This is a genomic window from uncultured Modestobacter sp., from assembly GCF_947486615.1.
Classification (GTDB): Bacteria; Actinomycetota; Actinomycetes; order Mycobacteriales; family Geodermatophilaceae; genus Modestobacter.
This window is the reverse complement of record NZ_CANKUD010000014.1, coordinates 1-111603: the sequence shown is the minus strand read 5'-3', so window position 1 is coordinate 111603 and position 111603 is coordinate 1. Positions and strand designations below refer to the sequence as shown.

99 protein-coding genes and 3 tRNA genes are annotated in these 111603 nt (G+C 74.6%); 48 read left to right on the top strand and 54 right to left on the bottom strand.

Annotation, left to right across the window (positions count from 1 at the left end; translation table 11 throughout):
- Positions 1-123: 123 nt before the first annotated feature.
- A complete protein-coding gene (locus tag Q1A09_RS20585; protein ID WP_299959527.1) occupies positions 124-519 on the bottom strand; it encodes an SRPBCC family protein in 396 nt (131 codons plus the stop codon).
- Between the two features lie 66 nt (positions 520-585).
- Here Q1A09_RS20585 and Q1A09_RS20580 point away from each other — a divergent pair, with 66 nt between their 5' ends.
- On the top strand, positions 586-1137 hold the full coding sequence (locus Q1A09_RS20580; protein ID WP_299959524.1) for a GNAT family N-acetyltransferase: 552 nt from the start codon (positions 586-588) through the stop codon (positions 1135-1137).
- A gap of 7 nt (positions 1138-1144) precedes the next feature.
- Here the strand turns inward: Q1A09_RS20580 and Q1A09_RS20575 are convergent, their stop codons facing one another.
- Positions 1145-2422, bottom strand: a complete 1278-nt coding sequence (locus Q1A09_RS20575; RefSeq protein ID WP_299959521.1) for a competence/damage-inducible protein A — start codon at positions 2420-2422, stop codon at positions 1145-1147.
- Positions 2423-2626: 204 nt separating this feature from the next.
- Between Q1A09_RS20575 and Q1A09_RS20570 the strand changes: the two genes are divergently transcribed.
- Both Q1A09_RS20570 and Q1A09_RS20565 read left to right on the top strand, forming a co-directional pair.
- The gene (locus Q1A09_RS20570; RefSeq protein ID WP_299959518.1) at positions 2627-3664 is read left to right on the top strand and encodes a hypothetical protein; all 1038 of its coding nucleotides are present in this window, start codon (positions 2627-2629) and stop codon (positions 3662-3664) included.
- Entirely contained in the window at positions 3661-3984 is a 324-nt protein-coding gene (locus Q1A09_RS20565) for a hypothetical protein (RefSeq protein WP_299959515.1), read from the top strand. The genes Q1A09_RS20570 and Q1A09_RS20565 overlap by 4 nt, the downstream gene beginning before the upstream one ends.
- 10 nt (positions 3985-3994) lie before the next feature.
- Here Q1A09_RS20565 and Q1A09_RS20560 read toward each other — a convergent pair whose 3' ends face one another.
- The 3 genes from Q1A09_RS20560 to Q1A09_RS20550 form a co-directional block, all read right to left on the bottom strand.
- Positions 3995-5905: a SpoIIE family protein phosphatase gene (locus Q1A09_RS20560; RefSeq protein WP_299959512.1), complete on the bottom strand. Its 1911-nt coding sequence runs from the start codon at positions 5903-5905 to the stop codon at positions 3995-3997.
- Positions 5906-5999: 94 nt separating this feature from the next.
- Positions 6000-7769 (bottom strand): serine/threonine-protein kinase, encoded by a 1770-nt coding sequence (locus Q1A09_RS20555; protein WP_299959508.1) that lies wholly within the window; start codon positions 7767-7769, stop codon positions 6000-6002.
- Positions 7770-7911: 142 nt separating this feature from the next.
- Positions 7912-9036: a glycerate kinase gene (locus Q1A09_RS20550; protein ID WP_299959505.1), complete on the bottom strand. Its 1125-nt coding sequence runs from the start codon at positions 9034-9036 to the stop codon at positions 7912-7914.
- Positions 9037-9292: 256 nt separating this feature from the next.
- Between Q1A09_RS20550 and Q1A09_RS20545 the strand changes: the two genes are divergently transcribed.
- Complete coding sequence (locus Q1A09_RS20545; protein ID WP_299959502.1) at positions 9293-9880, top strand: hypothetical protein; 588 nt, start codon at positions 9293-9295, stop codon at positions 9878-9880.
- Here Q1A09_RS20545 and Q1A09_RS20540 read toward each other — a convergent pair.
- From Q1A09_RS20540 to Q1A09_RS20530, 3 genes are all read right to left on the bottom strand, one after another.
- The gene (locus tag Q1A09_RS20540) at positions 9860-11389 is read right to left on the bottom strand and encodes a dynamin family protein (protein ID WP_299959499.1); all 1530 of its coding nucleotides are present in this window, start codon (positions 11387-11389) and stop codon (positions 9860-9862) included. The two genes, Q1A09_RS20545 and Q1A09_RS20540, sit on opposite strands and share 21 nt — an antisense overlap.
- Positions 11386-13239, bottom strand: a complete 1854-nt coding sequence (locus Q1A09_RS20535) for a dynamin family protein (protein WP_299959496.1) — start codon at positions 13237-13239, stop codon at positions 11386-11388. The genes Q1A09_RS20540 and Q1A09_RS20535 overlap by 4 nt, the downstream gene beginning before the upstream one ends.
- Positions 13240-13402: 163 nt before the next feature.
- The gene (locus tag Q1A09_RS20530; RefSeq protein ID WP_299959493.1) at positions 13403-14869 is read right to left on the bottom strand and encodes an IniB N-terminal domain-containing protein; all 1467 of its coding nucleotides are present in this window, start codon (positions 14867-14869) and stop codon (positions 13403-13405) included.
- A 276-nt stretch (positions 14870-15145) separates the two neighbouring features.
- On the opposite strand from Q1A09_RS20530, the gene Q1A09_RS20525 reads away from it, so the two are divergent.
- The 4 genes from Q1A09_RS20525 (at position 15146) to Q1A09_RS20510 (ending at position 21533) form a co-directional block, all read left to right on the top strand.
- Complete coding sequence (locus tag Q1A09_RS20525) at positions 15146-17116, top strand: Hsp70 family protein (RefSeq protein ID WP_299959490.1); 1971 nt, start codon at positions 15146-15148, stop codon at positions 17114-17116.
- The gene (locus Q1A09_RS20520) at positions 17113-19719 is read left to right on the top strand and encodes a helix-turn-helix transcriptional regulator (RefSeq protein WP_299959487.1); all 2607 of its coding nucleotides are present in this window, start codon (positions 17113-17115) and stop codon (positions 19717-19719) included. Before Q1A09_RS20525 ends, Q1A09_RS20520 begins: the two co-directional genes overlap by 4 nt.
- 118 nt (positions 19720-19837) lie before the next feature.
- Entirely contained in the window at positions 19838-20698 is an 861-nt protein-coding gene (locus Q1A09_RS20515; RefSeq protein ID WP_299959484.1) for a 3-hydroxyacyl-CoA dehydrogenase family protein, read from the top strand.
- Between the two features lie 10 nt (positions 20699-20708).
- Positions 20709-21533, top strand: coding sequence for an enoyl-CoA hydratase-related protein (locus Q1A09_RS20510; protein ID WP_299959481.1), 825 nt, complete (start codon positions 20709-20711; stop codon positions 21531-21533).
- 51 nt (positions 21534-21584) lie between these two features.
- On the opposite strand, the gene Q1A09_RS20505 is transcribed toward Q1A09_RS20510, so the two are convergent.
- The gene (locus Q1A09_RS20505; protein WP_299959479.1) at positions 21585-21803 is read right to left on the bottom strand and encodes a hypothetical protein; all 219 of its coding nucleotides are present in this window, start codon (positions 21801-21803) and stop codon (positions 21585-21587) included.
- Positions 21804-21933: 130 nt separating this feature from the next.
- On the opposite strand from Q1A09_RS20505, the gene Q1A09_RS20500 reads away from it, so the two are divergent.
- Positions 21934-22572: an MBL fold metallo-hydrolase gene (locus Q1A09_RS20500; protein WP_299959476.1), complete on the top strand. Its 639-nt coding sequence runs from the start codon at positions 21934-21936 to the stop codon at positions 22570-22572.
- Here the strand turns inward: Q1A09_RS20500 and Q1A09_RS20495 are convergent.
- Positions 22533-24380 carry an EAL domain-containing protein gene (locus Q1A09_RS20495; RefSeq protein ID WP_299959473.1) on the bottom strand — a complete coding sequence of 616 codons (1848 nt, stop codon included), beginning with the start codon at positions 24378-24380 and terminating at the stop codon, positions 22533-22535. The two genes, Q1A09_RS20500 and Q1A09_RS20495, sit on opposite strands and share 40 nt — an antisense overlap.
- A 106-nt stretch (positions 24381-24486) precedes the next feature.
- Here Q1A09_RS20495 and Q1A09_RS20490 point away from each other — a divergent pair, with 106 nt between their 5' ends.
- Positions 24487-25590, top strand: coding sequence for a GAF domain-containing protein (locus Q1A09_RS20490; protein WP_299959470.1), 1104 nt, complete (start codon positions 24487-24489; stop codon positions 25588-25590).
- 5 nt (positions 25591-25595) lie between these two features.
- Here Q1A09_RS20490 and Q1A09_RS20485 read toward each other — a convergent pair whose 3' ends face one another.
- Both Q1A09_RS20485 and Q1A09_RS20480 read right to left on the bottom strand, forming a co-directional pair.
- Positions 25596-25925, bottom strand: a complete 330-nt coding sequence (locus tag Q1A09_RS20485) for an EthD family reductase (protein ID WP_299959467.1) — start codon at positions 25923-25925, stop codon at positions 25596-25598.
- Positions 25926-25971: 46 nt separating this feature from the next.
- The gene (locus Q1A09_RS20480; protein ID WP_299959464.1) at positions 25972-26712 is read right to left on the bottom strand and encodes a GntR family transcriptional regulator; all 741 of its coding nucleotides are present in this window, start codon (positions 26710-26712) and stop codon (positions 25972-25974) included.
- 85 nt (positions 26713-26797) lie between these two features.
- Here Q1A09_RS20480 and Q1A09_RS20475 point away from each other — a divergent pair, with 85 nt between their 5' ends.
- Complete coding sequence (locus Q1A09_RS20475) at positions 26798-27826, top strand: ATP-dependent 6-phosphofructokinase (RefSeq protein ID WP_299959461.1); 1029 nt, start codon at positions 26798-26800, stop codon at positions 27824-27826.
- Positions 27827-27859: 33 nt separating this feature from the next.
- Here the strand turns inward: Q1A09_RS20475 and Q1A09_RS20470 are convergent, their stop codons facing one another.
- From Q1A09_RS20470 to Q1A09_RS20460, 3 genes are all read right to left on the bottom strand, one after another.
- Positions 27860-28780 carry a hypothetical protein gene (locus Q1A09_RS20470; RefSeq protein ID WP_299959458.1) on the bottom strand — a complete coding sequence of 307 codons (921 nt, stop codon included), beginning with the start codon at positions 28778-28780 and terminating at the stop codon, positions 27860-27862.
- A 220-nt stretch (positions 28781-29000) separates the two neighbouring features.
- On the bottom strand, positions 29001-30293 hold the full coding sequence (locus Q1A09_RS20465) for a metallophosphoesterase (RefSeq protein WP_299959455.1): 1293 nt from the start codon (positions 30291-30293) through the stop codon (positions 29001-29003).
- A gap of 85 nt (positions 30294-30378) precedes the next feature.
- Positions 30379-31977: a CYTH and CHAD domain-containing protein gene (locus tag Q1A09_RS20460; RefSeq protein WP_299959452.1), complete on the bottom strand. Its 1599-nt coding sequence runs from the start codon at positions 31975-31977 to the stop codon at positions 30379-30381.
- A gap of 131 nt (positions 31978-32108) precedes the next feature.
- Between Q1A09_RS20460 and Q1A09_RS20455 the strand changes: the two genes are divergently transcribed.
- On the top strand, positions 32109-33134 hold the full coding sequence (locus Q1A09_RS20455; RefSeq protein WP_299959449.1) for an endonuclease/exonuclease/phosphatase family protein: 1026 nt from the start codon (positions 32109-32111) through the stop codon (positions 33132-33134).
- Positions 33135-33240: 106 nt separating this feature from the next.
- Here Q1A09_RS20455 and Q1A09_RS20450 read toward each other — a convergent pair whose 3' ends face one another.
- From Q1A09_RS20450 to Q1A09_RS20440, 3 genes are read right to left on the bottom strand one after another with little or no spacing between them, the layout of a single operon-like run.
- Positions 33241-33456 (bottom strand): RNA-binding S4 domain-containing protein, encoded by a 216-nt coding sequence (locus Q1A09_RS20450; protein ID WP_299959446.1) that lies wholly within the window; start codon positions 33454-33456, stop codon positions 33241-33243.
- Positions 33457-33475: 19 nt separating this feature from the next.
- Positions 33476-34213 carry an MOSC domain-containing protein gene (locus Q1A09_RS20445; RefSeq protein WP_299959443.1) on the bottom strand — a complete coding sequence of 246 codons (738 nt, stop codon included), beginning with the start codon at positions 34211-34213 and terminating at the stop codon, positions 33476-33478.
- Entirely contained in the window at positions 34192-35133 is a 942-nt protein-coding gene (locus Q1A09_RS20440; protein ID WP_299959439.1) for an aldose epimerase, read from the bottom strand. Before Q1A09_RS20440 ends, Q1A09_RS20445 begins: the two co-directional genes overlap by 22 nt.
- Positions 35134-35304: 171 nt before the next feature.
- On the opposite strand from Q1A09_RS20440, the gene Q1A09_RS20435 reads away from it, so the two are divergent.
- The 4 genes from Q1A09_RS20435 (at position 35305) to Q1A09_RS20420 (ending at position 38124) form a co-directional block, all read left to right on the top strand.
- Positions 35305-35838, top strand: coding sequence for a DUF1707 domain-containing protein (locus Q1A09_RS20435; RefSeq protein ID WP_299959436.1), 534 nt, complete (start codon positions 35305-35307; stop codon positions 35836-35838).
- An 83-nt stretch (positions 35839-35921) separates the two neighbouring features.
- Entirely contained in the window at positions 35922-36299 is a 378-nt protein-coding gene (locus Q1A09_RS20430; protein WP_299959433.1) for a nuclear transport factor 2 family protein, read from the top strand.
- A gap of 122 nt (positions 36300-36421) precedes the next feature.
- Positions 36422-37078 (top strand): RNA polymerase sigma factor, encoded by a 657-nt coding sequence (locus Q1A09_RS20425; protein ID WP_299959430.1) that lies wholly within the window; start codon positions 36422-36424, stop codon positions 37076-37078.
- The gene (locus Q1A09_RS20420) at positions 37075-38124 is read left to right on the top strand and encodes a hypothetical protein (RefSeq protein WP_299959427.1); all 1050 of its coding nucleotides are present in this window, start codon (positions 37075-37077) and stop codon (positions 38122-38124) included. Before Q1A09_RS20425 ends, Q1A09_RS20420 begins: the two co-directional genes overlap by 4 nt.
- A 46-nt stretch (positions 38125-38170) precedes the next feature.
- Here Q1A09_RS20420 and Q1A09_RS20415 read toward each other — a convergent pair.
- Positions 38171-38253, bottom strand: a tRNA-Leu gene (locus Q1A09_RS20415).
- 234 nt (positions 38254-38487) lie between these two features.
- Between Q1A09_RS20415 and Q1A09_RS20410 the strand changes: the two genes are divergently transcribed.
- The 7 genes from Q1A09_RS20410 to pknB all read left to right on the top strand — a co-directional run bounded on the left by Q1A09_RS20410 (position 38488) and on the right by pknB (position 47694).
- A complete protein-coding gene (locus Q1A09_RS20410) occupies positions 38488-39282 on the top strand; it encodes a DUF3662 and FHA domain-containing protein (RefSeq protein ID WP_299959425.1) in 795 nt (264 codons plus the stop codon).
- A gap of 43 nt (positions 39283-39325) precedes the next feature.
- Entirely contained in the window at positions 39326-39787 is a 462-nt protein-coding gene (locus tag Q1A09_RS20405) for an FHA domain-containing protein (RefSeq protein WP_299959422.1), read from the top strand.
- On the top strand, positions 39784-41199 hold the full coding sequence (locus tag Q1A09_RS20400) for a PP2C family serine/threonine-protein phosphatase (protein WP_299959419.1): 1416 nt from the start codon (positions 39784-39786) through the stop codon (positions 41197-41199). Before Q1A09_RS20405 ends, Q1A09_RS20400 begins: the two co-directional genes overlap by 4 nt.
- A gap of 16 nt (positions 41200-41215) precedes the next feature.
- Positions 41216-42634: an FtsW/RodA/SpoVE family cell cycle protein gene (locus Q1A09_RS20395; RefSeq protein ID WP_299959416.1), complete on the top strand. Its 1419-nt coding sequence runs from the start codon at positions 41216-41218 to the stop codon at positions 42632-42634.
- A complete protein-coding gene (locus tag Q1A09_RS20390) occupies positions 42631-44070 on the top strand; it encodes a penicillin-binding protein 2 (RefSeq protein ID WP_299959413.1) in 1440 nt (479 codons plus the stop codon). The genes Q1A09_RS20395 and Q1A09_RS20390 overlap by 4 nt, the downstream gene beginning before the upstream one ends.
- The gene (locus tag Q1A09_RS20385; RefSeq protein ID WP_299959410.1) at positions 44070-45794 is read left to right on the top strand and encodes a protein kinase domain-containing protein; all 1725 of its coding nucleotides are present in this window, start codon (positions 44070-44072) and stop codon (positions 45792-45794) included. Before Q1A09_RS20390 ends, Q1A09_RS20385 begins: the two co-directional genes overlap by 1 nt.
- A 136-nt stretch (positions 45795-45930) precedes the next feature.
- Positions 45931-47694: a Stk1 family PASTA domain-containing Ser/Thr kinase gene (gene pknB, locus Q1A09_RS20380; RefSeq protein WP_299959406.1), complete on the top strand. Its 1764-nt coding sequence runs from the start codon at positions 45931-45933 to the stop codon at positions 47692-47694.
- 117 nt (positions 47695-47811) lie between these two features.
- On the opposite strand, the gene Q1A09_RS20375 is transcribed toward pknB, so the two are convergent.
- Positions 47812-48483, bottom strand: a complete 672-nt coding sequence (locus tag Q1A09_RS20375) for an aminodeoxychorismate/anthranilate synthase component II (protein ID WP_299959403.1) — start codon at positions 48481-48483, stop codon at positions 47812-47814.
- Between the two features lie 71 nt (positions 48484-48554).
- Entirely contained in the window at positions 48555-49304 is a 750-nt protein-coding gene (locus Q1A09_RS20370; protein ID WP_299959400.1) for a DUF881 domain-containing protein, read from the bottom strand.
- 161 nt (positions 49305-49465) lie between these two features.
- Here Q1A09_RS20370 and crgA point away from each other — a divergent pair, with 161 nt between their 5' ends.
- Positions 49466-49738, top strand: coding sequence for a cell division protein CrgA (crgA, locus tag Q1A09_RS20365; protein WP_299959397.1), 273 nt, complete (start codon positions 49466-49468; stop codon positions 49736-49738).
- A gap of 961 nt (positions 49739-50699) precedes the next feature.
- On the opposite strand, the gene Q1A09_RS20360 is transcribed toward crgA, so the two are convergent.
- Entirely contained in the window at positions 50700-51860 is a 1161-nt protein-coding gene (locus tag Q1A09_RS20360) for a thiolase family protein (RefSeq protein ID WP_299959394.1), read from the bottom strand.
- A 129-nt stretch (positions 51861-51989) separates the two neighbouring features.
- On the opposite strand from Q1A09_RS20360, the gene Q1A09_RS20355 reads away from it, so the two are divergent.
- On the top strand, positions 51990-52391 hold the full coding sequence (locus Q1A09_RS20355) for a PH domain-containing protein (RefSeq protein ID WP_299959391.1): 402 nt from the start codon (positions 51990-51992) through the stop codon (positions 52389-52391).
- Between the two features lie 4 nt (positions 52392-52395).
- Here the strand turns inward: Q1A09_RS20355 and Q1A09_RS20350 are convergent, their stop codons facing one another.
- The 16 genes from Q1A09_RS20350 to dnaA all read right to left on the bottom strand — a co-directional run bounded on the left by Q1A09_RS20350 (position 52396) and on the right by dnaA (position 72105).
- Complete coding sequence (locus Q1A09_RS20350) at positions 52396-53148, bottom strand: rhomboid family intramembrane serine protease (RefSeq protein WP_299959389.1); 753 nt, start codon at positions 53146-53148, stop codon at positions 52396-52398.
- Between the two features lie 134 nt (positions 53149-53282).
- Positions 53283-53819 (bottom strand): peptidylprolyl isomerase, encoded by a 537-nt coding sequence (locus Q1A09_RS20345; RefSeq protein ID WP_299959386.1) that lies wholly within the window; start codon positions 53817-53819, stop codon positions 53283-53285.
- 87 nt (positions 53820-53906) lie between these two features.
- Positions 53907-53979 (bottom strand) — tRNA-Ala (locus tag Q1A09_RS20340).
- Between the two features lie 27 nt (positions 53980-54006).
- Positions 54007-54147 carry a DLW-39 family protein gene (locus Q1A09_RS20335; protein WP_299959383.1) on the bottom strand — a complete coding sequence of 47 codons (141 nt, stop codon included), beginning with the start codon at positions 54145-54147 and terminating at the stop codon, positions 54007-54009.
- A 116-nt stretch (positions 54148-54263) separates the two neighbouring features.
- Positions 54264-54337: transfer RNA gene (locus Q1A09_RS20330), tRNA-Ile, on the bottom strand.
- Between the two features lie 121 nt (positions 54338-54458).
- Positions 54459-55100, bottom strand: a complete 642-nt coding sequence (locus Q1A09_RS20325; RefSeq protein ID WP_299959380.1) for a DUF3566 domain-containing protein — start codon at positions 55098-55100, stop codon at positions 54459-54461.
- A gap of 657 nt (positions 55101-55757) precedes the next feature.
- On the bottom strand, positions 55758-58226 hold the full coding sequence (gyrA, locus tag Q1A09_RS20320; protein ID WP_299959377.1) for a DNA gyrase subunit A: 2469 nt from the start codon (positions 58224-58226) through the stop codon (positions 55758-55760).
- 155 nt (positions 58227-58381) lie between these two features.
- Positions 58382-60415 (bottom strand): DNA topoisomerase (ATP-hydrolyzing) subunit B, encoded by a 2034-nt coding sequence (gyrB, locus tag Q1A09_RS20315; RefSeq protein WP_299959374.1) that lies wholly within the window; start codon positions 60413-60415, stop codon positions 58382-58384.
- A gap of 340 nt (positions 60416-60755) precedes the next feature.
- Positions 60756-62174: an APC family permease gene (locus Q1A09_RS20310; RefSeq protein WP_299959371.1), complete on the bottom strand. Its 1419-nt coding sequence runs from the start codon at positions 62172-62174 to the stop codon at positions 60756-60758.
- A gap of 180 nt (positions 62175-62354) precedes the next feature.
- Positions 62355-64139 carry an ABC transporter ATP-binding protein gene (locus Q1A09_RS20305; protein WP_299959368.1) on the bottom strand — a complete coding sequence of 595 codons (1785 nt, stop codon included), beginning with the start codon at positions 64137-64139 and terminating at the stop codon, positions 62355-62357.
- Between the two features lie 22 nt (positions 64140-64161).
- Complete coding sequence (locus tag Q1A09_RS20300) at positions 64162-65259, bottom strand: hypothetical protein (RefSeq protein ID WP_299959366.1); 1098 nt, start codon at positions 65257-65259, stop codon at positions 64162-64164.
- A 56-nt stretch (positions 65260-65315) separates the two neighbouring features.
- Positions 65316-65816 carry a DUF721 domain-containing protein gene (locus Q1A09_RS20295; RefSeq protein WP_299959363.1) on the bottom strand — a complete coding sequence of 167 codons (501 nt, stop codon included), beginning with the start codon at positions 65814-65816 and terminating at the stop codon, positions 65316-65318.
- A complete protein-coding gene (gene recF / locus Q1A09_RS20290) occupies positions 65809-67041 on the bottom strand; it encodes a DNA replication/repair protein RecF (RefSeq protein ID WP_299959360.1) in 1233 nt (410 codons plus the stop codon). Before recF ends, Q1A09_RS20295 begins: the two co-directional genes overlap by 8 nt.
- Before the next feature lie 89 nt (positions 67042-67130).
- Complete coding sequence (gene gnd, locus Q1A09_RS20285; protein WP_299959357.1) at positions 67131-68165, bottom strand: phosphogluconate dehydrogenase (NAD(+)-dependent, decarboxylating); 1035 nt, start codon at positions 68163-68165, stop codon at positions 67131-67133.
- Positions 68166-68297: 132 nt separating this feature from the next.
- Positions 68298-69458, bottom strand: coding sequence for a DNA polymerase III subunit beta (gene dnaN / locus Q1A09_RS20280; RefSeq protein ID WP_299959355.1), 1161 nt, complete (start codon positions 69456-69458; stop codon positions 68298-68300).
- 820 nt (positions 69459-70278) lie between these two features.
- Positions 70279-72105, bottom strand: coding sequence for a chromosomal replication initiator protein DnaA (dnaA, locus tag Q1A09_RS20275; protein ID WP_299959352.1), 1827 nt, complete (start codon positions 72103-72105; stop codon positions 70279-70281).
- A 660-nt stretch (positions 72106-72765) separates the two neighbouring features.
- Between dnaA and rpmH the strand changes: the two genes are divergently transcribed.
- The 8 genes from rpmH to Q1A09_RS20235 all read left to right on the top strand — a co-directional run bounded on the left by rpmH (position 72766) and on the right by Q1A09_RS20235 (position 78528).
- A complete protein-coding gene (rpmH, locus tag Q1A09_RS20270) occupies positions 72766-72903 on the top strand; it encodes a 50S ribosomal protein L34 (protein ID WP_056296149.1) in 138 nt (45 codons plus the stop codon).
- Between the two features lies 1 nt (position 72904).
- Positions 72905-73291: a ribonuclease P protein component gene (rnpA, locus tag Q1A09_RS20265; RefSeq protein ID WP_299959339.1), complete on the top strand. Its 387-nt coding sequence runs from the start codon at positions 72905-72907 to the stop codon at positions 73289-73291.
- Positions 73288-73674 carry a membrane protein insertion efficiency factor YidD gene (yidD, locus tag Q1A09_RS20260; protein ID WP_299959336.1) on the top strand — a complete coding sequence of 129 codons (387 nt, stop codon included), beginning with the start codon at positions 73288-73290 and terminating at the stop codon, positions 73672-73674. Before rnpA ends, yidD begins: the two co-directional genes overlap by 4 nt.
- Positions 73667-74776 (top strand): membrane protein insertase YidC, encoded by a 1110-nt coding sequence (gene yidC, locus Q1A09_RS20255; RefSeq protein WP_299959330.1) that lies wholly within the window; start codon positions 73667-73669, stop codon positions 74774-74776. The genes yidD and yidC overlap by 8 nt, the downstream gene beginning before the upstream one ends.
- A 91-nt stretch (positions 74777-74867) precedes the next feature.
- Entirely contained in the window at positions 74868-75548 is a 681-nt protein-coding gene (locus tag Q1A09_RS20250) for a protein jag (protein ID WP_299959327.1), read from the top strand.
- On the top strand, positions 75545-76261 hold the full coding sequence (gene rsmG, locus Q1A09_RS20245; protein WP_299959324.1) for a 16S rRNA (guanine(527)-N(7))-methyltransferase RsmG: 717 nt from the start codon (positions 75545-75547) through the stop codon (positions 76259-76261). Before Q1A09_RS20250 ends, rsmG begins: the two co-directional genes overlap by 4 nt.
- Positions 76262-76337: 76 nt before the next feature.
- The gene (locus Q1A09_RS20240) at positions 76338-77420 is read left to right on the top strand and encodes a ParA family protein (protein WP_366139815.1); all 1083 of its coding nucleotides are present in this window, start codon (positions 76338-76340) and stop codon (positions 77418-77420) included.
- Between the two features lie 67 nt (positions 77421-77487).
- Positions 77488-78528: a ParB/RepB/Spo0J family partition protein gene (locus Q1A09_RS20235; protein WP_299959321.1), complete on the top strand. Its 1041-nt coding sequence runs from the start codon at positions 77488-77490 to the stop codon at positions 78526-78528.
- Between the two features lie 51 nt (positions 78529-78579).
- On the opposite strand, the gene Q1A09_RS20230 is transcribed toward Q1A09_RS20235, so the two are convergent.
- The 9 genes from Q1A09_RS20230 to Q1A09_RS20190 form a co-directional block, all read right to left on the bottom strand.
- Entirely contained in the window at positions 78580-79584 is a 1005-nt protein-coding gene (locus tag Q1A09_RS20230; RefSeq protein ID WP_299959318.1) for a D-alanine--D-alanine ligase, read from the bottom strand.
- On the bottom strand, positions 79581-81020 hold the full coding sequence (locus Q1A09_RS20225; RefSeq protein ID WP_299959315.1) for a PLP-dependent aminotransferase family protein: 1440 nt from the start codon (positions 81018-81020) through the stop codon (positions 79581-79583). Before Q1A09_RS20225 ends, Q1A09_RS20230 begins: the two co-directional genes overlap by 4 nt.
- A gap of 70 nt (positions 81021-81090) precedes the next feature.
- Entirely contained in the window at positions 81091-82218 is a 1128-nt protein-coding gene (locus Q1A09_RS20220) for an N-acetylmuramoyl-L-alanine amidase (RefSeq protein WP_299959312.1), read from the bottom strand.
- 212 nt (positions 82219-82430) lie between these two features.
- Positions 82431-82757: a thioredoxin gene (trxA, locus tag Q1A09_RS20215; protein ID WP_153359386.1), complete on the bottom strand. Its 327-nt coding sequence runs from the start codon at positions 82755-82757 to the stop codon at positions 82431-82433.
- A 134-nt stretch (positions 82758-82891) separates the two neighbouring features.
- Positions 82892-83908, bottom strand: a complete 1017-nt coding sequence (gene trxB, locus Q1A09_RS20210; protein ID WP_366139813.1) for a thioredoxin-disulfide reductase — start codon at positions 83906-83908, stop codon at positions 82892-82894.
- Positions 83909-83977: 69 nt separating this feature from the next.
- The gene (locus Q1A09_RS20205; protein WP_299959283.1) at positions 83978-85612 is read right to left on the bottom strand and encodes a hypothetical protein; all 1635 of its coding nucleotides are present in this window, start codon (positions 85610-85612) and stop codon (positions 83978-83980) included.
- 70 nt (positions 85613-85682) lie between these two features.
- Entirely contained in the window at positions 85683-87827 is a 2145-nt protein-coding gene (gene murJ, locus Q1A09_RS20200) for a murein biosynthesis integral membrane protein MurJ (RefSeq protein WP_299959280.1), read from the bottom strand.
- Entirely contained in the window at positions 87824-90214 is a 2391-nt protein-coding gene (locus Q1A09_RS20195; protein WP_299959278.1) for a DUF6049 family protein, read from the bottom strand. Before Q1A09_RS20195 ends, murJ begins: the two co-directional genes overlap by 4 nt.
- Positions 90211-90687 (bottom strand): NUDIX hydrolase, encoded by a 477-nt coding sequence (locus tag Q1A09_RS20190; RefSeq protein WP_299959276.1) that lies wholly within the window; start codon positions 90685-90687, stop codon positions 90211-90213. Before Q1A09_RS20190 ends, Q1A09_RS20195 begins: the two co-directional genes overlap by 4 nt.
- 123 nt (positions 90688-90810) lie before the next feature.
- Here Q1A09_RS20190 and Q1A09_RS20185 point away from each other — a divergent pair, with 123 nt between their 5' ends.
- The gene (locus Q1A09_RS20185; RefSeq protein WP_299959273.1) at positions 90811-92232 is read left to right on the top strand and encodes a CCA tRNA nucleotidyltransferase; all 1422 of its coding nucleotides are present in this window, start codon (positions 90811-90813) and stop codon (positions 92230-92232) included.
- A gap of 13 nt (positions 92233-92245) precedes the next feature.
- Here Q1A09_RS20185 and Q1A09_RS20180 read toward each other — a convergent pair whose 3' ends face one another.
- Positions 92246-93595, bottom strand: coding sequence for an MFS transporter (locus tag Q1A09_RS20180; RefSeq protein ID WP_299959270.1), 1350 nt, complete (start codon positions 93593-93595; stop codon positions 92246-92248).
- A 156-nt stretch (positions 93596-93751) separates the two neighbouring features.
- Between Q1A09_RS20180 and Q1A09_RS20175 the strand changes: the two genes are divergently transcribed.
- Positions 93752-94423 (top strand): YqgE/AlgH family protein, encoded by a 672-nt coding sequence (locus Q1A09_RS20175; protein WP_299959268.1) that lies wholly within the window; start codon positions 93752-93754, stop codon positions 94421-94423.
- A 127-nt stretch (positions 94424-94550) separates the two neighbouring features.
- Here Q1A09_RS20175 and Q1A09_RS20170 read toward each other — a convergent pair whose 3' ends face one another.
- The 3 genes from Q1A09_RS20170 to Q1A09_RS20160 all read right to left on the bottom strand — a co-directional run bounded on the left by Q1A09_RS20170 (position 94551) and on the right by Q1A09_RS20160 (position 97233).
- Complete coding sequence (locus tag Q1A09_RS20170) at positions 94551-95342, bottom strand: hypothetical protein (protein ID WP_299959267.1); 792 nt, start codon at positions 95340-95342, stop codon at positions 94551-94553.
- A 122-nt stretch (positions 95343-95464) separates the two neighbouring features.
- Positions 95465-96535, bottom strand: a complete 1071-nt coding sequence (locus Q1A09_RS20165; RefSeq protein WP_299959264.1) for an inositol-3-phosphate synthase — start codon at positions 96533-96535, stop codon at positions 95465-95467.
- 74 nt (positions 96536-96609) lie between these two features.
- A complete protein-coding gene (locus Q1A09_RS20160) occupies positions 96610-97233 on the bottom strand; it encodes a PadR family transcriptional regulator (protein ID WP_299959261.1) in 624 nt (207 codons plus the stop codon).
- 169 nt (positions 97234-97402) lie between these two features.
- Here Q1A09_RS20160 and Q1A09_RS20155 point away from each other — a divergent pair, with 169 nt between their 5' ends.
- From Q1A09_RS20155 to Q1A09_RS20145, 3 genes are all read left to right on the top strand, one after another.
- A complete protein-coding gene (locus Q1A09_RS20155; RefSeq protein ID WP_299959258.1) occupies positions 97403-97558 on the top strand; it encodes a hypothetical protein in 156 nt (51 codons plus the stop codon).
- A gap of 129 nt (positions 97559-97687) precedes the next feature.
- Positions 97688-100225, top strand: coding sequence for a transglycosylase domain-containing protein (locus Q1A09_RS20150; protein WP_299959255.1), 2538 nt, complete (start codon positions 97688-97690; stop codon positions 100223-100225).
- 21 nt (positions 100226-100246) lie between these two features.
- Positions 100247-101809 (top strand): glycosyltransferase family 87 protein, encoded by a 1563-nt coding sequence (locus Q1A09_RS20145; RefSeq protein ID WP_299959253.1) that lies wholly within the window; start codon positions 100247-100249, stop codon positions 101807-101809.
- Here Q1A09_RS20145 and Q1A09_RS20140 read toward each other — a convergent pair.
- A complete protein-coding gene (locus Q1A09_RS20140; protein WP_299959250.1) occupies positions 101764-102579 on the bottom strand; it encodes a deoxyribonuclease IV in 816 nt (271 codons plus the stop codon). The two genes, Q1A09_RS20145 and Q1A09_RS20140, sit on opposite strands and share 46 nt — an antisense overlap.
- 170 nt (positions 102580-102749) lie before the next feature.
- Between Q1A09_RS20140 and rpsF the strand changes: the two genes are divergently transcribed.
- The 8 genes from rpsF to Q1A09_RS20100 all read left to right on the top strand — a co-directional run bounded on the left by rpsF (position 102750) and on the right by Q1A09_RS20100 (position 108330).
- Positions 102750-103037 carry a 30S ribosomal protein S6 gene (rpsF, locus tag Q1A09_RS20135; protein ID WP_299959247.1) on the top strand — a complete coding sequence of 96 codons (288 nt, stop codon included), beginning with the start codon at positions 102750-102752 and terminating at the stop codon, positions 103035-103037.
- Between the two features lie 2 nt (positions 103038-103039).
- The gene (locus tag Q1A09_RS20130) at positions 103040-103534 is read left to right on the top strand and encodes a single-stranded DNA-binding protein (RefSeq protein WP_299959245.1); all 495 of its coding nucleotides are present in this window, start codon (positions 103040-103042) and stop codon (positions 103532-103534) included.
- 35 nt (positions 103535-103569) lie between these two features.
- Positions 103570-103806, top strand: coding sequence for a 30S ribosomal protein S18 (rpsR, locus tag Q1A09_RS20125; protein ID WP_163610177.1), 237 nt, complete (start codon positions 103570-103572; stop codon positions 103804-103806).
- An 11-nt stretch (positions 103807-103817) separates the two neighbouring features.
- Positions 103818-104264 carry a 50S ribosomal protein L9 gene (gene rplI, locus Q1A09_RS20120; protein WP_299959236.1) on the top strand — a complete coding sequence of 149 codons (447 nt, stop codon included), beginning with the start codon at positions 103818-103820 and terminating at the stop codon, positions 104262-104264.
- A gap of 727 nt (positions 104265-104991) precedes the next feature.
- Positions 104992-106362, top strand: coding sequence for a replicative DNA helicase (gene dnaB, locus Q1A09_RS20115; RefSeq protein ID WP_299959233.1), 1371 nt, complete (start codon positions 104992-104994; stop codon positions 106360-106362).
- Between the two features lie 14 nt (positions 106363-106376).
- On the top strand, positions 106377-106907 hold the full coding sequence (locus Q1A09_RS20110; protein ID WP_299959230.1) for a GNAT family N-acetyltransferase: 531 nt from the start codon (positions 106377-106379) through the stop codon (positions 106905-106907).
- 40 nt (positions 106908-106947) lie between these two features.
- Entirely contained in the window at positions 106948-107361 is a 414-nt protein-coding gene (locus tag Q1A09_RS20105; protein WP_299959227.1) for a hypothetical protein, read from the top strand.
- A gap of 75 nt (positions 107362-107436) precedes the next feature.
- Positions 107437-108330: a DUF1524 domain-containing protein gene (locus tag Q1A09_RS20100; protein WP_299959224.1), complete on the top strand. Its 894-nt coding sequence runs from the start codon at positions 107437-107439 to the stop codon at positions 108328-108330.
- Positions 108331-108339: 9 nt separating this feature from the next.
- Here the strand turns inward: Q1A09_RS20100 and Q1A09_RS20095 are convergent, their stop codons facing one another.
- Positions 108340-108798 carry a cupin domain-containing protein gene (locus tag Q1A09_RS20095; protein ID WP_299959221.1) on the bottom strand — a complete coding sequence of 153 codons (459 nt, stop codon included), beginning with the start codon at positions 108796-108798 and terminating at the stop codon, positions 108340-108342.
- A gap of 9 nt (positions 108799-108807) precedes the next feature.
- On the bottom strand, positions 108808-109398 hold the full coding sequence (locus tag Q1A09_RS20090; RefSeq protein WP_299959218.1) for a bifunctional 2-polyprenyl-6-hydroxyphenol methylase/3-demethylubiquinol 3-O-methyltransferase UbiG: 591 nt from the start codon (positions 109396-109398) through the stop codon (positions 108808-108810).
- Between the two features lie 52 nt (positions 109399-109450).
- Between Q1A09_RS20090 and Q1A09_RS20085 the strand changes: the two genes are divergently transcribed.
- Both Q1A09_RS20085 and Q1A09_RS20080 read left to right on the top strand, forming a co-directional pair.
- Positions 109451-110827, top strand: coding sequence for a DNA polymerase IV (locus Q1A09_RS20085; RefSeq protein WP_299959215.1), 1377 nt, complete (start codon positions 109451-109453; stop codon positions 110825-110827).
- 62 nt (positions 110828-110889) lie between these two features.
- Entirely contained in the window at positions 110890-111522 is a 633-nt protein-coding gene (locus Q1A09_RS20080; protein ID WP_299959212.1) for a hypothetical protein, read from the top strand.
- Positions 111523-111603 lie beyond the last annotated feature (81 nt).

Below are 111603 nucleotides of genomic sequence, written 5' to 3'. Positions count from 1 at the left end.
ACGGGCCCAGGCGCGACGGGCCCAGGCGCGACGGGCCCAGGCGCGACGGGCCCAGGCGCGACGGGCCCAGGCGCGACAGGCCCAGGGCGACGGGCCCAGGGCGACGGGCCCAGGGCGACGGGCTCAGGTGGCGACGGTGACCAGCCGCTTGAGGGCGAGCAGCGCCAGCGGGGCGTAGCCGACCACCAGCGGGGCGAACCCGCTGATCCGCAGGCCCGCCGTCGTCCCGCCGTCCGGGCCGGGGCTCACCCAGTGCAGCAGGCCGAGCCGGGTCGGGCCGACGACGACCTGCCAGGCCCACCGCCGCTCGGCGGCGGACACCTCGTCCACGACGAAGGGCACCGAGGTGCGCAGCGGGTCGTACACCCGGCCGGACATCCCCGGGACGAGCTCGGCGGCGCTTGCCTCCACCCGGCTGATCTGCGGGGACCACTCCGGCCAGCGGGCCGGGCGCAGGTAGCGGTCCCAGACCTCGGCGGGGTCGACCGGGCCGGTGGCGTGCAGCGTCAACGAGGTCACCGAGGGTCAGTGCCCGGCTGGTTCCACGTGGAACCCCCGCCCGGCTGCCCGGGCGGGACGCCGATCATGGACACCGTGCAGCCACCCGTCCTCCGCACCTCGTCTCCGCTCACCCTGCGGCCGATGACCGCCGCCGACTGGCCCGCCGTCCGGGAGGTGTACGCCGCCGGGATCGCCACCGGCCTGGCCACCTTCGAGACCGAGCCGCCGTCCTGGACGGCGTTCGACGCCACCCGGCTGCCCGGCCACCGGCACGTGGCCACCGACGGCTCCGGCGCGGTGCTCGGCTGGGTCGCCTGCAGCCGCGAGTCACCGCGGGAGGCCTACGCCGGCGTGGTCGAGCACTCGGTCTACGTCGCGCCAGGGGCGCAGGGGCGCGGCGCGGGCCGACTGCTGCTGCAGGGGCTGGTCGACTCGACCGAGGCCGACGGCATCTGGACCATCCGCTCGGCGGTCTTCCCGGCCAACACCGGCAGCCTGGCGCTGCACGAGCGGCTGGGCTTCCGGGTGCTGGGCCGGCGGGAACGGGTCGGCCGCCGCATCGTCGACGGCCGGGCCACCTGGCACGACGTCCTGCTGGTCGAGCGCCGCAGCCGGGTGGTCGGCTGGGAGGACTGAACTGCGCTCAGCCGGCCGCCGACAGCAGCTGCCTCAGCTCGTGCAGCACCAGGGTCGTCGCCCGCTCCCGGACGGCGTCCCGGCCCCCGCGGAGCCGGTGCGCGGCCGTGGTGGTGCCGGCCGGGGTGGCGAGGGCCAGGTGCAGGGTGCCCACCGGCTTGGCCGCGGTGCCCCCGCCCGGCCCGGCGATCCCGCTGACCCCGATGCCCAGGTCGGCGCCGAACCGCCGCCGGGCGCCCTCGGCGAGCGCCGTCGCCCCGGCCGCGCTGACCGCGCCGTGCTCGGCGAGCACCGTGGCCGGCACGCCCAGCAGCTGCTCCTTCGCCTCGTTCGCGTAGGCGACCACCCCGCCGAGCACCCGCCGCGACGCCCCCGGCGCGCGGGTGAGCCGGGCGGTGACCAGCCCGCCGGTGTCCGCCTCACCCACCGCGACCGTCCAGCCGCGCTCGTCCAGCAGGGTGGCCACCAGCTCGTCGACCGTCGGGCCGTGGCTGAACAGCGTGTCCGGGTAGTCGTCCTCGACCGCGGCGGTCAGCCGGCCGTGGGCGGCCTCGGCCTCCGGGGCGTACCGGGTGACGATCTCCAGCTCGCCGTCGCGCAGGCAGGTGGTGACCTCCAGGCCGGTGAGCTGGTCCTCGACCCGGCGCAGCGTGGCGGCGAGCTCGGACTCCGGCGTGCCCCACAGCCGCAGCGTCGACTGGCGGAGCTCGGTCGCCCCGGCCAGTGCCCGGCGCACCGGTCCGGCCGCCACCGCCGCCGGCCACATGCCCTGCAGCTCCACCGGCGGGCCGGGCAGCACGAGCACGGGCGGGCCGGACCGGCTCTCGGCCACCGGGACGACCAGCCCCGGCGCCGTCCCGACCGGTTCGAGCACCGTCGCGCCGGCGGGCACCATCGCCTGCTTGGCGATCCCGGCCGCGGCCGCCTCCGGTGGGGTGTCCCACCCGCGCATCGCCGTGAGCCGCTCGACGACGTCGGCGATCCGCCGCTCCAGCGCCGGGTCCAGCTGCGAGGGCCGGCCCTGGAAGCCGCCCACCACCTCGGCGGTCAGGTCGTCGGCGGTCGGGCCCAGCCCACCGGTGGTGATGAGCAGGTCGACGCCACTGCCGGCGAGGAAGGCGAGCGCGGCCCGCAGGTCGTCGGGGCGGTCCCCGACCACCACCACCGAGCCGACGTCGACGCCCATCGACCGCAGCGCCTCGGCCAGCCACGGGCCGTTCCGGTCGGCCACCCGCCCGGTGAGCACCTCGGTGCCGGTGACCACGATCCCCGCGCGCACTGTCACGGCCCGACCCTAGGCGGCGGCCGCCCCGACGGCGCGGGACGACGACCCGGCCGGGGCACCGCCGCTACCGTGACCAGGACCCTGCCGGTGCGTCCGCAGCCCGGGGCGACCACTTCCGCGGACGCCGTCGGCCACCGCACCGCCCGTCGGCACCGCACCGTCGGTCACTGCACCGCCCCGTCAGCCCCTGCACCAGGAGGACCCGTGAGCCAGCCGCACCCGCCGATCCCCGAACCGCAGCCGCACCACGACCCGAGCACGGACGGCGACGACACCGCAGCGACCGGCACCGGCAGCACGGCGGCGTCCCCGTCGGAGGACCCGCGCACCCAGTCGATCCTGCTGCCACCCAGCCAGCGCCCCGAGGCACAGCCGGCGCAGCAGGCGACCGACCAGCAGCCGGAAGGCGACGCCGAGCCGGGTCCATGGCCGGGCAGTGAGTGGCAGGGCAGCGAGGGGCAGGGCGGCGACTGGCAGCCCGGGGAGTGGCAGCAGAGCGCGACGGCGCCCGTGCCGGGGCCGGCCGGGACGACGGGAGCCGACCGGCCGGTGACCGCCGGACACCCGGCCACCGGCCCGATCGCCGCCCAGAGCGCGCCGACGCAGACCACCCCGACCCACAGCTCCCCGGCCCACAGCGAGCAGCCGTCGGTGTCCGGGCAGCCCACGGCGGCCCCGGAGACGGCTGCGGCCCAGCCCTACGAGCCCTACCAGCCCTCCTACGACACCAGCCAGGTGACCGCACCGGTCGACCTGGGCCCCGGTGTCGCCGGCGACCCCTCCGTCGCCGAGCCGCCGCCGGCGGCCCCCGGGCCGGCGACCGCGACCGGGTTGCCGCCCGCCGCCCCGGCCGGCGGCGGCCGCCGGTCGGCGCTGACCGCCGTCCGGGACCGCACCCTGCTGGTCGGCGCCGGGCTGGTCGGGCTGTCGTTGGTGTTGCTGCAGCTGGGCCTGGTGCTGGACTTCGGCAACCAGTCGCTGTGGGAGGTCGTGCCCACCTGGTCGACGTTCGCCACCGTCGGCGTCGTCCTGCTGCTGGTGCCCTTCCTCGCCCCGCTGGCCGGCCAGGCGCTCTCGGTGCGGACGGCGTGGCGGGTCGCCGCCGGCGGCCTGACCGCCCTCGCCGCCTCCTGGGTGCTGGTCGCCCTGCCCCTGGTCGCCAGCGACCGCGGCTTCTGGCTGACCGCCGCCCTGGGCGCCGGGGCGGCCGCGCTGTGGTTGTCCCCGGGCCGCGGCGAGTGACCCGCGGCGGGGGCTGGCTCCTCGCCGGGGCGGTCTGCGCGGCGGGCGCCCTCGGGCTGTCCTGGTCCGGTCAACTGGCCGGGGCCGCACACCCGGCCCGGGTCCTCGTCGTCGCCGCGGTGCTGCTCACCGTGGCCGGCTGGCAGCAGGGCCGGGACCAGCTGCTCACCGCCGCGGTGGTCGCCGCCGGGATCGGGGTGCTGCTCGGCGGTCTGGACGCCTCCCCCGGCCGGCTCGCCCTGGCCGCCGCGGCCGCCTGCCTGGTGCTGGCCGGCAGGGCGGCCGGGCGGCAGGTCCTGCCCCGCCGGCCGGTCGCCTGACGTCGGCCGCTCAGCGGCGCCCGCCCCGGGCGGTGTGCGCCGGCGGCAGCCGCTCCGGCCCGGCCTCGGGCGGTCGGGGACGGTCCACGGGGTGGGCCCGGACCGCCAGCAGGGCCACGTCGTCCTCGACCGACCCGGCCAGCTCGGCCAGCAGCCGGTCGCACAGCTCGTCCAGCGGCCGCCCGCCGCACGCGCCGACCACCTCCACCAGCCAGGCGGTGCCCTCGTCCAGCGTCGACCCCCGGCGCTCGACCAGCCCGTCGGTGTAGAGCAGCACCGTGGTGCCCGGCTCCAGCAGCAGGGTGTGGTCGGTGCGCTCCACCGCCGGGTCCAGCCCGAGCAGCAGGTCCGGGTCCCGCTCCAGGACGACGACGCCGCCGTCGGGGCCGATCAGCAACGGGGGTGGGTGGCCGGCGTTGCTCCAGCGCAGCAGCCGCCGGCCGGCCGCGGCCTCGGCCGGTCCCTGCTCGACGGTGGCCAGGACGGCGGTGGCCAGCGCGTCGACCGCCAGGTCCTGCATCGCCCGGTCCAGCGCGCTGAGCACGGCCGCCGGTGAGCCGAGCATGCTGTGCGCCACGCCGCGCAGCACGTTGCGCACCTGGGCCATCGCCGCGGCGGCGTGCCGGTCGTGCCCGGTGACGTCCCCGATGACCAGCGTGGTGCGGCCGTCGCCGAGCAGGAAGGCGTCGTACCAGTCGCCGCCGACCTGGGCGAGCGAGGCGGCCGGCAGGTAGCGGACGGCGACCTCCAGGTGGTCGGGCTGGGCCGGCTCGGTCAGCAGGCTGCGCTGCAGCGCCTCGGCCATGCCCTGGACCACCGCGTGCTGGGCCCGTTCGGCGTCCCGGGCCCGGATCCGCTCGAGGGCCTGGGCGCACTGGGCGGCCAGGGCGAGGAGCAGCTGGACCTCCCCCTCGTCCAGCGTGCGGGGGAGGTCCCAGGCCACGCTCAACGAGCCGATCCGCCGTCCACCGCTCTCCAGTGGCACGGCCGCCCAGGCCTGCGCCAACGTGTCGGTCATCAGCGCGGCGAGCTCGGGGGAGAAGGCGACGCTGGCCGCCGGGTCGGGCAGCAGCACGCGTTCCCCGGTGCGGGCGGCCACGCAGCCGGGGTACCCGGCGTCCAGCCGCAGCAGCGTGTCGACGCCGGCGTCGGCGGGCCCCAGGTCCCGGGTGAGCACGATCCGCAGCCCGTTGTCCCCCTCGCAGACCGCCACCGCCCCGCCGTAGGCCCCCAGGGCGACCAGGCCGCGGTCGGTGACCACCCGGGCGAGCTCGTCGAGCGTGTCGGCCTGCCCCAGGGCGAGCGCCACGTCGGAGAGCGCGGCGAGCCGGTTCGCGGTGTCGGCCTCCGCTTCGCGGGCCGCACGCAGCTCCGCGCCGCGGGCGAACAGGTCGCTCTCCACCTGCAGCACCCGGCGCTGCCACTTCTTGCCCTGCGCGCTGGGGTGGGCATCGATCGCCTGCTCCCGCACGTAGTCGGTGATGTCCTCGGCCCGCTGCAGGAGGTGGCAGCAGCGCCCGTCACCGTCCAGCACCGGGACGCTGATCAGGCTCCAGAACCGCTTGCGGAAGCCACCGGCGCCGTCGGGGACGTCGTACTCCTGCACCGGCATCGTCTGTGGCCGGCCGGTGTCCCGGGCCCGCTGCAGGGAGGCCCGGATCTTCCCGGCCCCGCCGTCGGCGTCCACGCTGTTGGGGTTGCCCGGGAAGGCGTCGAAGAGCGGGCGGCCGACCAGCTCGGCCAGCGTCCGCCCGGTGACGGACAGGTAGGCGGGGTTGGCGTCGGCGATGACCAGCTCGGGGGTGAGCACCAGGTACGGGGTCGGCATCGCGGCGAAGACCGCCGCGTGGTCGGGCCGTTCGAGCTCGACAGGAACGGACGGCGGCGTCCCGCCGGGTGCGCTCTCCCCCACTGCGTCCACGACACCTCGCGCCGTCCACGGTCCCGCTGCGACGGTGCAGCCGGACTGATCGGCCGGACCCTACCGGGGGGCAGGCGTCACCGGGCGGTTCCGGTCAGCCGTCGTCGCTGCCGCCGTCGCCGTTGCCGTTGCCGTTGCCGTTGCCGTTGCCGTTGCCGTTGCCCGCACCGTTCCCAGCACCGTTGCCCGCGCCGTTGCCGTTGCCGCCACCCGCGCCGTTGCCGTTGCCGCCACCCGTCCCGTCGCCGGCCCCGGAGCCGTCGTCGGTCTCCCCGTCGCCGGCGTCCCCGTCGTCGGTCCCGCCGTCGTCGCCGTCCTCGTCCTCGTCACCCGAGCCGTCTCCGGCCGGTGGCGGGGTGACCTCGTCGCCGGTCCCGTCCGTCGGGTCGACGGGGGTGGTCGGCTCCTCGCTGGGGGAGTCGGCCGGCTCCGGGGTGGGGGTGCTGCTGGGTGCGGCGCTGGAGCTGGTCGCGGGTGCGGAGGTGTCCGGCGGCGACTGGACGACCGCCACCGCCGGGACGTCCGCCTCCTCGGAGCTGGGGGCCGGGCTGTCGCTGGGTGCCACCGCGTAGCTGAGCAGCACGGTCTCCCCGGCCTCCAGCCGCGCCGACAGCGGGGCCACGTCGACCACCGAGTCAGGGGCGAACTCGTCCGTGGTCACCGCCTGCACCTCGACGAGCAGCCCCATCGCCTCGAGCTGGGTGCGGACCGCGCCGACCGGGCGGCCCAGGTAGTCGTCGGCGTCGAGCACCAGGGAGTCCGGCGTGGCGGTCACCGTGCCCGGCACCTCGACCGCGGCGGCGGTCGGCGTCGTCCCGGTCGGGGCGAGGGCCTGGATCACCCCGGCGGCGATCCCGGCGCCGGCCAGCAACGCGACCAGGGGGACCAGCACGCGGCCGACCGGCCGACGGCGGCCGGCGGCGGGCGTGCCCGGGTCGGTCGCCGGACCACCCTCGGTGTAGGCGGCCGGGGCGGGGAGCAACCAGAAGCTCTGCGTGTCGGTGCGCTGGACGGGGGGCAGCTGGCGGCCGGCGAGCACCTCGTCGATCGCGTCGACCACGGCTCTGCCGTCGGGGTACCGCTGGGCCGGGTCCTTGACCAGGGCCCGCTCGATCAGGGTGCGCACCGCCACCGGCATGCTCTCGGGGAGCGGCTCGGGCTGGTCGCGCAGGTGCCGCAGGGCGATGGCCACCGAGTTGTCGCCGTCGAAGGCGCGGTGCCCGGTGAGGCACTCGTAGCCGACCATGCCCAGGGCGTAGACGTCGCTGGCCGGGGTGGCGTGGGCGCCGGCGGCCTGCTCCGGGGAGAGGTAGGACGCCGTACCGACGACCTGCCCGGTCTGGGTCAGCGGCACGCTGCCCGCGGACCAGGCGATGCCGAAGTCGGTGATCTTGACGGTGCCGTCCTCGCGCACCAGCACGTTGCCGGGCTTGACGTCCCGGTGCACCACGCCGGCGTCGTGGGCGGCCGCCAGGGCCGATGCGGTCTGCCGGAGGACGTCGAGCGTCTGGTCCGCGGTGAGCGCGCTGCCCCTGGCCAGGACGGCCGACAGCGACTCGCCCTCGACCAGCTCCATGACCAGGTAGGCCAGGTGCTCGCCCGAGCCGTCGATCGCCGGCTCCTCGCCGTAGTCGTACACGGCGGCGATGTTCGGGTGGCTCAGCGCGGCTGCGTGCTGGGCCTCCGCACGGAAGCGGGCCAGGAAGAGCTCGTCGCCGGTGTACTCACTGCGCAGCACCTTGACCGCCACGGGCCGGCCGAGCAGGTGGTCCTCCGCGCGCCAGACCTGCCCCATGCCGCCGGCGGCCAGCAGGGTCAGCAGCTCGTAGCGGTTCCCGAGGCTCCTCCTCGTGGGCTCCACCACTGTGCGTCGTCCCCTCGTCCTGCGTCCTCGTCCGGTCGGTGCCCAGGCAGCCGACACCGTGGCGGGCACACCGAGGGAGAGGATGCCCCCTCAGGGCGCTCGTACACATGCGTTCGGCAGACCACGACCGACCCCGGCAACGTCAGAGTGTGACGGACTGTTCCCGAGCCAGCTGCGTCCCCGCCGCGGCCAGCCAGCGAGCCGGGTCGGACATCGCCCCGGCGACCGATCCGGCCAGGTCGGTGAGGGAGAGCGCCCGGGCGACCGGCAGGTCCCCGGCGGCGTCCACCCGGCCGGCGACGACGGCGACCGGCACGCCTGCGGTCCCCGCCCGGTCCACCAGGTCACCGACGACCTTGCCGCGCAGCGACTGCGCGTCGAACTGCCCCTCCCCGGTCACCACCAGCGTCGCGTCCCGCAGCGCGTCGTCCAGGCCGGCCGCGGCCGCCACCGCCCGGGCACCGCTGACGAACTCCGCCCCCCAGCAGGCCGCGAAGCCGTACGCCGTCCCCCCGGCCGCCCCGGCGCCGGGCGCCTCCCGGTCGCCACCGAGCAGGTCCGCCAGCCGGGCCAGGGCGTCGTCGAGCACGGCCACCTGGTCGGGCGTGGCACCCTTCTGCGGGCCGAACTGGCCGGCCGCGCCCAACGGCCCGAGCAGCGGCGCGGTGACGTCGACCAGGCACTGCACCCCGCCGTCCGGCGGGGGGACGAGCCCGGCGAGGTCGACCCGGGCCAGCCGGGTCAGCGCGCCGCCACCCGGCGGGAGGTCGGCACCCTCGGCGTCCAGGAACCGGGCGCCCAGCGCGGCGAGCGCCCCGGTGCCGCCGTCGGTGGTGGCCGACCCGCCGAGGGTCAGCATCACCCGGTGCACGGCGGGATCGGCGACGACCGCGGCGAGCAGCTGGCCGAGCCCGCGGGTCGTGGCGCCCAGGGGGTCGGCCCGGCGCAGCAGGGGAAGGCCGGCGGCCCGGGCCATCTCCACCACCGCGGTGCCGTCGGGGAGCAGCAGCCAGGCGGCGTCGACCGGGCCGCCGTCGGGGCCGGTGACCGCGGCGGAGCGCCAGCACTCGGCCGGCAGGTCGTGCCCGAGCGCATCCAGCGTCCCCTCGCCGCCGTCGGCGAGCGGCACGGTGACCAGCTCGTCGTCGGGCCGTTCGCGCCGCCAGCCCGCGGCCAGCGCATCGGCAGCCGCCGTGGCGTCCAGCGTGCCCTTGAACGAGTCGGGGGCGATGACCACCCGCAGCGGCCGTCGTCGGTCGGAGCGCATGGGGCGACCCTAGGACCCCGGCCGTCAGCGAGAGCGCAGCGTGTCTCCCGATCACCGACCCGCTGGTCGCGGCCGGCTGCCGGATCCCGACCCAGCCGCGCAGATCGATCACTGAAAGAAATCGTCCCGTGACACAAAGGCGCCGACACCTGGTCTCGCCGCCCCCGTGCGCCGACCGACCCCCCACCGGTCCCGGTCCGGGTGTCAGGGTCCGACACAGATGTGGGCCGGGACCGGCCGGAGGGACGGAGGACGGATGACCGAGGCGGACGCCGCCGGGATGCGGGCTCCCGGCCGGGCGACCGGTGGACCCCGGCGCCTGCCTCCACCACCGCCCCGGCCGCCGACGAGCAGTGACCTCGCCCCGCCGACGCCGTACGTGGTGCCGCCGGCACCCCGGACGGTCCGGGCGGCGGCGTGGACGTGGTGCGCCGCCACGCTGGCCGGGCTCGTCGCCCTCGGCACCGCGGCGCTGGACCTGGCCGACCTGCGGCAGCGACTGGTCGACTCCGCCGGTGCCGCCGACCCCACCGCCGAGGAGGACCTGCTCCGCGAGGGAGCGGACACCACGGTGCTGGCCGTGCTGGGGCCGCTGGCCGCCCTGACCGTGCTCGGCGCCCTCTGCCTGGTGCTCTACCTGCGACGCCGTTCGGGGTGGGGCCGCGGTCTCCTGGTGCTGGGCGTGCTCACCTCCGTGGTCGACGTGCTCGCCCAGGACCTGCTCGCCGGTGGCCCGGAGATCGACCGGATCGCGGCCATCGCCCAGGGCGGCCTGATCGCGGTGGCCGTGGTGCTGCTCCTCCTGCCGGCCTCGCGTGCCTGGTCACACGAACCCCGCGGCTGATCCGACCTCCTCGCCGTCCTCGTCGGTGACCAGCCCCAGCAGCAGCGTCTCGGCCTCCTCCACCAGCAGTTCCGCCGCATCCACCGTCGCCCTCCTGGCCAGCGGGTCGGCCGCGTGCGCCTGCCAGCGGGCCAGCGACGCAGCGGCGGCGGCGCGCAGCTCGGCCGGGGTGGCCTGCGGTCCGAGCCCCAGCCGGGCCGCCACCCCGGAGCCGTGCGCCCCGAGCAGCCGCTCGGCGTCCTCGCGCACGTCCGGGGGGAACGGCCCGTCCGACGACCGCGTCCGGGCAAGCAGGTCCAGCTCCACCAGGTCCAGCGACGCCGTCCGGGCCCGCTCCAGGCCGGCCCACAGCTCGCCGTCGCCGCTGACCGGCCGTTCCCGCAGCAGCCGCTCCAGCAGGCGCATCGCGGTGGCCGCCTTGAGCTGGTCGCCGCGCTCGGTGAACTGCACGGCCAGCAGGCGCTGCAGCTCACCCAGCCCACTGCGGGCCACCAGCTGGTCGGCGAGCGTGGGGGCGTCCGTGACCCCCGTGCGCAGCAGCGCCACCGCCATCCGGATGCCGAACAGGCCGAACCGCTCCAGCAGGCCGACCCGCACCTCCGCGGAGAGGTCCACCGGCACCTCGGGCCGGCGGAACCGGTCCGCGGTGAGCAGAATCGTCTCCACGTCGGAGCGGTCGGCGCGGGCCAGCGCCCGGAAGGCGACGAAGTCCCCGTGCCGCAGGGTGCGCCCGCCCAGCGCCATCAGGCCCGCCACCGGCAGCACGTTCGCGCTCAGCGCGCGCACCGCGGGCTGCTCCGCGGTGCGCCGGGCCAGCTGCCCGGCCGCGATCAGTGCGTCCACCTGACCGCCGCCGGCGTCGTCGGCCCGGGAGAGCACCGACAGCGTGGTCGTCGCCAGGCCGCCGCAGGCCTGCTGCACGGCGGCCAGGAAGCTCAGGTCGGCCGGCTGGAACTGCCGGGTCAGGAAGACCACCGCGTCCGCGCCGGAGACCTGGTCACCGGCGTCGATGAACGCCTCGGTGCGGGCACTGTTCTCCACCGACAGGGAGGAGATGCCCGGGGTGTCGATCAGCGTCGCCGTCCCCAGCCCGGCGGCCGGCCAGTCGACCACCAGCCGCTCCACCTGGTCGACCGCGGCGTCCGCCAGCTCCAGACGCAGCTCACCCCGCACCCGGCGGACCGGCAGCGGACGGTGGGCGCCGTCGACGCCGTGCAGCACCACCCGCGGCACCGGGCCGCGCCGGTACCAGGTGACCACCCGGGTGCACTCCCCCGCGTCGGTGGGGGCGATCCGCTCCCCCACCAGCGCGTTGAGCAGCGTCGACTTCCCGGCCTTCACCCGGCCCGCCAGCGCCACCCGCAGCGGCTCGTCCATCCGCTCCCGGGAGGCGCGCAGCCGGCCCACCGCCGCCGGCACGTCCCGGTAGACCTCCAGCGCGTCGTCCAGCAGGTGCCGGACGTCGTCGGGGAGCGTCCGGCCCGGAGCCTGCCCGACCCCGGCGCTCACGCCGCCACCCCGACCCCGGCCAGCCGGGACACCTCCGCCGACAGCCGCTCGACCTCCTCCAGCCGGGCCCGCAGCTCACGGATCCGGGTGGCCCGGTCGGCGGTGGCCGTCTTCGCCGCCCGCTGGGCCGTGCGGTGCGCCTCGGCGAGCGTCCGGGACATCTCCTCCACCGTGTCGGTGATCAGGTCGCGCAGCGTGCGCTGGACGACCCGGAGCCGGTCCTTGAGCTGCTTGCCCACGTGGAACACCACCTCGTCCAGGTGCCGGCGCACCGCCGCCTTCGCCTCGGCCTGACGGCGCTGCCGGCGCACGACCTTGTCGTCCCGGTAGGCCTTGCTGCCGATGACCAGCCCCGCGCCGAGGGAGATCGGGTTGATCAGCGACATCCCGACCAGGCTGGTCACCAGCCCGGTCATCAGCACCCCGCTGTAGGAGCCGCGCATCCCGATCAGCACCCGCTGGGAGACCTTCAGCTGGCCCCGGTCGATGTCGGTCAGGTCGACCAGGGCGCCCAGCGCGTCGCCACCGTCCCCGACCTGGAGCTCGGGCAGGGCACCCCCGCCGTCCCGGGTGAACTGCTCCACCACCTGCGCAGCCAGCCACTCCGACCGCTGCGTCGCCCACACGAAGCTCTCGGCGACCGCGCCGGCGACCCGCCGGTCGAGCCAGTCGGCGAAGTCGTCCCAGAGCGGGCCGGGGTCGTGCGCGTCGATCGCCGCGTCGGCCTCCCGGGTCACCACCCGGCTGCGGTCGCGCAGGTCGTACTCGATGTCGGCCATCAGGTCGGTCACCCCGTCGCCGAGCACCTGCTGCCAGCGGGAGGACCGCCGCCGCAGGTCCTCGACCGCCTCCCGGGCCTGCTCCAGCTCCTGGACCAGCTGCTCCCCCCGGGCCGGGTCCTGCAGGCCGGCGAGCTCGCTGCGCAGCGCCAGGGTCAGCTGGTCGGCCACCGAGCGCAGGTCGTGCACCAGCGACCGGCGGGCCAGGGTCTCGGCCCGGTCGACCACCTCGCGCCGCAGGTGGGTGGCCAGCGCCCCGAACCCGGACTCCTCGTGCAGCTCCCGGTCCTTGCGCTGGACGGCGAGCACCTCCAGCACCGAGGAGACGGTGAACACCGGTGCGACCACCTCTGCGGCAGCCAGGTGCCCGCGGTCGAGGTCGGAGATCCGCCGCCAGTCCGGGCAGGCGTCGGTCTTGGTGAGGACGCAGGCCACCGTCGGGCACAGCGCCGCGGCCTGCCGCAGGAACGTCATCTCCGGCGCGGTGAACTCCTGCGAGGCGTCGCTGACCAGCAGGACGGCGTCGGCGCTGGGCAGCAGCTCGAGGGTGGCCAGCTCCGCGCCGGTGCCCACGCCACCGACCCCGGCCGTGTCGACCAGCTCCAGACCGCCGGTGAGCAGCCGCCGGGGCAGCTCGACCTCGGCGCGCAGCAGCGCCCGACCGCCGTCCACCGTCGGTGCCGCGGCGGCCGCGGCGGCCCGGGCGGGCAGCTCGGTCACCGGGACCGGCACCCGCTCCAGGGGTGCGTCCGCGAGGTCACCACCGGCCGAGCGGTCGGCGTAGACCAGCGCGGCCGCCGCCGTCGTCCCCTCCCGGACGACGGTGGGCACGCGGGTCGGCGTGCCCGGCCCCACGGCGCACACCGGCGCGCCCACGAGCGCGTTGACCAGCGTGCTCTTGCCCTGGCTCGGCTCCCCCACCACCAGCACCCGCACCGTCGGGCTCTGGGTGCGCCGCTTGGCGGCCTCCAGCCGGCGCTGCAGGTCCGGCCGCTCGCAGGCTCCCGCCGCCGCGAGCAGGCCGTCCAGCAGCTTGATCGGTGGAGTCGCCTGCTTGGTCGGTGTCGTCATGCCACCCCTCGTTCCCCGGCCCCGTCGCCGCACGTGCACCGTGCCACCTCGGACGCCGACGTGCCCGGCCTCGCCGCTCCCTGTGCTCAGGAGCGGTGGGGCCGGGCACGACCGACGTCGGTCCCGGCGGCGGGGACGCCGCCGCCGGGACCGGGTCCTCGGGTCAGACGTGCGCGTCCTCCTCGACCGGGAGCTCGACGACCACGTTCTCGGAGTAGTCGGTGTACTCCTGGGAGTTGTCGTTGAAGGAGTCCTCGACCTCCACGACGACCGGCTCGTTGTTGAACGAGTCCTCGACCTCGACGGTCTCCTCGTTGAAGGAGTCGTCCACGTCCACGTCGACGTCGGTGTTCGTCGAGTTGTCCGAGTTGTCCTGGAACGAGTCCTCGACGTTGACGTCGGTGTTCGTCGAGTTGTCGGAGTTGTCCGAGTTGTCGGAGTTGTCCTGGAACGAGTCCTCGACGTCGACGTCGGTGTTCGTCGAGTTGTCCGAGTTGTCGGAGTTGTCGTTGAACGAGTCCTCGACGTCCACGTCGACGTCGGTGTTCACCGAGTTGTCGGAGTTGTCCGAGTTGTCGGAGTTGTCCTGGAACGAGTCCTCGATGTCCACGTTCGTGGAGTTGTCCGAGTTGTCGCTGTTGTCCGAGTTGTCGGAGTTGTCGGAGTTGTCGTTGAACGAGTCCTCGACGTCGACCGAGTTGTCGGAGTTGTCGTTGTACGAGTCGTTCACCGAGTTGTCGGAGTTGTCCGTCGCGTTCCCGACCACGTTGGCGTCGCCGACGATGTTGCCGCTGCCGACGATGACGTCGTCCACGTCGACGTCGGTGTGCACGTTGTCGCCGTTGTGCACGTCGCCACCGGCCAGGGTGTTGCCGTTCAGCGCGTCCTTGATGTCGACCGACACGTTGGTGGAGTTGTCGGAGTTGTCGGAGTTGTCCGAGTGGTCGGAGTTGTCCGAGTTGTCGACCGAGTTGCCCTCGCCGACGGCGTTGCCGTCGCCCTCCACGGTGTTGCCGGAGTTGCTGACGTCGAGGTCGACGTTGTTGGAGTCCTCGTTGTTGTACGAGTCGTCGACGTTGAAGGAGCCGTCGATGTCGACGCTGTTGTCGGTGTTGGTGCTGTTGTCCACCAGCGCCTTCTCGACGTCGTCGCCGGCGGCCACGCTGCCACCGGTGGCGACCACGATGTCCTCGCCGAACACCTGGTAGACGTCCTCGCCGGCCCAGACGCTGTGCGAGGCGTCGATGGTGGTGGTCGAGGTGTAGGTGTAGTTGGTCTGGATGTACTTGAGGTGCTCGATCGCCGGGGCGCCCTCGGCCGGGGGCTTGGCGTGGTCGTCCTCGCAGTGGTCGGGCTTGTCGTGGTCGGGCTTCTCGGCCGGCGCGGTGTGCGTCGGGGCCGGGGCGGTGTGGCCGGCCGGGGCGGCGTGGGCGATCCCGGCGGCGCCGACGCCCACGGGGGCGAAGTCGGCCAGCATCGGCATCACGGCGTGCACGTCGGCGGCGCAGACGTCGTCCAGCCCGGCCGAGGCGAGGGCCTGCTCGGGGTCGGCCTGGAACTCCTCGGCCGCAGCCGGGTCGCGCAGCAGGTCGAGGATGAAGTCGAGCAGCGAGCTCGCGAGAGTGGTCATGGCGTCCTCCAGAGGTCTGCTCCGGACGTCGTCGTCCGGCTGCTGGGAGCAGTCAAGGACCTCGGGGCCCACCTGCCCATCGGGTGTTGGCCCCCCATCGGCCGACCCCCGGATGGGGGATGCCCGATGACGCACCGTTAGGGGCACCGGGGTGTCGCCGATGTTCGGCGTCTTCTCGCGCAACAGTGGCCCCACCGGTTCCGCATCACCGTCGCGGAGGGTTACGTTCGGGCGGACTCGGGCAGTGTGGCCCCGGTCACGACGGGTGGGGGGCTCATGGTCCAGGGCGACTACACGCTGGGCATCGACATCGGGGACCGGACGGTCAGGGCGGCCGTCTGCGACCAGGACGGCGCGGCGCGGTCCCTGTGGCCGGCCGGGCAGGTCGTGCCCCCGGTACCGGTCGGGCACCCGGTGCGGCGGGTGGGCAGCCCCGCGCCGATGGTCGTCGACGGCCGGCCGGTCGACCCCGCCGACGTGGTGGCCTCGCTCGCCGCCCAGGTCGTGGCGCAGGCCACCCCGGCGGACGGGTCGACCGCGGCACGGACCGTGCTCACCGTGCCGCCCAGCTGGGCCGGCCACCGCCGCGACCTGCTCGACTCGGCGGTCCGGGCCGCCGGCCTGCAGCACCTCTCCCTGGCGTCGAGCGCGGTCGCCATCGCCCGCCACCACCGCGACGCCGTCCCCGAGGGCGCGCCGGTCGTCGTCGTCGACATCGGCGCGAGCACCGTGGACACCGCCGTGGTGCGCACCACGGCCGACGGCGACGTCGAGACCCTGGCGGTGCCCCCGCTCCCGCTCGCCTGGGGCGGCCGGGACCTGGACGACGCGGTCGTCGAGCTGGTCGACGACTGCCTGGCCACCGAGGACGGCGTGGCCGTCGCGCCGGCCGACCTCCGGGCGGCGTGCGTGGCCGCCAAGGAGGCCCTGTCGACCGACAGCGTCGCCTGCGTCGAACTCGCGGGCGCCGACGGCCCCGTCTCGCTGCGGCTGGTCCGCGAGGACCTCGAGGAGCTGGTCGCCGAGCCGCTGCAGGCGCTGGTCGCCGCGGTCCGGGGTGCGGTCTCCGACGCCGGGCTGGAGGTGGCCGACGTGGCCGCCGTCGTGCTGGCCGGCGGCACCGCGGCGGTGCCCCTGATCGCCGAGACGCTGTCGGCTGCACTGGACCGGCCGGTCGTGGTCGCCCCCGAGCCCGGCTGCACCGCCGCCCTGGGCGCCGCGGAGCTGGCCCGGGACCAGGTGCTCGCCGCGCCGGTGGCGACCACCGCCCCGGCGGAGGACGCGACCGACGAGGTCGGCGACGAGCCGGCCGCCCTGGCCGCCGGGCCGGTCGCCCGGCGGGGCCGGCGGCGCACCGCGCGCCCCATGGCGGCCGCCGGTCCGCGGGCCGGAGCCCGCCCCGGCACGACACCCACGGGCGGCCGACCGCCCGCACGGTCGGGCGATCGTCCCCCGGTCCCCGCGCCGGACCCCCAGGGCAAGCGGCACGCGGCCCGGGTGGGCGTGGTGCTGTCCGCGTTCGTGGCGATCGTGGTGGGCGTCGCGGCGGCCGTCTCCGCGGGCTGGACCGGCGGCTCCGGGGAGGACGCCGTCGCCGCACCCACGTCCGCCGAGGCCGGCGACACCGCCACGGACGCCGGCGACGACGGGGACAACCCGCCCAGCGGCCTCTCCCCGGCCGCCGCCGGCCGCGCGGAGACCCGGGGCGCAGCCGCCCGCGAGCAGGACGACGACCCGGCCGGCAGCACGGCGGGATCCCGCTCCACCGCCCGGGACCGGGCGGCCACCAGCTCCTCGCGCAGCACGGCCAGCAGCAGCACGGCCAGGAGCAGCACGGCCAGCAGCAGCGCGGCGACGACCTCCGCCGCGGACGACGGGGACCCGGCGGCCCGTCCGTCCACCACCCCCGGCGGCAGCTCCGGCGGGAGCCAGACCGGGACCGGGACGGGCACCCCCTCGCCGACCGGCGATACGACCGGGCAGTCGAGCCAGCCCCCGGTGGGCACGCCGACGACCCCGCCGCCCGGGACCAGCACCCCGACCCCGGCGCCCACCCCGACCCCGACGCCGGCCCCGACGACCCCGGTCGACACCCCGGACCCCACGCCGACGGCTCCGGTCGAGACCGAGACCTCGCCGCCGCCCAGCGAGGAGCCACCGGCCAGCCAGGAGCCGCCGGCCACCGAGGACCCGGCAGCGTCCGGGGCGCCGGAGGCCACCGGCAGCGAGGTGCCGGAGCAGGCATGACCATCGCGCTGAGCTCCCCCGAGCAGACCGCGACGCACTGGGCCCGCTCGCTGCGGGTCGTCGCCGGCCGGCTGGTCAACGGTGACGACGGCGCCGGCCGTGCCGTCCCCTCGGTCGCGGTGCAGGGGCCCGGCGGCACCGGCAAGACGTTGCTGCTGGCCGAGCTCGCCGCCGCCTACCGGGCGGCGGGGGTGCCGGTGGTCGACGCCGAGGCGGCCCCCACCGCCGCCCTCGGCGACGGGGAGAACGTGGCCAGCGAGGTGGCCGTGGTGGTCGACGACGGCCAGCGGCTGACGGCGCAGACCTGCCGGCGGCTGGAGGAGCTCGTCGTGTCCCGGCGGGCCCGGGTGACGCTGGCCTACCGCCCGTGGCCGCACCTGCCCGAGCTGACCTCGCTGATCGAGGCGATGGGCGACGACCGGCACCTGGTGGTGCTCGGTCACCTGGAGCACGACGAGGTGGAGCGGTGGGCGGCCGCCGAGCTCGGCCCCGCGGCCACCCCGGACGTCGTGGAGTTCGTCGTCCACCAGACCGGCGGGCTGCCCGCCCTGGTCGACCACCTGCTGCGGTCGCTGGCCGGCACCTGCCGCGGGGGCCGGCCCGCCGTCCGGGCGGTCCCGGCGGACGTCGTCGACCGGGTCCGGGCCGACCTGCACGCGCTCGACCAGGCCGACCGGGTGCTGCTGCACGCGCTGGCCGCCGGCACGCCGCTGGACGCCGAGGTGCTCGCCGACGTGCTGGAGCTGCCGGTCCGGCGGTCCGGTGACCTGGTGGCCCGGGCGCGGGGCGGCGGTCTGCTGCTGGCCGAGGGCGCAGTCGTCCCCCTGGTGCACCAGGTGCTGCTGGACGTGACCCCTGCCGACATCACCCGGCAGACCCGCCGCCGGCTGCTGCGCGTGCTGCTCGACCGCGGGGAGGAGTCGCTGGCCGTCGCCCGGTCGCTGGCCGCCGACCGGGTGCGGGACCCGCGCGCCGCCCAGGTGTTGGAGGAGCAGGGCCGGGCGGTGCTGGCCGCGGACCCGGAGCTGGCCGGCACGCTGCTGGCCGAGGCCGCCGACGCCGGGGCCCCGCCCGCCCGGCTCGCGGCCCGCCGGGCCACCGCCGCCGCCCTGGTCGGCGACCTCGACGGGGCGCTGCAGTGGGCCGACCGGGCGCTGGAGGACGAGACCGCCCCCGACCGCGGCCGGGCCGCCAGCGTCGCCGCCGCGGTGCTGGCCCGCCGCGGGATGCTCGGGCGCAGCGCCGAGCTGTGCCGCCTGGCCGGGCCGGCGCACGCCGGGTCCACCGCCCTGGCCCTGGTCGCGCTCGGCGCGGTCGGCGACGCCACGGACTGCCTGGCCGCCGCGGACGACGCGGGCGACCACCGGGCGGCCACGATGGTGGCCGGCGCCCAGCGGCTGATGGCCCAGGGGGTGCTGCAGTCGGTCCGGCCGGGCGCCACCGCGGCCGACGTCGCCGAGGCGCTCTCCACCCTCACCCGTGCGGCGACCCTGCTGGAGCCGGTCGGGCGGGGCGTGCTGCTGCTGGACAGCCCGGCGGCGCTGGCCGCGCTGCTCGCCCTGCACAGCGGTGAGCTGACCGTGGCCGAGTCGGTGCTGGACCGGGCGCTGGAGTCCGACGTCGGTGGGCCACCGTGCCGCCCCCGGCACCTGCTGCTGCGGGCCTGGACGGCGATGCTCCGCAGCGGCAGCACCAGCGCCCGCGCACTGGTGGCCCGGGCCGTCGAGGAGGCGCCCCGCGGCCTGGAACCGCGGGACGAGCTGTTCCTGCGCGCCCTCGAGGTGGGGCTGGCCCGCCGCGCCAGCGACGCCCCGGCGCTGACCACCGCGTGGGAGCGGGCCCGCCAGGTGGCGCTGCGGCACCCGATGGACCTGTTCACCCTGCTCCCGCTGGGCGAGCTGCTGGTGGCCGGCGCCCGGCTGGCCGAGGCCGACCGGCTGGCTCCGCACCTGTCCCAGGCCGAGGCGCTGCTCACCCGGCTGGACCAGCCCCCCGTGTGGTCGGCGCCGCTGCACTGGAGCGGGGTCCAGGCCGCGATCCTGGTCGACGACCCGGCCGGCCTGGAGCCGCACGCCACCGCACTGGTCGCCGCGGCCCGCACCAACCACTACGCGGCGACCGTCGCCACCGCGGGGCGGTGCTGGCTGCGGCTGCTCGGCGGCCAGGTCGACGCGGCCGCGGTGGTCACCGCGGCGACCGGGCTGGCCGGCGTGGGGTTGGCCTGGGACGGCTCCCGGCTGGCCGGGCAGGCCGCCGCCCGGGCGGTGGACTCCCGCGACCGGCTGGACCTGCTGCACTGCGCCCGCGACCTCGCCGCCGGGGACGAGTCACCACCCGCGGCGACGGCCCGGGCGGCCGAGCCCGGGCCCCCCGGGACGGCGACGCCGGCCGTGCCGCCCGGTCACCCCACGCTCAGCCAGCGGGAACGCGACGTCGCCGAGCTGGTGGTCGCCGGGCAGACCTACCGGGAGATCGGCGGGCAGCTCTACATCTCGCCGAAGACCGTGGAGCACCACGTCTCCCGGATGCGGCAGCGGCTCGGGGCGAGCACCCGCTCGGACCTGCTGGCCCGGCTGCGCGCGGAGCTGGCCCAGCACTCCTGACCAGCACTCCCGGGTGGCCGCCGGCGCGGGCGTCGGCATGATGGGCGGGCGGGTCCGCGTCCTCCTCGCCGGCAACGGAGCTCGGCGACGCGCGGGCCGAGGCGAGGAGACGAGTCCGATGAGCGACGTCCCTGACCGGGTGGGCGTGATCGGTGGCGGCCGGATGGGCGCCGGCATCGCCCAGGCATTCCTCACCGCCGGTGCCCGGGTCGAGGTGGTGGAGGCCGGCGACGAGGCCGCCGAGGCGGCCCACGGCCGGGTGTCCGCCGGCCTCGAGGAGGCGGCCCGCCGCGGCAAGTTGACCGGCGACGTGGCTGACGTGCTGGCCCGGCTCTCGCTGGTGGACGCCCCGGCGCAGCTGTCCGCCGGCACCGGCCTGGTGGTGGAGGCGGTGCCGGAGCGGGCCGACCTCAAGGTCGCCGTGCTCACCGCCGCGGAGGCGGTACTGGGACCGGACGCGGTGCTGGCCACGAACACCTCCTCGCTGTCGGTGACCGAGCTGGCCGCCGCACTGCAGCGACCGGCCCGCTTCCTGGGCATGCACTTCTTCAACCCGGTGCCGGCCTCCAAGCTGGTCGAGGTGGTCGTCGCCGCGGAGACCGGCGAGGACGTCGTCGAGGCGACCCGCGGCTGGGTGCGGGCGCTGGGCAAGACCGACGTCGTGGTGCGGGACTCCCCGGGGTTCGCCTCCTCCCGGCTGGGCGTGCTGCTGGGTCTGGAGGCGATCCGGATGCTCGAGGAGGGCGTCGCGGACGCCGAGGCGATCGACGCGGCGATGGAGCTGGGCTACCGGCACCCGATGGGGCCGCTGCGCTCGACCGACCTGGTCGGGCTGGACGTGCGGCTGGCGATCGCCGAGTACCTGGCGAGCACGCTGGGCGAGCGGTTCACGCCGCCACAGCTGCTGCGTGACAAGGTGGCCGCCGGTGAGCTGGGCCGCAAGACCGGCCGCGGCTTCCACGCCTACGACGCAGACTGAGAGGACGACGATGTCCCAGCCCGACCAGGTGCCCCAGCCCGACCCCGACCAGCAGCCGACCGTCACCCGGACCGACGCCGACGGCGTGGCCACCCTGACCCTGCAGCGCCCGGCGCTGTCCCACCGGCTGCGCACCGAGCTGCTGGCGCTGGTCCGCGAGGTCTCCGCCGACGAGTCGGTGCGCGCCGTGCTGCTCACCGGCACCGGCCGGGCCTTCTGCGTGGGCCAGGACCTGGCCGAGCACGTCGAGGAGCTGCGTGCACCGGGCGGCCGGGCCGAGGGGGCACTCTCGGTGGTGGAGGCCGAGTACAACCCGCTGCTGCTGGCCCTGGCCGCACTGCCGGTGCCGCTGGTCGTCGGCGTCAACGGCGCCTGCGCCGGGGCCGGCATGGGGATCGCGCTCGCCGCCGACCTGCGGGTCGCGGCCGCGGGGGCGAAGTTCACCACCGCCTTCGCTGGGGTCGGGCTGTCCAGTGACTCGGCCCTGGCGTCCCGGCTGGTGCACTGCGTCGGCGGGTCCCGGGCCGCTGCGCTGCTGCTGCTGCCCGATCCGTTCCCGGCCGAGACCGCCGAGCAGTGGGGTCTGGTGCACCGCGTCGTGCCGGCGGAGGAGGTGCTCGCCGAGGCGACGGCCCTCGCCGTCCGGCTCGCCGCCGGGCCGACCGCCGCGTTCCGGGCGATCAAGCGGGTGCTGGCGACGGCGGCCACCGACTCGCTGGAGGAGACGCTGGCCCTGGAGGCCAGCCTGCAGACCGGCCTCGGGGCGACCGCCGACCACCGGGAGGCGGTCGAGGCCTTCCTGGCCAAGCGGGCGCCGGTGTTCACCGGCCGCTGAGCCACCGTTCCACGTGGAACGCCACGCGGTTCCTGCCTGGGCGGGGAGCCGTCAGCGCGCCTGGACGGCGCAGACCGGGCAGGCGTCCAGCGCGCGCACCGGCCAGTGCTGGTCGGTGGTGACCCGGGCGAGGGTGCCGCAGACGGTGAGCTCGCAGGCCCCGTCCAGGTCCGCCGGCGCCCGGTGCACCTCGACGGCGTGCCAGAGCGCGGCGGTCGGCCCGTGCGCACGGCTGCGGGCGGCGGCGAACGTGAGCGTCTGCGTGGTCACCCTGGAGTCGTCGGCAGCGCCGCCCGGTCGGCACAGCCCAGCTCACCCCATCGGGTGACCGACCCCAGCGGGCGCGTTTCGTCCGCTGCGTGGCAGCGTGGACGTCCCACCACCTCCGAGGAGACCCCTGGTGCAGCTCACCAAGCACGGACACGCCTGCGTCGTCCTGTCCGACGGCGACCGCCGGCTGGTCGTCGACCCCGGCGCGTTCACCGCGGACGACGCCTGGGCCGGCGCCTCGGCCCTGCTGGTCACCCACGAGCACGCCGACCACTTCGTCGCCGACCGGGTGCGCGCCGCGCTGGACGCCGACCCGGCGCTCCAGCTGTGGACCAACTCCTCGGTCGCCGCCCAGCTGGCCGGCCTGGGCAGCCGGGTGCACGTGGTCGGCCCGGGTGACGCCTTCACCGCGGCCGGCTTCGACGTCACCGTGCACGGCGAGTGGCACGCGGTGATCCACCAGGAGATCCCGCGGGTGCGCAACGTCGGCTTCCTCGTCGAGGGTCGGGTGTTCCACCCCGGTGACGCGCTGACCGTGCCCGAGGTCGACGTCCCGACCCTGCTCCTGCCGGCGCACGCGCCCTGGTCCAAGACCGCCGAGCTGATCGACTACCTGCGCGAGGTCCGGGCCGAGCGGGCCCTCGCCGTGCACGACGGGCTGCTCAACGACACCGGGCTGGGCCTGCTCGCCGGCCTGCTCGGGGAGCGCGGCCCGGGTCAGCCGACCACCTACGCGCGCCTGGCCCCGGGCGAGTCCGTCGAGGTCTGAGCCCCCGGGCCGGTGTCGAGCTCGGCCAGCCGGGCCGCGTAGCTGCGACAGCGGTCCTGCTCGGTCACCAGCGCCCGCTCGACGGTGACCCGGTCGGTCACGTCGGCCTGGATCCCGATGTACTGGACGACGGTGCCGGTCGCGTCGGCCACCGGGGTCAGGTGGCACTCGTTCCACCAGGTGCTGCCGTCGGCTCGGACGTTGAGCAGCACCTCACGGACCTCCGCGCCGTCGGCGATCGCCGCCCGGATCCGGGCGACCGCGGCGGGATCGGTGTCGGGCGACTGCAGGAAGCGGCAGTTGCGACCCAGCACCTCGGCGGCCGGGTACCCGGCCAGCTGCTCGAAGGCCGGGTTGACGTAGACCAGCGGCTGGTCGGGCAGCCGCAGGTCCACCACGGTCACCCCGGTGCCGACCGCGGCCAGCGCCCGCTGCAGCAGCGCCTCACCCGGGTCCCCGGTCGCACCGCCGGAGAGCAGCCGCGCGGCGGCGCCGGTCGCCGTGGACCCGGCGGCCGGCGCGGCCGGGGCCGGGTCCTCGGTGCGAGGGGCCACCCGGGACAGCAGCGCCTGGGCGGCCCGGACGACGGTGTCCCGCCGGTAGGTCAGCGCGTAGGCGAACCGGCGGTCCATGTCCGGGCCGTCGTCCCCCAGGTCGCGGGCGAGCAGCGCGGCGCTGAAGTGCGGGCTGAGCACGACGATGTCCCACTCGCCGCGCACCGGGTCGCCGGCGGAGAGCGTGGCGCCGCGTAGCCCGGGCAGCGGCTCGGCGGTGAGGTCCTCACCGATCGCGGCGACGAAGCCGACCCGTTCCACCAGGTCGCGGTAGCGCAGCCGGGTGGCCGGGGTGACGTGCCGGGCCTCCTGGAAGGCGGCGGCCACCACGCAGGTCTCCCCCAGCCGCATCGCCTGCCGCTCCAGCTGCTTGCTGAGCTCGATCAGCAGCGCCTTGGGCGCCTCGCGCACCGGCACCTCGGCCGGCAGGCAGGCGAACGGCGAGACCAGCTCCCCCGGCGGGCCGGCGGGCGGCGCGGCCGGCAGCCGCAGCGCCGCGACCGGGTGCCCGGGGACGGCGCCCGGGGCGGGCCGGCCGAACAGCCAGCCCTGACCGAGGGTAGCGCCCAGGGCGCGGGCCATCGTCAGGTGGTGGCCGTCCTCGATGCCCTCGGCGAGCAGGAGCGCGCCGGTCGACTCGGCGTAGGCGTTGACCGCGTTCATGATCTCGGCGACCGCCGGGCCGGGGCGCTGCTGCACCAGCCGCAGGTCCAGCTTCACCACGTCGGGGCGCAGCAGCGGCATGAAGGCCAGCGACAGCGACTCCGCGCCCACGTCGTCCAGGGCGATCGCCCAGCCGAGCTCCCGCACCCGGGCCACGGTGCGCAGCAGCTCGGCCGGCCGGGCCGCCAGCGCGCGCTCGGTGATCTCCAGGACCACCCGCAGGTCGCCGGGGACGCGGCCGGCCCGGTCGAACAGCGCCTCCAGCGGCGCCTCGTCGAGGGCGTCGGGCTCGACGTTGACGAAGACGGTGAGCGGGGCCAGCAGCCCCGCACGGACGGCGCCGCGCAGCGCGGCGGCCCGGCAGGCCTGGTCCAGCTCGGTCAGGCAGCCCTCGGCGCGCGCGGCGGCGAACAGCGCGTCGGGCGCACGCAGCGGCCCCTCCGGGCCGCGGGCCAGCGCCTCGTAGGCGACCACCCGGCCGCTGTCCAGCTCGACGATCGGCTGGAACAGGCTGGCGACGGCACGGTCGGCGATCACCGCACGGACGTCGGCCGGCGGTGCTGGCTGGAACTGCTCCACGTCGTCCCCCATCGGAGCCGGACAGCGCCCCCTCGAGTCTGACAGCATCGACCTGCTCCCAACGGGTGAGCTGACCGGCGGCCCGCCGGCCACACCGACCGCGGGACAGGGGGCGACGGTGACCACCACCTACGAGCTGCCCACCTGGGCCGCCCTGCCGGCGCGCGCCGACGAGGGCTTCGACCGGCTGGCCCGCACGGTCGCCGAGCGGCTGCGGGTGCCCCGCGCGCTGGTCGTGCTCGTCTCCAAGGGCGGCCAGGTGTTCCCGGGCGCGCACGGGGTGCCCGAACCGTGGGCCAGCCGGCGGTCGATGCCGTTGAGCAACTCGATGAGCCAGCGGGTCGCGGCGACCGGGAGCCCGCTGGTGCTCCGGGACGCCCGGGTGGACCCCGAGCTCGGCGACGGCGCGGCGGTCCGGGAGCTGGGGGTCGTCGCCTACGCCGGGATGCCGATGTGGGACGTGCTCGGGCGGCCGACCGGGGTGCTGTGCGCCGTGGACACCGCTCCTCGTGACTGGACCGGGCCGGACCTGGCGGTGCTGCGCGGGCTGGCCGAGGAGGGGTCCCGGCAGCTGCAGGTGCGGGCGGTCGAGCTGGCCGAGAGCGAGGCCCGGGCCACCGCCGTCCGGGACGCCGCCGCCGCGCGGGTGGCCGCCGCAGCCGCCCGCCACGCCTTCGTCGAGGCGGAGGCGGAGGCCGACCGCACCCGGCTGGTGGCCCGCCTCGGTGAGGCGCTGCTGACCGTGGACACCCTGGCCGAGCTGCTGCGCTGCGTCGACCGCGACCTCCGCTCCCCGCTGGGTGCCACCGCGGCGCTGCTGGGGATCGCCGAGGGCAACCGCGCGGACGTGCGGGTCTGGGCGGTCACCCCGGGCGGCCTGCCGTCACCGGAGCAGGTCGCCGTCCACCGGCTCACCGACCCGCACCCGCTCACCGTCGCGATGCGCGAGCGGCGGCTCGTGCCGGTCGGCACGCCCGAGGAGGGGGCCTCTCCCGGAGCGGGGCTGCCGGCGCGCACCGAGACGGCGCTGGCGGTGCCGCTGCTGCTCGGGCAGCACACGTCGGAGGCGGGTCTGCTGGTGGCCTGGGCCCAGCGCCGGGAGCTCGACCCGGCCCTGCTGGCCGTCGCCGGTGACCTGGGCCGGCACGTCGGGCACGCGCTGGACCGGGTGCTGCTGCGCCAGCAGCGGCTGCGGCTGACGCAGCTGCGCAACTCCGCCTGACCGGGTCAGGCCGGGGTCGCGGGCCCCGGGTCGTGCGGCTCGGCGGTGAACATGGTCACCAGGTCCATGCCGCCCCACTCCTGCAGGTCCTTGCCGCTGGCGGCCCACTCCGGTGAGTCGAAGGCGGCCCGCATCGCCTCGTGCGACTCGAAGACCAGCTCGGCCAGCAGGTGGTAGGCGGGCTCGCCGACGACCTGCCGGTGCACCCGGTGCACCCGGTTCTCCACCAGCCCGGGGGTCTTCTCCACCAGGGGCACGTGGGTGCCGAAGTAGCTCTCCTCGAAGGCGGCCGGGTCGTCGGGGGTGCGGTAGAGCGCGAAGAAGCTGACGGTCATGGGTGCCTCCCTACCCTCTGGCGCGGCAGGCACCCGCGCCGGACGGTCAGCGACCGCCGACGGAGACCTCGAACTCGACCTGGCTGACGTCGGGGCGCAGCCGGGAGAAGGAGTGCACCAGCGGGTGGCCGGAGGTGTCCCGGACGGTGGTGCGGACGACGAGCAGCGGCGAGCCCACGATCACGTCGAGGACGTCGGCCTCGTCGCTGGCCGCGGTGCCGACGTCGACCACGAGCCGGGCGTGCGCCAGGTCGGCCTGGTACTCCCGGCGCAGGAACTCGTACAGCGACCCGTGGCCGAAGTCCTCGGTCGCGGCCTTGGGGTAACGGCCGGCGGCCAGGAAGCTGCGCACCACGTGGTTGGGCAGCCCGTCGACGCTGCGCAGCCGGACCAGCTCCACCACGTCCTCGGCGGTGCCGATCGACAGCTCGGTGGCGATCGCCGGGGCCGCCGGCACGACCCGCTGGCCCAGCACGGTGGTGCCGACCTGCGCGCCCTGCTCGGTCATCACCGAGTGGAATCCGGCGATCCGGTGGACGAAGCTCTCCCGGTACTCGTGCCGGATGCCCGGCCGGCTCACGAACGTGCCGCGGCCCTGCTCACGGACGAGGTGCCCGTCGGCGACCAGCCCGTCCACCGCGCGGCGCAGCGTGATCCGGCTGACGCCGTACTCGGCGCACAACACCGGCTCGGGAGGGAGGAGGGTGTGCTCGGGCAGCGCGGACGCCCGGCGGCGGAGCGCCTCGCGCACGGCGAGGTACTTGGGCCCCGCCTCCGAACTCGCCACGCCCAGAAAGGTACTGCACCAAGAGACGTCTAGACGTCATGACGTACGGTTCAGCTGCCCGACCCCCTCGTCCGGAGGAGAGCCAGTGCACATCGGAGTGCTGACCGGCGGTGGCGACTGCCCCGGCCTGAACGCCGTCCTGAGGTCCGTCGTCCGCACCGCCGAGAAGGAGTACGGCAGCACCGTCGTCGGGTTCCGCAACGGCTGGCGCGGACTGCTCGAGGACGACGCCATGGTCCTGGACCGGCCGCTCGTCCACAACCTCCTCACCCGCGGCGGCACCATCCTGGGCTCGGCCCGGGTGGCGCCGCAGAAGATCCGCGACGGGCTGGGCCGGATGCGCGAGGTGCTCGACGCGCACGGCGTCGACGTGCTCGTGCCGATCGGCGGCGAGGGCACGCTCACCGCCGCCGCCTGGCTGGCCTCCGAGGGGGTCCCCGTCGTCGGCGTGCCCAAGACCATCGACAACGACATCCACGGCACCGACCTGACCTTCGGGTTCGACACCGCGGTCAGCATCGCCACCGACCTGATCGACCGGCTGCACACCACCGCCGAGTCGCACCAGCGCGTGCTGCTGGTCGAGGTGATGGGGCGGCACGCCGGCTGGATCGCGCTGAACGCCGGCCTGGCGTCGGGGGCGCACCTGACGATCACCCCCGAGCAGCCCTTCGACATCGACGAGGTCTGCGAGCTGGTGACCGCCCGGTTCGACCGCGGCCACCGGCACGTGATCGGCGTGATCAGCGAGGGCGCCACCCCCAAGCCCGGCACCATGCCGCTGCGCGACGGCGGCCTCGACGAGTTCGGCCACCGCCGGTTCACCGGCGTCGCCCAGCAGCTGGGCGAGGAGCTGGAGCGGCGCACCGGCAAGGAGGTCCGGACGACGGTGCTGGGCCACGTGCAGCGCGGCGGCACGCCGACGTCCTTCGACCGGGTGCTGGCCACCCGCTTCGGCCTGCACGCCACGATCGCCGCCCACGAGGGGAAGGTGGGCAACATGGTCGCGCTGCACGGCACCGAGATCGGGCTGGTGCCGCTGGCCGAGGCGGTCGCCGAGCTGAAGACCGTGCCGCCGTCCCGGCTGGCGGAGACGAAGGCCTTCACCGGCTGACGGCGGCGCTCACCAGGGCCGTCTCCAGGGCCCTCACCAGCGCCATCGCCAGCCGAGCACGCAGGCGCCGTCCGGGACGGCGGCCAGCGACGTCTGGCCGCCGACCAGCTGCACCGGCTGCTCCTCGGCCGGCTCGGTGGCGTCCACCCCGTGCCACCGGGCCCGCAGCACCGCACCGGGGAGGGCCGCGGGGTCGAACCGGACGGTGAGCGCCAGGTGCCGCACGCCGGCGGACACCCCCCGCCGGAACTCCGGGGCCGGTGGTTCGGGGTAGGCGAAGGCGGTCCGGTACTCCAGGTGGGTCGTCTGCCCGGGCAGCAGCGGCTCGTCCAGCAGGATCTCCACCGCGCACAACGGGGTCCCGGCCACCCGGAACGCGCCGACCGGCGTGCCACCGGTCAGCACCGCGACCGCGGCGTGGTCGGTGTCGAAGACGTAGTGGTGCCGGTCGGTCGCCTCCACCGCCTCCAGCAGCTGCCGGGTGACGTGCAGCCGGGGTGAGCGGTCGGCGCCCACCTCGTGGTGCTCGGCGACCTGGAGGGTGCGCACGGTGCGCCGCGGCATCGGCCGCTCGCCGTCGAGGGCGCCGGCCACCACCAGCCGTCCGCCCACCGGGCGGCCGCGGCGCAGTGTCCGCAGCTCCTCGGCGTGCTCGTCGGTCATCTCGAAGGCGGCGACGAACAGCTCCAGGGTGCGGTCGGAGAGCCGGTCGCCGTTCAGCGCCCGGCCGACCCGGTTCTCCAGGCTGCGCGGCCGGTGCTCCCAGCCCACCTCACCGGTCTCGACGAGGTGCGCGGCCAGCACCGCGGCCACCGCGGCCCGGGGCAGCGCCCCGCGTCGCACACTGCTGAACCGCTGCCAGCGGCGGCGGTAGCGCGGCTCACCCAGCAGCTCGGCCAGCCGTTCGCCGGCCCACCGCACACCGACCGTCCGGTCGCCGACCTCCCGTGCCATGGCCCCCGCCCCCCACACGGCCACGTCGTGGCCACATCAGGCAGGTACCAACCTCTCGCCGCGGTCGCGAGGCGCGGGGGACCTCGCGGTCGCGGCACCCGGCCTGTCGCCACGCACCAGAGCGGGCCGAGCACCGCCGTGCCCCCGCGGTGCCCGGTCTCCGCTCAGGACGACGGGCTCACGACGACGGGCTCACGACGACGGGCTCACGACGGCGGGCTCAGGACGGCGGCGGCGCCGGGTCGCCGGGCTGCAGCTCGATCACGGTGACCTCCGGGCGGGCGCCGACCCGCATCGGCGGGCCCCAGTAGCCGGCCCCCGAGGTCACGTACAGCTGGGTGTCCCCCTGCATCGACCAGCCCTCGACGGCCGGCTGGTCCAGCAGCACCGCGTAGTCGAAGGGCCACAGCTGACCGCCGTGGGTGTGCCCGGACAGCTGCAGCCCCACCCCGGCCGCCCGCGCCTGCTCCACCATCACCGGCTGGTGCGCCATCAGCACCAGCGGGGTGGCGTCGTCCCGGCCGTCGAGCGCGGCGTCCAGGTCGGCCCCGTGTCCCGGGACGCCGGAGTCGGCTGCCACCCGGTCGTCGATGCCGGCCAGGTCGAACGTGGCCCCGCCGCGGCCGATGGACACCCGCTCGTTGCGCAGCACGTCCACCCCGAGGGTGGGCAGGTGCCGCATCCACTCCTGGGTGTCCACGAAGTACTCGTGGTTGCCGGTGACGAAGAAGACGCCCTGCTCGCTGACCAGGTCGGCCAGCGGGGCGACGTCCTCGCGCAGCTGGGCCACGTCGCCGTCGACCAGGTCGCCGACGATCGCCACGACGTCCGGGCGCTGGGCGTTGACCAGCTCCACGACCCGCTCGAACCGCCGCCCGCCGTAGGTGGAGGACAGGTGGCCGTCGGCGAAGGTGACGATCCGCAGCCCGGCCAGCGCCGGGTCCAGTCCGGGCAGGCGGATCGGCACCCGGCGGACGACGGGGGCGGAGTTGGCCAGCACGACGCCGGTGCCCGCCGTGCCCACCGCCACCGCGCCCGCCCCGACGGCGAGCGTCCGGGCCAGGAACAGCCGCCGTGAGACGGCGTCCTCCCGCTCGGCGTCCTCCCGCTCGGCGTCCTCCCGCTCGGCCTCGTCCCGCCCGGTCTCGTCCTGTCCGGTCTCGTGTCCGGTCTCCGCGTGGGGGCGGTCGTCCCGGCCCTCGGGAGCTGCGGGGCCCGCCCCGGTGGTGACCGCGGCCGGGCGCCGGCGGCGGCGCACCAGCGCGGCCACCAGCCGTATCGGCTCGGTCGCCAGCACCGCGAGGAACAGGTAGAAGACGACGCCCAGCCAGGTGTAGCCGGCCCAGTCCAGCGGCGTGGCCACCGCGGGCGGCAGCTGGTCGCTCAGCACCACCGCCGCCGTCGGCAGCAGCGCCAGGACGACGGTCAGCACGGTCAGCCGGCGGCGCACCCGGCCGGGCCGGGTGGTGCCGCGGACCAGCCGCCACCACACGTAGCCGTGCAGCAGCAGCATGGCCAGCAGGACGACGGCACCGAACCCGAGCAGGCGGATCAGGGACAGGGGGTGCTCCTCAGCAGCGGGGCGCGGAGGTCAGACGCTATGCCGTCGCCGCCTTCAGCACCGGGCGCAGCTCCGGCCAGCGCAGCCAGAACTCCTGCTCGGCCCGGTCCGAGCGGGCCTCCTCCAGGCCGTGCAGCCGCCCCCAGGTCCAGGCGTTCTCCCCGGCGGCGGCGGCCTGCAGGCCCATCTCGCGGCACAGCGGGCGGGTCACGAAGGTGTCCTGCCGGTCACCGAGCACGGTCTGCACGCCCTTGAGCGCGCTCACCAGCTCCGCCACCGGGCGGCCCAGCACCGGCACGGCCGCGTCGGCGGTGTACCGCAGCCGCTTGGCGGCCTTGCGGACGTCGTGCAGCGCCTCCGGGTCGTCGGAGTCCTGGGCCGCCTCCACGCTGCGCCGCAGCCGGCGGGCGGTGCGGGCCAGCACCTCCCGCAGCACCTCGTCGGCGGGCCGGGCGGCGTCCTCGGTCAGCGGCGGCTCGGCGACCAGCGCCGCGAGGTCGTCCCGCAGCTGGAGGTAGGCCGGGCTGCTCAGCACCTTGCGCGCCCCCGCGTCACCGGCCTGCTCGTCCTTGACCGCCGCCTGCTGCAGCCGGGCGGCCACCGGGCCGATCACCAGCTCCGGCGGCTGCTCGTCGACCAGCGCACGCAGGTGGGCCAGGGCCACCTCGGCGTCCCGGGCCGGGGAGAGCGCCGAGCCGACCTGGGCCAGCTCCTGGCGCAGCGGGTCGGTCTGCGTGCGGTCGAGCACCGGACGGAAGGCGGCCAGCGTGCTGCGCAGCCGCCGGCAGGCGACCCGCACCTGGTGCACGCCGTCGGGCTGACCGGTGCGCACCATCAGGTCGGCGTCCTGCAGCGCCTGCACCTGCAGGTCCAGCGCGGCCCGGACGACCTCACCGGCCGGTGCGGTGGAGGTGCGCCCCCGCTCGCCCTTCGCCTTCTTGCCCTTCTTCGCCTTCTTGCCCTTCTTGCCGCCGGCCGGCGCGGCGGTCGGCAGCGCGGTGGACGGGCCCGTCAGGGCCGTCAGCCGGTCGGCCAGCACCCGACCGAGCTTCGACGCGGACGTCGCCGGCCGGGCGCCGGCGTCCAGCAGCCGCTCGGCCACGGCGGCGAGCAGCTCCTCGTCCCCGCCGACCAGCTCGACCTCGACCTCCCGCCAGGTGGTCACCACCGCGGCGTCGCCGGGCTCGGCGGGCAGCGCCGTCCCGGTCACGTGGTCGTCGGCGACCTCGGCCAGCACCCGGCCCTCGGCGTCCACCAGCTCGGTGACCAGCCGACGGGTGCGCAGCGAGGCCACCTGGGTCGCGGGGGCGCGGCGCACGATGCCCAGCACCGGCTCCAGCACGGCCTTGGGCGGGGTCTTCGCGGCCCGGCCGACAGGCGAGTGCAGTTCCCGGCGGGCGCCGGCCACCGCCGGCAGCTTCACGTGCCAGCCGGCGTCGGTGCCACCGGTCCGACGGCGCAGGGTGACCCGCGCCCGGGCCAGCCGCAGGTCGGCGGTGTCGTAGTAGGCGGCCTCGAGGAGGTGCTCCACGGCTCCGCGGACCTCCGCCACCCCGGGCAGCTCCGAGAGCTCGGGCAGTGCGAACGCCTCCTCGACGTCGTACTTGCGCTCGATCTCCAGATGCTCGACAGCCACCAGCAGCAACTCCTCGTCCGCGCAGGCCGGCGCCTCTCGGCCGGTCCGCTGTGACCGTCCGTCCTACCGCACGCAGGTGAACGGCGCACCCGGCGGTGACCCGCCGCCGCCCGGCGGGGAGGCTGGAGGTGATGGACGACGCACCCGCACCCCGCGCCCGCTGGTCCGCCCTCGCCCTGTCCGCGCCCTGGGCGGCGTGGGCGGCGCTCCGGGCGACCGGCACCGAGCGCGGCTTCCCGCTGGTCCCGGCGCTGGCCTTCACGCCCTACGCGGCGGCGAGCAGCGCCCTGCCCCTCGGCGCCGCGCTGCTGTCCCGGTCACGCGCCGCGACGGTGGTCGCCGCCGGGTCCGCCGCCGTGCTCGGTGCCGCCGTCCTGCGGCACACCCGGCCGGCGTCCGCCACCGCGCTCGCGGACGGCCCGCGGCTGCGGGTGGTCTCGCTGAACATGCTGCGCGGCCGGGCCGACCCGGCCGCGGCGGTGGCGCTGGCCGACCGGCACGACGCCGACGTGCTCGCGCTGATGGAGGTGACCCCGGAGGCGGTGCACGGCCTGCTGGACGCCGGCGTCGCCGACCGGCTGCCCACCGGGCACGTCGTCCCGGCCGGGGAGGGTCAGCCGGCCGGGGCCGGTGGTGCGGTGTGGACCCGGCTGGAGGTGCTGCACCGGTCGGTCGTGCCCGGTCGGTTCGGGCAGCCGGCCGTCCGGCTCGCCGTGCCCGGCGCCCCCGACGTCGAGCTGACCGCCGTGCACACCCACCCCCCGGCCCGGTCGTGGCGGCAGGTGGCCCGCTGGGAGGAGGACCTCCGGCTGCTGCCCGAGCCCACGGACGACGTCCTGCGCGTGGTCGCCGGCGACCTCAACGCCACGCCGGACCACGCGGCCTTCCGCCGGCTGCTCGGCCGCGGCTGGGTCGACGCCGGGCTCGCCACCGGTCAGGGGCTGCGCTCGACCTGGTCACCGATGCGGGTGTCGTGGCCGCGGCTGACGCTGGACCACGTGCTGGTCGACCCGCGGGTCGAGGTGTGCGGCCTGAGCGTCGTCCACGTGCCCGGCAGCGACCACCGCGCCCTGGTCGCCGACCTGCGCCTGCCGGCGACCCTCGGGGAGGGTGTGTCCCGGGCGGCGGGTTCCGCGGCACCGCCGCCCGGGCAGTGACAGGGTGCCCGCAGGACGGTCGTCTGCACCTCGGTCGTGTGACATCTGGGTGAACAAGACCTCACCCGGCGCGGGCTCACCCACCGCACGCGTCTGCTGACCGGCCTCAGCCGATCCGGACGTCGTCCTGGCCGTCGACCGACACCACGTCACCGCGGCGCAGCTGCCGGCCGCGGCGCTCCTCGAGCTCGCCGTTGACCTGCACCTCCCCCGCGGTGAGCACGTCCTTCACCTGGGCGCCGGTGGGCACGGCGTCGATCAGCTTCAGCAGCTGGCCGAGCCGGATGGTCTCCTCGCCGGAGCGGAGCTCGATGGTGCGCACGCCGACGATCCTCCCCGCCTCATGCCGGGCGCAGCACGTCGCCCACCGCGAGCACCCCCGGCCGGGCCACCAGGGCGCCGACCGCCAGCGCGCCGCCGCGCTCCCGGTGGATGGTCTTGAAGACCCCGGTGTCCCGGCCGATCCCGCCGGCCTGCGGCCGGGTTGTCATCACGCACCGGGGCACCCGGCCGACGACGTCGAGCTCCCCGGTGCCCGCCGCCACCCGGGTGCCGACCAGGTCGTCCTCCCCCGCGCCGGCCAGGACGACGTTGGCCCGGAAGCGGCGCCGGTCCCAGCCGCCCAGCGTGCCGGTGGACAGCAGGGTCACCCGGGCGTCGGCGTTGTCGTGGAAGGCGCCGTCGGCACCGGAGAACGGGTCCCAGCGGTCCCCCGCCTCATCGACGGGGCTCTCGTACCGCCGGTCACCCTGGACCGCCGCGGCCGGGCGCAGGGTCACCCGCCGCCCGGCCCAGTCGGAGAGGACGGCGTCGTCGCTGGTGGCCGTGCCGTCGGGCAGCACGACCTCGACCGTCCCGTCGGCCCGCGAGCGGCCGGTGGCGAACAGCAGCTCCGGCACCCGGCGCGCGGTCAGCCCGAACCCGGTGGCGACGTCGAACAGCGCCCAGCCGCGGTCACCGGTGACGCCCTCAACGCCCAGCTCGGCCCGGTCCAGCCGTTCGCCGAGCAGCGACTTCACCGGGAAGCGCCAGAGCTCCAGCACCCGCAGCGGGGACATCACACCCGGCCCGGCGTCCACCCCAGGGTCCAGGTGCCCGACCACGTCTCCCCCGGCGCGAGCACCAGCAGGTCCACCCCGTCGGCCAGGGCGTTGGCCGGGCAGGTCATCGGCTCGACGGCCACGCTGCGCCGGCGCTGGTCGGCCGGCAGCGTGTCGCCGGTGTAGACCTGCAGCCACGACCAGGCGCCGTCCACGGCGATCTCGACCGCCCCGGCCGGGCCGCTGAGCCGGGTCCGCGCCCAGCCGTCGTCGTCCCGGACCAGGTCGGTCAGCGCGGTGTCGATCGCCTGATCCCCGACCCGGCCGATCGCGCCGTCGAACGGCACGCGCTCCCCGGTGGGCAGGCCGCCCTCCAGCACCAGCGACGTGCGGGCGGGGACGGTCAGCTCGGCGACGGACACGTCGCCGGGGGCGTCGGCGCCCACGGAGAAGTACGGGTGCATGCCCGCGCCGAACGGGGCGTCCTCCCCGCCTGCGTTGCGCACCCGCACCGTCACGGTGAGCCGGTCGGCCGCCAGGGTGTAGTCGATCGCCGCGGCCAGCCGGAACGGCCAGCCGGTGCGCGGCTCGATCGTCGTCCCGACCGTCACGGCGTCGGCCTGCTGCGCCAGCACGTGCCAGGGCTGGGCGGTGACCAGCCCGTGGACGGCGTTGGGCGACCCGGCGCTCACCACGTCCAGCTGCAGGTCCCGCCCGCGCCACGACCAACGGCCATCCCGCAGCCGGTTGGGCCAGGGCAGCAGCACACCGCCCTTCCGTCCGGCCGGGACCGTGCCCGCGGGGTAGCCGTCCAGCACGTGCCAGTCACCGACGACGAGCTCGCGCAGGGCGCCCCCGCGCAGGTCCACGGCCAGGCGGGCGTCGCCGGCGGTGAGCTCGGCGTCCAGCGGCTCCGTCCGGGGCCAGAGCTGGTCAGCGGGCGGGTGGTCGAGTGCCATGCGGTCCTCCTGGATCGGCGGTCCCCGACAGCTCACCACAGGACCCGACCGGCTGTTCCACGTGGAACCCGGCTGACCGCGGTCACCCGGGACTGGTGACAGACGTCAGTGGCCCCGGACACCCCTGTCTCGGCAGACTGGACGGGCCGCCAGATCCCCGAGGAGACCCCGATGCCCGAGCCCCACCTGCGCGCCGCCGACGCCGACCGGGCCGCGGTCGCCGAGATCCTGGGCCGACACATGTCCGCCGGGCGGCTGACCGTCGAGGAGTACGACGAGCGGCTCGCCCTCGCGTGGACCGCCAAGACCTACGGCGACCTGACCCCGCTCACCGCGGACCTCCCCGAGGCCACGAGTTCCGACCTGGTCGCCCCGACCACGGGGCGGGCCGGCACCGACGGCCCGGCGTCCGCGCCCACCGGCGGGACGTTCCCGTGGGTCGGGCACTGGGGGCCGTTCGGCGGAGCGCAGGCCTGGGCCGGCGGCTCCACCGTGCGTGCCGCCTGGGGCAGCTGGGTGGCCACCGCGCTGATCGTGCTCTCCATCTGGGCACTGAGCTCCTGGGGGTCCGGGGAGCTCCTCCACTTCTGGCCGATGTGGGTGATCGGCCCGTGGGGGGTCGTGCTGGCGTTCCAGACGGTCAACGGCGGGCTGGGGTCCACGGACGACGGCCGGCACCGCTCCCTCCCCGGCCACCGGGACTGAACCGGGCGCGTGCGGGTCAGCCGGCCCCGGCGGGGTAGCGGAGAGGTCCGAGCCGAGGACCCCGGAGGACCCACGTGCACACCATGACCGACCGTTTCACCGACGCGTTGCACCGCCTGGACGCCGACCGCGACACCGGCCCGCTCGTCGAGCTCGCCGGGGACGACACCCAGCTGGTCAAGCTCGACGAGCACCACGAGACACAGGGCCGGGAGGGCGCGCAGACGTTCTGGTCGGACTACCGCGCCGTCTTCGGCGAGATCGAGACCACCTTCACCCACACCGTGGTCGGCGAGTCCAGCGCGGCGCTGGAGTGGACGTCGACCGGCACGTTGCGCGACGGGAAGCCGTTCACCTACCGGGGGGTGACCGTCATCGAGGGCGACGAGGAGCAGCTGTCCGGCGTCCGCACGTACTACGACTCGGCTGCCTTCCTGCAGGGCCACAGCGGTACCGCCTGACCTGACGTGCCGGTCCGCGGCGGTCCCGCCCGGCAGGTCGGGACCGCCGTGAACCGGATCGCCACACCCGGCCATGGAGGGGTGTGACGAGCCCACCCTCCGCTGCCGGAACATCACCACCTGTGTCCGGCCTCCGCGTGCACTCCGCCGCGCGCCGGCCGCCGGACCCCACCCCGGACCCGGTGCGCCTGCAGGCGTTGCCCTCGGCCCTGCCGACCGACACCGAGCTGATCACCCGCTCGGTCACCGACCCGGGTCAGTTCACCGCCCTGTTCGACCGGCACGCCAGCACCGTCCACCGCTACCTCGGCCGCCGGGTGGGCGACCTCGCCGACGACCTGCTCAGCGAGACGTTCCTGATCGCCTTCCGCCGGCGCGCGGCCTACCGCCCTGAGCACGTGGAGGTCCGGCCCTGGTTGCTGGGCATCGCCACCCACGTCGTGCACGGGCACCAGCGTGCCGAGCGGCGCCGCTACCGGGTGCTGGCCAAGGCGGCCGGGCAGCCCGAGGAGCACGGCGCGGACCCCGCCGACGCAGCCGACCGGCTCGACGCCCAGGCGTTGCGTGGTCCGCTGGCCGTCGCGCTGGCCGCGCTGAAGCCCAGGGACCGGGACGCACTGCTGCTGCTCGCCTGGGGCGACCTCTCCTACGAGGAGATCGCCACCGTGCTCGACGTCCCGGTCGGCACGGTCCGCTCCCGGTTGCACCGGGCCCGCCGCCAGACCCGCACCGCCCTCGGGGACGCCTCCCCGCTCGACGTCTCGGAGGAGACCCGATGAACGAGCTCACCGCACTCCGCGAGGCCGGGCCCGAGGCCCCGGCCCTCTCCCCCGCCGCACGTTCGGCCGCCCGTGCCGCCCTGCTGGCGGAGGTCGCCGGCCCGGCACCGGCCCGCCGCCGGCGCCCCAGCCGTCGGACGACGCTGCGGCTGGGTGCCGCGGGCCTCGCCGTCGCGGCGGCCTGGACGGCGGCTGTCGTCATCGCCGCGCCCGACGGCCCGGGCACACCGGCCAGCAGCGTCACGCTCGTCGACTTCACCATGCCGACCTTCCCCTTGTCCTTCGACCCGGTGCCCGACGGACTGCGACCGGCGTTCGGCGGGGGCAGCGACGGCGCCACGATCGCCGCGTACGACGACCCCGCCGGCCAGGACGGCTTCACGGTGTACGTCGGCGACGACGAGCCGGACCAGCGACCGGACGACGCTGCGGAGAACGACGTGTCCGCCACCGAGGAGGTCACCGTCGACGGCACGGACGCCGAGCTGGTGCGGTACTCCCGGGACTGGTGCGTCGGTGACGCCCCGGGCGAGGACTGCAGCCGGCGCTCGTACACCTGGCTGACCTGGCAGCGGTCCGACGACCAGTGGGTGACGATCGACGCGTACGGCCGCTACGCCGGCCGCGACCGGCTGCTGCAGATCGCCGGGTCGCTGGTCGACCGGCCACAGCCGGCCACGCTCGACGTCGGGCTGGCCCCGGCCGGCTGGTCGGTGCGGGCCTTCAAGGCGGGCCGGGTGCTGACGCTGGTCAACGACGCCTACGAGCAGCAGGAGGTCACCGTGCACATCCCGCTGCCGGAGGACGTGATCCCGGCCGATCAGGTGCGCAGCAGCATCATGGGCCCGATCGGTCCGCAGCTGGACGTGACCGTGCACGGCCGGCCGGCCCAGCTGGTGCTGGTCGACACCGGGTACCTCGACCAGCGCGGCTGGTACCTGCAGGCCCAGTTCACCGACGGGACCACGTTCGTCCTGCAGGTGCCCGACGCGTTCACCCAGGATCAGGTGCTCGAGTTCGCCGAGCAGGTGACGCACCGCCCCTGAGCACGACGATGGCCCCCTCCCGATCGGGAGGGGGCCGACGTGCGCGTGGGCAAGGGGGGAGTTGAACCCCCACGTCCTCTCGGACACACGGACCTGAACCGTGCGCGTCTGCCATTCCGCCACTTGCCCTGGCGAGGGAGAACAGTAGCAGCCACCCGGGACCACCCCAGGACCACCCCCGGGCGCGCGCCGCACGCACCCTCCCGGCGTTCTCCCGCCCACGCTGGTAGACAGGTGCGGCGACGCGGCACGGACGAGATCGTCCGGGGCGTCCTGCGCTCGCCGACCGGTCCGACGACCCTCCCCCGGTTACGATCAGCGCTCAGGTGCAGTGGGAGGTCAGCCGAAGGCGAGGGAGCGACTGTGGGTGTGCTGCAGCGCTTCGAGCGTCGCCTCGAGGGCATGGTCGGGCTGGCGTTCGCCCGCGTCTTCAAGGGCAAGGTGCACCCCGCCGAGATCGCTCACGCCCTGCAGCGCGAGGCCGACGAGCAGCGCTCCGTCCTCGGCGGCGGACGGGTCCTCGCACCGAACGTCTACGTGGTGACCCTGGGCCCCACCGACTACGACAACCTCGCCGAGTGGTCCGAGCAGCTGGCCGGCGAACTGGCCGACATGGTCGCCGAGCACGTCGAGGGCGAGGGCTACCAGACCTTCGGTGACATCGAGGTCCGGCTGGAGCGCGACGACGAGCTGCGCACCGGCGTGTTCGAGGTCTCCTCGCACGTCGGCGACAGCGGCACGCCGCACCGACCGGACCTCGGCGCACCACCGGTGCCGCCGCCGGGCCTCCCCCCGCTGCCCCCGCTGCGGATGGGCGCCACCGACACCGGCGCGCAGGAGCCGCTCGCGGTCGGCCGGGCCGGCCAGCGGGTCAGCCACGTGCTGGTCGTCGACGGGCCGGGCACGAAGCACGTGCTCGAGCAGGGCAGCAACGTGCTCGGCCGGGGCACCGAGGCCGACGTCCGACTCCCGGACACCGGCGTGAGCCGCAAGCACGCCGACGTCCAGCTCTCCGGCAGCACGGTCACCGTCGAGGACCTCGGCTCCACCAACGGCACGCTGGTCAACGGCCGCCGGGTCGGGCGCCAGGAGCTCGCCGACGGCGACGTGCTGCGGATCGGCCACTCGGTGCTGGTCTACCGCCAGGACGGCGCGTGAGCGTGCCGTCGAGCTCGCGCTTGACGACCGCGGAGGTGACGCCGTGACCTCGGAGATCGTGCTGCAGGCGTTCCGCTTCGGCTTCCTGGCCCTGCTCTGGCTGTTCATCTTCGCCGCGTTCCGGGTCGTCCGGGCCGACCTCTTCGGTGGCCGGCCGGGGCGGGTCGCCTCCGTGCCCCCGCGCGCCGCGGTCGGGCGCAAACGCGGCACCCGCGGCCCCCGGCACCTGGTGGTCACCGCCGGGCCGCTGTCGGGCACCCGGATCACCCTCGGTGAGCAGGCGATCCTGGTCGGCCGCGCCGACGACTCGACCCTGGTGCTCACCGACGACTTCGCCTCCTCCCGGCACGCGCGGCTCACCAACCGTGGCGGCCAGTGGTACGTCGAGGACCTCGGCTCCACCAACGGCACCTACCTCGACCAGCAGCGGGTGCAGGGGCCGCTGCTGGTCGGCACCGGCCAGCCGATCCGCATCGGACAGACCGTCCTGGAGCTCCGTTCATGAGCCTGGTCCTCCGCTACGCGGCCCGCTCCGACCGCGGGCTCATCCGCGGCACCAACCAGGACTCGGTGTACGCCGGGCCCCGGCTGCTGGCCGTGGCCGACGGCATGGGCGGGCACGCAGCCGGCGACGTCGCCAGCAAGGTGGTCATCGCCGCGCTGGAGCACCTGGACGACGACGCCCCCTCCGGCGACCTGCTGCAGTCGATGCGCCAGGCGGTCTTCGACGGCAGCGAGCACCTGCGCGAGGTGATCCGGGAGTCCCCCCAGCTGGAGGGGATGGGCACCACGCTCACCGCCGTCCTGTTCGCCGGTGGGCGGCTGGGGCTGTGCCACGTCGGTGACTCCCGGGCCTACCTGCTGCGCGACGGAGAGCTGCACCAGATAACCCACGACGACACGTTCGTGCAGACGCTGATCGACGACGGCCGGATCACCGAGGAGGAGGCGAACAGCCACCCGCAGCGCTCGCTGCTGCTGCGCGCCCTCAACGGCCAGGACGTCGAGCCGGACCTGTCGATGCGCGAGGCCCGCGCCGGCGACCGCTACATGCTCTGCTCCGACGGGCTGTCCGGGGTGGTCAGCCACGAGACGCTGTCCCAGGCGATGCGCGACCCCGACCCGCAGGCCACCGCCGACCGGCTGATCGAGCTGGCGCTGCGCAGCGGCGGGCCGGACAACATCACCTGCATCGTCGCCGACGTCGTCGAGGACGACGGCCGCGGCGTCCTGCTCGACCCGGTGGTCGACGGAGCCGCCGGCGACCACATCGGGCAGCGCGAGGTCGACCGCCGCTCCGCTGCCGGACGGGCTGCGCTCGCCGATCCGCAGGGCTCCTCCGCGGCGTCCGCACAGACCACCAGCTCACCCCCGTCCCGGCGCCGGCGCCCGCTGCGCACGGCACTGGTGGCACTGGCCGCGGTCGTGGTGCTGGGCGCGGCCACCGTCGGCGGCTACCTGTTCGTGATGGACCACTGGTTCGTCGGGGTGTCCGAGACCGACGCCGGCGACGAGGTCGGGGTGTTCCGCGGCCTGAACGCCTCGCTGGTCGGCCTGGAGCTCTACCGGCTCGAGGAGTCGACCGGGATGGCCACCACCGACCTGACCCAGGCAGCCCGCAGCCGGGTCACCGACGGCATCGCCGCCAGCGACCGGGACGACGCGGACCGGATCCTGGACAACCTGCGCGACCAGCGGCTGCCGCTGTGCCGCACCGCCACGAGCTCGACCGCCAGCCCGAGCACCACGGCGACCAGCTCGCCCGCCGGCGTCCCCGCCGCCACGTCGGCCGCCGACCCCGGCGCCGCCGTGACCACGGCGGCGCCCACCGAGACCGCGACCACCACCGCCGCCGCGACGGGCACCGCTGGGTCCCGCTCCGGTGAGCCGGGGGTGGACTGCCGGGCGGCCGACTAGTGGCTGGACGGAGCCGGTGACCGGCCCCGGGACCGACCCGCGCGCCGCGACCGCCGGCAACGCACCCCCGCCCACCCGGCGGGGCACCGAGCTGCTGCTGCTCGGGTTCGCGGTGGTCGTCACCCTGGTCGCGCAGTCCATCGTCGACCTCACCGTGACCGGGTCGCTGACCACGGAGCTGGCCACCTTCGGCACCTGGTTCGCCGCCCTGTGGCTGGTCGCGCACCTCGTCGTCCGCAAGCTGGCGCCCTACGCCGACCCGCTGCTGCTGCCCTGCATCGCCGTGCTGTCCGGCCTGGGCCTGGTGATGATCCACCGGCTGGACCTCTCCGGGAACACGATCGGGGCCAGCGCCACCGGTGAGGACGCACCCGTCCAGCTGCTGTGGGCCACGGTCGGGCTGGTGCTGTTCGTCGCAGTGCTGCTCGTCGTCCGGGACCACCGGGTGCTGGCCCGGTTCGCCTACACCCTGGCCCTGATCGGCCTGGTGCTGCTGGCCATCCCCGCGGTGCTGCCCGCCTCGATCTCGGAGGTCTACGGCGCCAAGCTGTGGATCCGGGTCGCCGGCTTCTCCATCCAGCCCGGTGAGTTCGCCAAGATCTGCCTGATCGTCTTCTTCGCCGCCTACCTGGTGGACAAGCGCGACGTGCTGGCCCTGGCCAGCCGCAAGGTGGCCGGGCTGGAGCTCCCGCGTGGCCGCGACCTCGGGCCGGTGCTGCTGGCCTGGGTCGCCTCGATCCTGGTGCTGGTGTTCGAGCGGGACCTGGGCAGCTCACTGCTGCTCTTCGGCATCTTCGTGGTGATGATCTACATCGCCACCGAGCGCGCGAGCTGGCTGGTCATCGGCCTGTTGCTGTTCGCCGGCGGGGCGTTCCTCGCCTACCAGGCCTTCGGCCACGTGCGGGTCCGGGTGGACACCTGGCTGGACCCCTTCGCCTACGCCGACGAGGGCGGCTACCAGATCGTCCAGTCGCTGTTCAGCCTCGGCACCGGTGGCCTGTTCGGCGCCGGGCTCGGCGGCGGCCGGCCGGACCAGGTGCCGGTGGCCAAGAGCGACTTCATCGCCGCCGCGATCGGTGAGGAACTGGGCCTCTTCGGTCTGGTCGCCATGATCGTCATCTACCTGGTGCTGGTGGAGCGCGGGCTGCGCACCTCCCTGGTGGTCCGGGACGGGTTCGGCAAGCTGCTGGCCGCGGGGCTGGCCTTCGCCGTGGCCTGGCAGGTCTTCGTCGTCCTCGGCGGCGTCACCGGCCTGCTGCCGCTGACCGGCCTCACCACCCCGTTCGTCGCCTACGGAGGCTCCTCGCTGGTCGCCAACTTCGGCCTGGTCGCCCTGCTGGTGCGGATCAGCGACGCCGCCCGGCGCCCGGCCGCGGCCGCCGCCCCGACACCGGCGAAGCTGACCGACGCCCCGACCGAGGTGGTGCGGCCGTGAACGCGCCCCTGCGCAAGGTCGCCATCAGCGTGCTGGTGCTGTTCACCCTGCTGATCGTGAACGTGAACGTCATCCAGTTCGTCCGCGCCGACGGGCTGCGGGACAACCCGCGCAACACCCGGGTGCTCACCGAGGAGTACGACCAGCAGCGCGGCGCGATCGTGGTCGACGGCAACGAGATCGCCTACTCCGAGGAGACCGACAACTCCCTCACCTACCTGCGCCGCTACGCCGACGGCCCGCTCTACGCCCCGGTCACCGGGTACTACTCGGTGCTGTTCGGCAACACCGGGATCGAGCGGGCCGAGAACGACGTGCTGCGCGGCACCGACGACCGGCTCTTCGGCCGGCGGCTGGCCGACATCTTCACCGGCCGCGACCTCTCCGGCGGCAACGTCGAGCTGACCTTGGACCCGGCGGCCCAGCAGGCGGCGATGGAGGGGTTGGCCGGCGTCACCGGGGCGGTCGTCGCGCTCGACCCGTCCACCGGTGCCGTCCTGGCGCTGGCCAGCACGCCGACCTTCGACCCGAACCAGCTGTCCAGCCACGACCCGGACGCGATGCGCGCCTACTCCGAGCAGCTCGACGCGCAGGGCATCGAGCCGACGGTCAACCAGGCGATCACCGAGCGGTACCCGGCCGGCTCGATCTTCAAGGTGATCGTCTCCGCCGCCGCGCTGGCCAGCGGCGACTACACCCCGGAGACGGTCATCCCGGCGCCGACGGACTACACGCTCCCCGGCACCGACGAGCCGCTGGAGAACTTCGGTGGGTCCGCGTGCAGCCCCACCGGGGAGCAGCCGCTGATCGACGCGCTGACCATCTCCTGCAACACCGCGTTCGCCCAGCTGGGCATCGACCTGGGCGAGGACGCCGTCCGGTCGATGGCCGAGGCGTTCGGCATGGACGACGAGGGCTTCACGATGCCGCTGCAGGTCGCCGGCAGCACCATCGGCGACGTCGACGGCGACGCCCAGCTCGGGCAGACCTCCATCGGGCAGTACAACGTCGCCGTCACCCCGATGCAGGCCGCGATGATCGCGGCCGCAGTCGCCAACGACGGCACGCTGATGACGCCGTTCCTGGTGGACTCCATCCAGGCCCCCGACCTCACGGTGATCGACCAGACCGATCCCGAGGTGATGACCGAGCCCGTCTCCGAGGACGTCGCCCAGCAGCTCACCGAGATGATGACCAGCGTGGTCGAGAACGGCAGCGGCCGCCGCGCCCAGATCAGCGGCGTGCAGGTCGCCGGGAAGACCGGGACGGCGGAGAACGCCGGCGCCGACCACAACTGGTTCATCGGCTTCGCCCCCGCCGAGGACCCGCAGATCGCCGTCGCGGTGTTCGTCAAGAACGGTGGCGGCACCGGCGGCGACACCTCCGCCCCGATCGCCCGGTCCGTCATCGAGGCGTACCTGGGGGGCGAGGGCTGATGGCCGTCCGCGTGGGCAGCCTGCTGGCCGGCCGTTACGAGATCACCGCGCCCATCGCCACCGGTGGCATGGGCGAGGTGTGGCAGGCCCGGGACCGGACGCTGGGCCGCACGGTGGCGGTCAAGGTGCTCAAGAGCGAGTACACCAGCGACACCAGCTTCCTCATCCGCTTCCGGAACGAGGCCCGGCACACCGCGGCGCTCTCCCACCCCAACATCGCCTCGGTCTACGACTACGGCGAGACGACGCAGGAGGGCCAGCGGCTGGCCTACCTGATCATGGAGTTCGTCGAGGGCAAGCCGCTGGTCACGATCCTCGCCGAACGCGGCCGGCTCACCTCCGAGCAGGCGCTGGACGTGCTCGGCCAGGCCGGCGACGGGCTGTCCGCGGCGCACGCCGCCGGCATGGTGCACCGGGACATCAAGCCCGGGAACCTGCTCGTCCGCCCGGACGGCGTGGTCAAGCTGACCGACTTCGGCATCGCCTACGCCCGGGACGCCGCCCCGCTGACCCGCACCGGCATGGTCGTCGGCACCGCCCAGTACCTCTCCCCCGAGCAGGCGCAGGGCCACGTGGTCAGCGCCGCCTCGGACGTGTACTCCCTCGGCGTGCTCGGCTACGAGTGCGTCGCCGGCGTGCGGCCCTTCGACGGCGAGTCGCAGGTGGCGATCGCGCTGGCCCAGATCAACCGGCCGCCCCCACCGATGCCGGCCGACGTCCCCCGTGAGGTGCGGGCCCTCATCGAGCGGGCGCTGGCCAAGGACCCGGCCGCCCGCTTCCCCGACGGTGGCGCCTTCGCCGACGCGGTGCGGCAGGTCGCCGCCGGTGGCGTGGTGCCCCCGCCCACGGCGATGACCCAGGTGTTCGCCGACGACGGCACCGCCACCACGATGATCCCGGCTACCGGCCCCGGCACGGTCGCCGGTCCCAGGACCGCGCCGCGCACCATGCCGCCGCTGCACGGCAGCCCGATCGGCGACGACGACGCCGGCAGCTGGGACGACGACCGGCCCGATCCGGCCCGGCAGCGCCGCACCCGGCTGCTGTGGGCCGGTGCCGGGGTCGCCCTGCTGGCGCTGCTCGTCGTGGGCTGGGTCGTCATCAACTCCGGCGGCGACCGCGACAGCACGAACACCGCCTCGCCGTCCACCACCGGCACCGCGCCGTCGTCCGGGCCGGCGGCGAGCACCAACGCCACCGGCGGGATCGACTGGGACGTCGCCGCCTACGTCGGCGACGACGCGGACACCGTGCAGCAGACGCTGGAGGGCCTCGAGCTGGACGTCGAGCAGGAGGCGGCCAGCACCGCGCAGCTCGCCGCCGCCGGCCGGCAGCTCGACGAGTCCGTCGTGGTCACCGCCGACCCGGCGCAGGGCACGCTCGCCCCGGGCGACGACGTCGTCCTCTACGTCACCGGCGCCCCCTACACACCACAGGACGGCGCCGTCGAGGACGAGGCACCCGGCACCAGTGCGGCCCCGACCAGCGGCGGCCAGCAGACCAGCGCGGCGCAGCCCACCCGGGGGAGCACCTCGTCGTCCAGCAGCTCCTCGTCCAGCTCGTCGTCCAGCAGCTCCTCGTCGAGTTCGTCGAGCTCGTCCAGCTCGTCCAGCAGCTCGTCCTCGAGCTCCTCCAGTCCACCCTCGGAGGAGCCGACGTCCGAGGCACCCACCAGTGCAGCTGTCGGGGACGCACTCAGTGACGAGGTCGTCGAACTCCCGTGACACACGTGTCCCGTGCCCCCCGCGTCGCGCCGTTCGGCGGCGTTCCGGCGATTAGGCTCGCCGACGGCGTGCCGCTCCCCGGTCCCGCCGCACCGGAGCTGCGACCGTCGCACCGCGTTCCCCGAGAGGACCCCCGATGACCACCCCCTCAGTGCTCGGCGAGCGCTACGAGATCGGCGGGGTGCTCGGCCGCGGCGGCATGGCGGAGGTGCACCGCGGCCGGGACCTCCGGCTGGGGCGCGAGGTCGCCGTCAAGGTGCTGCGTCAGGACCTCGCCCGTGATCCCTCCTCCCAGGTCCGGTTCCGCCGTGAGGCGCAGGCCGCGGCGTCGCTGAACCACCCGGCGATCGTCGCCGTCTACGACACCGGCGAGGACCGCACCCCCGCGGGCGCAACGCCCTACATCGTCATGGAGTACGTCGAGGGCGAGACGCTGCGCGACGTGCTGCGCAGCGAGGGCCGGCTCTCCCCCGAGCGGGCCATGTCGCTGACCGCCGACATCTGCGCGGCCCTGGACTTCAGCCACCGCAACGGGATCGTGCACCGGGACGTGAAGCCCGGGAACGTGATGATCACCCCGCAGGGCACCGTCAAGGTGATGGACTTCGGCATCGCCCGGGCCGTCTCCGACTCGGCCGCCACGATGACCTCCACCGCGGCGGTGATCGGCACCGCCCAGTACCTCTCCCCCGAGCAGGCCCGCGGTGAGGGCGTCGACGCCCGGTCCGACGTCTACTCGGCCGGCTGCCTGCTCTACGAGCTGGTCACCGGCACCCCGCCGTTCACCGGTGACTCCCCGGTGGCCGTGGCCTACCAGCACGTGCGCGAGGACCCGAAGACGCCGTCCTCGATCAACCCGGCCATCCCGCCGGAGCTGGACGCGATCCTGCTCAAGGCGATGAGCAAGAACCCGGCCAACCGCTACCAGTCGGCGGCGGACATGCGGGCCGACCTGCTCCGCGCGGTCGCCGGCCAGCGGGTCGAGGCCACGCCGGTGATGAGCGACGCCGAGAAGACCACCATCATCGGGGCCACCCCGGGTGGTTACCCCGGTGACGAGTGGACCGACGAGGGCGCGGACCGCACGCGCAAGCGCAACCGGGTGATCGCGATCGTCGCCGCCGCGCTGGTCCTGATCGCCGCGGCCGTCGGCATCGGCATCGCGGTCACCGACGACGGCGAGGAGGTCCCGGTCATCGCCCAGGTGACCGTCCCGGACGTCACCACCGCGACCGAGGCCGACGCACGTACCCGGTTGACGGCAGAGGGCCTGGAGGTCAGCGGGGTCACCACGCAGGCCGACCCGGAGATCGCCGAGGGCCTGGTGATCAGCACCGACCCCACAGCGGGCACCGAGGTGGACGAGGGATCGCAGATCGCGCTGGTCGTCAGCGCCGGGCCGGACACCCTGACCGTCCCGCAGGTCGTCGGGCTCACCGAGGACCGCGCCACCAGCAACCTGCTCAGCGCCGGCTTCACCGGGCCCTTCAACAGCCGCCAGGCCGACTCGCTGCTGCCCGAGGGTCAGGTCATCGCCATCGACCCGGGCGAGGGTGCCGACGCCGCGCCGGATGCCTCCTTCACGCTGCAGGTCTCCACCGGCACCGTCTCCATCCCGGCCGACCTGGTCGGCCGCACCCCCGCCGATGCCCGGGCCGCCCTCGTCGCCCTCGGCATCGACGACAGCGACATCGAGGAGATCAACTCCGAGACCGACGAGGTCGCCCCGGGCCTGGTCGCCGGCACCCAGCCCGGTGCACGCTCCTCGGTGGCAGCCGGGGACGAGATCACGCTCCTGGTCGCGGTCGCCGTCCCGGTGGAGACGCCGCCGACCTCCGAGCCGGTCACCCCGCCGTCCACCAGCCCGACGCCCTCCCCCACGGCATCGCCCACGACCTGACCGGGGCCACTCACGACGAAGGCCCCTCCCCGGAGAACTCCGGGGAGGGGCCCTCGTCGCGTCCACGGGGCGCTCAGCGGCCCGGCGGACGTCCCGGGTTCAGCTGACGGCCATGGTTCAGCTGACGGCCATGGTGAGCCGGCGGGCCGTGGCCGCGGCCGCCTCGACCCGCTGGGCGTCCGGCGCGAGGCCGCAGGAGGTCAGCCAGTTGGCCAGCAGCTGGTGGCCGCCCTCGGTGAGCACCGACTCGGGGTGGAACTGGACGCCCTCGATCGGCAGCTCCCGGTGCCGGAGGGCCATCACGATGCCCGAGGGCGTGCGGCCGGTGACCTCGAGCTCGGCCGGCACGCTGTCGGACTCCACGGCCAGCGAGTGGTAGCGGGTGGCGGTGAACGGCGAGGCCAGCCCGGCCAGCACACCCACGCCGTCGTGCACGACCTGGCTGGTCTTGCCGTGCAGCAGCTCAGGAGCACGCCCCACCACGCCGCCGAAGGCCTCGGCGATCGCCTGGTGGCCCAGGCACACGCCCAGCACCGGCAGGCCGGCTTCCGCAGCCGCGCGCACCATCGGCACCGTGACACCGGCGTCGACGGGGGTCCCCGGTCCGGGCGAGAGCAGGACGCCGGCGACGTCCAGGTCGGCGAGCTCGGCGATGGTGACGGCGTCGTTGCGCCGCACCACGCTGGGGACGCCCAGCTGGCCCAGGTACTGGACCAGGTTGTAGACGAAGCTGTCGAAGTTGTCGACGACCAGCACCGGCCGGACGGCCGGCTCACTCTCGTTCTGCACACGCCAGGTGTACACGCCGGGGAGGTCCCGCGTCACGGCCGGCCCGGTCCGCAGGCCCCTCCAGCAGCGGCTCAGCCGACGGCGACCGCGTGCTGCATGTCCAGCGACCCGTCGTAGGGCGGCAGGGTCAGCTGCTCCTGGTCCTCCAGGCGGTAGGTGAGTCCGTAGGCGTCGGCCTGCTCCTTGAGCAACTGCACCTGGGGCGAGGAGGCCAGCGCTGCCCGCATCTCGTCGGCCTCGCCGACGGCGGTCACCACGTAGGGCGGGGAGTACGTGCGCCCCTGCAGCAACAGCGTGGGTCCGACGCAGATGACCGCGCTGGTGGCGACCATCCGCTTGCCCATGATGGCGACGCCCTCCGCCCCGGCGGCCCAGAGCGCGTTCACCACGCCCTGGACGTCGGACTGGTGGATCACCAGGTTGTCCGGGTCGACCCCGCCGGGCTGGTTCGCGCCGGCCTGGCGCTTCACGTCGTCCAGCACCACCGACAGCCCGGGACCGGTCAGCTCGGTCAGTCCGGCCGACGCCAGGCCGGTCGCACCCTCGGCCTGCACCGCCGCGACGTCGCCGTTGCGCGAGGCCGCGAGGTCCGTGAGCTCCTGCACCCGCTGCTGCAGCGCGGCCAGCTCGGCCTGCTGCCGGGCCACCGCGGCGTCGCGCTGCTCCACCAGGCCGGACAGCTGGGAGCTCTCCCCGGCCCGCAGATCGGTGCCCTGCGCCGTCTGGCTGGAGGTCGCGAAGATCATCCCGGCCACCAGCGCGACGACGGGGACGAGCGCCGTCCAGAGGGTGGGGCGGCGGAGCGTCAGGGAGCGGCGCACGGGCACCTCCTGGCCGGGACGCGGTGGTCCCCAGCGGGTGGACGGCGGGGTCGGGGGGCGGCGCGGCCCGCACACGGGGCGGACCGGCTCCCCTCGCAGCTTAGGCTGGTGTCAGTTCACGCCGGGGGCGACAGTCCACCGGCCCGGGAGGGAGTTCCACGGTGCCGAAGTCGAAGGTGCGCAAGAAGTCGGTGTACACCCCGCCCGAGGGCGTGCTGCCCTCGAGTGCGGCGCGCGCCCGCGCCGCCGAGCCCAGCCCCCGGTGGTACGCCCCGGTGATGGTGGCCCTCATGCTCGTCGGGCTGCTGTGGATCGTCGTCTACTACGTCGCCGGGGACCGCATCCCGCTGATGACCTCGCTCGGCGCCTGGAACTTCGCGATCGGGTTCGGTGCCATGGTCGCCGGTCTGGTCATGTCGATGCGCTGGCGCTGACCCACCGCGCTCACGACAGGCCCTCGTCCTCCGGGACGGGGGCCTTCGTCGTTCCCGGGGCTGCCCTCCGACGGCCGCGCCCGGGGCTCGCTCGGCACGCGCTGCACCTGGAGGCCCCTCCCGCCCGGTCGCCGTCGGGTGCCGTGCCGGGGCCGGGCACCCAGGGCACGCACTGCTGAGCGCCGTGCTCCCCCGGAGCGCCCGCGTGGCGGCGGCGGCCGATCCGTCGTGCCCCGGGGGGCCGGTCCTGCCCGCAGGACGATGCCCCGGGCGGCTCGTCACCCACCTCGACCAGGATGCCTGTGCGTGGCCCTGGACGTCGGGTCCAGCGCGACGACCGATGGGCGGCACGGTCGGCGGTACGGCGGCGGCTGCTGTGGACAGCGGCCGCCGCCCTGCCCGCGACCGCGCGGCCACCCCGGTGGACAGGCCAGGGCACCCAGCGGGCGTTGGAGACGCTCGGTGACCTGCACACCCCGGGCAGTGAACGGCTCGCAGAGTCGACAAACCGTCAACCCGCAGGTCAGCGGCCTGTCCACGGCTGACGGGAAGATCGTCTGTGCACAGCGCCCCGCGCCGTCCACAGGTGGCCGGATCCGTCGTCCACCGGGTTGTCCACGATGTGTGGACTTCCCCGTTCCTCACTCACCGCGCTGACCTGGGCAGATGTCGGAGATGTGACCACTGGGACGGAAACGGCAGATGGGTAACTACACCGGTGGAAGTCCGTCCCCAGCTGTGTACACACCTGTGGGAAAACCAGGGCTCCGAAGCCGCATCGCTGGCCCTTACTACCCGGTTCTCCGATGCGCAAACCGACAGCGTGACGGGCCGGTCCCGGGCGTGTCCGGGTGAGTTGTCGACACCGGAGCGCGTCGTCCACCGCATCCGCTCGCCGGGGAACGCCACCGCCCCCTCGTCGCGACGGTGGCTGTGGACGAGGGAGGGGAGGACCCGGGACTCAGTCGGCGAGGAGCTCCAGCAGGGTGGCGTTCGCCAGACCGCCGCCTTCGCACATCGTCTGCAGCCCGAAGCGGGTGCCGGTCGCCTGCATGTGGTGCACGAGGGTGGTCATGATCCGGGCCCCCGAGGCACCGAGCGGGTGGCCGAGGGCGATCGCCCCACCCAGCGGGTTGACCACCGCCGGGTCAGCGCCGATCTCGCGCTGCCAGGCCAGCGGCACGGGCGCGAACGCCTCGTTCACCTCGAACACCCCGATGTCGGCCAGCGGTACCCCCGCGCGGGCGAGCAGCTTGCGGGTGGCCGGGATCGGGGCGGTCAGCATGACCACCGGGTCGTCGCCGGCCACCACGGTCGTGTGCACCCGGACGATCGGGGTCAGGCCGAGCTCCCGGGCCCGCTCGGAGGTGGTGACCAGCAGCGCCGCCGACCCGTCGGAGATCTGGCTGGCGTTGCCGGCGCTGATCACCCCGTCGGGCCGGAACGGCGTCTTCAGCGCGCCGAGGGAGGCCAGCGTGCCGCCGCTGCGGATGCCCTCGTCCCGGCTGACCTGCACCCCCTCAGCCGTGGTCACCGGCACGATCTGGTCGTCGAAGGCACCGTCGGCCTGCGCCTTGCCGGCGCGCTCGTGCGAGCGCAGCGCGAACTCGTCGAGCTCGGCGCGGGAGAGCCCCCACCGGTCGGCGATCAGCTCCGCGCCCACCCCCTGGTTCGGGACGACGCCGCCGTACCGGGCCAGGAACGCCGGCCCCAGCGGCCGCCCGGCCGAGCCGTCCCCGGCCGAGGAGCCCATCGGCACCCGGCTCATCGACTCGACGCCCCCGGCCACCACGACGTCGGCCTGACCGCTGACCACCGCGGCCGCGGCGAAGGCGACCGCCTGCTGCGACGAGCCGCACTGCCGGTCGACCGTGGTGCCGGGCACCGACTCCGGCCACCCGGCCGCGAGCACGGCCACCCGGCCGATGTTGCTGGTCTGCTCACCGACCTGGCTGACGCAGCCCCAGATCACGTCGTCGACGACCGCCGGGTCGAGCCCGGTCCGGTCGGCGAGGGCGGTCAGCACCGTCGCGGACAGGTCGGCGGCGTGCACGCCCGACAGCCCACCCCCGCGCCGGCCCACCGGCGTCCGGACCGCGGCACAGATGACGGCGTCCCGCATGGCACTCCTCCTCGTCGAGCAGCGAGCGGGCCGGCCGCACGGACCAGGCCCTCGGACGTCTGGGACGTCCTGCTCGCGATGCTATGCCTCGGGCGGAGCTCTACCAGGCGCTGCTGACAAGCTGACCCGGTGCAGTGGTCTCCTCAGCCGGGCGAGACCGTGGCGGTCGCCCTGGCGGGGCTGGGGCTCGCCCTGGCCGCCCTGGTGGTCGACCCGGTGGGCCGGGTGCTGGTCGGTGCTGCCGCCGTCCTGCTGCTCGCGCTGGCGGCCCGGGACGCACTGCTGCGCCCACGGCTCCGCACCGACGCCGAGGGCGTCACCGTCCGCCGGCTCACCGGCACGGTGACCATCGGCTGGCCGGCCGTCCGGGCCCGGGTGCGCACCCAGCGGCGGTGGGGCGTGCAGAACCGGACCCTGGAGCTGGAGGACCGCACCGACGACGCCGTCCTGCTGGTGCTCGCCCGCCGCGACCTCGGCGTCGACCCGGCCGACGTCGCCGAGGCCCTCCAGGCCGCCGGCGCGGCGTCCTGACCGGTCAGGCGACCCCACGCAGCCGGCCGAAGACCAGCACCAGCAGGACCAGGACCAGCACGGCGACCCCGGCGACGGCGAGCGGCCGACGACGGCCGGCGAACACGAGCACCGTGGCGGTGAGGGCACCGGCGACCAGGCCGCCCAGGTGCCCGAGCAGCGACACCCCGGGCAGGAAGCTGATCACCAGGTTGATGGCCAGCAGGGTCAGCAGCCCGCGGAGGTCCTGCTTCTGCTTGACCAGGACGACGCCGAAGGCGCCCATCAGCCCGTAGATCGCCGCGGAGGCGCCGACGACCCCGCCGAAGTAGCTGCCGAACAGCTGCAGCGCGGCCGCCCCGCCGAGCGCGGACACCAGGTAGATGGTCAGGTACCGGGCCTTCCCCAGCTGCCGCTCGAGCTCGGAGCCGAAGAGCAGCAGGGCGAACATGTTGAGCAGCAGGTGGACCGGGCTCACGTGGGTGAAGGCGCTCGTGGGCACCCGCCACCACTCGCCCAGGTCGACCAGGAAGGGGGCGAGGACGAACTCGTCCTGCAGCGGGGAGTCGAAGCTGCGCAGCGGGTCGACGTCGACGGTCACCGCCGACACGGCCGTGGCCAGCCCGATCACCACGTTGAGCGCGATCAGGGTCAGCGTGACGACGCCCCAGCGCCGGCCGGCCAGCCGGACGCCGGTGGTACGGCGCGGCTGCCGCACGGTGGCGTTGCCGGCCCGGACGTCGTCCGGGCACTGGAAGCCCACCGCGGCCGGGTTCATGCACTCCGGGCAGATCGGCCGGCCGCAGCGGGTGCAGCGCACCCCGGTGGGCCGGTCGGGGTGCCGGTAGCAGGTGGCGGGGGGCGCCGGCTGCGGATCACCCGCGCCGGCGCCCCCGGTGCCCTCGGGCGTGGTCAGCTGCGCTGCACCTCGACGGACTCGATGACGACGTCATCGACCGGGCGGTCACCGCGGGCGGTGGGGGTGGTGGCGATCCGGTCGACCACGGCGCGGCTGGCCTCGTCGGCCACCTCGCCGAAGATCGTGTGCTTGTTGTTCAGGTGCGTGGTGTTGGTGACGGTGATGAAGAACTGCGAGCCGTTGGTGCCCGGCCCGGCGTTGGCCATCGCCAGCAGGTAGGGGCGGTTGAACGAGAGCTCGGGGTGGAACTCGTCGCCGAAGCGGTAGCCGGGGCCACCGGTGCCCTGACCGAGGGGGTCGCCACCCTGGATCATGAAGCCGTTGATGACCCGGTGGAACACCGTGCCGTCGTAGAGCTTGTCGGTCGTCTTCTCGCGGGTGCGCGGGTCGATCCACTCGCGGCTGCCCTCGGCGAGCTCGGCGAAGTTGGCGACCGTCTTGGGCGCATGGTCGGGGAACAGGTCGACGGTGATGTCGCCGTGGTTGGTGTGCAGGACGGCGCGCCGTGCGGCGGGGGTCTGTTCGGTCACGACCACCACTCTCCCACTGCTCCCCGGGAGGCTGCCGGGTGCCCGGTCAGGGACTGCTGTGCAGGCCCCGTCGGAGCGGGGCCGGAGTGGAGACGAGGGGAATCGAACCCCTAACCCCCGCCTTGCAAAGGCGGTGCTCTGCCAATTGAGCTACGTCCCCGGGCGGCGCGGCGCGCGCGCCGGTGGGTCAGCCGCGGGGGGAGCTCACCGCTCCGGGACCGCGGGTGGCCTCGGCCCACAGGTCGGCCTCGCCCTTGCCGGCGCTGCGCTTGCGGACGGCGACCACGGCACTGGCAGCGAGCGCTGCCACCGCCAGCTTCTTCAGCACGCGGGACCTCCTGGGACGATGGTGGTCACCGCGGCCACGGTGACCGCTGACGGGCGACCGCGGGGTGGGAGACCCGGAGCCAGCTGGACCGGGATCTCCCACCATCGGTGCACGGGTGGGCCTGGGAGGACTTGAACCTCCGGCCTCATCCTTATCAGGGATGCGCTCTAACCGCCTGAGCTACAGGCCCGTGGACCGGTGAACATCTTACCTGCGCCTCGCGCCGCCCCCGCCAGGGGGGTGCCTGCACGGCCGAGTCGAGCCGACCGCTCCTCCGGGCCGGTCGCGACCGACCCGGAGGGGCGCCGTGCTCAGTCGCGCTCGGCGAGGGTGACCTCCAGGCCACCGACGAGGTCGGAGCAGAGGTTGTAGACGAACGTGCCCACGGTGCACAGCGCCGTCAGGAGCACGATGTTGACCGCGCCGATCACCGCCGCACCACCGAAGACGATGCCGGCGTTGATCACGTCCCCGTCGGCGGTGACGTCGGTACCGGTGGAGCTGCTCACCTGGCCGATGAGGTCGTTGAGGCTCTCGAACACGCCGAGCTGGCTGAGCACCCCGTAGAGGATGCCGACCGCGACCATCCAGACGAAGAACAGCGCGATCGACAGCACCAGGGAGATCTTCAGCGCCGACCAGGTGTCGATGTGCCGCAGCTGCAGACGCGCGCGGCGCGGACCACGACCGGCGCCCCGGACCCGTCCCGTGCCCTCACGCCCGGTGGCCTCACGCCCGGTGGCCTCACGCCCGGTGGCCTCACGCTTGGCGCCCTCGGTGGACGGCCGGGCGGCCGCCGGGCGGGACGGCTCGACCGGGCGCGCCCCCGCTGGGGGCAGGGTGACGGCCTGGGTCGAGTCGACCGGGACGGAGCCGGCGGCGGGCAACCCGCTGCGCGGGGCGGCCGCGCGACCCCCGCCCACCGCGCGGTTGGTGCCGGTGGACGGCGGCACCGGAGGTGCCGGGGTGGTCACCGGGCGCGGCCCCGGCTCCGCGGCGGGCGCGGGCTGCGCCGGCGCGGGGGCCTTCCCGGAGGCTGCCCCAGCACCCGCCGCAGGCGCCTGGCCGGCCGCAGGGGCCTTGCCGGCCGCGCCCGGGCTCCAGCCAGGTGAGGTCGACGTGCTCGGCCGCTGGGCGGCCGCCGAGGCCTTGCCCGCCGGTGCCGACGTCTTGGCCGACTGTGCTGCTGCCGCCGGGGCCTTGCCCGACTGCTCGGCAGCACCCCCGGCCGAGGCACCGGACCGCGCCGGCTTCCCGCCGGCGTCCGGCGGGGTGCTCGCCGACGACGTCCCGGCCGGCTCGGCGCCACCTGCCGGAGCACCGGTCGAGTCCATTGACCCGCCCGCCGACTCCGTCCGGTCGCCCACCGGGGCGGCGCCTGCCGGCGCCTCGTCGGCCGTGCCGGACCCCTCTCGGGACTCGGTACGCACCGAACCTCGCGCCCGGTCGCTCATCCCAGTCTCCCGTCACCCAGCGGCCTTCGCCGCATCGCTGCACCCACCGGACCCGCTGCCCTGACGGGGACGCCGGTCCGGTCACTGCCGTGGTCGGCGTGCAGGCGCGGAGCGGGACGTCGTCGTCCCGAACCCCGGCCTGTCATCCGCCCCACCCTAGGCGTCGGGCTCGTCGTTGTCCGTCGTACGCGCGATAGCCACGATCGACACGTCCTCGGGCAAGTTCATGAGCTTGACGCCCATGGTGGCCCGGTCCCGGGTGTGCCGTACCCCGTTGACCGGGGTGCGGATCACGCCGCCGCCGGAGGTGATCGCGTACAGCTCGTCCCCGAGCACCACGGCCAGGGCCCCGACGAGCGCGCCCTTGCGGGCCTTGGGGTCGGCGGTGAGCACGCCCTTGCCGCCGCGGCCCTGCTCCGGGTAGTGCTCGATCCCGGTGCGCTTGGCGTAGCCGCCCTCGGTGGCGACCAGGACGTCGACACCCTCCTGGACGACGATCATCGACAGCAGCTGGTCGTCGGCGGACAGCGAGATGCCGCGGACGCCCTCGGTGGCCCGGCCCATCGGCCGCAGCTGGTCGTCGGTGGCCTTGAAGCAGATCGACATCGCCTTGCGGGTGACCAGCAGCAGGTTCTGGTCGGGGCTGATCAGCGCCGCCCCGACCAGCTCGTCGCCCTCACGCAGGTTGATGGCGATGACGCCGCCGGTGCGCGGGGAGTCGAAGTCGGTGAGCCGGGTCTTCTTCACCTGGCCGCGGGTGGTGGCCAGCACCAGGTACGGGGCGACCGAGTAGTCCTTGATCTGGATGACCTGGGCGATCTTCTCGTCCGGCTGGAAGGCCAGGATGTTGGCCACGTGCGCGCCGCGGGCGGTGCGGGCCGCCTCGGGCAGCTCGTAGGCCTTGGCCCGGTAGACCCGCCCCTTGTTGGTGAAGAAGAGGATCCAGTCGTGGGTGGAGCCCACGAAGAACTGCTGGACCAGGTCGTCCTGCTTGAGCTGCGCGCCCATCACGCCCTTGCCGCCGCGCCGCTGGGAGCGGTACAGGTCGGCCTTGGTGCGCTTGGCGTAGCCGGTGCGGGTGATCGTGACGACCACCTGCTCCTCGGCGATGAGGTCCTCCATGGAGACGTCACCGTCGTTGGCCACGAACTGGGTGCGCCGCTCGTCGCCGTGCTTCTCCACGATCTCGGCGAGCTCGTCGTGCACGATCTGCCGCTGCCGCTCGGGGGAGTCGAGGATGGCCTGAAGCTCGGCGATCCGGGCCTCGATCTCGGCCAGCTCGTCGAGGATCCGCTGCCGCTCCAGGGCCGCGAGCCGGCGCAGCTGCAGGTCCAGGATGGCGACGGCCTGGATCTCGTCGACGTCCAGCAGCTCCATCAGCCCGGTGCGGGCGGCCTCGGCCGACTCGCTGCGCCGGATGAGCGCGATGACCTCGTCGAGGTGGTCCAGGGCCTTCGCGTAGCCGCGCAGGATGTGCGCGCGCTCCTCGGCCTTGCGCAGCCGGTAGCGGGTGCGCCGGACGATGACCTCGATCTGGTGGGTCACCCACAGCCGGATGAGCTCGTCGAGCCGGAGCGTGCGGGGCACGCCGTCGACGATGGAGAGCATGTTGCAGCCGAAGGTGGTCTGCAGCTGGGTGTGCTTGTAGAGGTTGTTCAGCACCACCTTGGCGACGGCGTCGCGGCGCAGGGTGATGACCAGCCGGCGACCGACCCGGTCGGAGGACTCGTCGGCGATCTCGCTGATGCCCTGCAGGCGGCCGTCCCGGACCGACTCGGCGATCGACTCGGCCAGGTTGTCCGGGTTGACCTGGTAGGGCAGCTCGGTGACGACCAGCTGCACCCGGCCCCGGCTGTCCTCCTCGACGGTGACGACGGCCCGCATCCGCACCGAGCCGCGGCCGGTGCGGTAGGCGTCCTCGATCCCCTCGCGGCCGACGATCAGGCCGTGGGTCGGGAAGTCCGGGCCCTTGACCCGCTCCATGCACGCGGTCAGCGCCTCTTCCGGCTCGGCCTCGGGGTGCTCGAGCATCCAGAAGACGGCGGCGGCGACCTCGCGCAGGTTGTGCGGCGGCATGTTGGTCGCCATGCCGACGGCGATGCCGGCCGAGCCGTTGATCAGCAGGTTCGGGATCCGCGAGGGCAGGACCAGGGGCTCCTGGTTCTTGCCGTCGTAGTTCGGCTGGAAGTCGACGGTCTCCTCGTCGATGTCCCGCAGCATCTCCATGGCCAGCGGCGTGAGCCGGGCCTCGGTGTACCGCATGGCCGCGGCCGGGTCGTTGCCCGGCGAGCCGAAGTTGCCCTGCCCGTCGATCAGCGGGTAGCGCATCGACCAGGGCTGGGCCAGCCGCACGAGGGCGTCGTAGATCGACGAGTCACCGTGCGGGTGGTAGTTGCCCATGACCTCGCCGACGACGCGGGCGCACTTGACGGTGGCCCGGTCGGGGCGGAAGCCCTGGTCGAACATCGCGTAGAGGACGCGGCGGTGCACCGGCTTGAGGCCGTCCCGCACGTCGGGCAGCGCTCGGCCGACGATGACCGACATCGCGTAGTCGATGTAGCTGCGCTGCATCTCCTGCTGGAGGTCGACCGGCTCGACGCGGTCGCGGCTGGGTGTTTCCGTCACGGTCTGGTTCTCCACAAGTCGATACACAGTGGTGGATGAGTGCGCAGCTCACGCGCGCCCACCCGCGGGCCGGCCCCCTCGCAGGCGCCGTTTCCGGCCCCCTCGCAGGGGCCCACCGCGAGCCTGCGAGCGGTGGGGGGCGAGGGGGTCCTTCCTCAGACGTCGAGGAAGCGGACGTCCTTGGCGTTGCGGGTGATGAAGCTGCGGCGGGCGACGACGTCCTCGCCCATGAGCACGCTGAACAGCTCGTCCGCGGCGGCGGCGTCCTCCAGGGTCACCTGCAGCAGGATGCGGGTCTCGGGGTTCATCGTGGTCTCCCACAGCTCCTTGGCGTCCATCTCGCCCAAGCCCTTGAACCGCTGGATGGCGTCGTCCTTGGGGAGCTTGCGGCCCTCGTCGGCACGGGCCTTGAGCAGCGCCTGCAGCTCCTTGTCCGTGTAGACGTAGTCGTCCGCGTGCTTGTTGCCCCACTTGACCTTGTACAGCGGCGGCTGGGCCAGGTAGACGTAGCCGGCCTCGACCAGCGGGCGCATGAAGCGGAACAGCAGGGTCAGCAGCAGGGTGCGGATGTGCTGGCCGTCGACGTCGGCGTCGGCCATCAGCACGATCTTGTGATAGCGCAGCTTGGTGACGTCGAACTCGTCGTGGATGCCGGTGCCGAAGGCGGTGATCATCGACTGGACCTCGGTGTTCTTCAGCACCCGGTCGATGCGCGCCTTCTCGACGTTGATGATCTTGCCGCGGATGGGCAGGATCGCCTGGAACATCGAGTCCCGGCCGGACTTCGCGGAGCCACCGGCCGAGTCGCCCTCGACGATGTAGACCTCGGAGAGGCTCGGGTCGGTCGAGCGGCAGTCGGCGAGCTTGCCCGGCAGGCCGCTGACGCTGAGCAGGTTCTTGCGGGCGAGCTTGCGGGCGTCCTGCGCCGCGCGGCGGGCGCGGGCGGCCGAGGCGGCCTTGGTGATGATCGTCTTCGCCTCGGCCGGGTTCGACTCGAACCAGTGGCCGATCTGCTCGTTGCAGACCCGCTGCACGAAGCCCTTGACCTCGGTGTTGCCCAGCTTGGTCTTCGTCTGACCCTCGAACTGCGGGTCGCCGAGCTTCACCGAGACGATCGCGGCGAGACCCTCGCGGATGTCGTCGCCGGTGAGCTTGTCGTCCTTCTCCTTGAGGAGCTTCTTGTCCACCGCGTACTTGTTCACGATGGAGGTCAGCGCCGCGCGGAAGCCCTCCTCGTGGGTGCCGCCCTCGTGGGTGTTGATGATGTTCGCGAAGGTGTGCACCGACTCGGAGTAGGCGTCGGACCACTGCATGGCGACCTCGACCGACATCGCGGTGTCGTTCTTGCCCACGCCGTCGGCGGAGAAGCCGATGACCGAGCGGTGGATCGCGGTCTTGCGGCGGTTGATGTAGGCGACGTAGTCGACCAGGCCGCCGTCGTAGCGGTAGGTCACCTCGGTCGGCTCGAAGGCCGTGTCCTCGGCCTCGACCGGCGCGGCCGACTCGGCCAGGGACTCCTCGCCGACCCCGCTCTCGGCCTTGCTGTGCCCGGGCCGCTCGTCGCGCAGGATGATCGTCAGGCCCTTGTTGAGGAAGGCCATCTCCTGCAGGCGCCGGTTGATCGTGTCGTAGGAGTAGGTCGTCGTCTCGAAGATCGAGCCGTCGGCCCAGAAGGTGATCGAGGTGCCGCGCTTGTCGGTCGGGCCGACCTCCTGCAGCGGGCCGGGCTTGGCCTCGGCGTAGTGCTGCTGCCACTCGCGGCCCTTGGTCCAGACGGTCACGTCCAGCGTGGTGGACAGGGCGTTGACGACGGTGACGCCGACGCCGTGCAGCCCGCCGGAGACGCCGTAGCTCTTGCCGTCGAACTTGCCGCCGGCGTGCAGGATGGTCAGGACGACCTCGACGGTGGGGCGCTTCTCCACCGGGTGCATGTCGACCGGGATGCCACGGCCGTTGTCCTCGACCCGGACCCCGCCGTCGGCCAGCAGGGTGACCCGCACGGTGTCGCAGTAGCCGGCCAGGTGCTCGTCGACGGCGTTGTCCACGACCTCCCACACCATGTGGTGCAGGCCGCGCTCGCCGGTCGAGCCGATGTACATGCCGGGGCGCTTGCGGACCGCCTCCAGGCCCTCGAGGACGGTGATGGAGCTGCCGGAGTAGGCGGTCTCGTTCTGGGGCGCAGCGACCACGTGGGGCCCTTCTCTTGCGCAGCCGTTCAGCCGGCGCGACCACGTCGACGGCAGGCGTCGACCGGCGCAGGACGGCTCTCAGGGGGCTGCTGGCGGTGTGTCCCCTCCATCGTACCGGGTCGGCACACTCCAGGTGTGCCGCCGACGCCCTGACGCGGCGCGAGAGCCCCTCGCGACACTCGAGCCACCACCGGTGTTGCCCCTCTCCTCGACACGCCGCCCACCGGGCCCTGGGCGGCCCCCCGCACGGGCCGGCCCCGAGGTGTCAGGGGGCGAGGGTCAGGCCCCGCCCCGAGGCTCACCCCGAGCTCGCGAAGGGTGGGGAGGACGGGGTCCTTCCTCAGTTGACCGGGCCGCCGGAGGTGAAGCGGTCGGGGTCCAGCGGCGGGACGGCGGCACCGGTGCGCCGGTTCACCAGCACGGTCACCCCCCACAGCAGGACGCCGACGCCGAGCAGGACGCCGGCGATCCGGTACTGCTCGGTGGGCCGCCCGGCCCACGGTGTGGCCAGGAAGGCGCAGGCCAGCGCCCCGACGACCGGGAGCACGGTGGGGGTGCGGAAGTGGTCGTCGTCCACCGGGTCGCGCCGCAGCACCAGGACGGCGACGTTGACCACGGTGAACACGATCAGCAGCAGCAGCGCCGTCGTGCCGCCCAGCGCGGGGACGGCGCCGACGAAGGTGATCAGCCCGAACGCCAGCGCGGTGGTGAACAGGATTGCGGTCGTGGGGGTGCGGCGGGTGGGGTGCACCCTGCCCAGCAGCGGCGGCAGCACGTGCTGGCTGCTCATCCCGTAGACCAGCCGGCTGGCCATCAGCATGTTGATCAGCGCCGAGTTCGCCACGGCGAACATGGTGATGACGCCGAACAGCCCGATGGGGAAGCCCGGCGCCCCGGCCTCGACCACCTGCAGCAGCGGGGTGTCGCCCCGGCTGAGGTCGTCGGCCGGTACGAGCGCGATCGCCGAGATCGACACCAGCACGTAGATGAGGCCGGTGGCCAGCAGCCCGGCGAGCAGCACCTTCGGGAAGATCCGCCGCGGCTCCTTGCACTCCTCGGCCATGTTGACCGAGTCCTCGAAGCCGACCATGGCGAAGAAGGCCAGCCCGGTGGCGGCGATGACCCCGCCGAGCACCGAGCGCTCCCCGGTGTCGAACTCGGTCACCCGGCCGAAGTCGCCCTCGCCGGCGCCCAGCGCCCACGCCCCGACGCCGATCACGATGAGCAGGCCGGTGAGCTCCACGCAGGTGAGCAGCACGTTGGCCTTCACGCTCTCGCCGACCCCGCGGTGGTTGACCAGCGCGACCAGCGACATGAAGCCCAGGCCGATCAGGGTGATCCCGATGCCGTCGGAGAAGCCCAGCCCGAACACGTCGGCGGCGTTGGCGCTGAACGCCCGGGCCGCGGTGGACGCTGAGGTGATCCCCGAGCTCATCACCGCGAAGGCGACCAGGAAGGTGATGAAGTGGACCCCGAACGCCTTGTGCGTGTACAGCGCCGCGCCGGCGGCCTGCGGGTACTTGGTGACCAGCTCCAGGTAGCTGAACGCGGTGACCAGCGCGACGAGGAAGGCGACCAGGAACGGCAGCCACACCACGCCACCGACCTGGGCGGCGACCTGCCCGGTCAGCGCGTAGATCCCGGTGCCCAGGATGTCGCCGACGATGAACAGCAGCAGCAGGCCCGGGCCGAGCACCCGTTTCAGCGCAGGCTGGCCGTTGGCGCCGGTCTCGTCCTCGGTGCGCACGCTCTCGGCCATGGGCCTGCCTCCCGGCGGTAGGCAGGGATCGTCCTGCGCCCCGGCCCGCTTGTCGAGCGCAACCACCCACCCGTTCCACGTGGAACCACCGCAGCACCCCGCCCCGACGGCGATGCCAGCCCCTGGCCCCGCTGCAGGGGCCCGCCACGAGCCTGCGAGTGGTGGGGGGCAGCGGGGTCCTTAAACCAGCAGCTGGGCGGTGGCGAGCTCCCGGTAGAGCGGGCTGGTGTCGACCAGCTCGTCGTGCGTGCCGACGGCCACCACCCGGCCGCCGTCCAGGACGACGATCTGGTCGCTGTCGACGACGGTGGACAGCCGGTGCGCGACGACCAGCAGTGCCCGGTCGACGGCGGCCGCGGCGAGGGTGTCCCGGAGCAGCTGCTCGTTGCGGGCGTCGAGGCTCGCCGTCGGCTCGTCCAGCAGCAGCAGCGCCGGGCGGGAGAGCAGCGAACGGGCGATGGCCAGCCGCTGGCGCTCCCCGCCGGAGAGCAGCACCCCGTCGTCCCCGACCGGCACGTCGAGCCCGAGCGGTGACCGGCGCACCACACCGGTGAGGCCCACCTCGGCCAGCGCGCGCCACAGCTGCTCGTCGGGCACGTCGGGCGCGGCCAGCAGCAGGTTCTCCCGCACGGTGCCGGCCAGCACCGGCGCCTCCTGCTCCACGTAGCCCATCCGGGCGCGCAGCGCCGACCGCGGCAGGTCGCGCACGTCGGTGCCGGCCCAGCGGACCGTGCCGGCCGACAGCGGGTAGAAGCCCTCCAGCAGCGCGAGCACGGTCGACTTCCCGGCGCCGGACGGGCCGACCAGCGCGGTGCGGGTGCCGGCCGGGACGGTGAACGAGACGTCGTGCAGCACCGCGGTGCCGTCCGGGTAGCCGAAGCCGACGCCGTCCAGCTCCAGCAGCGGCACCGGGTCGCCCGCCGCCGGCACCCGCAGCGCGGCCGGCGCAACGGCGGGAACGCGGGCCGGACGATCGTCGTCCTCGGGGTCGAGGGCGAGCACCTCCTGCACCCGGGCCAGCGCGCCCAGCCCGGCCTGCAGCTGGGTGTAGGAGCCGATCAGCTGGCCCAGCGGCATGACCAGCAGGAACAGGTACAGGATGAAGGCGACCAGGTCGGCGACGGCGATCGAGCCGGTGGCCACCCGGTAACCGCCCAGGCCCAGCACCGACAGGAACGCCCCCTGGACGGCGATCGAGCCGGCCGGGGAGACCAGCGCCTCCAGCCGGGCCACCGAGACACCGGCCCGGAAGGCCCGCTCGGCGCTGACGCCGACCGTCGCCACCTCCCGGGAGGTGGCGCCGCTGGCCCGGATGGTGCGCACGGCGGACAGCGCCCGCTCCACCGCGGCGCTCATCGCCCCGACCTGCTCCTGCGCCTGCCGGGACAGCACGCGCACCCGCCGGGAGGCGAGCACCGCCGTGGTCACCCCGACGCTGACCGCGAGCACGGTGACCAGCAGCAGCCAGACGTCGACCAGCGCCATCGCCACCAGCGCGCCCACACCGACCACCACCGAGCCGACCAGCTCGACGACCCCGCTGGTCACCGTGGCCCGCAACAGGGTGGTGTCCGCGCCGACCCGCGACATCAGGTCACCGGTCCGCCGCCGGTCGTACTCGGCGATCGGCAGCCGGAGCAGCCGGTCGACCAGCAGCCGCCGGGTGCTCAGCACGACGCCCTCGGCGGTGCGCTGCAGCAGGTACTGCTGGCCGGCGCCCAGCACCGAGGCGAGCACCAGGACGACGACCAGGGCCACCACCCCGGGCAGCAGCGCACCGCCGGAGCCGACCGCACCGATCACCTGCCCGACCAGCGCCGGCTGGGCGAGGGCCGCGGCCGCGGAGGCCAGCGAGAGCACCGCCGCGCCGGCCAGCGCCCGGCGGTGCGGGCGGAGCAGCGGCAGCAGCTCCCGCAGACCCGCCTGCGCGGAGGCCTCCGGGGCCTCGGCGGCGGTCGTGCTCATCTGCCGGGCGCGGTGGTCGCGCTCACCAGGTGACGGTGAGCGCGCCCACCACGGCGGCGAGCAGCCGGGCGTGGTGCTCGATCAGCTGCGGCCGGTTGGCGTCGGGCCGCACGGCTGCGACGAAGCCGGCGGCCGACCAGAGCTCGTCGCCGTCGTCGCTGCCCAGCAGCGACTGGCGGACCATCGGGTCCTCGGCCAGCCGCCGCACCTGGGGGCCGTCCTCGGCGGCGAGGAGCACCCACCGCCGGTCGAACTCGGGGTCGGGGCTGGGGATCTGCAGCAGCCCACCGGTGCCGTGCCGCCACATCCGGGCCGGTGACAGCCGGAAGCCCGGGACCGAGGCGAGCACCGGCGCCGCGGTGACCGCGTGGGTGCTGAGCCAGGACCGGCCGGCCGGGGAGGCGATGTCGAAGGCGACCAGGTCCAGCCCGTTCCCCCGGCCACGCAGCACCCGGCTGGGCCGGTCCTCCTTTCCCGGGCGGACCGGCGCGCTCTGCAGCAGCGGCAGCAGGGCGGCGTCCTCCTCCGTCGTCCCGTCGGAGGGCACCCAGCCCAGGTGCTGCGCCCAGGTCAGCATCGCGGCCGGGTCCGACGGCGGGACCGGGATCGCCTCGTTCCGCCGGCGGATCGGGCTCCAGCTGCCGGACTGCTCCGGCGGCGCGCCGGCCGGCGGACCGTCCGGACCCGTCCCGGCGCCGGCCGCGCGGCGCGAACCGAACAGCCCGCCCAGGCCCCGCCGCGGCGGGGCCTGCTCTGCCGGGGACTGTTCCGCCGGGGACTGCTGCCACGGCGCCTGCTCCGGCCGTGCCTGCTCCGGCGGGGGGCCGGCCGGCCGCTGCTCGACGGCCGGCGGCGGCCAGGCGACCTCGTCGGCCGTGGGCCGCGGGCCGGGGTCACCCGCCCGACGCTCGGGCTCCACGGCGGGCAGGTCCCAGCCCGGCGGCTGCCAACCACCGGAGGCGGTGTCTCCACCGGCCGGCGGGTCGCCACCGGGCCGTGCGGTGTCGTCGGGTGCGCCCGGCGCGGGCGTCGGGTCGGCACCGCCCAGGTGCGCGGGCTCCTGCCAGCCGGCGGGGTCGTCGTCGAAGCCGTCGCCGTTCCGGTCGCGCGGGCTGCTCATCGCGGGGTGCTCCTCGTCGTCCTGTGCCTGTCTCGCCGGGTGCCCGCGGGGGCGCCTCAGCCGTACGTGTCGCGCGGCCCACGGCCACGGACGGTGCGCGGGCCCTTCTTCCAGCTTGGCGCCGTCGGACCGACAACGCGCAGCGTGGTCACGACGTCCCCGCCGACGCCGGCGCGCAGCCTGCCGAGGATCGAGGGCGCCAGCAGGCGCAGCTGCGTGGCCCAGGCGGTGGACTCGGCGACGACCAGCAGCTCGCCCTCGTTGAGCGACTCGGGCCGGCAGTGCGCGGCGATGTCCGCCCCGACGAGGGTGTCCCACCGGCCGAACACCGCGCCGACCTTCGTGCGCGCCGTCCAGTCCTGCTGGCTGACCAGCGAGTCGACCAGCTTGCCCAGCGGCTGCGGGTCGTCGGCGCCCGGGCCCGGGCCGGTCCACCGGCGGCGCGGCCCGGCCACCCGGCGACGGGTCGGCTGGGGGCGGGCGGCCGAGGCGGCCCGCGCGGCCTCCAGCGCGGCGCGGGCGATGTCGGAGGGACGTGCCGGTCGCTCGTCAGCCACGGTCGGCCTCCTGGGTGCCGGGGGCGGGGTCGGCCCGATCCTCCGCCACGTCGGCCGCCGACGGCGCTGCCACGTCGCCGTCCGGGAGGACCAGCGCGCGACCGTCCGCCACCTGGACCCGGGTGCCGCGCAGCGCCAGCGGCACGTCCTCGGCGACGGCCGCGGTGACCAGCGTCTGCTCGGCACCGGCGGCCACCTCGGCCAGCGCCGAACGCCGGCCGGCGTCGAGCTCGGCGAAGACGTCGTCCAGCACCAGGATCGGGTCGTCGCCCTCGGCCCGCAGCAGCGCGAAGCAGGCCAGCTTGACGGCCAGGGCGAAGGACCAGGACTCCCCGTGGCTGGCGTAGCCCTTGGCCGGTGCCGGCCCGAGGTGCAGCACCAGGTCGTCGCGGTGCGGCCCGACCAGGGTCACCCCCCGGTCGACCTCCTCCTTGCGGCGCTCGGCGACCCGGGCACGCAGTGCGGCGGCCAGCTCCTCGGCCGGGGGGACCGGCCGGTCCGGGTCGACCGGGGCGCCGTCGCCGGCCAGCGGCACGGAGCTGCTGTAGCCCAGCGCGGCCCGGTCGGCGCCCGGTCCGGCCACGCCGGCGTAGGCCTCGGCGACGTGCGGCGCCAGGTCGGCCACCAGCCGCAGCCGGGCCGCCAGCAGCTGACCGCCCAGCTCGGTGAGGTGCCCGTCCCAGACCTCGAGGGTGGCCAGCGCGTCGCCGCGGGCCAGCTTCGCCGTCTTCAGCAGGGCGTTGCGCTGCTTGAGCACCCGGTCGTAGTCGGCGCGCACCCCGGCCAGCCGCGGCGTGCGGCTGACCAGCAGGTCGTCGAGGAACCGGCGCCGCTCGGCCGGGTCGCCGCGCACCAGGGCGAGGTCCTCGGGGGCGAACAGCACCGTCCTCACCAGGCCGAGCAGCTCCCGGGGGCGGGGCAGCGGTGCGCGGTTGACCCGCACCCGGTTCGCCCGGCCGGGGTTGATCTCCACCTCGACCAGCAGCTCGCGCTCGTCCCGGCGCAGCGCCGCCCGCACCACCGCCTGGCTCGCCCCGTGCCGCACCAGCGGCGCGTCGGAGGAGACCCGGTGGCTGCCCATGGTCGCCAGGTAGCCCACCGCCTCGACCAGGTTCGTCTTCCCCTGGCCGTTGCGGCCGACCAGCACGGTCGGCCCCGGCGTCAGCGCCAGGTCGGCCAGCTCCCAGCTACGGAACTGGCCGACCTGCAGATGGCGGAGGTACACGGGTCAGTACCTCCGGCCGGGCCTGGAACGGCCCCCTTGCAGGGTCCCGCCACGAGCCTGCGAGTGGTGGGGGGCAAGGGGGTCCTTCATCACTCGGGGTCTTCGGCCACCTGGGCGCGGACGGCGTGCCCACCGAACTGGTTCCGCAGCGCGGCGACGGCCTTCATCGTCGGCGAGTCGTCCTGGCGGGAGGCGAACCGGGCGAACAGCGAGGCCGAGATCGCCGGCATCGGGACGGCGTGCTCGATGGCCTGCTCGACGGTCCAGCGGCCCTCGCCGGAGTCCTCGGCGTAGCCGGAGATCTTCTCCAGCGCCGGGTCCTCCTGCAGCGCGCGGACCAGCAGGTCCAGCAGCCAGGAGCGGATGACCGTGCCCTGGGTCCAGGAGGCGACGACGCCGGGGACGTCCTCGATCAGGTCGACCGCGGCCAGCAGCTCGTAGCCCTCGCCGTAGGCCTGCATCATCGCGTACTCGATGCCGTTGTGGACCATCTTGGCGAAGTGGCCGGCACCGCACGGGCCGGCGTGCACGAAGCCCGCGCCGGGGAGCGCCTCGCCGGACTCGTCGGCGGGGGCCGGCGGCCGGAGGGCGTCGAAGACCGGCTGCGCCTTGGCGACGTCCTCCTTCGACCCACCGACCATCAGGGCGTAGCCGTTCTCCAGGCCCCACACACCGCCGGAGACGCCGGCGTCGATGTAGCCCAGGCCCTTGGCGCCCAGCTCCTCGGCGTGCACCTGGTCGTCGGTGAACTTCGAGTTGCCGCCGTCGATGACGACGTCGCCGGGGCTGAGCAGCTCGCCGAGCTCGCGCACCGTCGTCCGGGTCGGCTCGCCGCTGGGCACCATCACCCAGACCACGCGCGGCGCCTCGAGCGCACCGACCAGGGCCTCCAGGCTGTCGACGTCCCGCTTGTCGGAGAACGCGTCGTACCCGACCACCTCGTGACCGGCGCGGCGCAGCCGCTCGGCCATGTTGCCGCCCATCTTGCCCAGCCCGACCATCCCCAGCTGCACGTCCCGCTCCTCAGTCTCGTCTGTCGCTCGTGGTCCGCGGTGCTCCCGCGGCAGGTCTCGGTGGGCAGCCGCGCCGCTGCGGCGCCCGGTGGACGCGGGCCGGGCCCGCATCACGCGCTGCCGCCCATCGTGCTCGCCCCGTCCAGCACCCGCGCGCCCGACCCCCGTGCCCCGCTGGGACGGCCGCCTCGCAGGGGCCCGCCCGTCAGCGTGCGAGCGGGTGGGGGGCGAGGTGGTCCTTCGTCAGCCGGGCAGGCGCACCGGCATGATCAGGTAGCGGTAGCTGCCCGGCCGCTCGGCCGGCCGGCCGGCGTCCGTGTCGTCGGCCGAGGGCTCGTCGACCCCGGACAGCACCGCGGGCTTGAGCGCGGTGGTGAAGTCCATCCGGGCGCGCTCGGTGTGCACCGCCGCCAGGCCGTCGAGCAGGAACGTCGGGTTGAAGCCGATGGTCAGCGGGTCGCCGTCGAACTCGACGTCGCAGCGCTCCTCGGCCTGCCCCTCGTCGTCGGTGCCGCCGGCCCGCAGGGTGACCTGGCCGGGGGTGAACTCGCAGCGCAGCGGGGTGCCGCGCTCGGCCACCAGGGCGACGCGCTTGGCCGCGTCGGTGAACAGCCCGACCGGGAGCGTGGCGAAGGAGGCCGACTCGCTGGGCATGATCGCCCGGTACTTGACGAACTCGGCGTCCAGCAGCCGGGTGGTGGTCTGCCGGTCCTTGCCCGACATGCCCAGGATGCCCTCGCCGGACCCGCCGGAGGACAGCGAGAGCACCACCTCCGGGCCACTGGTCAGGGTCTTCGCGGCGTCGGCGAGCGTGCGGGCCGGCACGAGCACGGCGGCCGACAGACCGGGGGTCTCCGGGCGCCAGGCGAACTCACGGACGGCGAGCCGGTACCGGTCGGTGGCGGCGAGGGTGACCAGGTCGTCCTCGATCTCCAGCCGGACGCCGGTGAGCATCGGCAGGGTGTCGTCCCGGCCGGCGGCGACGGCGACCTGCCCGACCGCCTCGGCGAAGGCGTCGCTGTCGACGACCCCGGCGGTGGAGGGCATCGAGGGCAGTGAGGGGTAGTCCTCCACCGGCAGGGTGGGCAGGCTGAACTTGGCGTTGCCGCAGCTGATCGCCAGCCGGGCGCCCTCGGCGACGACGTCCACCGGGTGCGGGGGCAGCGCGCGGGTGATCTCGGCGAGCAGCCGGCCGGGCACCAGCGTGCGGCCGTCCTCGGTGGACTGGACGTCGATCTCCGAGCGGGCGGACACCTCGTAGTCGAAGCCGGAGACCGACAGCTGGCTGCCCTGGACCTCCAGCATGATCCCGGCGAGCACCGGCACCGACGGCCGCGGCGGCAGGCTGCGCGCCGTCCACGCGACTGCCTCGGCGAGCACCTCACGTGCCACCCGGAACTTCATCTCGTAACCCACCCCTTGCTGGTGTTGCACTGCTGCCTGCGCCGGCCGGTCCTGCGCGGTGTGCGGCGCCATCCTCTCCCGAACAGCCCCCTCCCTGACCAGTCCCCTGGTGAGAGACCTCTGTCGGCTGCTCCGAGCAGCTGCTGCTGGTGCTCTGCCGGTCGGGTGCCGCGAGGCCCCGCACCGGACCGTCCCCACCCAGAGTGTGGTTCGAGAACACCTTGGGAGAAGTCACTCATCCTCGTCATCACGGGTGTGGATGTTGGGGAACGAGGTCCTCTGCCCAGGTCAGGCCCGGTTCGGGCCTGTTGGCCCGCTGTGGGCCGGTGACCCCCGACCTGTGTCGACACGTGGACAACTCGACCGCCGTGCACCGTCACCGGCCGCTCTCCACCCCGCGTCCCCTCCTTCCCCGCAGGCTCGTCCCCATCCCCGGGGACGACGACCTGCTGTCCACCGCCCCCGGTGGGCGACTTGTGGACACGCAGGGGACGGCGCCGTCGCGGGCGCACGCCACTGACCTGCACGGACGGCGCAGGCAGCGGGCGGGCGGCGGAGCTGACCAGGCTGCGGACGGTGGGTGACCGCTCTCCCCAGGCTGTGCACAGATCTGGGGACAAGGCGACATGTACCGCTGACGGGTGACGACTCCTGCGCGCAGGGTCACTGGCTACGGGGTGCTGACACCCGATCGAGGCCCGTGGTCAGGGGACGACTGCGGAGCCCGCCGGCTCACGTGCCGAGAGGGCCGGCGGCGGTACACGGGGCCGGGCTGGGCCAGGTCGCCGGCGGTCCGACCCGCGGACCGCCGGCGCGGGCGTCACTGGCGGGCGCGGCTCTTGATCCGGGCGGTGAGCTCGGTGACCTGGGTGTAGGTGGCCCGGCGCTCGCTCATCAGGCCGGTGATCTTCTTGACCGCGTGCATGACCGTGGTGTGGTCCTTGCCGCCGAAGGAGGCGCCGATCCGCGGCAGCGACAGCTCGGTGAGCTCACGGCACAGGTACATGGCGATCTGCCGGGCGTTGACCAGCGTGCGGCTGCGGTTGGCCCCCTGCAGCTCCTCCATCGTCACGGAGAAGTACTCCGCGGTGGCGGCCATGATGATCGCCGCGGTGATCTGCGGGCCCTGCTCGTCGCTGATCAGGTCCTTGAGCACCAGCTCTGCCAGCGACAGGTCGACCGGCTGCTTGTTCAGGCTGGCGAAGGCGGTGACCCGGATCAGCGCGCCCTCGAGCTCGCGGATGTTGGTCTGCACCTTGCTGGCGATGAACTCCAGCACCGCGTCCGGCGCCTGCAGCCGCTCGCCGTAGGCCTTCTTCCGCAGGATCGCGATGCGGGTCTCCAGGTCCGGCGCCTGGACGTCGGTGATGAGGCCCCACTCGAACCGCGTCCGCAGCCGGTCCTCCAGCGTCGTCAGCTTCTTCGGCGCGCGGTCGGAGGTGATGACGATCTGCTTGCTGGCGTTGTGCAGCGTGTTGAAGGTGTGGAAGAACTCCTCCTGGGTGCGCTCGGCGCGCTCCAGGAACTGGATGTCGTCGATCAGCAGGAAGTCGATGTCCCGGTAGCGGCGCCGGAAGTCCTCGGCCCGGCCGGAGTGCACCAGGTTGATGAACTCGTTGGTGAACTCCTCCGTGCTGACGTACCGCACCCGCACGTTGGGGAACATCCGTGCCGCGTAGTGGCCGATCGCGTGCAGCAGGTGCGTCTTGCCCAGCCCGGAGTCGCCGTAGATGAACAGCGGGTTGTAGGCCCGGGCCGGCGCCTCCGCCACGGCCACGGCCGCGGCGTGCGCGAACCGGTTGCTGTTGCCGATGACGAAGCTGTCGAAGACGTACTTGGCGTTCAGCCCGGGGTCCAGCCCGCCGGGCCGCCGGTCGGCGAACAGCGGGACCGCACCGGCTCCGCGACCGGACCGGTCCGCCGGCCGGCGCTCGCCCTCGCCGGTCTGCCCCGTGGGGCCGGCGGCGCCGTTGCCGTCGTCGTCACCGGGCTCGCGGTCCCAGGGCGCCAGCCGTCGCGGGCCGCCGTCGGCCTCGGCGGCCGCGGAGCCACGGGACCAGTCGCGGCCGTCACCGGACTCGGGCAGCCAGGCCTCCGGCCGCGGGGCGTCGGTGCGCACCCCGAAGGCGCTGCGTCCGTCGTCCACCCGGTCGCGGTCGGCCCGGTCCTCGGCGGCCCGGTCGTGCGCCGCCCGCTCCCGGGCGGCCAGCTCCTCGGACGCGCGGTCGTGGGCGATCCGGTCCTGGGTGAGCCGCTCCTGGGTCAGCCGGTCGTCGGCCGACCAGTCCGGCGCGCCGTCCTCGGCGGGGCGCTCGGCCGGCGCCCAGCGCCGGCTGTCCGGCTCGACCCGGCGGGGCAGCGGAGCCGGCTCCGGCGGCGGGGCCGCCGGCATGTCCTCCAGCTGCACGGCCACCCGGATGGCCCGGCCGAACTCCGCGGACAGCGCCTCGGCCAGCACCATCCGCATCCGGGACTCGAGCACGGTCTGGGTGAACTCGTTGGGGGCCGCGAGCACGGCGGTGTCCTCGACCAGCCCCAGGGGGCGGGTGAGTTCCAGCATCGCCTTCTGCTGTGGGGACAGACTGGTCGAGAGCCGCTCGCGGATCTGGTCCCAGACGGTCGCCAGGTCGACCGGAGAGTCGGCCATCGACTGTGTCCCTTCTCGTGCCTTCGGTCCTGCGCTCCGCACCGCCGTCCACAGGTGGGGACGGGTGCAGACGACCCGCTGGATCCCCCGTCCGTTCCCCAGCTGTGGACGTGCAGGGGTCGGCTGTCCACACGAGTGTCCACAGTCTGTGCACGCCCGGCGACACGTGGTCCCGGTACCGGTGTCCTCGGCGGTGGGATCCGACGTCGTCGCTGGTCGGTGCCCTGCCGGGACGTCGGGAGGATGGAGTGCGGGCCGGCGGGACGGCGGGATCGGCGTACGGACCGGCCACCGTTCGTCCAACGCGGAGCGACGGCGACGCTAACAGCCCCGTCCACAGGCAGGCAATGACGAGCCAGCCGGTCGCCGTGCCAGCGACGGCGTGTCCGGCAGCCGGGGACGGTGACGCGGTGCACCATGACCGGTCCGGCCAGCGCACCGGGACCATCGGGGTCTGGGCTATGCTGGTCGGAGTCTGTGCACAGGGTCCGGTGTGCTCCCCCACCTGCGGGGTGGCCGGGGCCGGTGCACAGCAGACCAGCCACGGGGTGCCGGGCGTCGGTCGCAGGGCCCCGGCTCGGTGACCAGCTCGTCCCCCGCGCGTGCGCTGCCCGACCCGGGTACGCGCCGCACCGACGTCGTCAGCAGTGGGAGTCCCTCGTGAGCAAGCGCACCTTCCAGCCGAACAACCGCCGCCGGTCCAAGACCCACGGCTTCCGGCTGCGCATGCGCACCCGGGCCGGTCGCGCCATCCTCGCCGGCCGCCGGCGCAAGGGTCGCGACAAGCTCTCCGCCTGAGGTGCTGCCCGCGCAGGCACGCCTGCGCCGGCGGCCGGAGTTCACCACGGTGGTGAAGTCCGGCCGGCGTGCCGGGCGTCCGACCCTGGTGCTGCACTACCTCCCCGAACGGCCCGTCGCCCGGACCGGGGGTCCGCTGGACCCCTCGACCGGGCCACGGGCCGGTTTCGTGGTCGGCAAGACGGTCGGCAACTCCGTGTGCCGTCACCGGGTGACGCGCCAGCTGCGGCACCTCGTCGCTGCCCAGCTGCACCGCCTCCCGGCCTCCGCCGACCTGGTCGTGCGGGCCCGCCCGGAGGCGGCCGGTGCCGACTCCATCGTGCTGGGCCGCGACCTGGACGCCGGCCTGGCGCGGCTGCTCGGCGACCGTCCGGCCCGACGGTCGTGAGGCTCTCGCCCGGTCGGGGGCTGCTGGCGGCCGTCCGCTTCTACCAGCGGGCGATCAGCCCGGCGTTCCCGCCGCGCTGCCGGTTCGTCCCCACCTGCAGCGCCTACGCCGCCGAGGCCATCGAGGTGCACGGCGCCGGGCGCGGCAGCTGGCTGGCGGTGCGCCGGCTGGCCAAGTGCGCTCCCTGGCACCCCGGTGGCGTCGACCTGGTTCCGCCCCGCGCGGGCGGAACCGCCGAGGCCACCCACTCGTCGTGCACCACGGCACAGGAACCGGCTCCCGAGGCCGGTCCCGCCCCGACGGCTGACGGCACACGTCGTCCCGACCGTGCCACCCCGCCGGCTCCCTGCCGGTCTGCGCAGCAGGAGGCTGGCGTTGCTTGACTGGCTGTACACCGCGATCGCGTGGGTGATGAAGCAGTGGCACTCACTGTTCTCCACGTTCCTCGACCCCGCGAGCGGCATCACCTGGGCGCTGTCGATCGTCTTCCTGGTCGTCACCATCCGCGTGCTGCTGTTCCGCCTGTTCGTCAAGCAGGTGAAGTCCCAGCGCGCGATGCAGGAGATCCAGCCGGAGATCCAGAAGCTCCGTAAGCAGTACGGCAGCGACAAGCAGGGCTTCAGCCAGGCGATGATGGCGCTGCAGAAGGAGCGCGGGGTCAACCCGCTGGCCGGCTGTCTGCCGATCCTCCCGCAGATCCCGATCTTCCTGTCGCTCTTCCACGTGCTACGGCGGATCGCGCCGGGCAAGGACGGCCTCTACAGCTGGGACGACACCCTCACCGACCAGGCAGCCTCGGCTCAGCTGTTCGGTGCGCCGATCTCCTCCTCGTTCAACATGGCCGGGGAGAAGGAGCAGCTGATCCTGGCCCTGCCGGGTGTCGGCTACACCAACATCCGGATCGTCGCGTTCGCGCTGATCGTGATCATGTGCCTGACCACCTTCTTCACCCAGAAGCAGATCATGAAGCGGTCCGGCCCGGTCGAGGGTCAGGCCGCGATGGTGCAGAAGCTGCTGCTCTACGGCATGCCGCTGAGCCTCTTCGTCTCCGGCTTCTTCTTCCCGATCGGCGTCCTGCTGTACTGGTTCACCAACAACCTGTGGACCCTGGGCCAGCAGTTCTACATCCTCAAGAAGCTGCCGCCGCCCGGGTCGCCGGGTGCCCTGGCCAAGGCCGCCGCCGACAAGCCGCAGATCGACCCGAAGTCGCTGGCGCCCAAGCCCGGCGCGAAGCCGGTCCGGCCGAAGCCGGGCACCCGTGCGGCCACCGGTGCGCCGGCGTCCACGGTCGATGCGGACGGCCAGCCGGTGGACGCCCCTGTCGACGGCGAGACGCCCGCCATCGGTGACGGTGCGACCGAGGGCGGGCCGGCGTCGGGCCAGGCCAACGGCCGGCCTCCCGGGTCGAACCGACCACGATCGGGCTCGACCGGGAGCCGGTCGGCCGCCGGCCCGGCCAACCGCGGCAAGCGCAAGCGCCGCTGACGCACCGGCGCACCCGGGCCCCGCGCCCGTCGAGTGCCCGGCCCCCGACCACCGGGCTCGCCCGGCCGCCTGCACGACCTTGGAGGACCCCGTGAGTGCACCCGACAACGACACCGTGAGCGACCCCGCGAGCGATACGGCCACCACGGCCGAGGCCACCTCGGACGCGGTGCTCACCCGGGCCGGCGGCTCCGGTGAGCCCGCCCTGCCCGACGCCGACCCCGCCTCCGCGGACGCCGTCGTCGAGCCGGTGGACGTCGAGGAGGAGGGCCAGGACGACGAGGGGGCGGACGACGACGAGGACGGCGCCGAAGGCCTGCTCGTCCGCGAGGGCGACGTCGCCGGCGACTACCTCGAGCGGCTGCTGGACATCCTGGACGTCGACGGCGACATCGACCTGGACGTCGAGGGCGACCGGGCGTCGGTGGCCGTGGTCGGTGGGGAGCTGAAGACGCTCATCGGTCCCGACGGCGCCACCCTGGAGGCGCTGCAGGAGCTGACCCGGCTGGCGGTGGCACAGTCCACCGGCGTCCGCAGCCGGCTGATGCTGGACATCGGCGGTTTCCGGGCCAAGCGGCGGGCCGACCTCACCGACCTGGCCTCCGCTGCGGCTGACCGGGTGGCACAGAGCGGCACGGCCGAGCGGCTGGCGCCGATGAACCCCTTCGAGCGCAAGGTGGTGCACGACGTCATCGCCGCCGCCGAGGGCGTGCACAGCGAGTCGGAGGGCGAGGAGCCGAACCGCCGCGTCGTGGTCCTGCCCGAGCGGTGAGCGACGCCGGTGACCCGGCCGGGGCGGACACCCCGACCGACCAGCGAGACCAGCCGGTTCCGGAAGCCCCCGCTTCGGCTGCCCGGCTGTTCGGAGCGGCCATCGACGACGCGGCCCGCTACGTGGCCCTGCTCGCCGGCGAGGGCGTCGTCCGTGGTCTGATCGGACCCCGGGAGGTGCCCCGGCTCTGGGAGCGGCACGTGCTCAACAGCGTGGCGCTGGCCGAGGCCGTGCCGGCGGGGGCCCGGGTCGTCGACGTCGGCAGTGGTGCCGGTCTTCCCGGGATCCCCCTGGGGCTGGCCCGACCCGACGTCACGCTGACCCTGGTCGAGCCGATGGCCCGCCGTGTCGAGTTCCTGCAGGAGGTCGTCGCCGAGCTCGGTGCGCCCTGGCGGGTCATCCGTGGCCGGGCCGAGGAGCGTTCAGTGGTGCGCGCGGTCGGTCAGGTCGACGTCGTCACCGCCCGGGCGGTCGCCCCGCTCCCCCGGCTGGTCGGTTGGTGTCGCGGGCTGCTGGCCCCCGGTGCCCAGCTGATCGCACTGGTCGGCGCCAAGGCGGCGGCCGAGGTGCCCGACCTGGTGCCGGAGCTGGAGGCCGCCGGGATGCGGGACGTGCACACCCGGGCGGTCGGTGTGGAGTTGGGTGCCGCAGCCACTACCGTGGTGGTCATGACGCGGGGCGGTTCGGCCCGTTCCGTCCCGACGTCTGGATGACCCCGTTTCACGTGGAACTGGCCACCGCGAGACATCGGCGTTCCACGTGGAACACGGTGGTGAGGAGGACGCACCGATGACGGACCCGGGCGAGCGGCTGCGTTCCAATCTCGCTGCCGATCAGACAGTCGGTGCCGAGTTCGACAGCCCGATCGCCATGGAGGCGATGCGGGCCACCCGCGTACTGCACGCGGCCGACCAGGACCCCTTCCCCGCACCGGGGCGGATCCGGGTCATCACGATCGCCAACCAGAAGGGCGGCGTCGGGAAGACCACCTCGACGGTGAACCTCGGCGTGGCGCTGGCCATGTACGGGCTGCGCACCCTGGTCATCGACCTCGACCCGCAGGGCAACGCGAGCACCGCCCTCGGTGTCGAGCACACGGTGGGCACCCCCTCGATCTACGACGCCCTCGTCGGGGACAACACGCTGGCCGAGGTCACCCACCCGACCACCGCCAGCCCGCACCTGTCCTGCGTCCCGGCGACGATCGACCTGGCCGGCGCCGAGATCGAGCTGGTCTCCGTCGTCGCCCGGGAACACCGGCTGCGCCGCTCGATCGAGACGTACCTGCACGAGCTCCCGGCGGAGCAGCGACCGCACTACGTGCTCATCGACTGCCCGCCGTCCCTCGGCCTGCTCACGCTGAACGCGCTGGTGGCCGGGGACGAGGTGCTCATCCCCATCCAGTGCGAGTACTACGCCCTGGAGGGGCTGGGTCAGCTGCTCTCCAACATCGACCTGGTGCGGGCCCACCTCAACCCCGGGATCTCGGTGAGCACCATCCTGCTCACCATGTACGACGGCCGGACGAAGCTCGCCGACCAGGTCGCCGACGAGGTGCGCAACCACTTCGGCGACCTGGTGCTCAAGGCGGTCATCCCTCGCAACGTCCGGGTGAGCGAAGCGCCGGGGTACGGACAGTCGGTGCTCACCTACGACCCGGGCTCCCGGGGATCCACCAGCTACGTGGAGGCCGCGCGGGAGCTCGCCCACCGCGGTGCCGACCTGCCGGCGGCACCCAGCGCCCCGGTCGTGCAGGCCCCGGCTCCTCCCCCGCCACCGGTGGCCGGCCCGCCGACCATGCCGTCGGTCGCCGCCCTCGTGCTCGGCGAGCCGATGACCACCCCTGCTCCGCGCGGGCGGCACGCGACGTGACCGCTCGGCGCACCACCGACATCCCCGGGCCGCGACCGCGGACCACGGGCACCAGCGAGGAGGACTCGTGAGCAAGCGCGGCGGTCTCGGCCGGGGCCTGGCGGCCCTCATCCCCACCAGCGCCCCGGCGCCGACGGCGACGCCTGCCGCCCGGGCTGCTGAGGCGGCTGAGGCAGCTGAGGCGGCATCGGCGGTCGAGCAGGCCGGCGGCACCCCGGCCGCGGCGCCGGAGCGGACGGCGTCGGTGCACGAGCTGCCGGCCCGCGCGCTCGAGGAGGTGGCCGGCGTGCCGGGCGCCCAGCTGCGCGAGGTGCCGGTCGGGGACGTGGTCCCCAACCCGAAGCAGCCGCGGCAGGTCTTCGACGACGAGGCGCTGGAGGAGCTCACCCACTCCGTCCGGGAGTTCGGACTGCTCCAGCCGATCGTCGTCCGCGAGGCGGCCGACGGTCGGTACGAGCTGATCATGGGTGAGCGCCGGCTGCGGGCCTCGCGGGCGGCTGGGCTGGAGACGGTGCCGGCGATCGTCCGGGACACCACCGACGACGCGATGCTGCGCGATGCCCTGCTGGAGAACATCCACCGGGTGCAGCTGAACCCGCTGGAGGAGGCGGCTGCCTACCAGCAGCTGCTGGAGGAGTTCGGCGCCACCCACGAGGAGCTGGCCAGCAAGATCGGCCGCAGCCGCTCGCAGGTCACCAACACCATCCGGTTGATGAAGCTGCCGGTGAAGGTGCAGACCCGCGTTGCCGCCGGCGTGATCTCCGCCGGTCACGCCCGGGCACTGCTCGGTCTCCCCGAGGCCGAGGCACAGGACGCACTCGCCACCCGGATCGTCGCCGAGGGCATGTCGGTGCGCGCCACCGAGGAGGCGGTCGCGATGGCGGTCGCCGACACCCCGGCGGCCGCCCGCCGGTCGGCGCGCAAGATCACCGCGCCCGGGGTCGAGGACCTCGCCGGCCGGCTCTCCGACGTGTTCGAGACCAAGGTCAAGGTGCAGATCGGCCGGGCGAAGGGCCGTATCGTCGTCGAGTTCGGCTCGGTCGACGACCTGCAGCGCATCGTCGGCATGATGGCGCCCGACATCACCGGTCGTAGCCCTCAGTCGTAGACCTGGGCCTGGTTGCGTCACTGACGCAACCAGGCCCAGATCAGCGGGCCGTCAGGGAGTGATCGGGCCCTCGGTCGCTGCCCGGGCGAGCAACCTGCTCAACACGTCGCCGAGCCGCAGCCCGGCGGCCTCCACGGCCATCGGGAACATCGACGTCTCGGTGAGGCCCGGGGAGACGTTCACCTCCAGGAAGTGCACCTCGCCGTCCGGGGTGACGATCGCATCGGTGCGGGACAGACCCGCCAGCCCGAGCGCGCGGTGCACGCGCAGCGCCACCTCGGCAGCCCGGGCGGCGACGTCGTCACCGACCCTCGCCGGCGCGTGGTACTCGGTGAGCCCGGGCGTGTACCGGGAGGTGTAGTCGAAGACGCCGGACTCCGGGGCGATCTCCACCGCCGGCAGCGCCTCCGGTCCCTCCCCCAGGTCGATCACGGACAGGGCCAGCTCCACGCCGTCGACGTAGCGCTCGACCATGACGGTGTCGCCGTAGGCGAAGCAGCTGACCATCGCGGCGGGCAGGTCCTCGACCCGGCTGACCTTCTGCACGCCCAGCGAGGACCCACCCGAGGCGGGCTTGACCATCAGCGGCAGGCCGAGCCGGGCGACGATCAGGTCGAGCACCGCACCGGCGCCCAGCTCGCGGAACGTGCTGTGCGGCAGCGCCACCCAGTCGGGGGTGGCCAGCCCGGCAGCGCGGACGACCGACTTGGCGGCCGGCTTGTCCCAGGCCAGCCGGCAGGCCGCCGCCGGTGAGCCGACGTAGGGGACGCCGGCCAGGTCCAGCACTGCGCGCAGTGCGCCGTCCTCGCCGGTGGCCCCGTGCAGGGCGATGAAGACCGCGTCGGCCGGCGACGCGGCCAGCCCGGGGAGCAGCTCGGCGTCGGCGTCGTGCAGCTCGGCGTCGACACCGGCCCTGGTCAGGGCCTCGACGACCTGACCGCCGGAGTTGATGCTGACCTCCCGCTCGAAGGTCAGACCCCCGGCGAGCACCAGGGCCCGCAAGGGGGCTCGCTGTGCCTCGGGAGCCTCCACCGGTGCGGATGCCTGGTCGGTCATGGCCGGTCCCCGTCCTGGTCGGTGTTCGCCGGGCCGATGACCGGCGGTGGGGTGGCCCGGTCGGCGGCCGGCCGGGCGGTGGCCGGGTTCACCGCCCGGAACGTGCCGGTGTCGACCGCGTCGAAGGTGGAGTGCAGGTCCAGCTCGGCCTCGATGACCCGGGCCAGCCGGCGCACACCCTCTCGGATGCGGTCGGGCTCGGGGTAGCAGTAGGACAGCCGCATGTACTCGCGGCCGGAGCCGTCGGCGTAGAAGCCGATGCCGGGCACGTAGGCCACGTGGGCCGCGACCGCACGGGGCTGCATCAGCTTGGCGTCCAGCCCGTCGGGCAGCTTGAGCCACACGTAGAAGCCGCCGTCCGGGCGGGTCCAGGTGGTGCCCGGGGGCATCAGCGCCGACAGCGACTCCAGCGTGGCGTCGCGCCGCTCGCGGTAGAGCTCGGTGAAGACCTTGATCTGCTCGCGCCACGGCTGGGTGTCCAGGTACCGGGCGACGGCGTACTGGGTGAGCGAGGGCGGGCACAGCACCTGCGCCTCGGTGGCCAGCACCAGCTTCTCCCGGACGGCGAGCGGCGCCAGCACCCAGCCCACCCGCAGGCCCGGGGAGAACGTCTTGGAGAACGACCCCAGGTAGATGACCCGGTCGGCGTTGCGGGCCCGCAACGCGCGCATCGGCTCCTGGTCGAACCCGAGCAGGCCGTAGGGGTTGTCCTCGATGACGAGCAGGTCGTACTGCTCGGCGAGGGCGACGACGGCCTGCCGCCGGGGCTCGCTGAGGGTCACGCCGGCGGGGTTGTGGAAGTTGGGCACCGTGTAGAGGAACTTGACCCGCTCGCCGCGGGCCCGGCACTCCAGCAGCGCCTGCTCCAGCGCCTCCGGGATCAGCCCGTCGTCGTCCATCGCGACGTGCCGCACCTGTGCCTGGGCCGCCTGGAAGACACCGAGGGCACCGACGTAGGACGGCGCCTCGGCCAGGATGACGTCGCCGGGGTCGACGAACACCCGGGTGACCAGGTCCAGCGCCTGCTGCGAGCCGACCGTGACGACGACCTCGGTGGGCGAGGCGTCGGTGATGCCCTCCAGGGCCATGACGTCGCAGATGCGCTCGCGCAGCCGGGGGTCGCCCTGGCCGGACCCGTACTGCAGGGTCTGGGCGCCCATCCCGGAGACGAGCTCACCGATCATCGAGCCGACCGCGTCGAGCGGCAGGGCGGTGACCGCGGGCATGCCGCCGGCCAGGGAGACCACCTCGGGGCGGCTCACCACGGAGAACAGCGCCCGGATCTCCGAGCTCTTCATCCCGTGGGTGCGTGCTGCGTACCGGTCTGCCAGGGGGTCCAGCCGCGGGTGCCGCGGGGAGACGTGCGGGGACGCACCGCTGGAGTACGCCCCGGCCTGACCGGTTCCGACCGAGGGGTCGGGCACAGGAGGGGTCACCTGTCGCAGTGTAAGCCGCCGCCCCCGGGGCCGGACCGCAGGAGCACCGCCCCCGACGGGGCCGTCGCCGTCAGGAGCGGGCGGGCAGCAGGAAGGTGCCGGTGGGCGGGTCGGCGTCGGCGGGGAGGAACAGCCGTTGGACGGCGGCGACGACGGCCTGGGCGATGGTGCTGCGCAGCCGGGCGTCCAGCAGGAGCAGCCGGTCGACCGGGTGGGAGAGGTAGCCGCAGTCGACCCGGACAGCGGGCATGCGGGTCATCCGCAGGATGTCCCAGGTCTTCGGGTGCGAGCTGCAGTCGAGCATGCCGGTGCGGGCGATGACCTCGCGGCGCACCAGGTTCGCGAACTGCTCGCCCACCGTGGAGCTCGCCCCGGAACCGGTGCCGTAGTAGTAGCTGGCCACCCCGCGGGCGTGCGCGGAACCGTGCGCCTCCATGTGCAGGGAGAGGAAGAGGTCGGCGCGGGCCTCGTTGGCGAAGGCGGTGCGGTCCTCGGCGCTCGGGTCGCCGGTGCGACCCCGGGTCAGGTAGACGGTGGCCCCCGCCGCGGCCAGCCGGCCCTCGATCCGGGACGCCAGGTCGAAGACCAGGTCGGACTCGGTGGTCTCCCCGGCGGTGTAGCCGGTGTCCTCGCCGCCGTGGCCGGGGTCGATGACGATGACCCGGCCGATCAGGTGCGAGCCGGACTCCACCATCGAGGCGCTCTGCCGCAGCAGCTGGGGACGCCCACCGGTCACCCGCCGGCCCAGCTGCTTGAGCGCCCGCAGGGTCGCCGGGCCACAGGTGCCATCGGGGGTCAGGCCGTAGTCGCGCTGGAACCCACGCAGCCCGGTCTCGGTGTCGGCACCGAGGATGCCGTCGGCCGGGCCGGCGTCGTAGCCCAGCTCCAGCAGCAGTTCCTGCAGCCGGCGCACGTCGTCACCCCGGGCGGGGTGCTCGGGGTCGAACCGGAGCAGCCGGTCGCCGAGTGACCAGCGGGCCTCGTTCAACGCCCGGTAGGTCTCGTCGCCGACCCGGCCGTCGACGGTCAGCCCGCGGACCTGCTGGAAGTGCCGGACGGCGAGCTCGGTGCCGGTGTCGTAGTCGGCCGCCGCACCCGCCGGCGCAGCGGCGTCCCCGGCGAGCAGGTCGAGGGAACGGAGCACTGACTGCACCTCGGCCACGGCGGGGCCGGTGCTGCCGAGTCGCAGGACGTCCATGTGCAGGTCGTCGCTCCTGTTCGGGTCGGGGGCCGGTGCTGGACCGGCGATGGGTCAGGTCGATTGTCGCTGGTGTGCTCGCGCACTGCGCGCACCGGGGCCGTGACAGCACGCCCGGAGCACGGCGAGGCCCGCCGGTCCGTGGACCGGCGGGCCTCGTCAGTGGTGCAGCGCGGACGGGTGTCCGCGGGGCCGGCCGGAGCCGGCGCAGATCAGATGTAGTCGGAGAGGTCCGACAGGATGGCGCCCTTGGGCTTGGCGCCGATGATGCTCTTGACCGGCTTGCCGCCCTGGAACACCGTCATCGTCGGGATCGACATGACCTGGTAGTCGCGGGCGATCTGCGGGTTCTCGTCGATGTTGAGCTTGGCGATCGTGAGCTTGTCGGCGTGCTCCGCCGCGATCTCCTCGAGCACCGGCGCGACCATCTTGCACGGCCCGCACCACTCGGCCCAGAAGTCGACCAGCACGGGCTTGTCGCTGCCCAGGACGTCGCTGGCGAAGCTGGCGTCGGTGACCGTCACGGTGTTGCCTGCCATGGGGTTCTCCCTGAGGTTGCTCGGAGGTACGTGGGGTCGAACAGGCGCTGGGGTCGTTCTATGCCCGGCCGGGGCGCCCGGGTCGTTCTGTGCCCGGCCCGGGCAGCCGGGTCGTCGTGTGCCCGGCCCGGGAGTCAGCGCTCGTCGAAGGTCTCGGCGAGCCAGCGCTCGGCGTCGATCGCGGCGGCCGCGCCGGTGCCGGAGGAGGTGATCGCCTGCCGGTAGATGCGGTCGACGACGTCGCCGCAGGCGAACACGCCCTCGATGTTGGTGCGGGTGGTCGGGTGGTCGACCACCACGTACCCCTCGTCGTCCAGCTTCAACTGCCCGACGAACAGCTCGGTGCGGGGGTCGTGGCCGATGGCGACGAACAGGCCGCTGACCGGCAGCTGCTCGGTGGCGCCGGTGGCGACGTCGGTGAGCTCGACCGAGTCGACGGTGGTCTCGCCGTGGACGTCGGTGACCTGCTTGCCCAGTGCCCAGCGGATCTTCTCGTTGTCCTGGGCGCGCTTCTGCATGATCTTCGACGCCCGCAGCTCCGGACGGCGGTGCACCACGGTGACCGACCTGGCGAAGCGGGTGAGGAAGGTGGCCTCCTCCATCGCGGAGTCGCCACCGCCGACGACCACGATGTCCTGGTCGCGGAAGAAGAAACCGTCGCAGGTCGCGCATGCGGAGACGCCGCGGCCGAGCAGGCGCTGCTCGTTGTCCAGGCCGAGGTAGCGGTACTTGGAGCCGGTGGCGACGATCACCGCGTGCGCGCGGTGCACCTCGTCGCCGACCTTGACGATCTTCGGGTCGACGGTGAGGTCGACCTCGGTCACGTCACGGGCGACCAGCTCGGCGCCGAAGCGCTCGGCCTGGGTGCGCATGTCGTCCATCAGCTGGGGGCCCTGGACGCCCTCGGGGAAGCCGGGGAAGTTCTCCACCTCGGTGGTGGTCATCAGCGCGCCACCGAACTGCGAGCCCTCGAAGACCAGGGGGTGCAGGTTCGCGCGGGCGGCGTACGTGGCAGCGGTGTACCCGGCAGGGCCCGACCCGATGATGATCAGGTCACGGACCCCGTCGTGCTCCGCCGGGGGGATGGCGGGCGGCCCGTCGGTCGAGACCGCGGGACCGGGCGTCGGCTGGTTCGTCGTCACGGGGCGCACAACGGACAGGGTAGGTGCGCCATTCCCCGCGCCGCCCCGACCCCACCCCGGCGGGGGAACGGTCCCGTCTCAGCCGGCGGTGGTGACGGTGACCTCGGCGAGGTCGGCGGTGAAGCCGTCGTCCACGGCCACCAGGCCGGTCACCCAGACCAGCACGTACCGGCTGGTCACCGGCGTGTCGAAGGCGAGGTCGTCGCTGCCACCCAGCTCGCCGCCGGCGGCGACGGTGAACGCCTCGAGGTCGCCGTCGGGTGCGCCGCCGGTGCGCACCTCGACCGTCGCGCCGGGCAGCGTCGTCTGCACCGTGACCCCGCCCAGCGACTGCTCGCTGCCCAGGTCGTACAGCACGCCGACGCCGGGCTTGAGGTTGCCGAAGTCGGCCGAGCCCCGGTAGGTCAGCGTCGACCAGCTGGTGGTCGGGTCGCCGTCGAAGCTGAGCGGGACGGCGTCGTCGTTCTCCGGCTCGCCGTCACCGAAGGGGTCGAACACGGTGGCCGCCGCGATCGGCACGGGGCTCCCGGCGACCGGGGCCTCCGCCGCGCCGCCGTCGGCCGGGGCGCTGACCGAGGGCACCGAGCCGGTCGGGTCCTCGCCGACGTTGCCCGCCACGGAGAGCACGTTCGTGCCGAACCACCAGCCGATGGCGATGACCAGCACCAGGGCCAGGAGGGGCAGGCCGACGACGGCCAGCCGGCGCCGGGCGGTGGGCTCGGCGCCCGCCGGCGGGCGCTCCCGGTCGTCCAGCGCGGTGAAGGTCTCACCGAGGTCCAGGTCGTCCTCGTCGTCGGCCGGACGGGCGTGCCGGGCGGCCAGCGGACGGGCCAGCGCGGCCCCGGGGACGGGGGGCAGGGTCGACCGGTCGAGCCGGACGGGCCGCTCGCCGTCGTCGGCCGACCGGGCCTCCTCGGCGTCGGCCAGGTCACGGCGGTCGCGGAGCCGGCGCATCCAGCCGCTGTCGATGCCGGCGTCCGGGCCGGTGGCCTCCTGCGGGCCGGTGGTGGCGCGGGGGCGGTCGGCGAGCAGGGAGACCATCGTGCTGACGCTGGACAGCCCGGTCGCCGGGTCGTCGGAGCGGGCACGCCGGACCAGCGCGGCCAGGTCCGGTGAGCTGATGTGCACCGGACCGGCGCCGGGGAGGTCGGAGCGCCGGCCGGTGAGGCAGAGCTCCAGCAGCGCCCCGAGGGCGGTGATGTCGCCCTTCTCGGTGCCGCTGGCGGCCGGCACGGACAGCAGCCCGACCAGGCCGCCCGGGCGGAGCACGACGTGGTCGGGGGTCAGGCCGCCGACGGCGAGACCGACCCGGTGGGCCTCGGCGACGCCCTCGGCCAGCCGGCGGACGACGGCCCGCGTCTCCCGCTCCGGCAGCGGGCCCTCGGTGGCCAGCCAGTCCGACAGCCGGGTGCCGTCGATCCACTCGTTGACCACGTACGCGGCGCTGCCGGACTCGGTGCCCCCGGTGCCCTCCGCGGCGTCGTAGACCATCGCCAGCGCCGGGGTGGCCAGTCCGCCCGCGGTCAGCGCGCGGTTGATCCACTCCCGGGCGGCCGGGCCGCCGGGGGTGTGCACCCGCAGCAGCACGTCGCGGTTCAGCACCCGGTCGCGGGCGCGCCAGGAGCGGATGACCCCGGTCGGGGTCTGCTCGTCGGGGGCCACCTGGTCGAGCGGGCGGTACCGGTCGGGCAGGCCAGTGGTCGTCGACGTCACGGACGCTGCCGACCCCCTGCTCGCTCACGGCCGGGGACGGCGCCCCCGGGTCGGGCATCGGACCGTCGGATCACCGTGACCGTCCCAGTCGAGACCGGACGCCGGCCACTGCGTCCCGGAGCTCCGGTACGCCGACCACCACGGCACCCGCGACGACCGCGCTGCCCACCACCACGGTACCGAGGACGACGGTCGCGAGCGAGCCCGCCGAGGACTCACCCAGGTAACGACCGGCCAGCGAGACGACGACCCAGCCCAGCGCCCCGGCGACGGCGGAGACACCGGCCATCTGCAGCGCGGTGGTCGAGGCCTCGGCGCTCACCCGGACGCCCAGCTTCCGCTGCAGCGCGATGCTGCCGACCACCCAGCCGGCGACGTAGGTGGCGCTGGTGGCCACCATCAGCCCGGCGACGACGTGCTCGGGGCTCACCAGCACCGGCACCAGCAGCAGCAACGGCACCCGGACGGCGACCATCGCGACCTGGATGAGCGTCGGGGTGCGGGCGTCCTTCATGGCGTAGAAGACCCGCAGCTGGAGCAGGGTCACCGCCATCGGGAGCAGCCCGAACGCCCCGAACGCGAGGGCGACGCCCACCCCGCGGGCGTCGCTCAGGTCGGCCTCGCCGCGGGCGAAGGCGAGGACGCCGACGGCCGGGCCGAGCACCATCAGCAGCGCGGTGACCGGCAGCAGGCCGGTGGCCGACAGCCGGGTGCCCAGCGAGAGGTCGGCGACCACGCCGTCGGTGTCGTGCCGGGCGGCGGCCCGGCTCATCCGGGGCAGCAGCGCGGTGAGCAGCGCGACGCCGATGATCCCGTAGGGCATCTGGAACAGCAGGCTGGCGTTGCTGAAGGCGAACGGGCCGAGACCACCGGCGTCGGCGGCGGCGTTGGCCACGATGCTGGCCACGACGACGCCGATCTGGCTGACCAGCACGTAGCCGATCACCCAGAGCCCGAGCGTGCCGGCCTCGCCCAGCCCGGTGCCGCGCAGCCCCCAGCGGGGCCGCAGCGGGACGCCGTTCCGGGGCAGCAGCGGCAGCAGCACGAAGGCCTGCACGGCGATGCCCAGGGTGGTGCCGATGCCGAGCAGCCAGACCTGGAAGGGGGTGATGGTGAGCGCGGTGAGCTCCCCGGGACCGGAGGCGAGCAGGAAGACCGCGCCGGTGGCGATGACCACCACGTTGTTCAGCACCGGCGCCCAGGCCGGCGGTCCGAACACCTGCCGGGAGTTGAGCACCGCCGTGGCGAGCGCCCCGATCCCGTAGAACACGATCTCCACCAGCAGGATCCGGGCCAGCCAGTTGGCCAGCTCGACCTGGCCGGGTTGGTCCGGGTTGTCCCGGATGCCCATCAGCCAGGTCAGGGCCGGTGCGGCCAGCACGGCCAGCACGGTGAGCGCGGCCAGCCCCACGGTGGCCAGGGTGAGCAGCCGCTGGGTGTACTTCACGCCGCCGTCGGCGTCCCGCTCCTGGGCGCTGACCAGCAAGGGGACGACGACCGAGGTGAGCACCCCACCGAGCAGCAGCTCGTAGACGATGTTGGGCAGCGTGTTGGCCACCGTGTAGGCGTTGCCGACCGCCGCGAAGCCGAGCGCGGCGGTGAGCACCACGGTGCGGAGGAAGCCGGTGAGCCGCGACACCAGGCTGGCCACGGCCATGGTGCCGGCCGCCCGCAGGACGCTCCGGCTCCCCCGGGAGCTGCCGCCGTCGGCGCCGCCGTCCTCGGGTTCGTCCGGTTCCTCCTCCAGGTACCGGGGCAGCGCGGGGACGACCGGGATCAGCTGGGTGTCGTCCGGACCGGGCACGAAGCGGCGCGGCCGCGCCGGTGGGGGCACCGGGGGCAGCGGCGCACGCCGCCGGGCGGCGTCGGCCGGCAGCGGAGGTGCCGGCGCGGGAGGTGCCGGGACGGCGGGCGACGGCGGACCCGCGGACAGCGGTGGCACGGCGGGCTGCCCGGCAGCGGGCCGGGCGCCCGGGTAGCCCGGCGGTGGGGGCAGCGGGCGAGGCGTCGGCCGCCGGGCAGCCGGGGCCGCCTCCCCGGCGGGGGCGGCCGGACGCGGCTGCGGTGCGGCGGGGCCGGCTCCGGTGGACGGGGCACCGCGGTACGGCGGTGGGGGCAGCGGGACGGCCGGCCGTGGGCGCTCCGGGCGGGGCGCCTCCCGGCCGTCGTCGGCGCGCTGCTGGTCCGGTGGGCCGGGACGGCGGCTGCCGGTCACACCGGGCTCCGGGTCGGCGGCTGGGAACCGACGCCGTGCGCGGCGGCGTCGTCCGTGGTCTCCCCGCGACGGCGCTTGAGCAGGAACAGGACGCCGCGGCGCAGGAACAGCAGCCCCAGCAGGCCGGCCGCCCCGATGGTGAGCCCGAGGGTGATCGGCCCGTAGACGGTGCTCTTGACCTGCATCTCCACCGGCTCGCCCAGCGGGACGCCACCGGGGGTGGTCAGCAGCGCGGTGACCGCGAAGCCACCGGACTGCCGCACCTGGGTGGGCACCTCCAGCGGGGTGCGGGACAGCGGCGGCAGGGTCTGCACACCGATGTCCTCGGTGGTCAGCCCGACCGCGCCGCGGGTGCTCAGCTCCAGCCGGACCTGGACGGCGAAGGGCAGGTCGTTCTGCACGGTGAGGATCAGCGGCGCGCTGCTCGAGGCCAGGCTGTAGGTGCCCTCCACGGGGGCGAGCAACGTGACCTGCTGGCGCAGGTCGGTCATGGTCTCGCGCAGCTGGGCGACCGCGTCGGCGAACCCGTCGGTGTCGTCGCGCCACTGCCCGGACGCCGCCCGGGCCAGCGCGGCGTCGTAGCCGGCCAGCTCGGTGCCGGGGTCGTCGACCGCGGCCGCGAAGTCGTCCCGTACCCGGACGCTCTCGGCGATCGCGGCCATGCCCTCGGTGGGGAGGAAGAGCTCGGCACCGGGCACCAGGTCCCCGGTCGCGGCGGCCGGCCCCGCCTCCAGCGCCGGCACCGGGACCGGGGCGAGCCAGGGCTGGGTGATGCTGTCGGTGATCATCGCCGCGACGCTGTCCACGTCGGGGTCGACCAGGCGGGGCGGGACGACGAGCACGGTCTGCGGCGTGCCGGGCGCACGCTCGGCCAGCTGCGTGGTGAGCGCACCCAGCTCGGCCAGGTAGCGCTGCTCGGCCAGCCGACCGACGCCGGAGTCGGGGGTGGCCCCGGCGACGGCGTCGGCCAGCCGGCCGTCGGCCACCAGCGCGGTCACCTCACCGCCGGCGGTGGTCAGGGTGCCGCGGGCCGTCGCCGGGTCGCCGTCCTCGCCGACGGCACGGCCGCCCTCGGTCAGCCCCTGCTCGGCCAGCACGACCGTGCCGGCCCCGCCGGCCTGCAGCACGTCGAGGGTGTCCGCGCGGACGGTGCCACCGACCGGCCAGGCCAGGTCGGTGCGCGGCGCAACGCCCAGCACCTCGCGGACCACCTCGGCGCCCGCACTGGTCGAGGCGGTCTCCTCGGCGGCCGGCGCGGGCTCACCCGCGGCGTCGCCCGGCTCGGTGGTCGGCGAGGTCGCCGCCGTGCCGTCGTCGTCCAGCGGCTGGCGGGCGACGCCCTCCGCGGTGCCCGGCAGCGTGCGGGCCAGCACGCCCGGCAGCCCGGCCGCGACGAGGGCGTCCCCGTCGACGTCGGCGTAGGGCAGCACCGCCACGTCCTGCTCGCCGGCGACGGCCCGCAGCCGGTCGAGCAGGTCGGCGGCGTCCTCGGTGCCGGTGCCCTGCTCGCCACCGGCGGTGTAGGGGCCGTCGGCCATCACCGCCAGCTCCTCGAGCAGGGCCGGGTCCACCGCGAGCGTCACCGGCACGGCCGGCCCGTCACCGCCCGGGGCCTCCGGGATCCGTTCGAGCACCTCGACCGCCCGGTCCAGCCGGCCGCCGTCGGCGACCTCGGTGGCCAGGTCGTCGTCGGTGAACGCACCGGCGGCGTCCCGGTGGGGCTCGTCGGTCAGCGGCCAGAGCCAGGCCACCGACGTCCGGGTCGCCGGGGTGGGCGACTGGGCGACCAGGTGGGTCCACAGCTCGCCGGCGCGCTCGGTGCCGCTGCCGGACCGGACGCCGTTGACGTTGACCAGCACCGGGTAGACGCCGTCCGGACCGATCCGCAGCTCCTCGGCCGTGGTGGTGTAGCTGAAGGGCAGCGAGCCGCCGGGCGCCAGCTCGCCGTCCACCGGCCGGAACGGGGCGGTGGCGGCGGTGGCGTCGCCGGGGTCGTCGACGTCGTCGGCCAGGCCGGCGCGGGTGGCGATCCGGTCCCCCCGCTGCAGGCGCACCTCCAGGTCGGTCCAGGTGTCGCTGCTGTCGTTCACCAGGGCGCCGGTGACCTCGATCTGCGCGCCGGGGGTGACCGTCTTCGGCTCCAGCCGGCTCACCGTCACCCGCAGCGGGTGTGCGCTGACGCTGTCGGTGGCGCTGGCGTCGGTGTCCGAGGGCGCCGCACCGGCGGCCGGCGCCACCAGTCCGGCGCCCAGCGTCAGCCCGGTGCCCAGCGTCAGCACCGCGGCCAGCGCCGCCACCCGGCCGGAGCAGGCGCCCAGCGGCGACCCAGAGGCGGCGAGGAGGGTCCGGGGGCGACCGTCGGCGCGGCCGGCGGCCCGCCGTCTCACGCGCTGTCGGCCAGCAGGCCCGGCGCGCGCTCCACCAACGCGCGCTCGTCGGCGTAGGCCAGCCGCCCGCCGAGTTCGGTCAGCGGCACCCAGGCGACCTCGGTGACCTCGATGTCGGCGTCGGAGAGCGCGCCGCCGACGGCCCGCAGCAGGAAGTGGTGCACCGTCTTGTGCACCCGGCGCCCGTCGGCGACGAACCAGAAGTCGATGATGCCGAGCGGGGCGACGACCTCGCCGATGATGCCGGTCTCCTCGGCGACCTCGCGGACGGCGGTGTCCTCCGGGGTCTCACCCTGCTCGATGTGCCCCTTGGGCAGCGACCAGAGCAGCCGGCCACGGCGGTCGGTGCGGCCGATCAGGGCCGCGCGGGGGCCGGTGCCGTCGTCGTCGGCCACCACCAGGCCGCCGGCCGAGGTCTCGTCGACGCGGCGCAGGCGGCGGCCGGGGCGCTGCCGCCCGCCCGTCCCAGCCATGCCAGGAGGGTAGCGCGCGGGACGGCACTACCCTCGATCGTCGTGTCAACAGAGCCGTCGCGTCGCGCCCCCTCCGGCCCGACCCCACCACCCGCGCCCGTCCCCCCGGCGGTGCAGCAGACGGTGCGCGAGCTCGTCGACGTCTCCCCCGTGCTGGTGGCGCTGGGTGAGCGCTTCACCGCCGCGGGGCACGAGGTGCACCTGGTGGGTGGCTCGGTGCGGGACGCGCTGCTCGCCGCGGGGACGGGGCGGCCGCTGCCGACCGGCGACCTCGACCTGACCACCGACGCCCGCCCCGAGCAGACCCTCGAGGTGCTGCGCGGCTGGGCCAGTTCCACGTGGAACACCGGCATCGCCTTCGGCACGGTGGGCGCCGAGGTGCGCGGCGAGCGGGTGGAGATCACCACGTTCCGTGCCGACCGCTACGACCGCGAGTCGCGCAACCCCGAGGTGGCCTGGGGTGGGTCCCTCGTCGACGACCTGGCCCGCCGCGACTTCACCGTCAACGCGATGGCCGTCTCCCTCGGGCCCGACCGCACCGTGACCGACCCGTTCGGCGGCCTGGGTGACCTGCTCGCCCGCCGGCTGCGGACGCCGGGCCGGGCCGTGGACTCCTTCGCCGACGACCCGCTGCGGATGCTGCGTGCCGTGCGCTTCGTCGCCCAGCTCCAGCTCGTCCCGGACCCCGAGGTCGTCCAGGCGATGACCGAGCTCGCCCCCGAGCTGGCGCGGATCACCGCCGAGCGGGTCCAGCACGAGTTCTCCCGCACCCTGCTCAACGACTACCCCAGCGAGGCGCTGGACCTCTTCGTCTCCACCGGTCTGGCCGACGTGGTGCTGCCCGAGCTCGCCGCACTGCGGATGGAGATCGACGAGCACCACCAGCACAAGGACGTCTACGTCCACTCGCTGACCGTGCTGGAGCAGGCGATCGCACTGGAGCAGGCCGATCCGCAGTCGCCGTCCCCGGACCTGGTGCTCCGGCTGGCCGCGCTGCTGCACGACATCGGCAAGCCGGCCACCCGCCGGCACGAGGACCGTGGCCGGGTCTCCTTCCACCACCACGAGGTGGTCGGAGCGAAGCTGGTGCGCAAGCGGCTGACCGCGCTGAAGTACCCGAAGGACGTCGTCGAGGCGGTCTCCCGGCTGACCTTCCTGCACCTGCGCTTCCACGGCTACGGCCGCGGGGAGTGGACCGACTCCGCCGTCCGCCGGTACGTGACCGACGCCGGTGACCTGCTCCCCCGGCTGCACAAGCTGGTCCGCTCGGACTGCACGACGCGGAACCGGAAGCGGGCCGCGGCGCTGTCGGCGACCTACGACTCCCTCGAGGAGCGCATCCAGGCGTTGGCGGAGCAGGAGGACCTCTCCCGGATCCGCCCCGACCTGGACGGCAACCGGATCATGGAGCTGCTGGGGATCGCCCCGGGCCGCGAGGTCGGCGAGGCCTGGCGGTTCCTCAAGGACCTGCGGCTGGAACGCGGCCCGCTCGAGCCCGACGAGGCCGAGGCCGAGCTGCTCGCCTGGTGGCGCTCCCGCAGCTGAGCGGTGCGACCGGTCAGGCGTGCTGGCCGGTCTCGTGCCGGAGGCCGGGCAGTGCGCGCAGCGCCAGCGGGGTGTCCTGCTCCCGGCGGGCCTGGCCCCGGGCCCAGCGGGCGAAGAGCAGGGCGGTGAGCAGGTAACCGACCCCGATGACCACGAGCAGCGGCCAGCTGACCCCGGAGGCCGGCAACGCGAACGCCCCGACCAGCAGGGCGAGGACGAAGGTCACGTTGAACAACGTGTCGTAGGCGGAGAACACCCGGCCGCGGAAGTCGTCGTCCACCGCCTCCTGCAGCGTGGTGTCCACGCAGATCTTGATGCTCTGGGCGACGAACCCGAGGGTCAGGACGGCGGCCACGATCGCCGGGGGCTCGAACAGCCCGCCGAGCACCAGTTGGCCGACCCCGCCGAGCAGCAGCATGGCTACCACCCAGGCGGCCTTGCCCCACCGGCGGACCGCCCACGGCGTCACCGCGGCGGCCAGCAGCGTGCCGGCCGCACCGGCGGCGAGCACCTCGCCCAGCCCGGCCAGGCCGCCCCGGAAGAGCCCGGAGGAGTCGGTGAAGGTGTTGCGGTACAGCAGCAGCGTCATCAGCGTGAGCAGGCCGTAGCACACCCGGTGCACGGCCATCACCGACAGGACGGCGCCGGCCGGCGGGTGGGCCAGCACGTGCCGGGTGCCGGCGAGCATGCCGTGCAGCACGTCCCGGGCGCTGACCGTCGCCGCGACGGTCAGGTGGTCAGGACCCAGGTACGGCCGGCTGAACCCGGCGACGACGGCGGAGGCGACCAGGTACGGCACCGCGGAGGCGAGGGCGAGCGCGGCGTAGGCCCCGCTGCCGGACCCCAGGACCGCGGAGGACACGATCGCCACGCCACCGCCGAGCACCGCGGCCACCGCCCCGGCCGTGGTGGACAGCGCGTTGGCCGAGACCAGCGAGGGCCGGTCGGTGGTGTGCGGCAGGGCGGCGGACAGCGCGGACAGCACGAACCGGTTGACCGAGAAGACCAGCAGGCCGGCGACGTAGAACAGCACGCCCTGGATGCCGGCGAGGGTGAGCGCGGCGACCCCGACCACCAGCACGGCCCGCACCACGTTGGCCACCAGCAGCACCTGCCGCCGGCTCCAGCGGTCCAGCCACACGCCGGCGAACGGCCCGACCAGCGAGTAGGGGAGCAGCAGGATCGCGAACCCGGCGGCGACGTCGATCGGGTCGGTGGCCTGCTGGGGGTTGAAGAGCACCGTGCCGGCCAGCGCCGCCTGGAAGACGCCGTCGCCGAACTGGGAGGAGAGCCGGGTCAGCAGCAGCCGGCGGAAGTCGCCCCGCTGCAGCAGGTGCCGCACGGTGGTGGGCGACTGGTGCACCCCAGCCACACTACGTCGCCGTGCGCGCGCCGCCAGGTCACGCAGCCGGCCACGGGCCGGGGCCCCGAGCAGGCGCGGGACCGGCCGCGCCGCGGGCCGCGAGGCGGGGTCGCCGAGCCACCCCCCGGCCGCACACCTGATGCACACTGGAGCGCGATGAACCCGGTGCCCTCGTCACCCGAGCCCGAGCGTCGTCCCGCAGCCGGACAGGCCGCCGGACGCCGCCGGCGCAGCGCCGTACCCGCCATCTCGGTGGGCTGCCTGGACGACGTCCGGCCCGGCTCCCTGCTGGTGGCGATGCCGGCGCTGACCGACCCGACCTTCGCCGGGGCCGTGGTCTACGTGCTCGACCACTCCGACACCGGCACGATCGGCGTGGTGCTCGGCCGGCCCAGCGAGGTGCGGATCGGCGACGTGCTGCCCGGCTGGTCGGAGCTGGCGGTCGAGCCCGGGGTGTTCCACGTCGGCGGCCCGTGCGAGACCGACACGGCGCTGTGCCTGGCCACCCGGAGGGGCACTGCGCCGCTGCCGGCCGGGAGCGGCCTGCGGGAGGTGGCCGGTGCGGTGCACCTGGTCGACCTGGACAGCGACCCGGACGAACTGGACGGCGAGATCGGCGGCCTGCGGGTGTTCGCCGGGTACGCCGGGTGGTCGGCCGGGCAGCTGGCCACCGAGCTGGCCGAAGGGGCGTGGGCGTGCGTGGCCGGCGTCCCCGCCGACCTGCTGACCGACGCCGCCGGGCCGGACCTGTGGCGGTCGGTGCTGCGCCGCCAGTCCGGGCGGCTGGGCGTGCTGTCGACGGCCCCGGCGGACCCCTCGGCCAACTGAGGCCGTCACCGGTCGGGCGTGTCGACTCCCGGTGAGCGCTCCGGACTGGTAGGAAGAGCTCACAGGAGGGGGCGACCTGGGGAAGAGGCCGCCCCCTCCTGTGCTGTCCGGCTCCCGCCGCTGCCGGCTAGAGGCCCAGCGCCGCGGCGATCTCCGGGTGCTCGGTCAGCGAGACGGTGTCCTCGTCGGACGGCAGGGTGATCTCCCGCTCGCCATGGTCGGCCAGGGTGATGGTCACGTCGAAGTCCTGCAGCCGGGTGAGGTACTGGACCAGCAGCTTGCTGTCCGCGGCGACCGCTATCCGCGCGCCGGTCCCGCTCTGGAACACCGAGCTGAGCTGCCCGTTGACCGATCGGCTGCCGACCCAGGTGTAGTCGGCGAAGGACCGCGGGTCGTCGGCGGAGCGGGCGGAGAGCCGGGGCACCATCTGCACCAGCACGTCCAGCAGTGACGCCGTCCCGGACGCGTCGGTCGCCGCGATCGGCCGGCGCACGTAGGTGGCCGCGGGCAGGCCGGCGGCGGTCAGCGCCTCGTCGAGCCCGGGGACGCCGCCCTGCCAGAGGTCGTCCTCGGTGAAGAAGAGGGTGCGGGTGTCGTCGGGGCGGCCGTCGCCGTAGCTGGTGACCGCCTGGGCCCGTCCGATCCCGCGGGCGAAGTCGACCTCGCCGGTCAGGGTGAGCACGGCGCCCTCGGCGAACGGCGCGGTCACCTCGAAGTCGGCCCCGCCCTGCTGACGGTTGGCGTACAGCACCTGGCTGAGCACCTCGGCCTCCTCCGAGCTGACCTCGGCCCCGGGCTCCCGCTGCTCGGCGTCCTCGCTGCCGCACCCGCTGAGCAGGGCGAGCAGGGCGAGCAGCACTCCGGCGGCCGCGACCCGCAGCGGGGTCGGGAACGGGTGGGTGCCAGGACGGGAGCGCATGGGGGTCAGGGTAAGAGGAACGCCTGAGGGGCCCGAGCCGTCGGCTCGGGCCCCTCAGGTTCCTTCGGCCCCGTCCGGAGGCTCGCCCCGAGCTTGCGAGGGGTGAGAGGGACGGGGTCCTTCTAGTCGCCGCGGATGAAGGCCTCGACGGCGTCCCGGGCCTCGCTGTCGCTGTACTGCTCCGGCGGGCTCTTCATGAAGTAGGACGACGCGGACAGGATCGGGCCGCCGATGCCGCGGTCCTTGGCGATCTTCGCGGCGCGGACGGCGTCGATGATGATGCCGGCCGAGTTCGGGGAGTCCCAGACCTCGAGCTTGTACTCCAGGTTCAGCGGGACGTCGCCGAACGCACGGCCCTCCAGGCGGACGTAGGCCCACTTGCGGTCCGAGAGCCACGGCACGTGGTCCGAGGGGCCGATGTGCACGTTGCCCTTGCCCATGTCCCGGTCGACCTGGCTGGTGACCGACTGGGTCTTGGAGATCTTCTTGGACTCCAGGCGCTCGCGCTCGAGCATGTTCTTGAAGTCCATGTTGCCGCCGACATTGAGCTGCATGGTGCGGTCCAGCTGCACGCCGCGGTCCTCGAACAGCTTGGCCAGCACCCGGTGGGTGATGGTGGCGCCCACCTGGCTCTTGATGTCGTCACCGACGATCGGCACCCCGGCGGCGGTGAACTTGTCCGCCCACTCCTTGGTGCCGGCGATGAAGACCGGCAGCGCGTTGACGAACGCGACGCCGGCGTCGATCGCGGCCTGGGCGTAGTGCTCCGCGGCCTGCTGCGAGCCGACCGGGAGGTAGCAGACCAGCACGTCGGCGCCGGACTCCCGCAGCGCGGTGACCATGTCGACGGGCTGCTCGTCGGACTCCTCGACGATCTCGCGGTAGTACTTGCCGAGCCCGTCGAGGGTGGTGCCGCGCTGCACGGTCACGCCCAGCGGCGGCACGTCGGCGATCTTGATGGTGTTGTTCTCGCTGGCGACGATCGCCTCGGAGAGGTCGCGGCCGACCTTCTTGGCGTCGACGTCGAACGCCGCGACGAACTCGACGTCGGAGACGTGGTAGTCGCCGAACCGGACGTGCATGAGGCCGGGGACCGATGCGGTCTCGTCGGCGTCCCGGTAGTACTCGACGCCCTGGACGAGCGACGCGGCGCAGTTGCCGACGCCGACGATGGCGACCTTGACCGATGCCATGGACTGACTCCCTCCGACGGACCCGACCGGGCCCGGACGATGTGCGGTGGACGTGCTGCGGGCGGTGCGGTGGTTCAGGTGGTGACGGCGTTCGGTGGTGCTGTCGGGGTGGGCGTCTGCTCCGCCCGGGCGGCCTCGGCGCGCGCGTTGTCGTCGCGCTCGCTGTCGATGAGCTCGGTGAGCCAGCGGACCTCGCGGTCGACCGAGTCCAGACCGTGCCGCTGCAGCTCGAGGGTGTAGCGGTCGAGCTTCTCCTGGGTGCGGCGCAGCGAGTCCATGAGCCGGTCGCGCTGCCGCTCGACGGTGCGCCGCCGGCCCTCGAGGATGCGCAGCCGCACGTCGGCGGCGGTGTGCCGGAAGAACGCCAGGTGGACGCCGAACCGGCTCTCGTCGTCGTAGGCCTCGGGCCCGGTCTGGCTGACCAGGTCGGCGAAGCGCTCCTTGCCCTCGGCGGTGATCGCGTAGACGACCTTCCCGCGCCGCCCGGTGAGGGCCGGGGCGTCGGCGGGCAGCAGCGCCCGCGGGACCGGGTCCTCGCTGGCGATCAGCCCGGCGGCCTGCAGCCGCTTGAGCGCCGGGTACAGCGACCCGTAGGAGATCGAGCGCAGTCCGCCGAGCACCGCGGCCAGCTCCTTGCGGAGCTCGTAGCCGTGCATCGGTGACTGCTGCAGCAGGCCCAGGATGGCGAACTCGAGCACGGTGCCACCTCCTGGTCTGCCGGCGTTCACGGGATCGATGTATCGGCACGATACATCCGGGCGCGGTACGGGGCGCAAGTCGGACGACCAGTTCACCGGCGCCCCACCAGCCCCATGTCGACATCGCGAGCAGGTCACGGGGGCCCCGGACGTGCGTACATTGGCGGCCGTGCCCGGACGACGGTCGGTGGTGGACCACGCGCTGCAGCGACGCGCGCGTCTCGCCGACGTCTGCCGTGGCCACCACCTGATGTCCGACGCCCTGGGTGCCGAGCCGGCCTCCGGGCGGGCACCACGCACGACCCGCCGGGCGGCGACCGAGTAGTCGCCACCGGCCCGACGCCACCGGGCCGCGTGCAGCCGGCACACAGCTGAAGACGTCACCCTGGGTGCGGCCGGCACGGCGACCCCGTCGCCGGCCGACTCCCCACGACCTCGAGGAAGGGGCCACCGCGTGCCTCCCCACGACGAGACCGCCCGCGTCACCCCCGGTGGCGGCTCGGTCCGCCGTCCACCCCCCGCCCGGGCCCGGGCAGCGGGTGGCAGCTCCGCCGGCGCTCGCCGTCCGGCGGTCAGCGGGCGCGCCCGCACGACGGCCTCGTCCTCGGGCGGTGCCCGTCCGGCCGCCCGCTCCGGCGGCGGTGGCGGGCGTCCGCCGGTCAAGCCGCCCACGGGCGGACGTCGTCCCGGTGGCAGCGGCAGCGGCCGGCCGCCCGGCGGCGGCAAGCGGAAGCGGACGGCGAAGCAGAAGCGGCGGCGGGTGCTCAAGGTCCTCGCCGGGAGCTTCGTGGCCATGCTGGTGCTGCTCGGGGTCTTCGTCGGGGTCGTCTACGCCACCACCGAGGTGCCCTCGCCCGACTCCATCGCCAACGAGCAGACGACGGTCGTCTACTACGCCGACGGCGTCACCGAGATGGCCCGGCTCAACGACGGCAAGAACCGCACCGAGGTCACGCTGGAGCAGATGTCCGAGCCGGCCGTCAACGCGGTGCTGGCGGCGGAGAACCGGGCGTTCTACTCCGACCCCGGCATCTCCTTCACCGGCATCGCGCGCGCCGCGTGGAACAACCTCACCGGTGGCTCGACCCAGGGTGGCTCGACCATCACCCAGCAGTACGTGAAGAACGCCTTCCTCAACTCCGACCAGACCTTCAGCCGCAAGTTCAAGGAGCTCTTCCTCGCGGTCAAGCTGGACAACGAGTACTCGAAGGAGGAGATCCTCCAGAACTACCTGAACACCATCTACTTCGGCCGCAGCGCCTACGGCATCGAGGCCGCGGCGACCACCTACTTCGGCGTGCCGGCCGCGCAGCTGACCGCCGAGCAGGGCGCCGTGCTCGCCGTGCTGATCCGCAACCCGACGAACAACGACCCGGAGACCAACCCGGAGGGCGCGCAGCAGCGATGGGGCCTGGTGCTCGACGCGATGGTCGAGCAGGGCTGGCTGGACCCCGCCGCCCGCGCCGCGGCGGCCTACCCGGCGGTGCTGCCGAAGACCGGCAACACCGCCGGCATCCCGGCCGGCCCGGAGGGGCACATCGTCCGGCAGGTCATCGCCGAGCTGAAGGACCCGCCGTTCAGCTACGACGACGACGACATCTACACCGGCGGCCTGCGGATCACCACGACCGTGGACAAGGCCAAGCAGGACGCCGCGGTCGCCGCGGTGAACGACGTGATGGCCGGTGAGCCGGAGAAGCTGGAGCAGGCGCTGGTCGCGATCGACCCCAAGACCGGCGGGGTGCTGGCCTACTACGGCAACGCCCAGGCCCGCAGCGACGACCCGAACGTCGACACCACCGACTACGCCCAGGCGCCCAAGCCGCCGGGCTCGTCGTTCAAGCCCTACACACTGGCCGCCGCGCTGCAGAACGGCTTCAGCGTGGACACCCGCCGGGACGGCACCTCCCCGCAGGAGTTCGACGACCGGATCGGGCTGCCGGTGGTCAACTCCGGCAACGCGCAGTGCGCCAACTGCACGATCAAGCAGGCGATGACCAGGTCGCTGAACACCACCTTCTACGGCCTGGCCTACGAGGTGGGCCCGGACGTGGTGGCCCAGCTGGCCCGGGAGGTCATCGGCCTCCCCGCGGTGTGGGACGCGGAGCAGAAGGACCCCACCGTGTCCGACCAGCTGACCGGCAAGCCGACGCTGTCCAGTCCGGCGACCGGGGTGACCGGTGGCTCGATCGGCATCGGCGAGTACGAGGTCCGGCCGATCCAGCAGGCCGCCGGCTTCGCCACCTTCGCCGCCGGCGGGGTCCGGCACAACACCCACTTCATCGGCACGGTCACCGGCAGTGACGGCCCGCTGCTGGGCACCGGGTCGACCGCCTCCGACCAGCCCATCTCCGCGGAGGTGGCCAGCGACGTCACCTTCGCGCTGGAGGACGTCGCCGAGTCCTCGGACCTGCCGCTGGACGGTGACCGTCCGGTGGCGGCCAAGACCGGCACCCAGGGGGCCAACCGGACCGACAACTCCGACGCCTGGATGGTGGGCTACACCCCGTCGATCTCCACCGCGGTGTGGATCGGGACCAAGGGCAACGAGGCCATCACGACCACCTCGGGGAACATCATCTACGGCTCGGGCCTGCCCGGTGACATCTGGCAGCAGTTCATGGACACCGTGCTCGAGGGCACCCCGGAGGAGCCGCTGCCCTCCGAGGCGCTGATCGAGGGCGACCCGGACAAGAGCATCCCGGAGCCGACGACGGAGGCCCCCGCGCCGACCACCCAGGCGCAGCCGACCCCGACGACGGTGGACGACGGTGGCGCCGAGGCGCGGGCGCGTGAGCGCGCCCGGCAGGAAGCCGAACGGGCCGCGCAGCTGGCCGAGGAGGCCCGCAGGTCGGCGGAGGCCGAGGCCGAGGCGAGCAGGTCGTCCGCGGCGAACCAGCCGCCGGTGGACCCCTGCACCCAGTCGCCCGCGCCGGCCTCGTGTGCGCCGGCACCGACGGGAGTGCCGGTCCCCAGCCAGCCGACGAACTGATGCCGCGGGCAGACTGACCGCGTGACCGCACCACCGACGGGCCCGTCCTCCGATCTCCCGGAGGGCGGGCCCGCGGTGTCTCCGCGGCCGGTCCCGCCGGTGCCGCAGGTGGCCGCGCCGCCGTGGCCGGACCGCGTCGTCCCGAGCTGGACCGACCCGGTCGCCGCGCAGGCCAGCGAGGCCGTCGGTGGCCCGTGGGGCCGGCACGCGGTGACCGGGCGGGCGCTGTTCTGGACGCCGCTGCGGGTCTGCCTGCTCCTCACCGTCGCGGTCCTCGGCCTGGCCTGGGCCAAGCAGGCGCCCTGCGCCGACGGCAACTGGACGGGCAGCAAGCAGTACACCCACCTCTGCTACAACGACGCCGTCCCGCTGTTCGGGGTGCACGGGCTGGACGAGGGCGCCGTCCCCTACCTGGACTCCGCCGTGGAGTACCCGGTGCTCACCGGCGGGCTGATGCAGCTGTCCGCGGTGATCGCCCGCGGGTGGGACGACCTGGCCGCCGGCCTCGGCCCGCTGCCCGAGCCCACCCCGGTGCTGAGCTTCTACGTGGTGACCTGCCTGCTGCTCTCCGCTCTCGCGCTGCTGGTCACCCGGGGGGTGCTGGCGCTGGCCGGCCGGCGCCCCTGGGACGCGGCGATGGTCGCGCTGTCCCCGCTGCTGCTGGTGCACGCCTTCACCAACTGGGACCTGCTGGCCGTCGCGCTGACCACGTTCGGCATGTGGGCGTGGGCGCGGCGGCGCCCGGTGCTCGCCGGGGCGCTGATCGGGCTGGGGGTGGCCGCCAAGCTCTACCCGGTGATCGTGCTGGGCGTGCTGTTCGTGCTGTGCCTGCGGGCCGGCCGGCTGCGGCCCTGGCTGTCGACGACCGTCGCCGCGGGGCTGGCCTGGCTGGCGGTCAACCTGCCGGTGGCCCTGGCGGCACCGGAGAACTGGGCGCGGTTCTTCACCTTCAGCGACGTCCGCCCGGCCAACCCGGAGAGCATCTGGGCGATCGCCCTGCACTACGCCCCGCAGTTCCTGGACGGCCCGCTCACCGAGGGGGAGACACCCTCGGTGCTGAACGCGGTGGTGGCGGTGCTGCTGCTGCTCTGCGCGGCCGGGGTGGCCTGGCTGGCCCTGGCGGCCCCGCTCCGCCCCCGCCTCCCGCAGCTGGCGTTCCTGCTGGTCGCGGCCTTCCTGCTGCTGAACAAGGTGTGGAGCCCGCAGTACTCGCTGTGGCTGCTGCCGCTGGCGGTGCTGGCCCGGCCGAGGTGGCGCTCGCTGCTGCTGTGGCAGGCCACCGAGGCGCTGGTCTGGGCGACGACGCTGCTCTACTACCTGGGCGCGGACAACCGCGGCATCGGCGTGGAGTGGTTCTACCTGTCGGTGGTCGTCCGGGACGTCGCCGTCCTCGTCCTGATGGCCCTGGTGGCCCGGGAGGTCTGGCGGCCCGACGCCGACCTGGTGCGGCGCAGCTGGCCCGGCACCGACGACCCGGCCGGCGGGATGCTCGACGGTGCGCCCGACCGCTGGGTGCTGCCCCGGCCGTGGGGGCGGGCTCAGCCGGTGAGCGCCGAGCGCAGGAGCGCGATCTCCTCGGCGTGAGCGGCCGGGTCGCCGGGGGTCTCCAGCACGACGGGGGCGCCGGCGGTGCGGGCCACCTCCACCAGCAGCTCGGTCGGGATCTCACCGGCCCCCAGCGGGGCGTGCCGGTCCCGGCCGGACCCGGCGGGGTCGCGGCTGTTGTTCAGGTGCACCAGGTCGATCCGCCCGGTGACCGCCCGGACGTCGTCCACGACGCGGGCCAGGTCCCAGCCGGCCGCCCAGGCGTGGCAGGTGTCCAGCACGAAGCCGGCGCCGAACTCACCCACGGCCTCCCACAGCCGGGCGACGGCGTCGAGCTCGCGGGCCATCGCGTTGTCGCCACCGGCGGTGTTCTCGATCAGCACCGGGACGCCGAAGCCGCCGTCGTCGGCCTGCCGGGCGAAGGTCTTGCGCCAGTTGTCGACCCCGGCCGCCGGATCGTCCTTCGCGAGCACGTGGCCGCCGTGCACCACCATGCCGCGGGCGCCGATCGCGGCCGAGGCCAGCGCGTGCTGGCCCAGCAGCTTGCGGCTGGGGATGCGGATCCGGTTGTTGGTCGAGGCGACGTTGAGCACGTAGGGGGCGTGCACGAAGACGGCCACGTCGGAGCCGAGCAGCGCTTCGGCATCCGGCCGCGGCGCCGGCGCCTTCCAGCCCTGCGGGTCGGCCAGGAACACTTGGACGGCGTCGGCGTCCAGCTCCGCGGCGCGGGCCAGCGGACCGCCGTCGTCCAGCTCGCCGGCCTCGGTCAGGCCCGGTCCGACGTGCACGCCGATCAGCTGTCCGGTCACCCGGGGAGCGTAGAGCGCCGGTCCGACGCACACGTGGCGTCAAGGGCGCTGGTAGCCTGTCCGGTGCGCGTCCTCCCCTGCTCGGTGCAGGTCCGGGCGCGTGACGCATGTACGACCCTCCTGCTGCAGACACCCTGCGGCCGCTGAGACCAGAGGAGGTGGGGTTCTCCGTGCGTAACTACGAACTGATGATCATCCTCGACCCTGAGCTCGAGGAGCGGACCATCGCTCCCAGCCTGGATCGTTTCCTGACCGTCGTCACCAACTCCGGTGGCACCGTCAAGACCGAGATCTGGGGCCGTCGTCGGCTGGCCTACGAGATCAACAAGAACGCCGAGGGCATCTACGCCATCGTCGAGATCCAGGCCGAGCCGGCCGCCGTCGCCGAGCTGGACCGTCAGCTGAACCTGAACGAGTCCATCCTGCGCACCAAGCTGATGCGCCCCGAGGCCCACTGACCATGGCCGGCGAGACCGTCATCACCGTCATCGGGAACCTGACGGCCGACCCGGAGCTGCGGTTCACGCCGTCCGGCGCCGCCGTCGCCAACTTCACCGTCGCCTCCACCCCCCGCACCTTCGACCGCCAGTCGCAGGAGTGGAAGGACGGCGAGGCGCTGTTCCTCCGCTGCAACGTCTGGCGTCAGGCGGCGGAGAACGTCGCCGAGTCGCTCACCCGCGGTTCGCGGGTCATCGTCTCGGGCCGGCTGAAGCAGCGTTCCTTCGACACGAAGGAAGGCGAGAAGCGCACCGTCATCGAGCTGGAGGTCGACGAGATCGGCCCCTCCCTGCGGTACGCCACCGCCAAGGTCACCCGCGCTGCGCGCAGCGAGGGCGGCGGCGGTGGGTTCGGCGGCGGCGGCAACAGCGGTGGCGGTGGCGGTGGCTTCTCCGGTGGCGGAGCGAGCGACCCCTGGTCCACCCCGCCGGCATCGTCCGACGAACCCCCTTTCTGATCTCCCCGTACTGATCTCTCCCAGGAGAACCCCAAGTGCCCAAGCCTCCCCCCCGCAAGATCAAGAAGAAGGTCTGCCAGTTCTGCAAGGACAAGGCGACCTACGTGGACTACAAGGACACGACCCTGCTGCGGAAGTTCATCTCCGATCGCGGCAAGATCCGTGCCCGCCGCGTCAGCGGCAACTGCAGCCAGCACCAGCGTGACGTCGCCGTGGCCGTGAAGAACAGCCGCGAGATGGCCCTGCTGCCCTACACCTCCACGGCGCGCTGATCATGAGCACCATGAAGCTGATCCTCACGCAGGAGGTCACCGGTCTCGGGTCCTCCGGCGACACCGTCGAGGTCAAGGGCGGGTACGCCCGCAACTACCTCCTGCCCCGCGGGCTGGCCATGCTGGCCACCCGTGGTGCCGAGAAGCAGGTGCAGAGCCTGCGCCGGGCCCGTGCGGCCCGCGACGTGCGCACGCTCGAGGAGGCCCAGGCGGTCGCCGGTCGGCTCTCCGGGCTGACCGTCACCCTGCCGGCCCGCTCGGGCGACGGTGGCCGGCTCTTCGGCCGGATCACCACCGCCGACGTCGCCGCCGCGGTCTCCGCCTCCGGTGGCCCGGAGCTGGACCGTCGTCGCATCGAGCTGCCCAGCAGCATCAAGAGCCTCGGCACCCACACCGTCACGGTGCGGGTCCACCCGGAGGTCACCGTGCCGGTGACCCTGGACGTCGTCGCAGGCTGATCGAGGCGCCCCCTGTCGGGGCGTGCACCGCCCACGAGGGGCGTCGGACTCCGGTCCGGCGCCCCTCGTGGCGTTCTCCGGCCGGACGACGGCGGAGCGGTCGCCCACCGTTCTCCACAGCGCCGCCCCCACCCGGAGTGGCGGGACGCCGCGGGGGCTCCCCAGTGGGCGTCCCAGGGGCCTGGTGGACCTCGCTGATCGGGCGCCGGTGTCGACACGGCGGCCGGCCCGCCCGTGGACGGCAGGTGAACCCCGCGCCCGTCGTGAGCGGCGTGCCCGTGGCGGTCGGACCGCCGCCGCTGTGGTCCACGGCACCGTCGGGTGGCCCCGGTTACGCGTGTGACCAGCGAGGATCCGGCGACACGCCCGGGGGCCGCGGGAGCGGGCGAGTTGCCGGATTTCTTCCGTCCACACCCTGGGCACTGCCGCTGTGCAGGTGACGGGCGGGTGGCGGCGACACGACGACCGCTGGTCCCCCGCGGTCTCCACACGGTGACCGCCTCCATCCACCGACTTGTCCACAAGTTGTGCAGAAGGGCGTGCACAGCGGTGTTGGACGCGGGCCCCGCCGGGTTCCTAACGTCTCCCCCAGCCACCGCCGGGCGCGAACTGTCGGCGCCCGGTGGTAGCTGTTGTGCGAACAGCTGTTCGAGCTGTGCGAACGAGTGGGACGCGTCGCGCGGGGCCCTCCGGCCTCATGGCGTGACGGGACGAGGGGGATACCAGCGTGGCGGTCGTCGACGACATCAGCAGGCCGAGGGTCACGGCCCCGGAGTACGACCGGCAGCCCCCGCAGGACGTCGCCGCGGAGCAGTCGGTGCTCGGCGGCATGCTGATGAGCAAGGACGCGATCGCCGACGTCGTCGAGGTGCTCGCCGGCCCCGACTTCTACCGTCCGGCGCACCAGATCGTCTTCGATGTCATCCTCGACCTCTACGGCCGCGGTGAGCCCGCCGACGCGATCACCGTCGCCGCCGAGCTGAACCGCACCGACCAGCTGTCCAAGATGGGCGGCGCGGTCTACCTGCACACGCTGATCGCCTCCACCCCGACGGCCGCCAACGCCGGCTACTACGCCGCGATCGTCGCCGAGCAGGCCGTCCTACGGCGGCTGGTGGAGGCCGGCACCCGCGTCGTCCAGCTGGGCTACGGCGCGGCCGGCGGGAAGGGCGACGTCGACGACATCGTCGACCGCGCCCAGCAGGAGATCTACGACGTCACCGAGAAGCGGATGAGCGAGGACTACTCCCGCCTGGAGGACGTCCTGCAGCCCACCATGGACGAGCTGGACGCCATCGCGTCGCGGGGTGGCACCGCCCGCGGTGTGCCCACCGGCATCCGTGACCTCGACGAGCTGACCAACGGCCTGCAGGCCGGTCAGATGGTGGTCATCGCCGCCCGCCCCGGTGTCGGCAAGAGCACCCTGGGCCTGGACATCGCCCGCTCGGCCACGGTCAAGCACCACCTGCCGGCGGCGATCTTCTCGCTCGAGATGAGCAAGCACGAGATCACCATGCGTCTGCTGTCGGCCGAGGCGAAGGTGCCGCTGCACCACATGCGCGCCGGCACGCTGTCCGATGAGGACTGGTCGAAGCTGGCCCGCCGGATGGGCGAGATCGCCGACGCACCGCTCTACATCGACGACTCCCCGAACATGACGATGATGGAGATCCGGGCCAAGGCGCGGCGCCTGAAGCAGCGCAACGACCTCAAGCTGATCGTCATCGACTACCTCCAGCTGATGACCTCGGGCAAGAAGGTGGAGAGCCGCCAGCAGGAGGTCTCGGAGTTCTCCCGCGCGCTGAAGCTGCTGGCCAAGGAGCTCGAACTGCCGGTCATCGCCATGTCGCAGCTGAACCGTGGGTCGGAGCAGCGTCAGGACAAGAAGCCGATGCTGTCCGACCTCCGTGAGTCCGGCTCGATCGAGCAGGACGCCGACATGGTGATGATGATCCACCGCGAGGACATGTACGAGAAGGAGTCCCCGCGGGCCGGCGAGGCCGACATCATGCTGGTCAAGCACCGCAACGGCCCCACCGCGAACGTCACGGTCGCCTTCCAGGGCCACTACTCACGCTTCGTCGACATGGCGAACTGATCGGCTGGTCCAACGTGCCCGCACTCGTCGAACCGACCACCCGGCTGCACGCCGCCTGGCTCGCCGCGCACCGCGAGTGGGGCGAGGGCGTCCACGAGGACGGCGCGGGTCTGCGGCCCGAGGACGAGGTGGAGACGTCCGCGGGCTTCGCGGCCTGGGTGCACCGGCTGCGCGCTGAGTCCGATCCCGCAGTACCTCCCGCCGAGGGGCGGGTGCGGTGCAGCTACTGGTGGGTCGTCGAAGGCGATGACGTGCTGGGCGCCATCGCCCTGCGCCACGAGCTCAACGACTTCCTGCTCCGGGCCGGCGGGCACATTGGCTACGGCATCCGCCCGTCGGCCCGCCGCCGCGGCCTGGCGAGCTGGGCACTGGCCGCGGTGCTCTCCCGAGCCCGGACGCTCGGGCTGGACCGGGTGCTGATCACCTGCGCCGATGGAAACGCCGCCTCGGCCCGGGTCATCGAGCGGGCCGGCGGCGTCCTGGAGGACGTCCGGGACACCGAGCTCGGCCGCACGCGCCGCTACTGGGTCGACCTCCCCGGCTGAGGACGCCGGACTTGTCAGTGGGCCCTGCCATCGTCTGGCCATGAGGCTGCTGACTGCGACGACACAGGACCAGGGCAACCGCGAGGGTGACTTCACCTACGCCGTCGAGGGCGAGCTCGTCCTGCTGGAAGAGGTCTGTGCCACGGACCGACGGGATCCCGACGGGGGCTGCGGTTGCGGCCGGGCGTTCGCTGGCATGAGCTCGCACCGGGCGACGACGACCGCCGTGGTTCGGGAGCTCGACCTCACCTACGACGACGTGGAGCTCGCGGTGTCCGGCTACTACCGCGCCGGCGGTGCGGGCCCGGAGGTGATCGGTGTGGAGGAGTTCGCCGTCCTGGTGAACGACCAGGCCCACGAGGTGATCCGGTTCGCTCAGGCCTTCCCGGTGGACACCGTGCTCGGCAGGCGCCCGGACAGCGTCTTCCCGCGGTCCGTCCCAGCCAGCCGATGAGCCGACTGCCGCGCGTCTCATCGGTCGGCGTGGGTCCCCAGATAGCGGCTGGACCGCGCCTAGCGTCGACAGGCGATGACCTCCCGGCCGCTCCACGTGAAACACCGCTCGCTCGCGCTCGCGGCCCTCGTCGTCCTCGGGACGGCGGGCTGCCAGCTCAGCACCGAGCCCACCCCCGACACGGTCTCCGAGGCGGCCGGGCAGGGCTCGGCGAGCACTCAGATCGCCGGGCAGGCGGCGGTCGACGTGCTGTCCACGCTGCCGGTGAAGGGCCGCGCGGCAAGGACTGGCTATGACCGCGACGAGTTCGGGGCCACCTGGGCCGACGTCGACCGCAACGGCTGCGACACCCGCAACGACGTCCTGGCCCGCGACCTGGTCGACGAGGTGTTCCGGGCCGGCACCCAGGACTGTGTGGTGGAGACCGGCACGCTCGCCGACCCCTACACCGGCACCACGATCGCGTTCGAGAAGGGCGACGGCAGCAGCGTGGACATCGACCACGTCGTCGCGCTGAGCAACGGCTGGCAGACCGGCGCCTTCGCCTGGGACGAGGCCCGCCGCACCGCCTTCGCCAACGACCCGCTCAACCTGCTCGCCGTCGACTACGCGGCCAACCGGCAGAAGGGCGACGGCGACGCCGCCACCTGGCTGCCGTCCGCCCGCGGGTTCCGCTGCACCTACGTCGCCCGCCAGGTCGCGGTGAAGGCCACCTACGGCCTCTGGGTCACCCAGGCCGAGCACGACGCCATCGCCCGCGTGCTGGAGACCTGCCCCGGCGAACCGGTCCCGTCGTCGCCCGCACCCGCCCCGGACGGTTCCGCGGAACCGTCGGCCACCGAGCCCGGGTCCGAGCCCTTCGCGAACTGCGCGGCGGCTCGCGCCGCCGGCGCCGCGCCCTTGCACCGTGGTGACCCGGGCTGGTCCGACAGCATGGACGGCGACGGGGACGGCACCGCCTGCGAGTAGTGCGGCCGGTCAGTCGCGCAGGTTCAGCTGGTCGTGCCGCAGGGCGAACTCATCCATCTCCTCGGGAGACGGTGTCCGGCCGCCGGCGTGCAGCTCGACGAGGCCGGTGAAGTACTCCTCCCGCGGGATGCCCGGGGTGAACAGGATGAGGAACCGCGCTCCGACGTCCGGGCCCACCGACCGGAAGCCGTGCACGCCCGAGCGGGGCACGTACACCAGGTCCCCGGCGTGGGCCGTCGTCCACTCGCCGTCGGCCAGCACCGACAGCGCCCCCTCCAGCACGTGGAAGGACTCGCTGAACGTGCGGTGCAGGTGCGGCCCCGGACCGCTGCCGCCCGGCGCCATGGTCACCTCGAACAGGCCGAAGTCGCCGCGGGTCTGGCTGCCGGTGGCGACGAACCGTGTGCGGCCGGCGGAGGCCTGGTCCTCCTGGCGGGAGAACGTGGCCGGGTCGGGCAGGTACGTCATGCCCCGTGCCTACACCCGGGAGAGCACGGCCACCAGGAAGTCGGCGTCCGGGCCGAAGGGCCGCAGGTCCCAGGTCGACAGCAGGACGTCGGCCGCCCAGCCGGTGGCGCGGGCGTCGTCCAGGAACTCCTCGAACGGGTAACCGCGGCCGGCGCCGAAGCCGATCGCCGCCCGGCCCCCGTCCGCGAGGTGGGCACCCAGCCGGCGGAGCACCTCGCGGCGGGTGCTGGGCGCCAGGAAGGCCATCACGTTGCCGGCGCAGACGATCCCGTCGAACCGGTCGGGCAGGTCCAGTTCGGCCAGGTCACCGACGAGCCAGCGCGGGCCCGGGTGGTCGGCCTCGGCGGCGGCGATCAGCACCGGGTCGGCGTCCACGCCCACCACGGTGTGCCCGGCCTCGGCCAGCACCGCGCCGACCCGGCCCGGGCCGCAGCCGGCGTCGAGCACCCGGGAGCCGCGCGGCAGCATCGCGTCGACGAGCCGCGCCTCCCCCGCCAGGTCGGCGCCCTGCGCGGCCAGTGCGCGGAACCGCTCGACGTAGCGGGGCGAGTGGTCGGGGTCGGACTGGGTGATCTGCGTCCATGCGCTCGGCTCGACCATGGGGGCATCATCGACGGTCGGGCTCGGAGCGGGCCGGGAGGGGGGACGGCGCGTGCGGCGTGAGCCGAGCATCCTGCACCTGGACCTCGACGCCTTCTTCGCCGCCGTGGAGCAGCGGGACAAGCCCTCGCTGCGCGGCCGGCCGGTCGTCGTCGGCGGCACCGGCGGGCGGGGCGTGGTCGCCACCGCCTCTTACGAGGCCCGGGCGTTCGGTGCCCGCAGCGCCATGCCCACCGCTGAGGCGCGCCGGCTCTGCCCGCCGGGCACCGCCTTCCTGGGCGGCCGGTTCGCGGCCTACCGGCGGACGTCGGAGGTGGTCATGGCCCTGCTGCGTGAGCTCTCGCCACTGGTCGAGCCGGTCTCCATCGACGAGGCCTACGTCGACCTGGCCGCCGGCGACCACGACCTGTCCGTGGCCGGGGTGACCGCACTGGCCACCGACCTCAAGGCCCGGCTCGCGGTGGCCACCGGCGGCGTCACCGGCTCGGTCGGCATCGGCACCTCCAAGTCGCTCGCGAAGATCGGCTCGGAGCTGCGCAAACCGGACGGGCTGACCGTCGTCGCACCGGGCCAGGAGCTGGACGTGCTGCACCCGCTGCCGGTGCGCAGCCTCGGCGGCGTCGGCCCGGCCACCGCCGAGCGGCTGGCGCAGGTCTCGGTGAAGACCATCGGCGACCTGCACCGGCTCTCGCTGGTCGACCTGACCAGTCTGGTCGGCCAGGCGCACGGTGCGGGCCTGTACCGGCTGGCCCGCGCCGACGACGACCGGCCGGTGATCACCGACCGGGAGGCCAAGTCGGTGAGCGCGGAGGAGACCTTCGCCCGCGACCTCACCGACCCGGCGCGGCTGGCCGCGGAGATCGACGCGCTCGCCCACCGGGTGGGCACCCGGCTGCAGCGTTCGGGCACGTCGGGCCGGACGGTGACGCTCAAGGTCCGCCGGTACGACTTCAGCACCCTCACCCGGTCGCAGACCCTGCCGCACGCCGTCGACGACCCGCGACAGATCGCCGAGATCGCCCACCGGCTGCTCGCCGCGGTCGACCGCAGCGGCGGCCTGCGGCTGCTCGGGGTCGGCGTCTCCGGGCTCTCGCCCTACGCCCAGGGCGACCTGCTCGCCGAGGCGCTGGCCCCGGCCGAGGACGCCGCAGTCGAGGACGCCGCAGTCGAGGACGCCGCCGTCGACGAGGACCCGGAGCCGGTGCCGGTGCCGGCCGATCCGGCGCCCGGGCCGGCGGTGGTGGCCTGGTACCCCGGCCAGGACGTCGTCCACCCCGACCTCGGTGCGGGCTGGGTGTGGGGCAGCGGGCTGAACCGGGTGACCGTGCGGTTCGAGGGCCCGCGGACCGCGCCCGGTCCGGTGCGCACCCTGGCCGCCGACGACCCGGCGCTGCAGCCGGCCGACCCGCCGGACTGGACCACCCCCTGAACGGGTGGGCCAGCCCCTTCGGGGCATGCGCCGACGGTGGTGATCACGACAGACTCACCGGCGTGCCCCAGGACCCCCAGAACACCCCGGACGACGACGCCCCCGTCGACCCGGCCCACGGGCATGCGCTGACCGAGCGGGCGTTCCGCGCCGCCGCCGGCCGCGGTGACCAGCAGGCGGCGCTGGAGCTCGCGTTCCTGCTGCGCGAGGCGGGCCGGCAGCTGGAGGCATGGCACTGGGCGCAGCTCGCCGCCGACGCCGGCTCCCGGCCCGCCGCCACGACCCTGGCCTGCTGGCGCTGGGAGGAGAGCCGCGACCCGGCGCTGGAGCCGCAGCTGCGGGCCGGCGCCGAGCACTCCGAGGTCGCCCGCGCGGCGCTGGCCGACCTGCTGCGCAGCACCCGCCGGGTCGAGGAGGCCCGCACCGTGCTCGAGCGCGGCGCTGCCCGCGGCGAGGTGGCCGCCTGGCTGCCACTGGGCAACCTGTACCGCGACGAGCTGGACGACGTGGTCGCCGCCGAGGCCGCCTACCGGGCCGGCATCGAGGGCGGTGATCTGCACTCGCACCACAACCTCGGCGTGCTGCTGCTCGGCGCCGGTGACGTGGACACCGCGATCGAGCACTTCTCCATCGCCGCCGCCGGCGGGGACGAGCTGGCCGCACTCGTGCTGCGCGAGGTCCTCGAGGAGGGCTGAGCCCTCGGTAGCACAGAGCATCGTTGAAGTTCTTGGATCTTGACTTGAGGTGATGGCCTCTCGTTCCGAGGAGTCATCGGT

Bases quoted from the DNA above. Each gene is read 5' to 3' on its own strand.
- Q1A09_RS20550 (WP_299959505.1), bottom strand. From the start codon at position 9,036: ATGCGCTCCGACCGACGACGGCCGCTGCGGGTGGTCATCGCCCCCGAC.
- Q1A09_RS20545 (WP_299959502.1), top strand. From the start codon at position 9,293: ATGACCGAGGCGGACGCCGCCGGGATGCGGGCTCCCGGCCGGGCGACC.
- Q1A09_RS20100 (WP_299959224.1), top strand. From the start codon at position 107,437: ATGACCTCCCGGCCGCTCCACGTGAAACACCGCTCGCTCGCGCTCGCG.
- Q1A09_RS20520 (WP_299959487.1), top strand. From the start codon at position 17,113: ATGACCATCGCGCTGAGCTCCCCCGAGCAGACCGCGACGCACTGGGCC.
- gnd (WP_299959357.1), bottom strand. From the start codon at position 68,165: ATGCGGGCCCGGCCCGCGTCCACCGGGCGCCGCAGCGGCGCGGCTGCC.
- Q1A09_RS20190 (WP_299959276.1), bottom strand. From the start codon at position 90,687: ATGGCTGGGACGGGCGGGCGGCAGCGCCCCGGCCGCCGCCTGCGCCGC.
- Q1A09_RS20400 (WP_299959419.1), top strand. From the start codon at position 39,784: ATGAGCCTGGTCCTCCGCTACGCGGCCCGCTCCGACCGCGGGCTCATC.
- Q1A09_RS20240 (WP_366139815.1), top strand. From the start codon at position 76,338: ATGACGGACCCGGGCGAGCGGCTGCGTTCCAATCTCGCTGCCGATCAG.
- Q1A09_RS20165 (WP_299959264.1), bottom strand. From the start codon at position 96,535: ATGGCATCGGTCAAGGTCGCCATCGTCGGCGTCGGCAACTGCGCCGCG.
- Q1A09_RS20470 (WP_299959458.1), bottom strand. From the start codon at position 28,780: ATGGCACGGGAGGTCGGCGACCGGACGGTCGGTGTGCGGTGGGCCGGC.
- Q1A09_RS20090 (WP_299959218.1), bottom strand. From the start codon at position 109,398: ATGGTCGAGCCGAGCGCATGGACGCAGATCACCCAGTCCGACCCCGAC.
- Q1A09_RS20465 (WP_299959455.1), bottom strand. From the start codon at position 30,293: ATGCTGCTGCTGCACGGCTACGTGTGGTGGCGGCTGGTCCGCGGCACC.
- Q1A09_RS20495 (WP_299959473.1), bottom strand. From the start codon at position 24,380: ATGGGGGACGACGTGGAGCAGTTCCAGCCAGCACCGCCGGCCGACGTC.
- Q1A09_RS20535 (WP_299959496.1), bottom strand. From the start codon at position 13,239: ATGACGACACCGACCAAGCAGGCGACTCCACCGATCAAGCTGCTGGAC.
- dnaA (WP_299959352.1), bottom strand. From the start codon at position 72,105: ATGGCCGACTCTCCGGTCGACCTGGCGACCGTCTGGGACCAGATCCGC.
- Q1A09_RS20220 (WP_299959312.1), bottom strand. From the start codon at position 82,218: ATGGACGTCCTGCGACTCGGCAGCACCGGCCCCGCCGTGGCCGAGGTG.
- dnaN (WP_299959355.1), bottom strand. From the start codon at position 69,458: ATGAAGTTCCGGGTGGCACGTGAGGTGCTCGCCGAGGCAGTCGCGTGG.
- Q1A09_RS20510 (WP_299959481.1), top strand. From the start codon at position 20,709: ATGTCCCAGCCCGACCAGGTGCCCCAGCCCGACCCCGACCAGCAGCCG.
- Q1A09_RS20580 (WP_299959524.1), top strand. From the start codon at position 586: ATGGACACCGTGCAGCCACCCGTCCTCCGCACCTCGTCTCCGCTCACC.
- Q1A09_RS20095 (WP_299959221.1), bottom strand. From the start codon at position 108,798: ATGACGTACCTGCCCGACCCGGCCACGTTCTCCCGCCAGGAGGACCAG.
- Q1A09_RS20385 (WP_299959410.1), top strand. From the start codon at position 44,070: ATGGCCGTCCGCGTGGGCAGCCTGCTGGCCGGCCGTTACGAGATCACC.
- Q1A09_RS20430 (WP_299959433.1), top strand. From the start codon at position 35,922: ATGACCGACCGTTTCACCGACGCGTTGCACCGCCTGGACGCCGACCGC.
- Q1A09_RS20420 (WP_299959427.1), top strand. From the start codon at position 37,075: ATGAACGAGCTCACCGCACTCCGCGAGGCCGGGCCCGAGGCCCCGGCC.
- Q1A09_RS20130 (WP_299959245.1), top strand. From the start codon at position 103,040: ATGGCCGGCGAGACCGTCATCACCGTCATCGGGAACCTGACGGCCGAC.
- Q1A09_RS20305 (WP_299959368.1), bottom strand. From the start codon at position 64,139: ATGAGCACGACCGCCGCCGAGGCCCCGGAGGCCTCCGCGCAGGCGGGT.
- Q1A09_RS20440 (WP_299959439.1), bottom strand. From the start codon at position 35,133: ATGGCACTCGACCACCCGCCCGCTGACCAGCTCTGGCCCCGGACGGAG.
- Q1A09_RS20350 (WP_299959389.1), bottom strand. From the start codon at position 53,148: ATGAACCCGGCCGCGGTGGGCTTCCAGTGCCCGGACGACGTCCGGGCC.
- pknB (WP_299959406.1), top strand. From the start codon at position 45,931: ATGACCACCCCCTCAGTGCTCGGCGAGCGCTACGAGATCGGCGGGGTG.
- Q1A09_RS20485 (WP_299959467.1), bottom strand. From the start codon at position 25,925: ATGACCGTCAGCTTCTTCGCGCTCTACCGCACCCCCGACGACCCGGCC.
- Q1A09_RS20435 (WP_299959436.1), top strand. From the start codon at position 35,305: ATGCCCGAGCCCCACCTGCGCGCCGCCGACGCCGACCGGGCCGCGGTC.
- Q1A09_RS20300 (WP_299959366.1), bottom strand. From the start codon at position 65,259: ATGAGCAGCCCGCGCGACCGGAACGGCGACGGCTTCGACGACGACCCC.
- Q1A09_RS20175 (WP_299959268.1), top strand. From the start codon at position 93,752: ATGAACCCGGTGCCCTCGTCACCCGAGCCCGAGCGTCGTCCCGCAGCC.
- Q1A09_RS20170 (WP_299959267.1), bottom strand. From the start codon at position 95,342: ATGCGCTCCCGTCCTGGCACCCACCCGTTCCCGACCCCGCTGCGGGTC.
- Q1A09_RS20360 (WP_299959394.1), bottom strand. From the start codon at position 51,860: ATGCGGGACGCCGTCATCTGTGCCGCGGTCCGGACGCCGGTGGGCCGG.
- rplI (WP_299959236.1), top strand. From the start codon at position 103,818: ATGAAGCTGATCCTCACGCAGGAGGTCACCGGTCTCGGGTCCTCCGGC.
- Q1A09_RS20105 (WP_299959227.1), top strand. From the start codon at position 106,948: ATGAGGCTGCTGACTGCGACGACACAGGACCAGGGCAACCGCGAGGGT.
- Q1A09_RS20455 (WP_299959449.1), top strand. From the start codon at position 32,109: ATGGACGACGCACCCGCACCCCGCGCCCGCTGGTCCGCCCTCGCCCTG.
- trxA (WP_153359386.1), bottom strand. From the start codon at position 82,757: ATGGCAGGCAACACCGTGACGGTCACCGACGCCAGCTTCGCCAGCGAC.
- Q1A09_RS20530 (WP_299959493.1), bottom strand. From the start codon at position 14,869: ATGACCACTCTCGCGAGCTCGCTGCTCGACTTCATCCTCGACCTGCTG.
- Q1A09_RS20515 (WP_299959484.1), top strand. From the start codon at position 19,838: ATGAGCGACGTCCCTGACCGGGTGGGCGTGATCGGTGGCGGCCGGATG.
- Q1A09_RS20310 (WP_299959371.1), bottom strand. From the start codon at position 62,174: ATGGCCGAGAGCGTGCGCACCGAGGACGAGACCGGCGCCAACGGCCAG.
- Q1A09_RS20230 (WP_299959318.1), bottom strand. From the start codon at position 79,584: ATGACCGACCAGGCATCCGCACCGGTGGAGGCTCCCGAGGCACAGCGA.
- Q1A09_RS20525 (WP_299959490.1), top strand. From the start codon at position 15,146: ATGGTCCAGGGCGACTACACGCTGGGCATCGACATCGGGGACCGGACG.